Raw genomic sequence first — 113,406 nt, 5'->3', positions numbered from 1 at the left:
CGCTGTCGGCGCTCTTCGTCGCGGTCTACGTGGCCGGCTGCTTCGCGAGCGCGATGGCCGGGCAGGCGAGCGTGACGCGCGTGCTGTTCGCGATGGGCCGCGACCAGGTCTTGCCGGAGCGCGTGTTCGGGCACCTGCATGCACGGCTTCGCACGCCGGTGCGCGCGACGCTCGCGGTCGGCGCCGTTTCGCTTTCCGCGCTGTTCATCACGCTCGATCTCGCGTCGACGATGATCAGCTTCGGCGCGCTCGTCGCGTTCGCGGTCGTGAACCTGTGCGTGGTGCGCAGCTATCTCGCGCGGCCCGAGCACCGCCGTTTTGCGGGCTGGATCAAGTTCGGCCTGATGCCGGCGATCGGCTTCACGATGAACGTGTGGCTCTGGTCCGGGCTGTCGCGACAGACGTTCTACGTCGGCATCGGCTGGCTCGCGCTCGGGCTCTGCCAGCTCGTGTGGCTGACGCGCGGCTTCACGCGTCCCGCGCCGACGCTGACGATGAACTGAACGGCCGGTCTCGGGAACCGGTTTTGAAACCACCAAGGAGGAGTGAGGCATGAACGGTGTTGACGTCAATCTCGATGCGGATCTGCAGGCGCTGGGCAAGCGTCATCTGCTGATGCATTTCACGCATGCCGATGCATACGGCGACAACGCGTTGACCGTATTCGACCGCGGCGACGGATGCTGGCTCGTCGACCGGAACGGCAAGCGCTACTTCGATGCGCTGGCCGGGCTGTACTGCGTGCAGGTCGGCTACAGCCACGGCGCGGAGATCGGCGACGCGATTCGCGAGCAGATGGTCCGGCTGCCGTTCGCGACCAACTGGGGCTACGGCCACGAGCCCGCGATCCGTCTCGCGCACACGCTCGCGACGCTCGCGCCCGATGGCCTGAACCGGGTGTTCTTCACGTCGAGCGGATCGGAGTCGAACGAGTCGGCGATCAAGCTGGTGCGCCAGTACCACCAGGCGCGCGGCGAGCCACAGCGGCGCAAGTTCATCGCGCGGCGCGTCGCGTATCACGGCACGTCGTTCGGCGCGCTCGCGCTGAACGGGATGACCAACTTCCGCAAGCATTTCGAGCCGCTGATGGCGGGCGTGCGGCATGTCGGCAACACGAAGCGCTACGGTCGTCCGATCGGCGAGACGGAAGCGCAGTTCACGCGCCATCTGCTCGACGAGATCGAATCGCTGATCGTGCAGGAAGGGCCGGACACCGTCGCGGCGATCGTCGTCGAGCCGCTGCAGAACGCGGGCGGCAGCCTGACGCCGCCGGCCGGCTACGCGGCGGGGCTGCGCGAGATCTGCGACCGGCATGGCGTGCTGCTCGTCGCGGACGAAGTGATCTGCGGGTTCGGCCGGCTCGGCGAGCATTTCGGGTCGAGCCGCTACGGGCTGAAGCCGGACATCCTGACGTTCGCGAAGGGCATCGCGTCGGGCTATGTGCCGCTCGGCGGCGTGATCGCGAGCGACATGGTCGTCGACACGGTGCTCGCGGGGCCGCAGCAGATGTTCCTGCATGGAGCGACGTACGGCGGCCATCCGGTCGCGTGCACGGCCGCGCTCGCGAACCTGGCGATCATGGAGCGGGAAGGCGTGCTCGCGAACGTTCGCGCCAACGAAGGGTTTTTCCGCAAGACGCTCGACGCGCTGCTCGAGCTGCCGTGCGTCGGCGACGTGCGCGGCGACGGCTACCACTATTCGCTCGAACTCGTGACCGACAAGGAGGCGCGCCGCTGGGCGGCAGGCATCAGTGCGCAGACGTTCGTGTCGAAGCTGCTCGCGCCCGCGATCTTCGACGCGGGGCTGCTGTGCCGGGCCGGCGTCGATCACGAGGGCACGCCGATCTTGCAGTTCTCGCCGCCGCTCGTGATGTCGCGCGACGAGATCGCGTGGTTCGTCGCGCAGATTCGCGACATCCTCACCGACACGTATGCGCGCGCGACGCGCTGAGCGCGCCGGCGACGTCACCGAAAAAAGGAGAAGCATCCGATGCGAATGTCACAACAGAGCTATATCGACGGACAGTGGCTCGATCCGGCCGGCGCGCAGTCGATCGACGTGATCGACCCGGCCACCGAGCGGCCGTATGCGCAGCTCAGGATCGGCGGGCCGGCCGACGTCGACCGCGCGGTCGGCGCGGCGAAGCAGGCGTTCGACACGTTTTCGCGCTGGTCGGTCGACGAGCGCGTCGCGCTGCTGTTGCGCGTGCTCGAGATCTACCAGCGCCGCTACGACGAGATTGCGCAGACGATCAGCCAGGAGATGGGCGCGCCGATCGCGTTTGCGCGCGCGATGCAGGCCGCGGTCGGCACCGCGCACCTCGAGCAGACGATCCGCGCGCTGCAGTCGTTCCGGTTCAGCACGCAGACGGGCTCGTTGCTGGTGTCGCACGAGCCGATCGGCGTGTGCGCGCTGATCACGCCGTGGAACTGGCCGATCAACCAGATCGTGTGCAAGGTCGCGCCCGCGCTCGCCGCCGGCTGCACGATGGTGCTCAAGCCGAGCGAGATCGCGCCGTTCAGCGCGATCCTGTTCGCGGAGATCCTGCACGAGGCGGGCGTGCCGCCCGGCGTGTTCAATCTCGTGCACGGGTACGGGCAGGTGGTCGGCGACGCGCTGTCGCGGCATCCGGACGTCGACATGGTGTCGTTCACGGGCTCGACGCGCGCGGGCATCGAGGTCGCGAAGGCCGCCGCCGACACCGTGAAGCGCGTGCACCAGGAGCTCGGCAGCAAGAGCCCGAACCTCATCCTGCCCGACGCCGACATCGAGGATGCGGTCGCGCGCGGCGTGCGAAGCTGTTTCAGCAACAGCGGCCAGTCGTGCAACGCGCCGACGCGCATGCTCGTGCACGCCGATCATCTGGCGCTGGCGGAGCAGGCTGCGCGCAACGAGGCGGCGCGCACCGTCGTCGGCGATCCGCGCGCGCCGGAAACCGCGCTCGGGCCGGTCGTCAGCCGCACGCAGTTCGACCGCATCCAGCACTTCATCCGGCTCGGGATCGACGAGGGCGCGACGCTGGTCGCCGGCGGCCCCGGGCGGCCGGATGGCCTGACCGAAGGGTTCTACGTGCGGCCGACGGTGTTTTCCAACGTCACGCCGGACATGGCGATCGCGCGCGAGGAGATCTTCGGGCCGGTTCTGTCGATCATGACCTGCCGGTCCGAGGACGAGGCGGTCGCGCTCGCGAACGACTCGGTATACGGGCTTGCGGCCTACGTGCAATCGAAGGACATCGAACGCGCCCGCCGGATCGCGGCGCGGCTGCGCGTCGGGAATGTCCACATCAACTACCCGCCATGGAACCCGGCCGCGCCGTTCGGCGGCTACAAGCGTTCGGGCAACGGGCGCGAGTATGCGGAGTTCGGTCTCGCGGAATATCTGGAAACGAAGGGAACGACCGGGTACGCGGCGGGCGGCGCGCAATGAAGATCCTGATCGCCCGGATGAACCACGAGACGAACACGTTCTCGCCGGTGCCGACGCCGCTCGCGGCGTTCGGCCGCAACGGTCCCGACTGGGGCGGCGATGCGTACCGCGCGAACCACGGGATGCGCACCGCGATGGCCGCATTCATCGATGCGGCACTCGCGCAAGGGCTCGACGGCATCGTCAGCGGGCCGCTGTGCGACCCCGAGGCCGTCGCGCGGCTGGTCGATGCGGGCGTCGGCGCGACCGTCACCGTGCTGGTCGGCAACAAGCTGGCGTCGCCCGGCGGCGCGCGGCGCGGGCCGTTTCGAGCGACGGGCGTCGTGCGGGCGATCACCGTCGGCGAATACGTGATTACCGGGCCGACGTATACGGGGCAGCGCGCGTATATGGGGCGCGCTGCCGTGCTCGACATCGGCGTAGCGACGCTCGTCGTCACCGAGCGCACGCAGGAGCCGTGGGATCTCGGCGTGTTCGAGAGCGTCGGCATCGATCCGCGGCGGGCCCGGTTCCTGCTGCTGAAGTCGCGGATGTATTGCCGGCCCGTGTTCGTGCCGATCGCGGCGGCACTCGTCGAATGCGACAGCCGGGGCGTGACGAGTTCCGATTACGCGCTGTTCCGCTACGAGCGGCTCGTGCGGCCCGTGTATCCGCTCGACGACGTCGGCCGGTGGGATCGCGACGCGCAACGGGCGACTTGAGCGGCGGGGCGCCAGACGCCGGATCGGCGCCGGGTTCCAGGCAGAACGAAACACTGCACGGGAAGCCGCTTCCTGCGAACCGCCTTCGAGCCACCTGCAAACCGCCTGCTAGACGTCGAGCAGGTAAAGCGCGCTGCCCGCGAGCAGCAGCGCCATCGCCCGGTTGAACACGCGCATCCGGCGCGCGTTCGCGAGGCGGTGCCGCAGCGACGCACCCGCATAGGACCAGCACGCGATCGACGCGAAGCAGATCACCAGATACAGCGCCGCGAATTGCCAGACCAGCACGCGGTCGCCATCGGACGCGTACGCGCCCATCGCGGCGACGCACGCAAGCCATGCCTTCGGATTCAGCCACTGCATCGCGGCGCCCGCGGCCGCGGACGGCCCGGCGACCTGCGCATCGGGCGACAGCCGGCCGTCGTCGAACGCGAGGCGCAGCGCCATGTACAGCAGGAACGCAATCCCCGACCATTGCGTCGCGGTCGTCAGCATGGGCCAGCGTACCAGCGCCGCGTGCAGACCGAGGCCGATCAGCAGGAACAGCGCGACGAAGCCGAGCGTCGCGCCGGCCGCGTAGCGCAGGCTCGCGCCGAGACCGTAGCGCGCGCCGGAGCTGAGCGCGACGATGTTGACGGGGCCAGGGGTGATCGACGATGCGAGCGCGAACGCCGCCATCGAAACCAGAATGCTCATCGGATGCCTCCATGCGTGTCGAAAGTCACGCTGAGGCTAAAGGAGCGGGGCGGGCGCGTATTGAAGAAAACTGCCCTTGGCTTGTCGGGCCGTCAACGGCGCACGGTCGCATCCCGCGGTGTTGGCCGCCAGCAAAACGAAACTGCCCGCATCAACGCGGGCCGCCAACAGCGCGCTACGCGTCATTGCAGCGCGCGCGGCGCGCGGGCCGGTTCAGGGGCCGCGTCGGCCGCCCGCGCCGGCTCGTCCGGCCGGATCGCGCCGCCGGCGCACGGCTGCGCCGACACCGAAAAGCCGAACGTATTGACGCCGCCCGCGCACGCGACGAACACGCTGCCGCCATGCATTTCGGCGACGGCCTTGACGATCGACAGCCCGAGGCCGTGGTTCTCCTTGCTGTTCACGCGCGCTTCCTCGAGCCGGTAGAAGCGTTCGAACATGTGTGCGCGTTGCGCGACGTCGATCGGCGCGCCGGGGTTCGCGACCGACACCTCGACGAGCGCGTCGCGCCGCGTGATCGTCACATGCAGCGTCGCGCCAGGCGCCGAATGCTGGATTGCATTGATCAGCAGGTTCGTCATCGCACGGCGGAACAGCGACGGGTCGACGCTCGCACGCGCATCGCCGTGCAGTTCGGCGCGCAGTTGCGCTTCGTCGAGCGGTATCTCGAGGAAGTCGAGCATGCGCCGCACCTCGTCCGCGAGCGACACGTCCTTCAGGTCGCTCGCGCGTTCGCCGCGATCGCTGCGCGACAGGAACAGCATGTCGTTGACGATCACGCGCAGCCGCTCGAATTCCTCGAGGTTCGACTGCAGTGTCTGGCGCATCCGCTCGACGGACCGGTCGCGGCTCGTCAGCGCGACCTGCGTCTGGCCGATCAGGATGCTGACGGGCGTGCGCAGCTCGTGCGCGACGTCCGCGTTGAATGCCTCGAGCCGCTCGTAGGCCTGCTGGATCCGTTCGAGCGCGCCGTTGAACGACGCGGCGAGATCGCGCAGCTCGGCGGGCAGCGCGTCGGTCTTCAGCCGCTGATGGCGGTTCACGTGATTGACGGCCGCCGCTTCCTGCGACAGCCGGTCGAGCGGCGCGAGGCCGAAGCGCGCGACCGCGCGGCCGAGCAGCAGCGTGATGCCGGTCGCGACCGCGATCAGCGCGGCCAGCGTCCAGCCGAAGCGGCGCAGCATCCGCTGCGTGCGCTCGCACGACGTCGCGACGATCAGCTTCAGCGCCGGCCGCTCGCCGCTGCCGGCCACCGTCACGGTCTTCGTCATCACGTCGTAGCTGCTGTCGTTGAGCCGGTAGCGCTGGTACGTGCCGAACGGCGCGCCATCCGGCGTGCCGTTCACCGGATGCCCGAAGCGGAACGCCGGGTCGGGGCCGTCGACCTGATAGTGCGTCGAGCCGTCCGGCGGCTCGAGATCGGCAAGCTTTTCCTGCGTGATGTGCCAGCGTGCGGTCGTGGTCACGTGCGACACGATCATCTCGACCACCTTCGTGCGGGTGTCGAGCGTCGCGCGCAGTTCTGCGAACAGCTGCCGCTCCATTAACACGAACAGGCCGCAGCCGACCAGCGTGAACACGAGGAACGACACGATGCCGAACATCGCGGACAGGCGCAGCGTGATCGATCGTTTCATGGGTGCCTCTCGCCGTCGCCGTCCTCGCGCACCTCGAGGACATAGCCCATCCCGCGGATCGTATGCAGCAGCTTGTCGGCGAACGGGCCGTCGAGCTTCGCGCGCAATCGTTTGATCGCGGTCTCGACGACGTTCGCGTTGCTGTCGAAGTTCACGTCCCACACGAGCTCGGCGATCGTCGTCTTCGACAGCACCTCGCCGCTGCGGCGCGCGAGCACGCCTAGCAGCTGGAACTCCTGAGCGGTCAGGTCGAGGCGCGTGCCGTCGCGCGTCGCGCGGCGGCCGATCAGGTCGACGCGCAGGTCGCCGATCGAGATCAGCGTCGATTCCTGCACACGCGCGCGGCGCGTGAGCGCACGCAGCCGCTCGATCAGCTCGAGGAACGAGAACGGCTTCGTCAGGTAGTCGTCCGCGCCGCCGCGCAACCCACGCACGCGGTCGTCGACGCGGTCGCGCGCGGTCAGCATGATCACGGGCGTCTGCTTCTGCGCACGCAGCGCGCGCAGCACGCCGAAGCCGTCGAGCTTCGGCAGCATCACGTCAAGGACAACCACGTCGTAGTCGAATTCGACGGCCTTCCACGCGCCGTCCTCGCCGTCGAGCGCGGTATCGACGACCCAGCCTTCCTCGGCGAGGCCGCTCTTCAGGTATTCGACCACCTTCGGTTCGTCTTCGACGATCAGGACTTTCATGTTCGGATCCGGTTTCGGCGTTTTCGGTGTTTTCGGCGTTGTCTGCGTTGTCGGGTTATCGGGCCGCTGCCGCGACCTCGGATGTCGCGGGGCCGGCCGCCGCGCCGCCGTCCCAGCCGCCGCCGAGCGCCTTCGCGAGGAACACGACGAGCGCCGCGCGCTGGCCCTGGATCTGTACCGCCTGGCGCTCGCTCGTCAGCTGCTGCTGCTCGGCGGTCAGCACGTCGATGAACGGCGTCAGGCCGCCCGCGTAGCGGTCCTGCGCGAGCGCGACCAGCTTGCGCGCGTCGTCGACCGCGGCGGCCGCCTGCCGCGCGGCCTCGTCGAGCACCGACAGGCCCGTGACCGCATTCTGCACCTCCTGGAACGCGGTGAGCACGGTCTGCCGGTAATTCGCCTGCGCGGCGACGTAGCCCGCCTGCGCGAAATCGACGCCGGCCTTCAGCCGGCCGCCTTCGAACAGCGGCTGGCTCACGGACGCACCGACCGACCACAGCAGCGCCGGCACCGTGAAGAGCCCCGAGAAGCGCGTCGCATCCCAGCCGATGTCGGGCGACAGCGTGATGCGCGGGAAATACGCGGCGCGCGCGACGCCGATCTGTGCGTTCGCGGCGGCCATTGCCCGCTCGGCGGACGCAACGTCGGGACGCCGCTGCAGCACGTCGCTCGGCACGCCGGTCGGCAGCGCCGGCGCGTTGATCGGAACGACGCGCGGCGGCAGCGAGAACGCAGGTGCGGGCGTGCCGACGAGCGTCGCGAGCGCGGTTTCGACCTGCGCGCGCTGCTGGATCAGCAGTTGCGCCTGCGTGCGTGTCGCGTCGAGCTGCGCGCGCTGCTGCAGCAGGTCGAGCCCCGACACCGCGCCGAGGTCATGGCGCGCCGACACGTAGTCGAGCGCCTTCTGTTGCAGGTCGATCGAGCGGTTGACGACGTCGATCTCGGCGTCGAGTTCGCGCAGCGACAGGTAGCTCGACGCGAGATCGGCGGTCAGCACGAGGCGGGCGTTCGCGAAATCGTCGCGCGCCTGCTCGGTGCTCGCCTGCGCCGATTCGACGCTGCGCCGCACGCGGCCGAACAGGTCGAGCTCGTAGCTGACGCTCGCGCCGACCTGGATGTCGTTCTGCACGGTCGACATGCTCTGCACCGCGTAATTCGTCCGCGGCCGGTCAGCGGAAATCTTGAAGCGCTGGCCGCTCGCGTTCAGGTTGACGGCCGGATACTGCGCGGACGCGACCGACGCCAGCGTCGCCTTCGCCTGGTCGTAGCGCGCGGCGACCACCTTCAGGCTCTGGTTGTTGCGCAACGCGTCGGTCTCGAGCGCGTCGAGTTGCGGATCGCCGAACGCGGTCCACCATGCGGGATCGAGCGGCGCATGCGCGGGTGCGGCCGGATGCCAGTACGCATCGGCCGGATCGACGTGCCACGCGGCGGGCGTGTCGACGTCGGACCGCCGGTAGTCGGGGCCGACGGTGCAGCCGGCGACCATCGCAAGGGTGGCGAGCGCGGCGGCCAGCGCGGCCGGCCGCGGCGCGAGGCGGGGGCGCGTCACGTCTTTGCCCCCGCGGCGGCGGACGCCGGCTGCGGCGCCGGGTTCGTCACGGCGACCGGATCGCCGTTCGCGACCGAATCGCTCGGGTTCACGACGAGGCGGTCGTCCGGCGTGACGGGGCCGTCGATCTCGAGTGTCTGACCGACCGTGCGCACGACCGTCACCGGCTTCAGGCGGATCTGCCCGTTCGCGTCGACGGTCGCGACCGTCGGGCCTTCCGCGCGGAACAGCAGCGTATTGGCCGGCACCGACAGGCGGCCGACCGGCGTCATCGGCAGCGTCGCTTGCACATAGGCGCCCGGCAGCAGCCGGCCGTCGGGGTTTGGCAGCGTGATCTCGATCTGCAGCGAACGGGTGGCGACGTCGATCGCTTCCGCCGTGCGCGTGATCGTCCCGTCGAACGTCTGGCCCGGCAGCTCGGCCTGCGCGACGCTCACGTGCTGGCCCGTCTTCACCTGCTGCGCATAGGCCTGCGGCACCTGCACGTAGAGGCGCAGCCGGTCGGCCTGCACGACGGTGAACAGCGACCGGCCGCCGTTGCCGGAGTTGACGAGATCGCCGACGTCGACGTTGCGCTGCGTGACGACGCCGTCGATCGGCGCGACGATGCGCTGGAAGCCCTTCAGCTCGGTCAACCGGCGCACGTTCGCGTCGGCGGCCGCGAGATTCGCGGCCCCCTGGTTGTACGCGCCTTGCCGGTCGTCGAGTTCCTGCTGCGAGACGGCGTCGCGCTGGCGCAGTTGCTGCGCGCGGTCGAACGACGTCTTCGCGAGCGCGAGCGCCGCCTGCGCCTGCTGGCGCTGCGCGCTCGCCTGCGCGAGTTCCTGGTTCAGCTCCGGCGTGTCGAGCTCGGCGAGCAGCTGGCCCTGCTTCACGTGCGCACCGATGTCGGCCTGCCAGCGCAGCACGTAGCCGCTCGCGCGCGCGTAGATCGGCGCCTCGACGAAGCCGCGCAGCGTGCCGGGCAGCGTCAGGTGGCCGCCGTGCGCGGCATCCGTCGGATGCACGACGCTCACGTACTGGCGCGCGTTCTGCGCGGTGATCGCGTCGAGCCGGTTGCGGTTCACGACGTTCGTGACGACGGTGCGCGCAGCGCCTGCCGCCAGCAGCACGCCGACGACGATCAGCACGATCCGCGCGCGGCGCCAGACGCCCGCGCGCGCGGGCAGGTCGAGCCCGTGTTCGTCTACCTGGATGCCGACGGAGCTGTGATGTTTCTCTTCCATGAAATCAACCGGTCAATAGCCAATTAGTGTCCGGCGGCCTTGCGCGCGCGCCGCCGCGCGAGCCGCGCATGGACGCCCGCGAACACGAGCGGGACGAACAGCAGTGTCGACACCGTGGCGAACAGCAGCCCGCCGATCACCGCGCGGCCGAGCGGCGCGTTCTGCTCGGCGCCTTCGCCGAGCCCGAGCGCCATCGGCACCATGCCGATGATCATCGCGAGCGCGGTCATCAGCACCGGGCGGATCCGGGTCGCGCCGGCCTCGAGCGCGGCCGTGAGCGGCGGCGCGCCGGCCGCGAGGCGCTGGCGCGCGAACGATACGACGAGAATGCTGTTCGCGGTCGCGACACCGACCGTCATGATTGCGCCCGTGAGCGCGGGCACGCTCAGGTGTGTGCCGGTGATGAACAGCATCCACGCGATGCCGGCGAGCGCGGCGGGCATCGCGCTGATGATGATCAGCGGGTCGAGCCACGACTGGAAATTCACGACGATCAGCAGGTACACGAGCACGATCGCCATCGCGACGCCCGCGCCGAGGCCGATGTACGACGTGCGCATCGTCTCGACCTGGCCGCGTATCGTCAGCTCGGTGCCGCGCGGCAGCGTGGCGCGCGCGTCGGACACGATCTTGCCGACCTCGCCTGCGACCGAGCCGAGGTCGCGACCCTCGACGCTCACGTACAGGTCGATCGCCGGGCGGATGTTGTAGTGCGTGAACACGGCCGGCTCGCTCGCGGTGCGCATCCGCACGAGGTTGCCGAGCAGTTGCAGCGGCTCGCCGGTGCGGCCCGCCGACACGGGCGTGCCGAGCAGATCGCCGACCGAGCCGATGTCGTATTGCGGGGACTGGATCGCGAGCGGGTACTGGACGCCGGACTTCGGGTTCACCCAGAACGACGGCGTCGTCTGCGCGCTGCCGGACAGCGAGATCAGCATGTTCTGCGCGACGTTCTGCGCGGAGAGATTGAGCTGCTGCATGCGCGTGCGGTCCATGTCGGCTACCAGGGTCGGCTGGTCGTTGCGCTGCAGCACGTGCGCGTCGACCGCGCCGGGGATTTGCCTGACTTTTTTCATCAGGCGGCTTGCGATTGCCATGTTACTCGCGAGATCGTTGCCCAGCACCTGCACGTCGATCGCGGCCGGCTGACCGAAGTTGAGGATCTGCGTGATGATGTCCGACGGCTGGAAGAAGAATTCGGCGCCGGGGAAGCGTTCGGGCAGCTGCGCGCGCAGCGCCTCGACGTAACGTGGCGTCGGCGCGTGGCCGGGCTTCAGCGCGATCAGGATCTCGCCGTCGAGCGAGCCGATCGTGCCCGCGTTGCTGTACGACAGGTTGATGCCGCTGATCGGCTGCCCGAGGTTGTCGACGATCGCGCCGAGCTCGTCCGGCGGCACGACTTCGCGCACGACGCGTTCGACCTCGTCGGCGAGGCGCGCGGTCTCCTCGATCCGGTAGCCGGTCGGCGCGCGCATGTGCAGCCGGATGTTGCCGGAATCCGCATTCGGGAAGAAATCGCGGCCGAGCGTGAACACGAGCCCCGTCGACAGCACGCAGAAGCCGAGGAAGCACATCGCGTAGAAGCGGCGGCGCACCAGCAGCACGCTGAGCAGCACGATGTACGACGCGCGCAGCCGCTCGAATGCGTGGTTGAAACGGTGATGCACGCGCGCGAACCGCGACGTCGAATGATCGGGCCCGACGGTGGCCTGCTGCGGGCGGAACAGCAGCATCGCCATCGTCGGCACGAGCGTGCGCGACAGCACGTACGACGCGAGCATCGCGAACACGACGGCCTCGGCGAGCGGCACGAACAGGAAGCGCGCGACGCCCGTCAGGAAGAACATCGGCACGAACACGATGCAGATGCACAGCGTCGACACGAACGCCGGCACCGCGATCTCGCCCGCGCCTTCGAGGATCGCGTCGTGCAGCCCGGTGCCGAGATGCAGGTGGCGCTCGATGTTCTCGATCGTCACGGTCGCGTCGTCCACCAGGATGCCGACCGCGAGCGCGAGCCCGCCGAGCGTCATGATGTTGATCGTCTCGCCGAGCGCCGACAGCGCGATCAGCGACGTGAAGATCGACAGCGGGATCGAGATCGCGATGATCAGCGTGCTGCGCCAGTTGCCGAGGAACAGCAGGATCATCAGCGCGGTCAGTACGGCGGCGATCAGCGCCTCGTGGATTACGCCCTGCACGGCGGCGTTGACGAACACCGACTGGTCGAACAGCGGCGTGACCGTGAGGCCTTCCGGCAGCGTCGGGATCACCTTCGGCAGCAGCGTCTTCAGGTCGGACACGACCTTCAGCGTCGACGCGTCGCCGCTCTTCAGGATCGACACCAGCACGCCGCGCTGGCCGTTCTGGCGCACGATGTTGGTCTGCGGCGAGAAGCCGTCGCGCACGGCCGCGACCTCGCCGAGATAGGTGGTCGCGCCGTTCACGGTCTGCAGCGGCAGGCGGCTGATGTCGGCGATGGTGTCGGCCGACGCGTTGGTGTCGATCCGGTATTCGGTCTGGCCCATCTTCGCGGTGCCCGTCGGCAGCACGAGGTTCTGCGCGTTGACCGCGTTGACGACGTCGGCAGGCGTGAGGCCCTTCGACATCAGCGCCTTCGAATCGATGTCGACCGCGACGACGCGGGTGCGGCCGCCATACGGGAACGGCACCTGCGCGCCCGGGATCGTGATCAGCTGCGGGCGCAGGAAGTTCAGCGCGATGTCGGCGAGCGACTCCTCGCTCAGCGTCTTGCTCGACAGCCCGAGCTGGATCACCGGGATGCTCGACGCGGAATACGTGATCACGAGCGGCGGCGTCGCGCCCTGCGGCATCTGCCGGACGATCGCCTGCGCGGACGACACGGTCTGCGCGATCGCGGTCTGCACGTTCGCGCCCGGCTGCAGGAACACCTTGACGACCGCGGTGCCGGGCAGCGTCGTCGACTCGATGTGCTGGATGTTGTTGACGGTCGTCGTCAGGATCCGCTCATGCACGGACGTGATGCGGTCCGTCATCTCCTTCGCCGACAGCCCGTTGTAATTCCAGATCACGCTGATCACCGGGATGTTGATCGACGGCAGCACGTCGACGGGCGTGCGCATCAGCGCGAGCGGGGTGGCCAGCACGATCATGATGGCCATCACGATGAACGTGTACGGGCGCCTGAGCGCGAGGTTGACGATCCACATGGAGCAGCGGGGAGGCGGCGTTCAGACGTTGGTGGGAGGCACCCGAATGATAGGCGCACGCGCCAAGCGGGTTACTGACGCGAAACTGGCGGAATTGTCAGGTTCGTGCGCTCGGCGGGATTGAGCAGGTTGGTCGGGTTGCTCATGCCCCTCCCGTCGCTCGGGTCGCTCGGGTCCTTCAGATCGCTCAGATCTGTTCCATCCCGACCCGCGCGAGTTCCGCCAGGTCGACGACCTCGATCTGGTTGTATGCGAGCCGCAGCACACCGCGCCTTTCCAGCTGCTGCAGCGCCTGGTTGATCCGCTGGCGCGACACGCCGACCAGCATCCCGAGTTCTTCCTGCGAGATCGCGAGCGCCGGGCCCGTATCCGGATACAGGTTCGGGTTGAACAACTGAGCGAGCGACTGCGCGACGCGCGCATCGACGTCGAGCAGCCGGCTGTTCTGGATCGACGCGATGAACTCGCCCATCCGGTTGTTCAGTTGATGGATCACGAAGCGGGTGAACGGCAGGCTGCTGTCGAGCAGCGCATGGAACGTGTCGGCCGGCACGAACAGCACGGTCGAGCGCTGGATCGCGACGACCTCGTACTTGCGCGGCTCGCGCTTGATCACGCTGCCTTCGCCGAACCAGCCGCCCGATGGCACCCCGGAGAACGTGCAGCCACGCCCGGACGCGTTGAAGATCGCGAGCTTCAGCAGCCCGCGATGCACGCCGATCCAGTATTCGGACGGCGCGAGCCGCCGTGCGATCACGTCGCCTGCGTCGCGGCATTCTGCGTGCGACTGGGCGAGCACGAGCGCCTGGTGTTCGGGGGCGAGCGCGCGGAACCACGCGCACTGGCCGAACAGCACGGACAGCGGTGCGGGCGGCGGAGCGGGCTCTGCCGGCATGTCCGGCGCCGGTGCGTCGAGGGGAGCGAGAACGTCGTCGTGCATGGATCGGGGTTTGCGAGGATAGGGATAACACGCGGGGCGCGCGGCGGACTCTGTCGTTTCGATGACAGACGCCCCACAATATCGCCCGTTAGGCTATCTCGAATTGAACCACATCAAAACGATTCGAGGCGCTTGCGCCTCGTGGGAGACAGGATCATGACGCAGATGTTCGAAGCCGGCCTCGACCGCCGCGAAGCCAATTACGTGCCGCTCACGCCGCTCGACTTCCTGGTGCGCTCGGCCGAGGTCTACGGCGAGCGCCTCGCGATCGTGCACGGCGACGTGCGGCGCACCTGGCGCGACACCTATGCACGCGCGCGGCGCCTCGCGAGCGCGCTCGCGCAGGCCGGCGTCGGCCGCGGCGACACCGTCGCGGCCGTGCTGCCGAACATCCCGGCGATGGTCGAGGCGCACTTCGGCGTGCCGATGGCGGGCGCGGTGCTCAATACGATCAATACGCGGCTCGACATCGCGTCGGTGCTGTTCATTCTGCGCCACGGCGAAGCGAAGGTGCTGATCGTCGATACCGAATACGCGGAACTCGCGCACCGCGCCGCGCTGGAAATCCCGGGGCTGAAGATCGTCAGCGTCGCCGACGCGATGCCGGCCGACCCCGCGCGCTTCGCCGGCGCGACCGACTACGAGGCATTCGTCGCCGGCGGCGACCCCGGCTACGCGTGGACGCCGCCCGCCGACGAATGGGATGCGATCGCGCTGAACTATACGTCCGGCACGACCGGCGACCCGAAGGGCGTCGTCTATCACCATCGCGGCGCGTACCTGGCCGCGCTCAGCAACATCCTCGAATGGGACATGCCGAAGCACGCGGTCTACCTGTGGACGCTGCCGATGTTTCACTGCAACGGCTGGTGTTTCCCTTGGGCCGTCGCGGCGCGCGCGGGCGTGAACATCTGCCTGCGCAAGTTCGACGCGAAGACGGTGTTCGACCTGATCCGCCGCGAGCGCATCACGCACTATTGCGGTGCGCCGATCGTGCAGAGCGCGATTGCGAACGCGCCGGCCGAGTGGCGCGAAGGGATCGACCATACGGTGCACGCGATGGTCGCGGGCGCGGCGCCGGCGCCAGCCGTGATCGCGAAGATGAAGGAGATCGGCTTCGACCTGCTGCACGTGTACGGGCTGACCGAGGTGTATGGCCCGGCGACGGTCTGCGCGAAGCAGGCGCATTGGGACGACCTGCCGGACGACGAGCTTGCGCGGCTCAACGCGCGGCAGGGCGTGCGCTACCACCTGGAAGCGGGCGCGACGGTGCTCGACCCCGACACGATGGCGCCGGTGCCGGCGGACGGCGAGACGCTCGGCGAGATCATGTTCCGCGGCAACATCTGCATGAAGGGCTACCTGAAGAACCCGCACGCGACCGACGAGGCATTCCACGGCGGCTGGTTCCATACCGGCGATCTCGGCGTGCTGACGCCGGACGGCTACATCCGCATCAAGGATCGCCGCAAGGACATCATCATCTCGGGCGGCGAAAACATCTCGAGCATCGAGGTCGAGGACGCGCTGTACCGGCATCCGGCTGTCGCCGTCGCGGCCGTCGTCGCGTTCCCCGATCCGAAGTGGGGCGAGGTGCCGTGCGCGTTCGTCGAGCTGCGCGAAGGCGCGAGCGCGACCGAGGAGGAGATCATCGCGCATTGCCGGCAGCTTCTGGCGGGCTTCAAGGTGCCGAAAGTCGTGCGCTTCGGGGAGCTGCCGAAGACGTCGACCGGCAAGATCCAGAAATTCCAGCTCCGCAATTCGGTCGGCTCGGACAAGGCGATCGATCTGGCGGGGGAGGCGAAGAAGCCGTAAGGGGGGCGTGCGCCGTGCCGCTTCAATGCGGCACGAGCCACTCGATTGCGAGATAGCGGCCCACCTTCGCGAGCGTGACGATCGCGAGGAAGCTCGGCAGCGGCTCGCGCAGCACGCCGGCGATCATCGTCAGCGGATCGCCGATCGCCGATCGCGGCGAGCGACACGCACGCCGCGCGTTCGGCCGTTCAGTTCCAGCCGGCCATGATCGCGCCCATGCCGACGAGCAGGCCGCCTGTCACGCGGTTCATCGCGCGCATCCGCGCCGGCCGCTGCAACGCGCGGCTCAGCCGGTGCGAGAACAGCGCCATCGATGCGACGCCGCCCGCGAACAGCAGCGCGAACGTTGCCGCGAGCAACAGAAACTGAAGGTTCAGGCTCCATTCGGCGTTCGTGCTGATGAATTGCGGAAAGAACGACGGGAAGAACAGCAGCGTCTTCGGATTCAGGCCCGAGGTCGCGAGGCCGCGCCAGAACAGTTGGCGCTCCGTGTCGGAGTCCGGCTCGACGATCCCGGGCGATGCCGATGCGGCGGGCGCGTTGGCCGGCGCGCGGTTGAGCCATTGCTTGCACCCGAGCCAGACCAGATATGCGGCGCCCGTCCAGCGCAGCACGGTCAGCGCGCGGGCGTCGATATGCACGAGCGAATTCACGCACAGCGAGGTCAGCGCGAGTTGCAGCAGCACGGCGAGCGTGCCGCCCCATACGCAAGGCAGCGCGCGCCGCCAGCCGGTGCGCAGCGCCTGGTTCATCGTAAGGAGGTTGACGGGGCCGGGGGCGTAGACGAGAACGATGGAAGCGGCAAGGAACGACAGGTAAAGCCTGAACGACATGACAGGAAGTGCAAGAACAGGGAGGCAGGCACCGGCGTCGCGCGCGCTCGGATACGCGCACGGGCGGCGGTGATCGAATGCCTGCGTGCCCGGCACCGCAACTCGTGATTGCGGCCGTGCGTTCCGCTGCGAAGGGGTTGTCGCGGGGAGCGTGCCGGGCATCAGGCATGGAGAAAATGTATCAAGCCGTCAGCTTAAAAGGCTTCCTGTTTTCCAGCCAATCGGGTCGAAAACCAGAATCCTGTTCAGATAAAATTCCGGTTTTCAGTAGAAGATTCCTTCCATCATGGTGACACGCGAACGCCCGCCGAAAACACTCGACAATCAGGACCGCAAGATCCTCAGCGCACTACAGAAAAACGCGCGCCTTTCGAACGCCGAACTGGCCGAGCAGATCGGGATGTCGACGACCTCGTGCTGGAATCGCACGCGGCAACTCGAACTCGACGGCTACATCGACGGCTATGTCGCGCTCGTCAATCAGCGCATGCTCGGCTACGCGGACATCGTGATCCTCGAAGTGACGCTCGATCGTCACGAGGACGACGCGCTCGCCCGCTTCGGCGCGGAACTCGCGGCGCTGCCCGAGGTGCTCGAGGCCTATCTCGTGTCGGGTGACTACGACTACTGGATCAAGGTCGCCGTGGACGGCACGGCAGGCTACGAGCGGTTCCTGCGCGAGAAGCTGTACAAGATTTCGAGCATCCGCCACAGCCGCTCGATGTTCGCGCTGCGCTGCATGAAGGACGTGCCGTCGATTCAGGTGTGAGTGTGCGGGGGGAGCTTGGCCGGCCTTCGCTGAAGGATCGGCCTGCGGGGTTGCGCCAACGCGCAGCGGAGGGGCGGCGTGCGCCTGAGCCGGAAGCCTGGTCAGCCCGTTTCCGGGCTCCCGGTGCAGCTATCCGATACCGGGTGGTGTGCGCGTTCAGCGCGCACAACCTAAGCAAAAGGCCGGCGATCGCGCACCGGCCGGCGTCCGGTCGTTCCGTTCAGCGCGGGAGGCGCGCGTGCGCTTCAGCGATGATCGCGCAGTTTTCGAGGTGGATTGCCCATGCTTCTGCAAGCAGCGAGCCAACACGCTCGAGCCAGCCAGCGGATTGGTTGGAACGGTCGGAGACATTAGACGTTTGCATGACGAAGCCCCATTAAGGTGGCGAGTTAGGGATAACCCTAATCATAAGGGAGTCCCGCCACTCTGTGAAATGCGATTTTGTAATATGGGAATTACTCGCGCATTCTGTTGCCGCGGCGCAACATGGCGTGGCCGTCTCCGCGCGCAGCACGCTGCCACTGTCGTTCTTCGCTGTATTGATCCTGCGTGGCTCGGCTCGGCTCGGCTCGGCGCAGGCGCGCGCTAACCGCGGCGGTCGCATCCAGTTTCAATATGGCGAGTGACGTGCGCGCACGCCGATACCGCGACGGAGCACGGTCTCGGCAGGAAAAAACGACTGAGCGGAATCAAGCGGCGATGAAAGGGGGACGTCCCGGCGGCGGCGACTACCCGCCGATCCACCCGAACCGCCACGACAGCCGCCGCGTGGCGGCCAGCAGCGCCTGCGCGAGATCGCTGTCGCGCCCACGCGGAAAGCCGCGCGACGAACCGATGATCGCGATTACCAGCCGGATGCTGCCGGTGTGGTCGAAGACGGGCGCGGCGACCGTCGCGATGCCGGGCACCGGCGCGTCGAACGCGTAGTCGAGGCCTTCCGCGCGGATCTGCGCGAGCTGCGCGCGGAATGCGTCGTCGATGCGGGCGGCGCCTTCGGCAAGCGGGCGGCTCGCAAGACGCACGGGCTCGTCCACGAGCAGGTCGGCCAGCACGTCGTCCGGCACGCACGCGGCGAACGTGCGGCCGATCGCGGTGTTGACGAGCGACATCACGGTGCCGACCTGCAGGCTCACGTGCTGCGGCCGCGCCGATTCCTCGAAGCGGATCACGGTCGGCCCGAGCGGCCCGAGCGTCGCGGCCGCGACGCTCATGTCGGACGCTTGCGCGAGCGCGACGATCTCGGCTTCCGCGTCGCGCGTCGGCGAGACGCGCTGCATCGCGATCAGGCCCAGCGCCTGGCTGAGCGGCCCGGCGTCGAACCAGCCGGCGTCGTCGCGGCTCAGCAACCCGATCTTGATCAGGCTCACCAGATGCGGAAATGCCTTCGCGGCCGGCATGTCCGCTGCCGCCGCGAGATCGCGCAGCGGCAGCGCGTGGCCTGCCGACACGAGCGCGAGCAGCAGGTCGCCCGTGCTGTCGAGCGCGTTGATGCCGCGCTGCGCTTTCGTGTCGTCGGCCAGCGCGGGGGGCACGCGCGGCGCCGACGGGGCTGCCGTGGCTGCCGCTCCCTGCGCCGCGTCGTCCGGCGCGCCGAGCGATGCGGTTGCCTGTTGCGCGGCTTCGCGCAGCGCGGCCGCAACCGGGCCGTCCCACGCGACGTCGATCGAGCCGGTCGAGCCGATCACCGTCAGCGCGAGCTGCAGCCGGCCGTCGGCATCGAGCACCGGCACGCTCAGGCTGCTGACGCCCGGGCTCGGCAGGTCGACGCCGCGCTCGATGCCTCGCCGGCGGATCTCGTCGAGGCGCGCCGCCGCTCGCTCCCGTGCGGTCTCCGTCGACGGGCCTCTGTCGGCGCCCGCGAGCGGGCGGCTGGCCCCGGCCTGGCTCGCGGCCATCGCCGCAAGCTGCGCGGGTTCGGCGAACGCGGAGAACACGCGGCCGGTCGCGGTTGTCTCGAGAGACATCACCGAGCCGACGTGCAGGTTCATGTGCAGCGGATAGCCGCCATGCTCGAGCCGGACGATTGTCGGCCCGAGCGCGCCCGGCACGCTGAGCGCGACGGTGAAGCCGACCGCGTCGGCAAGCCGCGCGGCATGCGGGACGGCCGCGCGGTAGGCCGGTTGCCGCTCGATCGACATCAGCCCGAGCCGCAGCGACAGCGGCCCCGGCTCGTAATTGCCGGTGATCGCGTCGCGCTTCACGAGCGCGAGGCGCGTCAGGCTCACCAGATACGTATGCGCCTGCGCGGTCGACAGCTCTGCGGCCGCCGCCAGCTCGGACAGCCCGAGCGGCTTGCGCTGCCGCGCAAGCGCGTCGAGCAGCCGGCCGCCCACCTCGACACTCTGGATGCCGCGCTGCGCCTTCTGCGGCACGCCGTCCGCGCGATCTTCGTCGTTCTCCACTGCGTCCACCTGAAATCGGAATACCCCGAATGGTATCCGACGCCATTTATCGCGCCGGTCCGCACGTTTACCCGTATTAGACAATAGCAAGCAGATTTGTCATTGACAAATAATGTGGGCGGGACGATGATCCGGACACTCCCCTCAACACATGGCTCGCAGCCACGGAACGCAACATGGCCAAAGCATTCGCCTCTCAAGCCGATCTGGAAGAGAAGAAGATCACCTGGACCCAGCTCTCCGAGAACGCCTACGCGTACACCGCCGAAGGCGACCCGAACTCGGGCGTGATCATCGGTGACGACAGCGTGCTGATCGTCGACACGACCGCGACGCCCGCGATGGCGCAGGACCTGATCGAGAAGATCCGCAGCGTCACCGACAAGCCGATCAAGCATGTCGTGCTGTCGCACTACCATGCGGTGCGCGTGCTCGGCGCGTCCGCGTATTTCGCCGAAGGCGCGCAGCAGGTGATCGCAAGCCGCGGCACCTACGAGATGATCGTCGAGCGCGGCGAGGCCGACATGAAGTCGGAAATCGAGCGTTTCCCGCGCCTGTTCGCAGGCGTCGAGACGGTACCGGGGCTGACCTGGCCGACGCTCGTGTTCGAGCGCGAGATCACGCTGTTCCTCGGCAAGCTCGAGGTGAAGATCATGCACGTCGGCTCGGGCCACACGAAGGGCGACACGATCGTCTGGCTGCCGTCGCAGAAGGTGCTGTTCTCGGGCGACCTCGTCGAATACGACGCCGCGTGCTACTGCGGCGACGCCCAGCTCGAACAGTGGCCTGCGACGCTCGAGGCGCTGCGCGCGCTCGGCGCCGAGAAGCTCGTGCCCGGCCGCGGCCCGGCGCTGCTGAACCCGGCCGACGTGAACAAGGGGCTCGACTACACGAAGGACTTCGTCACGACGCTGCTCGCGCAGGGCCGCAAGGCCGTCGAGCAGAAGCTCGACCTGAAGGCCGCGATGGCGCTGACGCGGGAAGCGATGGATCCGAAGTTCGGCCACGTGTTCATTTACGAGCACTGTTTGCCGTTCGACGTGTCGCGTGCGTTCGACGAAGCGAGCGGCATCTCGCATCCGCGCATCTGGACCGCGCAGCGCGACAAGGACATGTGGGCCGCGCTGCAGGACTGAGCGGCACACGACGGCGGGGCGTCCGGGCGGACGTCCCGCTTTTTCCGTGACGACAGCCGGTAGCGGCGACGCGTCGCGGTTTCAGCAGCGGTTCCTTATCTCACAAGAAAGCAGGGCGCATGCACGCCCTCGGAGACTGCTGCGCGCTCGATTCGCGCAGCCCGTTTGGAGAGAGACATGCCCCAATCCGTTCCTGCCGAAGCGGCGGTCGCGTCCGCGTCCGCGCCGGCTTCCGACGACCAGCTGATGTTCCGCAAGATCGCGTGGCGGATCATCCCGTTCCTGTTCCTGTGCTACGTCGTGTCGTTCCTCGACCGCATCAACATCGGCTTCGCGCAGTTGCAGATGAAGCACGACCTCGGCTTCAGCGATGCGATGTACGGCCTCGGCGCGGCCGTCTTCTACGTCGGCTACGTGTTCTGCGAAGTGCCGAGCAACATGCTGCTCGCGCGCTTCGGCGCGCGCCGCACGTTCACGCGGATCATGCTGCTGTGGGGCATCGCGTCGGTGGGCATGATGTTCGTGTCGAAGCCGTCGCACTTCTACGTGCTGCGCTTCATGCTCGGCGTGTTCGAAGCGGGCTTCTTTCCCGGCATCGTGCTGTACCTGACCTACTGGTTCCCGGCGAACCGGCGCGCGGCGGTGATCTCGGTGTTCTTCGCGGGCGTCGCGGTCGCGGGCGTGCTCGGCGGCCTGATGTCGGGCTGGATCATGCGCGACATGAGCGGCGTGCTCGGCCTGTACGGCTGGCAATGGATGTTCGCGATCGAAGGCGCGCCGGCGATCGTGCTCGCGTTCGTCGCGTTCGCGTACCTCGTCGACCGGCCGCAGGATGCCGCGTGGCTCACGCCGGCCGAACAGGCGCGCGTCGCGTCGCTGTGCGCGCAAGGGCAGGGCCGTGACGATGCACACGGTGCACATGGCACACGGAGCCTCGCGGCCGCGCTGCTGAACCCGCGTGTCTACCTGTTCGCGTTCATCTATTTCTCGCTGACCTGCGCGTCGCTGACGCTGAACTTCTGGATGCCGCTGATGATCCGCGACTTCGGCGTGACCGACGTCGTCGCCGTGAGCCTCTACACGGTCGTGCCGAACGCCGTCGGCGCGGTCGGCCTGATCCTGATCGCGCGCCGGTCGGATCGCACCGGCGAACGCCGCAAGCACTTCGCGTGCTGCACGATCGGCGGCGGGCTCGCGCTTGCCGCGCTGACGCTGCATCTGCACAGCTTCGCGGCGATGCTCGCGTGCCTGTCGGTGGCGGCGACGCTGATCTTCGCCGCGCTGCCGATCTTCTGGGCCGTGCCGACCCACTATCTGTCGGGCAAGGCCGCGGCGGCGGGCATCGCGCTGATCAGCAGCATCGGCATCACGAGCGGCATCGTCAGCCCGTGGGTGATCGGCCTGATCCGCACCCGCACCGGCAGCATGGATCTCGCCGTGTATCTGCTGGCCGCGCTGCTGGTCGTGAGCGGCGCCGCGCTGATGCTAGGCGTGAAGGGCGAACCCTTGCGACAGGGCAGGCACGCCTGAGCGGACAATCACGCCGAGCCGGAATCCGGCTCGGCGCCGACGAGCAAACACCACCCAGGAGACAACCGATGTCTGCTCCTCTTCAAGCGGAAGCGGCGCGCGGCGCCGCGTCCGAAGCCGATGCGCCGGGCGCCGACGCGCTGTACCGCCGCATCGGCGCGCGGATCGTGCCGTTCCTGTTCGTCTGCTACATCGTGTCGATCCTCGACCGCAGCAACATCGGCTTCGCACAACTGCAGATGCGGCAGGATCTCGGCCTGTCCGACGCGATGTACAGCCTCGGCGCCGTGCTGTTCTTCGTCGGCTACGTATTGTTCGAGGTGCCGAGCAATGCGCTGCTGCGCCGCTTCGGCGCGCGCCGCACGTTCGCGCGGATCATGCTGCTGTGGGGCGCGGTGTCGGTCGCGATGATCACCGTCGACAGCGCGCGGCATTTCTACGTGCTGCGTTTCCTGCTCGGCGTGTTCGAGGCCGGCTTCTTCCCGGGCCTCGTGTTCTACCTGACCTTCTGGTATCCGGCGCGGCGGCGCGCGTCGGTGCTGTCGATCTTCTATGCGGGCGTCGCGGTCGCGGGCATGATCGGCGGGCTGCTGTCCGGCTGGATCATGCGCGGGATGTCGGGCGTGCTCGGGCTGCACGGCTGGCAATGGATGTTCGCGATCGAAGGCGCGCCGGCCATCCTGCTCGGCGTGATCGCGTGGTTCTGGCTGTGCGACCGGCCCGAACAGGCCGCGTGGCTGACGCCGGACGACAAGCGGCGGCTGGCCGACGGCCTCGCGGCCGACCGCACGCACGCGAGCGCGCACGGGAGCACCCATTCGGCGGCGTCGCTGCGGCAGGTGCTCGCCGAGCCGCGCACTTACCTGTTCGCGTTCATCTACTTCTCGCTGACGACCGCGCTGCTGATGCTGCTGTTCTGGATGCCGCTGATGATTCGCGAGTTCGGCATCCACGACGTCGTGCATATCAGCCTGCTGTCGATCGTGCCGAACGCGATCGGCGCGGCGGGGCTGATCGCAATCGCGCGGCGTTCGGACCGGAGACAGGAACGCCGTTGGCATTTCGCCGCGTGCGCGTTCGGCGGCGCGGCGGCGCTCGCGCTGCTGACGCTGCATCTGCCGAGCCTCGTCGCGATGATGGCGCTGCTGTCGCTGGCCGCGATGCTGATCTTCGCCGCGCATCCGGTGTTCTGGGCGATGCCGTCCACGTACTTCTCGGGCGCGGGCGCGGCGGGCGGGATTGCACTGATCAGCAGTATCGGCGTGTCGAGCGGGATGATCACGCCGTGGATCGTCGGCGTGATCCGCACACGGACCGGCAGCATGGATCCGGCGATGCTGATGATCGCCGGGTTGCTCGCGGCGTGCGCGGTGGCGATGCTGACGGGGACCCGGGCAGCGCAACGGGAGGCAGGGCGCTGAACGGGCGGGAGCGGTCTGCACGGCCAGCGCCCCCGCCATCGCGCGGTGTATTGCGAGTCTCGGCGCTCGTCCGCGAAGGTGTCGCCAGACATCGGATGCCCGCCGGCGGATTCGCCGCCCGTCGCTTCGTCCTGCAGCACGTGCCTGCGCTCGACGAGCTTGCCGTTCTGGATTCGCACGAGATCCCCGCCGATCGACGCGGCGAATGCATGATCGCGCACAGCGATTACGCTGTGCGCGATCATCAGGCAACGATGACTTTGTTGCCTCGCCTGTGAAATGCGTCCGCCAGTGCGCGGCCGATGCCAGACGTGCCGCCGGTGATGAACATGGCGTTCCCATTGAGCTTGATGATCAGCTTTCCTTAATGGATTGAGTTGAAATCAAGCCCAACGGCCGGGCCTTATCGCGCCGTCGCATAGCGCGCCGCGGGCGCATCGCTCGACAGGTGCGGGGCCATCGTGCGCCGCGCAGCTTCATAGGCATCCCACTCTTCGCCGGCATGCAGCGACGGGATCGTCACGAGCTCGTGACGGTCGAAGCCCGTCAATGCCGCGTCGACCATGTCGGCCGCCGACATGACGATTTCGCTCGGCAGGTGCTCGAGCGGCAGGCCGCCGGTCTGCCAGAAATCGGTCGCGGTTGCGCCGGGCAGCACGGCCTGCACCTGCACGCCCTTGTCGGCGAGCTCGTGGTGCAGCGACTGGCTGAACGCGAGCACGAACGCCTTGCTGCCGCCGTAGACGCCGTTGAGCGTTTCCGGTGAGATCGCGACGATCGACGAGATGTTGATGACGGCGCCGTTGCCGCGCGCGACGAAGCCCGGGACGGCCGCATACGTGAGGCGGGTGAGCGCCGTGACGTTCAGATCGATCAGGCGCGTCATCGCATCGACGTCGCTGTCGAGCAGCGGCGTATGCGTGCCGACGCCCGCGTTGTTGACCAGCAGCGTAATGCTGGCGTCCTGTTTCAGCTTCGCTTCGACGCGGGCAAGGGCTGCGCGGTCGTTCAGGTCCGCGTCGACGATTTCGACGCTGCGGTGCGTGTCGTTCGTGATGCGGTCGGCGAGGGCGATCAGCCGGTCGCGATTCCGCGCGACCAGGATCAGGTCGTAGCCGCGGCGTGCGAGCCGCTCGGCGTAGACTGCGCCGATGCCCGACGACGCGCCGGTAATAAGGGCCGTACCTTGATGAGTCGTTGCCATGATGTCACTCCGTTTCGAGAAGCGTCGTTGAACGCGTGAATGCATTCTGGCTTCGATCCGTCATGACCGAAATGACATAGATGGGTATGATTCAGGACATTGGGTGACAGCTTTGCGGCAGGAGAACGGACATGCACCGGATCGGCTTTTTGATCAGCGAAGGGTTTCAGATCATGGCGCTCGCGCCGCAGTCCGTGTTCGAGTACGCGAATTTCGTGGCGGGTGAGCCGTTCTACCGGCTCGACAATTTTTCGGTGGCGGGCGGCGAAGTACGCTCGTCGCTCGGCTTTGCCGTGGGCACGCGGTCGCTGCGCGGGCGGGTCGACGTCGACACGTGGATCGTCGCCGGCGTCAACGATCCGATCGGTTCCCCGGCGCCGAAGGAGATTCTTGCGTTCCTGCGCAAAGGCGGGCAGCGCGCGGCACGCACCGCCGGGATCTGTACCGGCGCATTCGTGCTCGCGGAAGCCGGCCTGCTGGCGCAGCGGCGCGCGACGACGCACTGGGCTTTCGGGAGTGAAATGCAGAAACGCTTTCCGGACATTCGCGTCGAGGAAGACCGGATCTATATCGTCGACGGTCCGATCTGGACGTCCGCCGGCATGACGGCCGGTCTCGACCTCGCGCTCGCGATGGTGGAAAAGGATCTCGGCGCGGAGATCGCGCGCTCGGTCGCGCACAAGCTGGTCATGCACCAGCGCCGCGCAGGCGGGCAGTCGCAGCATTCCGAAATGCTGGATCTCGCGCCGAAATCGGATCGCATCCAGAATGCGCTGAACTACGCGCGCCGGAATCTGAACCGTGCGCTGACGGTGGAGGAACTGGCCGAAAGCGTGCACCTGAGCCCGCGCCAGTTCAGCCGGGTGTTTGCGCTCGAAACGGGACAGTCACCGGCCAAGGCGATCGAAAAGCTGCGGCTGGAGGCGGCGCGCGTGATGATCGAACAGAGCCGGCATCCGCTCGACGTCATCGCGAGGGAGACCGGTTTTCGGGACCGCCGCCATATGCGCGAAGCGTTCATGCGCGGGTTTGGCGTTCCGCCGCAGGCGGTTCGGCGCGACGCGCGCATGGATGAGCGGGGAGGGCGATAGGGGCCGGGTATCCGGACGAATCGAGTCGGGTTGGTACGTGCGTGGGCCGCTATCGGCCGGATTCGGCGAACAGTCGCCGCTCGCCAATCCGCAAGGGCCGCCGTTCGAATGGCGGGTCCACTCTGGAACCAGCGCGCCACGAAGCGTTTCAGAATGGAAACATTTTCACGCGTCGATCGACCGTCGCGTTCCACGTGTCCTCCTGCGATCCGACGGGATCGAACACGCGTCGCAACCGGTCCGGGATTTGCTTCGAACATCAAGATGGCCATCGGCAGGACCGGCCCAGCCATCATGCCCACCCCGCGGCCGGCCGCGAGCCCCCGACTGCACCGTATTGAAGAACCGCCGAGGAGACCGACATGAAGCCCCAGCCCTTGTTCGTGACACCACAAACCTACGCGCGCGCGCTGAATGTCCTTGGCGAAAAAATCACGGTCCTCGCCGATCATGCCGCCACGCAAGGTTACGAGGTCTTCCTGCAGCACGGCGCAGAAGGCAGCGGCCCGCCCCCGCACGCACATGACTGGGATGAATCGTTCTTCGTGATCGACGGCAGCGTCGAACTCACTTGCGACGGCACTACATCGGTCGCGACCGCCGGCTCGTTCGTGCATGTCCCGGCCGGCACGGTACACAGCTTCCGCTGCGGCTCCGGCGGCGTCGAGATGCTGTCGATCGCCAGCCACACCAGCCAGGCAGCGAACCTGTTCACGACGATCGATCGAGAAGTCACCGCGATGCCGCCCGACGTCTCGAAGCTGGTCGAGATCGCGACCCGATACGGCGCGCGCCTCGGCAGGTGACGGATGCATCGGGGCGGCTGCGGCGGGCCGCGTCGGGCGGCAGCCGGCCATCTGGTGACATCCGGGGGCGTGGACCGGAAGGCAGAAAAGTCTGGATGCAGCCCTTCGACATTGCCACGATTCGGAAGTCTCGCTGGCGCTTGACCCATGCGCAACGTAGTGACAAGCGAGGGCTATGCCAATGACCAACGATAGCGTTCATCTTGCCGTATTGATCACGATGCCGCACAGCCATTACAGCGAGAAGGCGCGGTGGGCGCTCGACAGGCTCTGTCTGCCCTATCAGGAGGAGCCGCATGCACCGCTGCTGCACCGGTTGGCCACGATACCCAACGGCGGCAGCAGCGTGCCAGTGCTGGTTCATGGGGGCGCACATTTCATCGATTCCACCGATATCCTGGTGCATACGGATGTTTTCTGCGGCGGCGATCTGCTGTACCCGCGCGATGCCGGCCTGCGGCAAGAAGTCGAAGCGCTCGAGACGCAATTCGACGAAGTGCTCGGTCCGCACGCGAGGCGTTGGGCCTATGCGCAATTGCTGTCGGAGCGCAGCGCTCGCCGCGCCGGTGCTGTTTCCCACGGGCTACCGTGCCGCTTACCCCGCGCTCGATGACGTGCCTGTCGCGATGCGCGACGAAGTCCCGCGCCTGCGGGAGACTGCCGCCGGAAGATTTGCGCTGCGCATGTACTTGCAAGAACGCGACCGTTCTCATGCCGTGGCTTAGGGCCGGCACGGCGAGCCTTGAACACGCTGTCCGACGCGCGGGCTACCCATTAGGGTGGTGCGCGGCCGTCGCGCGCCTGTCATTGTGAATCCACTCGTCTGCGCTTGCCTGTCTGGCATCTTCACGCTGGCCGGGCGAGCGCAGCATCGATTCAGGTAGCACATGGCAGGAGTCGTCTTATGGAAACCCCAACCCCCGGCGCAAATCCGTTGCAGGATCTTTCCAACAACCTGGCGGCCATCGCTGAGCGTGTCGGCCAGAGTGTTGTCGCGGTGCACGGCCGGCACCGCTTTCCCTCCAGTGGAGTAATCTGGCAATCCGGCGTGGTGGTCACGGCGGCGCATACGCTCAGGCGCGACAACGGCATTGAAGTCACGTTGGCCGATGGCCGCACCGTAGCGGCCGTCCTGGCGGGGCGGGATCTGGGCACCGACCTGGCGGTACTGAGGCTTGATGGCGTGGAGCTGAGTCCCGTTGAAACCGGTGACGCGCGCTCCCTCAAGGCAGGACATCTGGTGCTCGCGGTGGCACGCGTGGACCGGCTCGGCACCAGCGCAGATTTCGGCGTCGTCGGCACGGCCAGCGGTCCGTGGCGTAGCTGGCGAGGCGGCCAGTTCGATGCCTTCGTGCGGCTGGATGGCGGGCTGCGCCCCGGCTTTTCCGGTGCGGCCCTGGCGGATATGCAGGGGCGGGTCATGGGCCTGTGCACATCGGCGCTCTCGCCTGGTGCCGGCGTCGTGATTCCGGCATCGACCGTGGCGCGCGTGAGCGACGAACTGCTGAAAAAGGGACGTGTGTCGCACGGCTACCTTGGCGTGGGCACACAGCCGGTGAACGTGCCGGACGCATGGGTGACGAAACTGAATCTGGCTTCCGAGCGCGGGCTGCTGGTAGTTTCGCTTGCGGCGGGCGGGCCCGCGGAGCGCGCCGGGGTGCTGATCGGGGATGTGCTGATCGAGCTGGATGGCAAGCCGTGCCGCGACATGGACGACATGCACGCTGCGCTTGGCGGCGACCGCATCGGAAAGTCGTTGAAGCTCGGGCTGATCCGGGGCGGCGAGCGCAGCGAGTGCTCGGTCACGGTGGGCGAACGCCCGCAACGGAATGCGTGCCGCTGAGAATCGTGCAAGCCGTCGCACGCCGGGTGCCGATATGATGCAGATGAGCTCGATCAGGGTCGCCGTCGTCGCCGCCTCACCGCAAGCGCGAGCGAGCCTGCAGGCGCTTGTCGACGCAACACCGGCGCTGGATTTCGCGGGAAGCGCAGCCGACGCCGCCGTGATCTTCGACCACTTTGTCAGCGAATTGCCGGATGTGGTTTTGGTCGAGCTGGAGCCGCAGGCCGGCGATTTGCCGGCGCCGCGAGCTGACCGCAATCTCGCAACGCCGGCGCTCGTCCTGCTCACCGACGACGCGGACAGCGACTGGATGCATGAGGCGTGGGCGGGCGGTGCTACGGCACTGCTGACGCGCAGTGCGACGTCCGGCGAAATCGTCGCCGCGATCGAAGCGGTGGCCGCGGGCCTGTGCGTGCTATCCCCGGAGATCCTTGCCCGGCTGCTGGCGGAGCGTGCAGTGCCTCGCCCGACGGCATCCGCGGCGCTTGTCGAAATGCTCACCCCTCGCGAGATTGAAGTGCTGACGATGCTCGCCGAAGGGCTCGGCAACAAGGAGATCGCGCACCAGCTCGACATATCGGACAACACGGTGAAGTTCCACCTGTCCTCCATTTTCGGCAAGCTCGGCGCAAGCAGCCGCACCGAAGCCGTCATGCAGGGCATGCGACATGGCCTCATCATGATGTAGTCGGAAGTCAGGCAGATGCTGGGCGGACTCACATGAAATCCACGTGTTGAATCCGTCACCCCGTCATCTGCGGAGGCGGCAGTGGTCGGCCAGAAGAAAACACTCAGCCGTGCCGCGCCCCAGACGTTCAGACGTCGGCTCCGCCCAGCGAAGGGGCATTCGATTCAAATGCTCGAATGCTGCTTCTCGGCCTTTGCGGACGCTCCGGTGTCGGCGATGACGAGGCGGCTACAGGATCCTTTCCAGACGTTGGGAGCGCCGCGGCCGCGAGCGTCCGGTGTCTCCGTCGGCGAATGCGTACTGCCGACCCTGAACCGCCATTCATTCCGGCGCGACGCGACGTCGGCTTGTGAAGCACAACGGCCACTCGAGCGGTCGGGCGGGCCGATGAGTCATTCGACCACTGAAGTCGTCGGCGCCGCCTCGGCTTTATTCGTCGGTGCGCGTCGACGCCGGCCACGCCGGGTGTGCCTGAACCTCCAAGAAACGTTCAAGTTTCCTCTGGGCTTGCCGTAAACTATTACGGTTCCAATCGCCGATCCTAGCGGCGCATGTTCTTGAAACACGGTCACCAGATGAGATTTACCGAAACAAGAAAATTGCTGGTGCAGGCGATCACCACGCTCGGCGCGCCCTCGAACGAGGAGGCAGGCTATTTCAGATTTCAACGTCTGATTGACGGCTCGTCGGCTACCACGCTGGCCGTATATGGCGAGAACATCGGCAGCAATCTTGTCGAGCTTGCTTTTAACATCGATGCGTTTGCCGCCGCACTGAAACTCGAACCCGGACAAGCGCGCGAGTGGGTGGCGGCGCAACGGGCCGCGACGAGCCGCGAAGTGCACGAGAATCCGCGCTGGAAATATGCACGCGTTGGAATCGGCAACGAAGCGGAACTCACCGCGTTCCTGGCAGCCTGGCGAGCGCTGGCGACATCGACCAGAGTCCCCGCCTCACGGAGCCAGCCGCCCTCCGAGGGGTTCACGTCGGTGCCGTACTATGTCGAAGCCGACGGATCGAAGACGTTCTTTCTTCCGGACTTGAAGCGGACCAAGGGGTATCAGGTCGGCACGAAGAATCGCGAACGGTATTTCGCCGATTACTGGGATGCGCTCGCCTTTCTCAAGGACATGCACAAACCGGCATTTCGGCGCCGGAATGGGAACGGCATTGCGGGCATCGTCACGTGTGACCACAGTAACGCCGAGGAGGTCAGCATCAGCTATCTGCAACGCCTGCTCGCCGAGGTCGGGACGAAGGAGGCCCGTCATGGCTGAAGCGTTCGTGCGCGTCCCTTTCCACGTCGAGAAAGAGACCGGAAAGAAGACCTTCTTTCTGCCCGAGTGCCGGCTCTCGAAAGGCTATGAGATCGGCGCCCGCGACAAGGACAAGGAAAGCGGAATCCAGGATTACTGGACGGCTCTCGACAAACTGCTGGCGATGGAGCGACCGCGCTTCAGGCGTCGGAACAAGAACGGCAAGCCGGGCACTGTGACGTGTGAGCCCGGCGATATCGAGGAAGTCAGCCGATCATTCATCGAGTCTGAGCGAGCGAAACATGGCGGCTGAGGCAGCGATTTCACTCTGGAAGGCGGCGACCGATCTGCTCGACGCGAACTTCCACTTCCGTTCAACGCATCGTGCGAATCATCTGCGCCGGTCATACCGCACGGCTCCCAATGCGCCTTTACTGGACGTATGGCTGACCGACGACATGCTCCTGATCGAATTGCCTGCCGCGGTGCCTGAGCTTGCAGCACATCTTGCACAGTCGGAACCGGAGTCGGCGGGACGCCTCCGATACCGCATCGAACGCATCGCCGACCTGGCATCGGCCGTCGCGCACATGACCGGCGCGCCTCCGGCCCCAGGCGAACAAGCGCCTGAAGCTGCCGCGGACGAGTCATCCACAGACAACATCATGAACACGCCAACCAACACGATTCTTTACGGACCGCCCGGAACGGGCAAGACCTATCGAACCGCCGAGATTGCGGTGGCGATCTGCGACGGAAAGGTGGACAGCGACCGCGAAGCGCTGATGAGCCGCTATGAAGAACTTCGCAGTGAGGGGCGCATCAGCTTCGTCACCTTTCACCAGTCATACGGCTACGAGGATTTCGTGGAAGGACTGCGTCCGGAGGTGGCGAAAGATGGCGGCGTGTCATACGAGATTCGTCCGGGCGTATTCCGAAAGGTCGCCGATGCGGCGAAGCGCAATACGGTAGTGCGGACCGGTCTGCAAGGCGCGCCACTCGGGGAGCGCAAGATCTACAAGATGTCACTCGGTGCCGCCGGCTCGGTAAAGGGCAACGCGATCTTCCAGGCGTGCATCGAGAAAGGCTATGTGCTGCTCGGCTGGGGCGAGGACATCGATTTTACCGACTGCGAGACGGAGAGCGATATCCGCAAGAGGGTGCAGGACGAAAGGCCCCACGACGAGCGTGTCGTGTCGCATACGCGTTTCGTCAATGCGTTCAAGAACGAGGTGAAATCGGGCGACATCATCATCGTGTCGAAGGGCAATAGCGCGTTTCGTGCAATCGGCGAAGTTACCGGCGAATATGAATATCTCGAAGCGCCCGTTGCCGGGCAGCATCAGATGCGCAACGTGCGCTGGCTGGCTGTGTTCGAAAAGGAGCGCAACGTGAATGAGATCTACGATCGCCTGTTCACGATGCAGACGCTCTATCGACTCAATTCGAGCTTTCTCAAGGCCGGTGCGTTGAGCGAACTCCTGAAAGCACAGCAGACAGCCGTTAATCTGCCGTTCGTATTGGTCATCGATGAAATCAACCGAGCCAACATCTCGAAGGTGTTTGGCGAGCTGATCACGTTGCTGGAACCCGACAAGCGTGAAGGCGCGTCGAATCCGGTGACCGTCAAGCTGCCTTACTCGGGCCAGGACTTCAGCGTGCCGTCGAATCTTCACGTGATCGGCACAATGAACACGGCGGACCGCTCCATCGCCCTGCTGGACACGGCGCTGCGACGGCGCTTCGAGTTCGAGGAACTGCAGCCTGACTGTTTGAAGTTGAAGGCGATCGAAGTCTCCGGCGTGAACCTTGGAGAGATGCTCGCCGCACTCAACGAACGTGTGGAGTTCCTCTACGACCGGGATCATACGATCGGTCACGCCTACCTTCTCAGCGTGCGTAACCTGTCCGATCTGGACCGCGTGTTCCGGAGAAAAATCATTCCTCTGCTGCAGGAATACTTCTACGAAGACTGGGCAAAGGTCAGGCTCGTGCTCAACGACACTGCGGGAGGATTCATTCAATCAGACACCTGGATTCCGAAAGGCCTGTCCGATGGCATCGACGGCCTCGAGGCGCGCACGCGTTATCGGGTCAATCCGAAGCCGTTCGAGTTGCAGTCGTATCTGAACATCTACCGGTAAGCGCAGTGGCCATCGTCTCGGTTCGCGAGCACGGGAAGCTCGCCGTCGGCACGCCGCGCACGGATCTGCCGGTTGTATCGGCCGCTGTCGCGACGGACATCACGGCGGTCAAGAAAGTGTACGGCTTCGAGGTGTTCAAGTACGTCAACGCGACGACGATCGCGGCGCAGCAATATGTCGGCGTCCTGCAGACGGGCGCCGAGATTGTAGAGGTTCTGCCGAAGATCGCTGGCGATGACGATCACGTGCGTCGTAATCTGGTGGGCATGCTGGGCGTCGCGCTGGATCTCGACATCGGAGAAGGCGAGATTGCGCGGGTGGGCAAGCAAACTCAGGGGGTGCTGGAAATGCTCATCCGCCTGTATTGCGACAAACTGTTCGAGCAAGTCCGCCGTGGGCTCGTGAGACGCTACGAGACGCTCGAGGAAAATCTCTGCGTGATGCGGGGGCGTTTGTCGATTCCCGCGCAGATCCAGAAGAATGCGGCCAATCCCGAGCGCCTTTATTGTCGCTTCGACGAATTCCATGAAGACAATCCGCTCAACGTGATTCTGAAGGCTTCGGTTCGCTTCCTGCTCAAGCATTCGCGCTCGTTCAGCAATCAGCAACGGCTTTCGGAATTGCTGCTGGCCCTTGAGGGAGTGAACGATTGCGCGCCCGCATCGCTGCCGTGGCCGCGTGTGAATTTCGACCGGCTTAATGAACGATATAAGCCGTGCTATCGGCTTGCGGAATTGTTTCTGCGCAGCGCATCTCCGGACGTCACAGCGGGCGGCACTCACGGCTTTTCGCTGTTCTTCGACATGAACCTGCTGTTCGAGGAGTACATCGGGCGCGTCGCGTTGCGGGTTCTCGCAAGGCAAGGACTTGGTGGGCGCCTGCAAGGCCCACGCAGATTCCTGGCGTACGACACGGCGGCAGATAAGGCCACATTCGCAATGAAGCCCGATCTCGTCGCGATGATGGATCTGGAGCCGCGTATCATCCTCGATACCAAATGGAAGCGGCTATCGTCCGAGGAGTCGAAGGAGGGCGTCGCTCAGTCGGACTTGTATCAGATGTACGCCTACGCCAGTTGCTACGGCTGCGGGAACGTCGTGCTCGTCTATCCTCACGATTCCCCCTTGGGTGAATGCGCTGGGGTGCGCCGAGTGTTTCGACTCAACACGGCTAGACACGGGGCGCAGCCGGCGGAGTCGACCACGCTTAGCATCGCCACGGTCGACCTGACAGACCTGAAACTCGTTTCATCGCAACTCGAGCGCATCTTTGCGTCCATGCATTAGCTCTGTTGAAGAATCGCCATCCGAATGGCGGCGGCCCATCCGAGTACGACAACGGGGAACCCGTCATCAGCCGATCACCGGGTGCCATGGTGGACAACCGCGACCGGCGACAATCCGTTGGGCCGATTGTCGCCGCGATCGGCGGAACGACAACGGCCGAACTGAATGACCTAGCCTTCGCCCGGTGCCTGGAGTTTTTGCATAAATAATATCCGGGAAGCCTCTGTGAGCGGCCGGTTAGCAATGCAAAGCAGTCAGCTGAATTGCGGTTGAACGGCGATGGCGAACGGCAACAATTGGCCAGCAGCACGCGTATTCGTAAACCGCCTGCAAGCTGCCGTTGAGATTTCCAACGTCCGCTCCTTAGAACGTTCGTCGAACTGGAGCAATCGGCCAATTCCGGCCCCTCGCCCGCAAGATCGTGCGGACAATCGGGCGTCGGCTCCGCATCAGAGATCGGACGTCGGCCGCAGTCAATCCTCCGCGTCAATTTGCGGGTTTCCGATGCTCGGCACCGTTGCGCACCAATGCGTGAGGAGTGTTGCCTAAGCCACCAAAGGAAGAGTCCAGATCTCCTATACTCGAAAAGTTCTTTCCGCGCCTCAGGCTAGGAGAATGTCCATGCGCATGCTTCTGAACATACGAATTCCACACGAGCCATTCAATGCTTTCGTGCGCGACGGCACCATCGGGGCCGTGATGGCGAAAATACTCGAAGAAGCGAAACCGGAAGCGGCCTATTTTACCGAGCAAAGCGGAGGACGCGGAGCAATCCTTGTGATCAACCTTGATGATCCGTCGCAGATTCCCGCATTCGCAGAGCCGTGGTTTCTCACGTTCAATGCCGACTGCGAGTTTCGCGTCGTGATGGGACCGGAAGACCTGCAGAAAGCCGGGCTGGAGGCAATCGGTTCAAAGTGGAAATAGCACAAGCCGCACGCAGCAGCCGGGCTGCGGTCGGCGATCGATTTCGCGTCTCCAACAAGCCATGGATGGTCGGCAAGAAGCGTATCCAGAGACGTCAAGTGCGCAATGAACTGCTCGCAAACGGTTGAAGCTGGCAATTTGCCAAGAACCTGCGTATCCAACTTCTGGCAGTACATGCGCTTTACCACGATTCCGACCGGAATGCGCTCCCAGCCTGGTCGCCCCATACACAGGAAGCTGACTGCCTTCGACACCGCGCTTGCGCCCGTCATCCGGAGAGCGGCCTCGTGCCAGTAGAGCGATTTGTCTGCCCAATCTTCCAGCAGCCATGCCGGGAGCTTGCCGACTCGAGACCGTCCTTTCGCCTGTCCGACGCCGGCCCCTCACGTGGGCAGTAACGGCCGAGAACGTGCCGGCGGCCGCGAATCTGCTCCGGGCAAACGCTTTCTCTGCGTGTGGTGTTCGTCCTCTTACTCAAGCCTGATTTCGTCTTCGAAATCCACTTTCAGCTTGAGCCCCGGGATTTCCAACGTAACTTTCGCCGGAAAGGATTCATTGCCCGCAATCGCGCTGCTGGCAATCGCCTTGGCGACTGCATGCTCTATTTCACGCTGCGAACTAACGCCGACCATTTTTAAGAACTTGCGTACGCTGAGGTTGAAGGTGTCGTCATTCATTTGGATCTCCAGTCTCCGGGGAAGGGTGCCTGCTGCGATGACGTAACGGAGAACGTGTGCGGTGTCCGTCGGCCTCGAGTATGCGCGTAAAACTCGCGAGATTCCTCAAGCCAGATTGTTCTCCGGAACCCGGGCTCTATCTCCAATCGTGGAAAATACCGGGTTGCTTCAGGTACGCGATTCTGAACCGTTGCTCGCGAAAAGGCGGCGTGAATGACTGGAGCACTCCCTTACCTGCCCTTGAACCGCTCACACGGCGACCGGTGGGAACGGGGCGACAGCACGCATCACTTGCAGTGACAACTGACATTCGCGACCGCGGTGCCCCGGATGTCCGGAAAACGCCCTATAGCCGCCTCATCGAGCCGCTTCCGCAAGCGTCCGCAAAGGCCGACAAGCCGCTGTAACCTTGGCGTAGGCGGATATCCGTTTGACCTCGGATGCAGCCGTAGACGTTGCGCCGGATCAGAGGCAACGGCGGTCCCGACCTTTGACGGGCCCCGCGGCGGGCTTCAACCGCCGCGGCATGCCTCGAGCCGCGAACTTCTACGACTTCGCAGGCCGACCGGTCTTCACGGTCTCGACCGCGGCGACAGCCGCGAGCAGACGGGTGGTGGCCGCCGCTTCGAGCATGATCAGGCCCGCGCGCAAGAGCTCACTCTTCTTCACTGCGACGCCGGCGTCCAGGCACTTTCGCTTCAACGCCTGGATTTTGTCGTAGTCCTCCTTCGGCATCGTGAAGCTGTCACGCACGACCTTCGGTTTCTTCGGGCGTTTCTCCTTGGTCTCCGGAGTCGATTCCGCCGCGGCTTTTGCCGGGGCCTTCGCGGCTTTCGCGGCCTTCTTTACTGCCTTGGTCTTGGTGGGTTTGACGTCGACGGCTATCGACCCTGCCGTGTCGGTTTGAGCGACCGGTGCATGGCCGGTGTCGGCAGCCGTGTTGGCGCTCGTCGGAAAGGGAAAGGCCTCTGCCATGAGGGCGGTTGCGGTTTGAGTGTTCACGTGTCTCTCCTGGTGATAACTGTATAAACAGTATATACGGTTATCAACGCAGGCCGACCGGCAGGCGATCGGGTTACCGCCCTTTCGTGAAGACGATCGGGTCTGGCCTTATAGGTCCTGGGCGCGCAGGAAACGCGGCGCGCCGCTATCGTCGAGGGGAAACTGGCGTGCTACGGCGGTTGCGATGCGGTCGCGATTCGTCTCGAATGCGATTTGGCTTTGAAAGTTGCTCTGATCCGCCGCACCGAGTGTGGTGCACATCACAGTCGGCGAAATGGCGAACGAACCGTAGCCGTCGCCCACGCGGTAGGCGGAAAACACGATCGTTCCGTCATTCGATACAGTCGGCGTCAAAAGCTTGACGATATGGGTATCCATGGAATTCTCGATGCTCATGATGGGGCGGAGATTTTAAGCAACTCCTGCCAGCCCGTGGAGCCTAGATCCTGTCGATTGCCGCCGAGCGATCTCTGCGGATTCAACCCGTCGATGCAACACACTTGAGGCTGCATAGCAGCGAGGAGTGTTGCAATGAAACAGAGACGGCGGATCTACTATACAGACAGCGCAAGCGGTGACGTTCAAGCCTGTAATCGACGATTTCAACCTACCGGTCGCGTCAGCACGCGCACGCCTGAAAGTAGTCGCGCGTTTGCCGCGTGAGTCAACGCGCGGTTGCGACACAACACCACCTTGCATCGCAAGACTAAGGGTTTATACTAAACACCGTCTCCTCCATGTCTCCTTTTGATATGGATTCAGCCCGCCGCCGTGCGGGCTTTTTCTTCGACTACTGATTCGCAACCCGTCGCTGAACGCGGTGCTATAGTCGGTCACTCGTCGAGCGTCACTCTGCCAGCCATGCCCTGCGAAGCCTGCGAAAGAATGCAACTGGGCGACACGGTCCAGCCACACGACGGGCTGCGGATAACCGACGGGCAGACTCGACTGCGCCCGCTCGGCCGTCGCCCCGTGCTCCTGCAACGTTACTGTTGCCGTATGTGCAACACGAACTGGTTACTCGAACTCGATCCGCTGCAGCCGGAGCACAAGGATTGGGTTTGTCTGTATCAGGCCTCAAGCATTCTCGACCCTGTCTCGGCAGTTCATCAGGGTACCCGTTCAACGATTCTCCCTTCCACCAGCAGCGAACGGGCTGACGACGCGCGCGGCGCGACGCCCGAGCAGTTCCGTCATAGACTTGCCTGACCAGGCGCCGCCTTGATCGACTGAGGACGTCCGAGATATGACACCCTGTATGTTGACGGGCATCCAATAGGGCGTTGTATCTACTTCTGCGTGCCGTGGCACGTAGAGTTTGTGAGAGTGATGAGCATGCTCGCACCTGGTATGCCGCATCGGGTGCGAAGTCCTGGCGAAGCTCGAATAGCTCGATGCCTCTTCTGGAGCACCGCGATGAACAACTCGTCAGCAGAATTGGAAGCGGCGCTATAGCTTTAGCAGCCGACGATCGCAGACGGCGAGATCCATTTCTCAGCGTTCGGGCCCGGCTGGGGTTCTTACTCTTACGCCGTGCCAGCTTACGTGGCCAAGGAGAGTCGCGGCGCCAGGGATCTGTCTGCGTTGCAACTCCTTCTCGCGTTCCAGCTCAATCGACAGCGCATGACTGCCGCAATCGCGGAAGGCGGCGTCCGGGATCCTATCAGGCGCGTGATTATTTCGAAAATCTAATACACCGTCTTGCACTGCTTCGCCGAGAAGCGTCGTTCGGGCGGGCGCCGGAAGGCTACCCGCTGGCGGGAGGTTCACAGGACGTCGGGCATCTGGCTAGATATCTGGGCTACTTCCTGCGCCGCTGACTCATGAGCTTCACGATATCGGTCGTCGGCCCGCTGGTCATGAGGCGAGGGATGTCATCCAGGTGAACCCAGCGACACCTCGATATTTCGTTACTCGGGCGAGCTTTGGCGCGATTCGAGATTTCGCAGGAGAACACGTGATGGTGCTTTTGCTTGCCACGGAAGTCGAAGAGGTGCTTGGCTGACTTCCCGGATAGTTGCGTTTCTTCCTTGAGTTCCCGAAGTGCAGCGTCCGAGCGATCTTCTCCACGCTTGAGGATCCCGCCCGGCAAAGCCCACTTTGATTGACTACGTGCGACCAGAAGGATTCGCTTACCTCTGCGACAGATCACGGTGGCGCGTTTCTTCAAACCGAACTCCCACTTATGCCCCAGGCATTTTCGAGGCGCTCGACACGCCAGCGTATCGGGCGGTGCTTGATGTAGCCAAGCATCCTAATACAGAACAGCAGAAGCCGGCGATGTTGCGAAGCGACGGCGGGGTACGCGCGACACCTTAATGAAATTCACTAAAACGTCACAATCGCGGTGCTCGAAGATGGGTAGAAATACGGAAGTGCCGACGAATGCGTGCAGCATCACGGCGGGTCCGAGCCATCTCTAGCTGAGACGGGCGCGATCTCAAACAAGGAACATGGGAGTATCACCGAGTTGTTTGCACGGGCCGGCAAACGGCGGCGCTCGGCCAGTAGCTGTCGTTGGCTGCGTCGGTGATGTCGCCATTCGAGTGACGGTTCGGCTCACGAAGCGGCCATTAACATGGCTTCGTTTCGCGTGGCGGTATTGGGTCCCGAACCGCTGATCGAGGACAGGCGACATTCGATGTTGCAAGCTCGGTATCGGACCGCGTTCGGATACCTTCGGCCATTCATCCTCGCGAATACAGATAGTCAACCCGCTCATCATTGAGCCCGCCCGTTGCACGCGATTCGACACCGGGCCAATATCGAGCAGAGCACGGTCTTCACTCAGCCATGCAAGTGCCTTCCCCGGCAAGGGCGTCGCCGTTGAGAACATGACATTCGTGTTCTCAAGGCGCGCCAGTGCAGTCAAAGGATGCGGTTGGACTCAAGCATCAATGTCCTTCTTCGTCCACTGTCAAATTGTTCTTGACCGATGTAACTCCAGAGACATTCTCGGCAACTTTCCCTGCGAGATCTATCTGCGCCTGATCTGGAACCATTCCTACAAGCGTAATCTTGCCGCTACGAGCGATGGCGTGAACATCAGTCGACACCAAGCCCTTTTGCTTGTACAACGTCGTCTGAACTCGTTTCGCCAACTCCCGATCTGCTGCTCGAATCGACGAACGAGAGGGAGCCGTTGCTGAAGTTGCCGCAGTCGTCTCTTGTGCATTAACAACGGGCACGATCGCAACAATGGCGCTGACGGCGATCGCTGTGGCAACGCAGGTCTTCATGGATTTCATCTCTTCTCCTTCAGGTGGGTAGCAAAACTGGGTGGGAGAGACTCGAAAAGATTCGCTGGTCAATCAAAGTGCGGCGAAAAATGAGCACCCGGACGTTGATGACCAGCGGCCACGACGTTCGGCAATCGAATTGTAGACTTTCCCTCGTCGGATGCGCACGTTCAAGCGCGTCCAGAACCGCTGGAGAGTGCTTTCCGTCGGATTTTCGACCAGTGGGTCAGGGCCAACCCGTCTTGTGAATGACGGCAAGGGAACCCGATGACTCGTCGTTCGGTGTGCCCTGGCGAACGGTCGCAGTCAATTGGAAGCCGCCGTTGACTTCGGACTGACTCGAAGGGCCGTTGAGGGTCGACAGCACGCATTCAATGGCAGTGACAGCGGACAATCGTGCCCACTGTGCTCCCGATGTCCGGACAGCGACCGATAGCCGCCATAGTGAATCGCATCCCCGACCGTCCGCAAAGGCCGAGCAGCGCACCGTGATGCCCCTCGAACCGCTCATCGGGGTTGCGGTCATCGCCCGCCACGCCCTGGAGGGCGGTTCTTCACGTGATCGATGAACGCACGCAGCTTCGGCAGGATCTGCCGACGGCTCGGATAGTAGAGAAACACACCGGGCCTCACCGGCGCGAACGGTTCCAGCATGTGCACCAGCGTTCCCGCGTTCAGCGCTTCCGCGACCATTGGCTCAGGCAGTTGCGCAAGGCCCAGACCTTCGACTGCCGCACCCAGCAGGGTGGGAAAATCATGCGCGATCAGCGGGCCCGATACGGCGACCTCGATTTCATGGTCGTTGTCGTTGAATGACCACGGCGCGAGCGCGCCGTTGGATTTCCGCCACCGCAAACACGCATGTTCGCGCAGATCGTCCACGCGTTCGGGACGGCTGCGGCCTGCGAAGTAGGCAGGACTCCCGACGATGACGAGGCGGAACGGAGGTGTCAACGGCACCGCGACCATGTCGGCGGCGACGAACTGGCCCAGGCGGATGCCGGCGTCGAACCCTTCCGCCGCGAGATCGATCAGCGCCTCGTTCGCGGCAATCTCCACTTCGATCTCGGGATAAGCCTGGCAGAAGGATGCGATCAGCGGTTCCAGCAGGATCGGCACCACCGCGCGCGGCACCGAAAGGCGCAGCAGTCCGGCGGGCCGCTGGCCGAGACCGCGCGCCACCTCGCTGGCGGCGACGAGCTCTTCGAACGCAGGCTTTGCACGCGACAGAAACCGTTCGCCGGCTTCTGTCAGGCCGACGCTGCGCGTGGTGCGGATGAAGAGCGCTGCGCCAATGCGCTCTTCAAGCACCCGCACCGCCTGGCTGACGGCCGACGGCGTGACGCCGAGTTCGGCGGCTGCGCGGCGAAAACTGCGATGCTGGGCGACGCTGAGGAACGCCTCCACACCATCGAGCGCGCCTTGCCTGACTGTGAAGTTCTGCTTCATGGCCCATCAACATTGTGATGAATAGTCGCTCGCCAACGGCCATGGTACACCTACGCCTGCAGACGGGGCGTCGCGCCGATTCCGACGCGCAACTCCGGAACGATCTGCTCGAAACCATGGAGGAACCTCACCATGAACGATGCGCTTGATGGCGTGCGCGAGCACTATCGCGCGACCGGCCTGACCGAGCGGCTGAAAGCCGCGCTCGCGGTGCTCGGACCGGAAGATCAGCAGTTCGCGCCGCGGCAACTGGACGCCCTCGACCAGTTTCACACCCGCGGGCTGGCTGCCACCGACGAGCTTGCCGAATTGGCCGGGATCACCGCCGACATGTCGGTGCTGGATGTCGGCTCGGGCATCGGCGGGCCGGCTCGCGTTCTGGCCGCAACCCGTGGCTGCCAAGTGACGGGCATCGACCTCAGCGAGCCGTTCGTGGAGGCCGCGCGCTATCTCGCGCAGCGCACCGGGCAGGGCGAGCAGGTGTCATTTCGGACCGCCAGCGCGCTGGACCTTCCGTTCGACGACGGCCGCTTCGATGTCGTGTTGCTGCAGCACGTGGCGATGAACATCGCCGATCGCGCACGGCTTTACCGGGAGATCCGGCGCGTGCTGAAGCCGGACGGCAAATTCGCGACGTACGACGTCGTCGTAAACGGCAGCGAACCGTACTATCCCGTTCCGTGGGCGCGCACCCCGGCCACGAGCTTTCTGATGACGGCCGACGCGACACGCGAGGCCGTCGAGGAAGCCGGTTTCCGAACGCTCGCATGGCAAGACGACACGGAGGCCGCAAAAGCGTGGATCGCCCAACGCCGGGCGTCCGGGCCGCCGCCGTCGCCCAATCTTGGCGTGGTGCTGGGGCCGGACTTCACGCAACTTTTCGCGAACCTGGGACGCAATCTCATGGAAGGCCGGGTCGGCATTCTCACTGCGGTGTTCGCGGCCGACGCCACGCATTCCCCGAACCGTACGGAGGCCCGCCGATGACTGCCGCTCCTGTTCCTGCCGGTATCGTCGTGTCGCGTCCCGCATGGCGCGGCCTGCTCTGGATCGCACCGCTGACGGCCTTGTGGATCGGCCTGATCTACTGGCAGCCGGCTATCCCGGCTAGCGGTGTTCCGGTCACAGCTCTCCATCTGGCGGTCCATGCGGTCGTCGCGATCGGTCTATGGCTCGGCCTCGAGCGCACCGGCCTGACGCCGGGCCAGCGCCGCACGACCTGGCTTGCGGTCATGATTCCGTACACGCTTTGGTTCGCTGTCGCGTGGAGCGCAGCCATCGACGGCACCTTCCGCGCAGGCACGCCGGACGCGCCGCCGTTGCTGCCGTTGGCGATCGTTCTGCCGGTGCTGATCGGTGCGCCACTGTTGCTGCTGTCGAGGCGGGTAGGGCAGGTGCTCGATGCGGTGCCGGTGACGTGGCTCGTCGCGATCCAGCTTTACCGCGTGTTCGGCGGTTGGGCGCTTGCTGCGTGGCTGCATGGGGGGATGCCCGGGGCATTCGCGTTGCCGGCCGGAATCGGCGATGTGCTGACCGGCATGTTCGCCGTGCCGGCGGCAATCGCCGTCGCGACCGGGACAGCCGAGGGCCGGAAGGCGGCGATCATGTGGAACATCTTCGGCCTCGCGGATTTCGTCATTGCGGTCACCATGGGGGCGATCACGTCGCCTGGCCCGTTCCAGCTGATCGTTCCGGCCGTGCCAAGCATCGGTGCCGGCGCCTATCCGGATGTATTGACCCCGGCATTCGTGGTGCCGGCTTCGATCCTGCTGCACGCGCTGTCGCTGCGCCAGCTGATCCGGCGATCCACCGGCTGAGCCTGTTCGGCGACGGGGCGCGGCCCCGACATTTTGACGCCGCGCGTGCATGCTACGATCGCCGAAACCGATTCTGATCCGGACGAACCATGGCGACGTTGTATGACTTGCTCGGTGTGCAGGAAGACGCCACAGATGAGGAAATCAAGCGCGCGTACAGGCGTGCCGCGATGAAAGCGCATCCCGATCGCAACCTCGGGCAGGAAGCGTGCGCACACGCGCGCTTCCAGGAGGTCAAGGAAGCGTATGCCATTCTGTCGGACCCGGCGCAGCGCCGCGTCTACGACGAAGTCTATGCGCAGGAGATGGCACGGCTGCGTGAGGAAGAGGAGCGACTGCAGGCCGAGCGGGAGGCGGAATACAGGCGGTTCGTGGCCCTCGCGCTGGGCTTCGCCGAACGCGGCTACAGCCGCGATGTCGTGTTTGGCGTGCTGCTCGGCCGCGATTGCGACGAGCAGCTTGCCGGGCAAATTGCGGATAGCTCAACCGAATTGCATGCGTCGCGCCAGCCGGGCGCCTCTCGTGACCTGCAAGTCGATGAACGGGCAACGCGAGACGATGACGGCGCGGCGCAGGCGGCGCAACACCATTCCCGGGAATCCGACAGCGCGAGGCAACCCGCACCGGAACAACCGCCGGAGGGCGACGCCCGGACGGCTGGCGAACACGCTTACGCAAACTGGGTCAGCACCCTGTGGCATGGCGTGTTCGGGATGCGCCCGTGAACGCGTTCGTCTTGAACGCATTCCTGTACGGCACACGAATTCGCATCGGAACCGCGCGTCCAGTCCCGCCCGACCTCAGCGCGTAATGAACGGCACAGCGAACGCCACGGCGCCTTCCGGCGCCGTCCGCGCGTGCTTGCGCTGGCGCAGCAGCGCGACGCGGCAATTCTCCCGCGCCGTCTCGCGGCCGTCGTCATCGAGCAGCACGAGGTCGCCGCGCATCACGTTGAACGTGATCACGTCCTCGCCTTCGGCACCGAGCGCTTCCGGTGTATGGACTGAGCCGGCCGGTTCGAGCACGGTCGAGCCGGCGTGCGCAACCCAGTCGTATTCGAGGTAGCGCCACGCACCCTGCAACGTGTAGACGAAAACCTGCCCGTCATGGCGATGGCGCGGCAGCGTCCGGCCTGCGGGCATCTTCAGCAGCGCCGTCAGCGTGTCTTCGGCCGCGTTGATGTGCAGGTACTTGATCGCGAGGCCCGGCAGATCCGGGCTCATCGGCAGCCACGGCAGCGCGTCGCCGGGCAGGCACGAGATCGGCGGCAGGTCGGTGGAGAGCGGGGCGGACGGCTGCGTCATGGCGGGAAGCGGTGCGGAAATGGGGAGCCCGCATTATCGCAGAGCCGGATCGCGCGGCTGAACGCGACGTTTCGCGTTCGTCTTCGACTCGCGAGCCTCCGCGGGGCACGTGCCGATCGCACCTCGATATATACAGTCAAACTGTACAGTTTTTCTGTATATGTACTATCATCGAGCCATGAACACGCCATCGTCGTCCCCCGAAGCGCTCCCACTGGCCGGTCTTGCCGGCGAACTCCGCATCTCGGTCGGCAAGCTGATGCGGCGGATGCGGGAGCAGGCCCACCCGAACGACCTCACGTCTTCCCAGAAATCGGTGCTGCTGCGGCTTGACCGCGACGGCCCCGCGACCGTGTCCGCGCTGGCGCGGGCGGAAAGCGTCCGCCCGCAATCGATGCGCGTGACGGTCGCGACGCTGGAAACGATGGGCGCCGTCAGCGGCGCCCCCGATCCGACCGATGGCCGGCAGACGCTGATCGCGCTGACGCCCGGCTTTCGCAAGGTGCTGCAGGCCAACCGCGCGGCCAAGGACGACTGGCTGTTCCGCGCGCTGCACGCGCAGCTGTCGGCGCAGGAGCAGGCCGAACTCGCGTCGGCCGTGAAGCTGCTGCAGCGGCTCGCGGAATTCCAGGAAGCGGCGCGCCCATGAACGCCATCGACCCGCCCGGCGGGAGGACCGCCTGAACATGGAGATTCTGCATCTCGTGTCGTACTTTTTCGGCGGCGCGCTCCTGGCGAACGCCGTGCCGCACCTCGTCAGCGGGCTGCGCGGCGAGCCGTTCCAGACGCCGTTCGCCGACCCGCCGGGCCGCGGGCTGTCGTCGTCGACCGTGAACGTCGTCTGGGGCTTCGCGAATCTCGCGATCGGCTATGCGCTCGTCTGCCGGGTCGGCGCCTTCGACCTGAAGGTCACGGCCGACGCAGCCGCGCTCGGCCTCGGCATCCTGGCGCTCGGTCTGTTCCTCGCGCGGCGCTTCGGCGCGCTGCACGGCGGCAACGATCCGGAACGGGAGCAGCCATGAGCGTGCCGGCAGCAGGCGTGTTCCGCTCGCTTCGCAGCTTCAACTACCGCGTATGGGCGATCGGCGCGCTGGTCTCGAACATCGGCACGTGGATCCAGCGGACGGCGCAGGACTGGCTCGTCCTCACGCAGCTCACGCATCACGACGCATCGGCGGTCGGCACGGTGATGGCGCTGCAGTTCGGGCCGCAACTCCTGCTGTTGCCATGGACCGGGTACGCGGCCGATCGCTTCGACCAGCGCAAGCTGCTGATGGCGACGCAGGCTCTGATGGGCGTGCTGGCGCTGGCGCTCGGCGCGCTGACGGTCATGGGCGCCGTGCAGCTCGAGCATGTGTACGTGTTCGCGTTCCTGTTCGGCTGCGCGTCGGCGTTCGACGCGCCGGTGCGGCAGACGTTCGTCGCGGAACTGGTCGGCGACAGGGAGCTGGCGAACGCGGTCGCGCTCAATTCGACGTCGTTCAACGCCGCGCGGATGATCGGCCCGGCGGCGGCGGGCTTCCTGATCGCATCGGTCGGCACGGGCTGGGCGTTCGTCGCCAACGGGCTCAGCTTCTTCGCGGTGCTGGCGTCGCTGTCGCTGCTCCGGGTGGACGAACTGCGCCCGAATGCGCGGGCGGGCCGCTCGCGGAGCAGCCTGCTCGACGGGTTCCGCTACGTGTGGCGTCGCGCCGACCTGACGGCGATCCTCGTGATGCTGTTCCTGATCGGCACGTTCGGGCTCAATTTCCAGTTGTTCATTTCGACGATGGCAGCCAGCGTGTTCCACGTCGACGCGCGCGGCTTCGGTATTCTGTCGTCGATGATGGCGGTCGGCACGGTCTCCGGCGCGCTGCTCGCGGCACGCCGCGAGCAGCCGCGCTTTCGGCATCTGTGGATCGGCGCGGCGCTGTTCGGGCTCGGCTGTACGTTCGCCGCGCTGGCGCCGAGCTACTGGCTGTTCGGGGCCGCGCTCGTGCTGACCGGGATCGCCGCGATCACCTTCATGAACTCGTCCAACAGCCTGATGCAACTGTCCACCGAGCCGGCGATGCGCGGCCGCGTGATGGCGCTGCGCCTGGCGGTCGCGCTCGGCGGCACGCCGATCGGCGCGCCGGTGGCGGGCTGGGTCGCAAACCATCTCGGCCCGCGCTGGGCGCTCGGCGTCGGCGCGGCGTCCGGCTTTGCCGCGGCGCTCGTCGCGACGCATTTCATGACGCGCAACCGGGCGCGGCTGCGCGCTGGCGGCGTGATCGACCAGGGTGACGGCGGGTGACGTAAAAGGGCGGAAACGAGGGCGCCGCAGCGCCTGCCCGTCGCGCGATGTCGCACGGATTACCGCCGGGAACCGGATTCTCCGCGTGAGCCTCCTACGCCCCCGGCCGCGCCGCCGCATGCGCGGCTTCCAGGCACGACTGGAACAGCAGCGCGGCCCGCGACGGCCGCGGCGAGCGCCGCAGCAGGCTCACGAACCGGCACAAGTAGTTGAACCGGTGCGGCGCGATCGACTGCATCAGCCCCTTGTTTTCGAAACTTTCCGCGTAGTGGTCCGGCAGGAAGCCCAGATAGCGGCCTGACAGGATCAGCGTCGCGATCGATTCCTGGTCGGACGCCGTCGCGCTGCGCGTGAGCTTCGCACGATGGCTCAGCTCCATGTTCGGCGAATGGAAGCCGAGCCCCGCGAAAGCATGGTTGCGGATCGTCGTCCACGTGAGCTTGCCGTGCGGCGCATCGTACAGCGGGTGCTGCCGGCCGCAGTAGAGCAGCATCCGCTCGCCGAACAGCTCCGAATAAACGAGGCTGCCGGAGTTGCGGTGCACGGGGATGATCCCGACCTGATAGCTGCCGTCGATGATCCCGCGCTCGACCTCGTTGATCGACGCGACGTGCAGGTTCAGCGCGACGTCCGGCGCCTCGTCGGCGAACTGGCGGATCGCGTCGCCGAGCCGTGCGTTCGGGTTGGTCGCCGTCTTGTCGAACACGGCGATATGCAGCTCGCCGCCCATCCGGTCGTGGATCCCGTCGACCCGGCTGCGGAACGCCTCCATCGACGCGAGCAGCCGCAGCGTCTCCTCGTACACCGTCTGCCCCTCGGGCGTCAGCGTGAAGCCCGCGCGGCCGCGCCGGCACAGCACCAGCCCGAGACGCGTTTCCAGATCCTTCACATGGCGGCTGATCGTCGAGATGCCGATATTCAGCTCCAGTTCGGCCGCCGCCATCCCGCCGCACTGCACGACGCCCTTGAAGACCCGCAGCAGGCGCAGGTCCATGTCGCTGAGCTGCCCGAGCAGCGCCCGGCTCTTCGGTTTCTTTGCTTGCATAGTTGCGCAAGTGAACATTGATATTGCGATATTGAAGAGACTAATTGGCCTCCCGACAATGCGCAACATCATCACAAGAAGGAGGGGCGCGCAGCGCCGACCGACATGACCGACACCATCACCGCTGCCCAACAGGAAGACACCCCCGTGCGCACCGATGCCGCGTGGCTCGACGCGCACTGGATGCCGTTCACCGGCAACCGCCAGTTCAAGTCCGATCCGCGCATGATCGTGGCCGGCCAGGGCGCCTATTACACGGACGGTGAAGGCCGCAAGATCTTCGACGGCCTGTCGGGCCTCTGGTGCACGGGCCTCGGCCACGGCCGCAAGGAGATCACCGAGGCGGTGAGCCGCCAGGTCGCGCAGCTCGATTACGCGCCGGCGTTCCAGTTAGGCCATCCGAAATCGTTCGAGCTCGCCAACAAGATCAAGGACCTGACGCCGGCCGGCCTCGACTACGTGTTCTTCACGGGCTCGGGCTCGGAAGCGGCCGATACGTCGCTGAAGATGGCCCGCGCTTACTGGCGCGCGAAGGGCAAGGGCACGAAGACGCGCCTGATCGGCCGCGAGAAGGGCTACCACGGCGTGAACTTCGGCGGCATCTCGGTGGGCGGGATCGGTCCGAACCGCAAGCTGTTCGGCCAGGGTATCGACGCCGATTTCCTGCCGCATACGCAACTGGCGGAAAACAAGTTCTCGCGCGGGATGCCGGAGCATGGCGCCGACCTGGCCGACCGCCTGCTCGACCTGATCGCGCTGCACGACGCGTCGAACATCGCGGCCGTGATCGTCGAGCCGTTCTCGGGCTCGGCGGGCGTCGTCGTGCCGCCGAAGGGCTACCTGAAGCGTCTGCGCGACATCTGCACCGCGCACGACATCCTGCTGATCTTCGACGAAGTCATCACGGGCTTCGGCCGCGCCGGCGCGATGACGGGCGCGGACGCATTCGGCGTGACGCCGGACATCATGAACTTCGCGAAGCAGGTGACGAACGGCGTGCAGCCGCTCGGCGGCGTGATCGCGACGAAGGAAATCTACGACACGTTCATGGCCGCGGGCGGCCCCGAGTACATGCTCGAGTTCCCGCACGGCTACACGTACTCGGCGCACCCGGTTGCGTGCGCGGCCGGCGTCGCGGCGCTCGACCTGCTCGTGAAGGAAGACGCGGTCGGCCGCGTGCGCGACCTCGCGCCGCATTTCGAGGCGGCCGTGCACGGGCTGAAGGGCCAGCGCCATATCGCCGACATCCGCAACTACGGTCTCGCCGCGGGCCTGACGATCGCGGCTCTGCCGGGTGAACCGGGCCGTCGTCCGTACGAGATCGCGATGCGCTGCTGGGCGAAGGGCTTCTACGTGCGCTACGGCGGCGACACGATCCAGCTCGCGCCGCCGTTCATCGCCGAGAAGCGCGAGATCGACAACCTCGTCAACGCGCTGTCCGACGCGCTGAACGAAGTGGACTGAGCCGCGCACGCGGCACGTCATCCGAAACCCGAATTCACGAACGAGTCTGACCCATGAAACACGACAGCAACGTCACCTCCACGCTCGGCCACCTGATCGACGGCAAGCGCGTCGACGGCGGCAGCCGCATCCAGCCGGTGTTCGATCCGGCCACCGGCCAGTCGAACAAGAGCGTCGCGCTCGCGGACAAGCTGACCGTCGAGGCCGCGATTGCATCCGCGCAGGCCGCATACCCGGCCTGGCGCAACACGCCGCCGCTGAAGCGCGCGCGCGTGATGAGCCGCTTCAAGACGCTGCTCGAGCAGCATGCGGACGAGCTGTGCGCGCTGATCACGGCCGAGCACGGCAAGGTGCTCGCCGACGCGATGGGCGAACTGCAGCGCGGCATCGAGAACGTCGAGTACGCTTCCTACGTGCCCGAACTGCTGAAAGGCGAGCACAGCAAGAACGTCGGCCCGGCGATCGATTCGTGGAGCGAGTTCCAGGCGCTCGGCGTCGTTGCGGGGATCACGCCGTTCAACTTCCCGGTGATGGTGCCGCTGTGGATGTGGCCGATGGCGGTGGCATGCGGCAACACGTTCGTGCTGAAGCCGTCGGAGCGCACGCCGTCGTCGACGCTGCGGATGGCTGAGCTGGCGCTTGAAGCCGGCCTGCCGCCGGGCGTGCTGAACGTCGTGAACGGCGACAAGGAAGCGGTCGACACGATCCTGACGGATGCGCGCGTGAAGGCGGTGAGCTTCGTCGGCTCGACGCCGATCGCCGAATACATCTACTCGACCGGCTGCGCGCACGGCAAGCGTGTGCAGGCGCTCGGCGGCGCGAAGAACTTCGCGGTCGTGATGCCCGACGCCGACATCGGCAACGCGGTGAACGCGCTGATGGGCGCCGCATACGGCTCGTGCGGCGAGCGCTGCATGGCGATTCCGCTCGTCGTCGCGATCGGCGACGAGACCGGCGACAAGGTGGTCGAGGGCCTGAAGGCCGAGATCGCGAAGATGAAGGTCGGCCCGGGCACGGGCGACGGCGTCGACATGGGCCCGCTCGTCACGCAGCAGCACTTCGAGAAGGTGACGGGCTTCGTCGACGCGGGCGTCGAAGCGGGCGCATCGCTCGTCGTCGACGGCCGCAGCGTGAAGGTCGAAGGCCACGACGGCGGCTACTACCTCGGCCCGTGCCTGTTCGACAACGTGAAGCCCGGCATGCCGATCTATCAGCACGAGATCTTCGGGCCGGTGCTCGGCGTCGTGCGGCTGAAGTCGCTCGACGAGGCGATGGCGCTGATCGACGCGCACGAATACGGCAACGGCACGTGCCTGTTCACGCGCGACGGCGAAGCGGCGCGCTACTTCAGCGACAACATCCAGATCGGCATGGTCGGCATCAACGTGCCGCTGCCGGTGCCGGTCGCGTATCACTCGTTCGGCGGCTGGAAGCGCTCGTTGTTCGGCGATCTGCACGCGTACGGCCCGGACGCCGTGCGGTTCTACACGAAGCGCAAGACGATCACGCAGCGCTGGCCGTCGGCCGGCGTGCGCGAAGGGACGGTGTTCAGCTTCCCGTCGAGCCGCTGACGCGCATCACGCATCTTGCGACGCCTGCGCGCACGTCGCGCGCGCCGCGGGGCTTCGTTGCAAGTGCCATGCCCGGCCGGAGGGATCCGGCCGGGCATTTTCGCGTCGGGCGCGGCGCGCGGATTCGGCGTGCCGGCGATGCGTGCCGCCCCCCCGGCGCGCCTGGCGCAATTCGTTGCAATCCGCTTACGGCGTGACGAGGTGCCACATGTTGTTGAAGTTGTTGCCGTTGCGGTCGCCCTGTTTCATGTCTTTCGAGAAGAAATACAGCGGCTTGCCCTTGTAGGCCCACTGCGGGCTGCCGTCGTCACGCTTGACGATCGTATACGGGCCGACGGGCACGTCGGTCGCGCTTGCCTTGTATGGCGGCCAGAACGATTCGCACTGGCCCGTGCACGCGCTGGTGCCGGCGTTCGGCTTGTCCTTGTCGAAGTTGTAGACCGTCATTCCGTTCGCGGCGACGAGCGCGCCGTTTTCGACGCTTGTGATTGCGCCCTGCGCGATAGCCGACGCGGACGCGACGGCGAGCAGGGCGGAACTGGCGAGAAGCGCGGCTTTCATGTTGCCTCCTTGTTGTCCGGTGGGCGGTCGCGATCGCACGCGCACGGCGATCGCGCACCCGGATCGCGGCGGATGGTGCCGTGACGCGGCGGTCCGTGACCGGCGGCGCGAGCGACTGAGGGTCGAATGGCAGGCCACGGAAGCGCTTCATTCACGATATTCACGATAGCCGGTTTTTTGCAGACCTGCGCAGGGAACCGGGGACGCATCAGGGGCGCGCGGTGGCCGAAGGCTGGGCGCTCGCATGCCAGGCACTGGAGCGGCCGAAGCCGGTGAGCGCGGCGAGATGTCCGCGGATCGCGCAATCCGCGCGGCGAATCAGCGGCCGACGCGATTGGTCAGCATGACGCCTGCGATTACGAGCGCGCCGCCGACGAGCATCGATCGGGACAACGCCTCGCCGAGCAGACAGACGGACAGCAGCACCCCGAACACCGGCATGAGGTTCGTGAACACCGCGGCCCGCGCCGGCCCCAGTTCCCGGATCCCCTGCGAATACCAGACGAATGCGACGACCGTCCCGATTGCGCCGAGGTAGGCGATCGCGGTGATGCTCTGCCACGTGAGATGGATGCTGCTGCCCGCATGCGTGTCGAGCAGGTTCGCACCGAGCAGCAGCACGAGGCCCCAGAGCGTCGCATAGGTCGTCGACGCGAGCGGAGACAGCCCGTCAAGCGCATAACGTCCGATGATCGTGTACGCGGCCCAGCTCAGCACCGCACAGAGCATGTACCGCTCGCCGGGGCCGAACGTGTTGCGCAGGTCCGTCATGACGTGGAGCAGCTCGCCGCGGCTGATCACGACCAGCGCGCCGACGAGCGCCACGGCGATCCCGGCCCAGCGCTTCCGCGAAAGCCGTTCGCGGATCACGACGGACAGCAGCAATGCCGTCGCGACCGGATTCAGCGCGACGAACAGCGCGGTGCGTCCGGCCGGCATGCGCGCGAGTGCCGCAAAGAAGCAGAGGTTGTACAGGAAGATGCCGGTCACGCCGAGCGCGAACGTGGTTGCGATCTGCCGGCCGCTCAGTTTCGGCAGGCCGCGTTCGTATTTCCACGTCAGGACCAACAGCAGCAGCGCCGCGATCGCGAACCGGCCGGTTGCGGCCGTCGTCGCGGGCAGCAATGCGGCGAGCATCCTCCCCGCGATGAAGGTGCCGCCCCAGAACAGCGCGACCAGCGTGAGCTTGACGTAGATTCCGGTCGGCGAACGGGCGGCGTCCGAAGCGTGCGAAGCGACCGAACCAGCCGAACCAGCCGAACCAGCCGAACCAGCCGAACCAGCCGAAGCAGCGGTAGCGGCCGTAGAGGCGGAGGCGGATGTAGTGGCTGCATCGGCGTGTGTGATGTGTGTGGCTGGAGCGTTCATGACTGTTGCAACGGGTAGACCGCAAGCCGTGCGGCTCGACGGACGCACAGGCATCCGCGATTCGAGGCCTTCGGGTTGAAACGGGAATCCATGCGCCGATCCGCGCGACGTCAGCGCAGCGTCGCCATTCCCGCGAGGGCCGTCATCACGACCGGCATCGCGAGCGCCGCGGCGAGCGTCTGGAACGCGGTGATGCCGGCCATCAGCGCGGCGTCACCGCCGAGCTGGCGCGCCATGATGTACGACGCCGACGACGTCGGCAGCGCCTGAAACAGCAGCGCGACCGTCAGCGCCACATCGGTCAGCCCGAACGCGTGCCCGGCCACGAACGTGAGGACCGGCATCACCATGAACTTGAACGCCGACGCGATGCACACCGGCTGCATCCACGCGCGCACCGCGTCGAATTTCAAAGCCGCGCCGACGCACAGCAGGCCGAGCGGCATCGATGCCGCACCGAGCGCACGCACCGCCGGTTCAACGGCAGCGGGAAACGTGACGCCGCCGGCCTGCATCGCGATCCCGAGCGCGCAGGCGACCACCAGCGGATTCGACAGGATCTGGCGCGCGAGCGCCGCGGCGCCGACGCGCATCGAACCGTAGCGCGCGAACACAAGCACGCACATCAGGTTGACGGTCGGGACGATCGCAGCGACGCACACGGCCGCCAGCGCGATGCCCGTGGCGCCGAAGAGTCCGGCCGCCAGCGCGGTGCCGACATAGTTGTTGAAGCGCACCGCGCCCTGGAACACCGACGTAAAGCCTGCGCCATCGACGCGCACGAACGGGCGCACCAGCAGCAACAGCGCGGCGACGGCAACGGTCGAGCCGACCAGCGCGCCCGCGAGCGGAAACACGGCGAGCGATTGCAGCCGCGCGCTCGCAAGGCCGTGCGCGAACAGCGCGGGCAGCAGCACGTAGTAGCTGAGCCGCTCGGCCTGCGGCCAGAACGTGTCGGCGACGAAGCGCGTGCGCCTGAGTCCGTAGCCGAATGCCACCAGCAACGCGACCGGCGTCAGCGCGAGCAGGATCGCCCCGATCATCGCGGTGCGCGCGCGGGAACGCCGCGCGACGGAGAGGCGATCGGATGACGAGGCGTAACGAAATTCCGTCCTGCAGGCAGCATGGCGACGCGCGATCGAGAGAGTGACGACGCTGCCAAGTTAACACGCCGGGACAACAGGAATTATTGTTAATTATCCGGTGTTCAATGAGAAAGTCTCATCGATGATGCGGTGACTTCTGCAGCGAGCGCGTGCGCGAAGCGCTCGGCCGGACGCGACCGGTGCTCGAGCAGCACGACGGCGCGCGCCAGCTGCGGGTCGCCGAACGGCAAGCGGGTCACGGGCGGCAGGCGCGCGAGCGTCGCATCGGACAGTGCGACGATCGCCGCACCGAGGCCTCGCGCGACCATGCGGACGATCGTCTCCGCACTGTCCAGCACCATCTCCTCGCGCACGCGCACGCCGAGGCGGCGCAGCTCCGCGGCGATCATGCGGCCGGCCCACGCCTGCGCATCGAAGCGGATGAATGGCAGTGCCTCGAGCAGCGTGCGCGCATCGCGCTCCGCGTATTGCGGTGGCGCGAGCAGCCAGAAGCGATCCTCGTAGAGCGGGGTCCACGTCAGTTCGGCCGGGTACGGCTTGACGGGGCGGGTCGTGATCGCGGCGTCGAGTTCGCCGGCGGCGACGCGATTCGCGAGCTCGACCGACATGCCGGCAGACACATGAACGCGCAGCGACGGATGCGCGTCGCGCAACGCGAGCAGCGCGTCGGGCAGCGGGCCGGACAGCGCCGTCTGGATCGCGCCGATCCGCAAGCGGCCGACCAGCTTCTTCTCGTCGCTGAGCGCATCGGGAATCCGGTCGACCATCGCGAGGATCTGCTCGGCCTGCGCGACGAGGATGTTGCCGGCCTCGGTCAGCACGGGATGCCGGCGCGATCGGTCGAACAACTGGACGTTGAACTCGCTCTCGAGCGTCTTGATCTGCAGGCTCACCGCCGACTGCGTGAGGCCGATCGCTTCGCCGGCGCGGGCGAAGGTCCGGTAGCGGGCGATCGCCACCAGCGTTCTGAATGCGCGCAATGACATGGACAAGCTGACGTGGGCAGCCGGATGGATCGATCGCGGCGCCTGATGCGCCTGATGCACGTGATGCACGTGAGGCACGTGAGGCACATGAGGCACATGACGGCGATCGGGGGGCGCAGACGCCGGGCGGATCGGGCTGCGATCGATCTGCCCGCTGGGCGCGCGCCCGATGACGGAAGTGCAGGGCGCGGCGACCGGCCGGTTCGCGCACATCATGCCTGCGCGTCATCGATCGGGCAACCGGGCGCGCAGCGCGCATTGAGCGAAGCATGTCCACCGGCCAATTAATACCCGGGTAATATTGCAGGATTATTTGTATCCGGGTATAAATGTGCTTATTCCAACTTCCGACGGATGGATGAACAGCATGCATTCCAGCTCCTACACGGCCTTCGAAGGCCATCGGCGGCTCGCCACCGGGCCGCTTTCGACGGTCGCAATCACGATCAGACGGGCGATCGACGCGGGTGGCGCGGGCACGGTCCTGATCTTCGACGACACGACCGGGCGCTCGATCGACATCGACCTCAGGGGCTCCGACGCCGACATCCAGGCCCGCTTCGCGCAGCCTGACGATGTGTCGGCGCAGGCCGACGCCGACATGGATGCCGGCGCCACCGAACCGCGCGGCCGCGGCCGTCCGAAACTCGGTGTGGTGTCCCGCGAGGTCACGCTGCTGCCGCGCCACTGGGACTGGCTGGCCGCGCAGCCCGGCGGCGCGTCGGTCGCGTTGCGCAAGCTCGTCGACGAAGCGCGGCGCGCGCGGGCGGCCGAAGACCGGCGCCGCGGCGCGAAGGACCGCGCGTACCACTTCATGTCGGCGATCGCGGGCGATCTGCCCGGCTTCGAGGAAGCGGTGCGCGCGCTGTACGCGGACGATCCGTCGCGCATGGCGGCGCTGATTGCCGCGTGGCCCGACGACGTGCGCGACCATGCGCTGGCGCTCGCGTCCGGCGACATTCCGCCGGGCGCATCGCCCGACGCTCAATCCGAATCCTGACGATATGAGCACGTTTGATCTGAACAGCGGTGCGATCGCGCCGGTCGCGGATGAAATCGACATCGACGATCTGCGCGTGAGCGGGCGCATTCCGCGCGACCTGAACGGCATGCTGCTGCGCAACGGTCCCAATCCGCTGCGCGGCCGCTTCGACGGCAACGACGTGCTGGCGTGGTGGCCCGAAGCGGCGATGCTGCATGCGATCGCGTTCGACGACGGCCGCGTGACCGGCTATCGCAACCGTTGGGCGCGCACGCGGCGCTGGGCCGACGTCCATGCGCCGGCCCGTGCACCGTCGCTGCCCGACACCAACCCGAACGTGAACGTGCTGTTGCATGCCGGCGAACTGCTGGCGCTGGCCGAAGGCGGGATGCCGCTTGCGATCACGCCGGAGCTGGCGTCCGTCGGCGTTCCGGCGCGGCATGCGGGGCTCGCGGGCGGCATGACCGCGCATCCGAAAGTCGATCCGCGCACGGGCGAACTGATGACGTTTCGTGCTGACTGGAAGGCGCCGTGGCTGCGGTACGGCGTCCACGACGCGCAGGGCGTGCAACGCGTCGACATCGAACTCGACCTGCCGGCGCCGTCGATGATGCACGACATGGCAATCACGGCCACCCGCAGCATCCTGCTCGATTTGAACGTTGCGTACGATTTCTCGATGCTGTCGCACGGGCACCGGATGCCGCTGCGCTGGCATGACGAGCGCCAGGCGCGCATCGGCGTGATTCCGCGTCATGGCGGCGACGTGCGCTGGTTCGATATCGCGCCGTGCTTCATCCAGCACGTGGTGAACGCGTATGACGGCGACGGTTCGACGGTCGTGCTCGACGCGGTTCGCTATGCGTCGTTCCTGCGTATCGGCAAGCAGCCCGGTGTATTCGAAGAGAATGAGGTCGGCGTGCTGTGGCGATACGTGATCGACCTCGCCGCGGGCACGGTCGCCGAAACGCAGATCGGGGAGGCCGGCATCGAATTGCCACGCATCAACGATGACCGGACGGGCGGTGCCTACCGGTTTGCCTACGCCGCCGCGCAACCGACGAATGCCGAACTTCGCGGCGTGGTGCGCTACGACCTCCAGCGTGGCGCGGTCGCGCGCTACGACGTTCCCGAAGGCGACCAGAACGGCGAACCGGTGTTCGTGTCCCGCCCGGGCGCATCGGACGAAGACGACGGATGGGTGCTGGCATGGGTGTACCGCCGCGCGACCGATACCAGCGATCTCGTGATACTCGATGCGCGCTGCATCGACGAAGGGCCGGTCGCGACGATTCATTTGCCGAGGCGCGTGCCGGCGGGGTTTCACGGCGCGTGGGTGCCGGCGGCGCGGTGATCGACCCCGGCACCGGCACCGTGTCGATCCACGTATACGGATTCAATAATGAAACGGCCGCGGTCGCGAGCGCGGTGCGCACGAGCGGCTCGCCGGTGCCCGCGTGAATGGTGTCGGCATGGCGTCTGCGGATCGTGGAGCGCAGCGCGAGCAGCCCGAGGCAGGCGGGATAGACGATGCCGCAGAGCAGAGCAGCGCTGCCGACACGACGCGCGGAATGTGCGACAGCACCGCGGCGAGGCCGTGCGGCCGATCGCGATCGGCGCGCGTCGTTTCCGGCACGCCCGGTGTCGGTTACCGATTTGCAACGTGTCGTTGCAGGTGCCCGCGGATGTCGCCGCTGTTACGTTACATCCTTGAATGATTTTGCCGTTGCGCTCGTGTCCGGCACGTCGCAACGCGGGGCAGCGACGTGCTGCGCGCGGCGATCCCGTGCCGCCGAACCCGCCTGCCGACGGGCCTGTGCGGCCTTCGGAGAGCATCCCGCCAACGGTGCCGCGTGCCGTGTCCTTGACGCTGGTACGGATTCTGCATTCGATCAGGCACGAACATCGCGCAGCGGTCGGCGCGAGGAGACCACACAGCCGGGCGCGTCCGCGGACACGCTGGCCCAACTGCAGAACGGGGCAAAACATGGACGCGCGGCCAAACCAGTCAGACGCGCAATTCCAGGCTTTCCTGGTGAGGCTGCTCGAGCAGCCGCAGCAGGCCTGGAGCGCGAAGCAGCAGCTAGAAATCGAGATGGCCTGCACGCTGTCCACGGAGATGGTGCGTGTCGCGGAACACCTGCGTACGCACACCGCGGATTTCGACGGCTATCTCGTGTTGCTCAAGTACGCGAAGGTGCTCGATTTCATCCTCACGTCGCTGTCCGCGCGCAAGGACATCCATCCGCAGACGCTGCGCACGATCTTCAAGCTCGCGAACCTGAAGGTGAGCGAGGATTATCCGGATTGAGCCGATTGCAGCCGGTGCCGGTGAGCTTGCCTCGCGGGCGTCGCGCGAACGCGGCGTGCGCCTGCGGCCATCGGCAACGCTCGTCCGCGCCGGCCGGCGCGGTGCGCGGCCATCGTCACACCCACAGCCGATACAGCCAGAACGACTCGTCGTCGGCAAAACGTTGCGCGAACTCGCTCGGCGAGAATCCCGTGATGCGTTTCGCTGCCCGGCTCAGGTGGGCCTGATCGGCGAACCCTTCGTCGAGCGCCAGGGTCGCCCAGTCGAACGGATGGCCGGCCTCGAGGCGGTCGCGGGCGGTGAAGAACAGGCTTTCGGTCCGGACGAGCGCCTGCCATTCGCGCAATGAGCGCCCGCTATACGCCTTGATGCGCCGCTCGACCTGCCGCGGACCATGCGTGCGCCGCCATTCGCGCGCCTGCCATGCGAGGCGCCCGACCCAGTGGCGGCCTGCGTCGCGCAGCGACGCCAGGCCGGCGCCGCCACCCTGGAGCGCACGCCAGCGCGGCGCAAGGTGCCGTTCCAGCGCGTCCAGCGCGGCGGCGTCGTCATCGGCGTCGGACAGCGCATCGACGAGCGGCCGCCACGTTTCGCCAAGCAGCGTGCGCGCGTCGACAAAGCGGTCATGGAGCGCGGGCAGCGCGACGCCGAACAACGCTTGCGCGGCGTCGGCAGTGAAACACGCGACGCCGCCGCGCCCGGTGGTCGGCGCCCAGCTCGTCAATGGCCGCGACTGGCTGCCGGACAGCGTGACCGTCGCGCCGAACGGTTGCCAGCGCGGACCGTCCGCAGTCTGCTCGACGAGCCCCACATCGAGGCCGCGATACCACGACAGGCACATGAACGGCGAAGCCGGGAAATGGGTCAGGCATTGCGCGTCGGACAGCGCGAAGCCGCGCGTATCGCGGCAGATGATCGCGACGATCGCGCCGTGCAGCGCAGGCGGCGCCGGATACAGCCGGGCGTGAGGCGCCTTGCCGCCGCGCAGCGCGCGGGGTGCACGCGCGAGCGGATCGGGGCACGGCGGCGATGCCGGGAGCGGAGCGGAGGACATGACGCGGCAGTATAGGGACAGGCGATTTGCGTGTCGATGGCGTGTCGATGACGCTTGCGTTCAAGACTGGCGTGCGACGGCTGCGGACAATGCGTCGCATGAATACGCGAACCGACTCCCAATGCCCATTCCACGCAGATGCGACGTCGTCTGCGCCCGTTCGTCATCCGCCCGGCGTGTGGCCGCCGGGGCCCCGTGCAGGGCTGACAGGCTGGGGCCTGCTGCGCAGCATGTCGCGCGACCTGCTCGGCACGCTCGCCGGATGGCAGCAGCAGTTCGGCGACGTCGTGCATTTGCGCATGTGGCCCGAGCATGCGGTTGTCGTGACCGACCCGCAGCTCGTGCGCGAACTGCTGGTCACGCATCACGACGCGCTGGCGAGATGGGAGCGCGGCATCCGCGTGTTTGCGCAGGTCCACGGACACAGCGTGCTGATTGCCGAGGGCGACGCGTGGCGCGACAAGCGGCACGCGCTTCAGCCGGGTTTCATGCCGAAGGCGGTCCAGGGCTTCGTCCCGACGATCGCGGCGGCGGCCGGCCATGCGCTTGCGCAGTGGCCCGCGCACGATCCGCGCTGGCCGGTCGAAAGCGCGCTCACGTCGCTCGCGATGGACGTGATCGTCCGAACGATGTTCTCCGATGTGATTGGCAGTGCAATTGGCAACGACGTGCGCGCCGCGGAGGAGGCCGTGCGCACGGTGAGCGCGGCGGCCAACGCGGAGTTCTACCAGCCGGCGACCGCGCCGGACTGGATGCCGTGGAAGCGCCGCAAGGCGCGGGCGATGGCGGTGCTGAACGAGCTGATCGATCGCCATCTGCACGCGCGTCTCGATTTGCCGGACAGCCGGTGGCCCGACGACCTGCTGTCGCGGCTGTTGCGGCTGCACCGGGCGGACGCGCGGGCCTGGCCATTGCAGGCGGTGCACGACGAATGCATGACGGCGTTCCTGGCCGGGCACGAAACGACGGCGGCTACGCTCACCTGGTGGACGTGGTGCATGGCCGCGAATCCTTCGGCCCAGGCAGCCGCGCGAGACGAAGTCGAGCGTGTGTTGCGCGGCCGCGCGCCGACCGCGGAGACACGGCCGCTGCTGCCGTACTTGACGCAGACGCTCGAAGAGACGTTGCGCCTGTATCCGGCGGCGCCGATCCTGATCAGCCGTCGCGCGACGCGGCCGATCGCACTGGGTGCATGGCAATTGCCTGCGCGCACGCTGTTCATGTTGCCGCTGCAGCTCATGCATAGCGACGCGAGATGGTTCCCGGAACCGGATGCGTTCCACCCGGAGCGTTTCGCCGCCGATGCGCCGGCCATTCCGCGCGGCGCGTACATGCCGTTCGGCACGGGCCCGCGTGTCTGTCTCGGGCAGCATCTCGCGCTGACCGAGATGACCGTGATCGCCGCGATGGTGCTGCAGCGCTTCGTGCTGTCGATACCGGCCGGCAAGGCGGCGCCGCGTCCGGTGCTGAACGTCACGTTGCGGCCCGACGAGCCGCTGCATCTTGCGATCGACGCGGTCGATTCGCGAACGTGATAGCCGGGTGGCCGTGCCGGCGTGAAATGCGACACGCATGCGGGCGGCCCGCCCGAGTGCGTGTCGCTTGTTGTCGCGCACGGGCGCTGCCCGGCAGAAGATGAGGCTGCGCAACGATCCTAGACCGTCGCGACCAGCAACTCCTCGGCGTTGTCCGGCGGACGCAGGCCGTCCGTTCTGCCGGAAAAATAGCGCTGCGCCAGCTGTGCCGCGGAAACGTGCCGCGCGTCGCCAAAGCCGGTTTCGCGGGCGAGCGCGACGATCACGGGCGGCGTATAGAAGCTGATGAACGGCGTACCGCTCGCGCGCGCGCCCTTCGCCGCCATCTCGAGCCCGGGACGCACGTCGGGATCCGCGTGCTCCAGCGGCAGCAGGAACGTCATCGCAACCATCGATCCCGGCGCGAGCGCTGCAACCTCGCGCAGCGTGGCTGCGTTCGCCTCATGGGTCAGATACATGCTGACGCCGGTGGAGACGACGATCGCGGGCTTGCCGCCGTCGAAGCCGGCGGCCGCGAGTGCGTCGCGCCACGATCCGCCCGCTTCGAAATCGACGGGGACGAAGCGCAGCCAGTCCGGCACGCCGAAGCCGAGCTCGACGAGGCGCTGCCGCTTCCACGCCTGCGGGCCCGGCCGGTCGATCTCGAACACCTGAAGGCCGGACGCGACGTCGGGCCGGCGCTGCGCGAAGCTGTCGAGGCCGGCGCCGAGTATCACGTACTGGGTCAACCCGCGCGCGGCCTGTTCGACGACGAGATCCTCGATGAAGCGGGCGCGGGCCACGATCGACGCGCGGAACGGGCGGGTGAACTGCGGATCCATGTCGCCGCGCTGCTGCCAGCCCGGTTCGGGCGCGAGCAACCGCAGGCCGATGTCGTCCTCCAGCACGGGCGGGGGCGCATCGATTTCGGCATGCAGCGCGCGCCACAGCGCGACCCGCGCGGCGGTGCTGTCCGGTGCGATGGCGTGACTGTCGTTCATGATCGCGGCCTCACTGTCGGGACTCGGTGTGGATCGTCAGCAACACGGCTTCGATGCCCTCGGGTTTCATGTCGATTTTCCCTTTTAGCCAATGTCAATGAGGATAGAGCGTTTTTCGGCGGTGCATTGGTCGAACGCGCTGCTTCGGGCTCACCCGTGTCGGCGGCGGAAGCGGTCGAGGAAGCGATCGTGAATGCGCTCGTCGCGGCGAGCGATGTGGCATCGCGTGGTGCGCGGGTCGAGGCGCTGGGAACCGCGCGCTTGCTCGATGCGCTGCGGGAGGTCGGCTGGCGGCCGTGGCGGGGAGGTTGAAACGAAGCGCGCCGCTTCAGGTGAAGCGGCGCGCAGAGAGGGGCGATGAGGCGGCCGGTCGGGGTGTCCGCGCGCGCATCGCATGATGGCGCTGCGGGCCCGACGGCGCTCCGCGCTCCTTGCACGCGCCCAACGGAAGTCCCCTTGGAGGACGACCGGCAACGTGCGTTCGCAAGCCCGTTATCAGCGGGAACATGCGTTAGCTGCCGAAGTAGACGTTGCAGAAGCTCACCGGACCGACACAGGCGTTCGGGTCTTCGCTCTTCGATTGTGCGCGGTCGACGCGGCCGGCGGCCTGGACGGCCTCGGCGCGGTTCGCCTGTTGCGGTGCCTGGTCGGCCGGCGCCGGTTGCGCATGTGCGACGGCGGCGGTAAGCGACAGGGCAACGAGGGCGAGGTGCAGCGGCTTCATTTCAGTTTCTCCTAGGTGGTGACCAGTCTTGCTGGCAGTGATCAAACTATAGGCTCGTACTGCTTAGAGATTAATCACCGTGCAAGGAGAGCTTATTTGCAGCCGGAACAAGGATCGTGCGGCATGCGCGTTCAATGGCGTTCAATGGCGATGCCGGTTGAACGGCGCATCCTTGTCGAGCAGCGCGCTGCGCATGAAGTGCAGGCAGCCGACGATGCGCTGCATCCGGCGACGTTCGTCCGGCACCGCATGCCATTCAAGCAGCGTGTGCTGCGCCGCGCGGATCGCGAGGCTCACCGATTTCAGCGTGCGCGCGTGATGGCTCGGCGACGGGTCGTCGAAGAAGCGCGGCAGTTCGTGCAGCACCGTGTCGACCGAGCCGGTCCAGTGCAGCGTCTGCGGCGGTTTCGACGCGCAGAAGGCTTGCAGTTCGTCGCGCAGGTCGATCACCGCGTGCCCGACCTCGAGCGTCGCGAGCATCCAGCGCAGCGCATCGCGGTGCTGGCGCGTGCGCCGCACGAGCAGCGTGCGCAACTGCGCCATCAGGTCGTGCGTGCTCGACTGGAAGCGCTGCGCGAGGCCGGCCGGCGCGCCTTCGCACGCGAGCGTTACCTGGCGGCGCAGGTCGTGCGCGATGCGGCCGGTCAGCCACGGCATGTGGGTGGGGAAGACCACCGCGAACACGATCGAGCACACGAGCATCGCGACGACGACGGCGAGCCCGTTGTTGATCAGCACCTCCGGCGTGTACGAGATCACGTTGTCGGGGCCCGCGAGCAGACAGAAGAACACCGCGAAGCCGATCCCGTAGCCGGACATCCCTGGCCGCATCGCGAGGAACGCGCCGAAGCCGAGCACCGGTGCGAGCGTCGCGCACAGCAGCGGGAAGCCGTCGATGTTCGGGTACACGTAGCACAGGAACAGGTAGCCGACGAACGTCGCGAGCGCGGCGCCCACGCCCATCTGCGCGACGAATTTCGGGGCGCGCGGCGACGTCGAGCTGAGCGCGCAAGCGATCGCGGTGCCGATCACGGCGAGCGCGCCGCTCGGCCATTGCGACGCGATCCAGAAGGCGCTCATCGCGCCGACCGCGACCACCGTGCGCAGGAACGTGAAACCGATGAAGAAGCGGTTCGTCTTCACCGCATAGTGCGTGACCGTGCGCTCGAATGCGTGATCGTCCTGGTCGAGCGACGCGTAGGTATCCGCGTAGCCGAGAAACTCGCCGACGAAGCGATACATCAGCTCGATCGCGGTGTCGTAGTCGAGCAGGCCGCCCGCCGCATGATCCTCGATCTCGCGGCGCGACGCGCGCGCGGCCTTCGGCAGCGCCGTGTGAAAGCGCCGCAGGTCGAGCAGTGCGCCGGTCGCGCGGGCGGGGCCGTTCCGCAATTCTTCGTGCAGCGCTGCAAGCCGTTCCGCGAGCGCATCGACGTGCGGCGCGAGCGCGGCGAGGACTTCATCGGCGCGTCCGGTGCGCAGGCGCTTGACGAGCTGGTGCAGCGCATGCAGCCGCGTGCACGCGTTCATGAACTCGCTGTTCAGCCTCGCGAGCCGGCGGCTGCGCGCACGGATGTGCGGATCCTCGAACGACGCGAACGCGCGGTTCGCCTCGAAGCCGACGATCTCGTCGACGAAATCGGCAAACTGGCGTTCGAATTCGCCGCGCTCGATATGGCCCGCGAGCGCGTTGGCCGCGAACCCGGCGAACTTCGCGTGGCGTGCGCTCAGCGAGCGCATCAGCGCCTTCGCCGAGCTGAGCGGCAGGATCAGCGCGCTGACGACGCCGGAGCAGACGATCCCGAGCGCGACTTCGGCTGCGCGCGTCAGCGCGGACTGGAACAGCGTCTGCGGGGTCATCACTGCGGGCAGCCCGATCAGCGCGGCCGTATAGCCGGCAAGCACGAATCCGTACCAGCGGAAGTGGCGGTTGCGCACCGCGAGCGCGATGCAGCCGCCGATCCACAGCGTGATGCCGGCCATGTAGAGCTCGGGCTGCTGCGCGAACAAGCCGCCGAGCGCGAGCGCGGCGACGAGGCCCGCCGCGGTGCCGAGCACGCGATAGAAGCTTTTCGCGAACACCATCCCGGACATCGGCTGCATCAGCACGAACACGGTCGTCATCGCGGTGCGCGGCTGCGACATCTCGAGCCGCATCGCGATGCCCATCGCGAGCAGCGCCGCGAGCACGGTTTTCGCGAGGTGCAGCCAGATCAGCCCGTCGCTGGCGGCCCAGTCGCGCGCGGCCTTGCCGAGCGGATCGAGCCATCGACCCCATCGTTGAAGTCCGACGGAAGGTGATTCGATCGCTGGTTGTGGCTTCATGACTGGGGGCGGCGCGTGCGGTGCCGGGCGGCTCGCCGCGGCTTGTCCGAACGCGCCCGTTCGACTGGTGAGGCGCCGATTGTAGGAGCGTCGCGCAGGCGCGTTAACGCAGCCACGGGGAAACGATAGTTGCAGCCAGAGTAACAATCCATCGCATTTTGTGGAGGAAAATAGCGGCTCCTACACAGGTGGTTCACAGGAATGGATACGCTTCAGAACATGCGGGTGTTTACGCGCGTCGTCGAGACGGGCAGTTTCACCGCGGCCGCGCAATCGCTGAATTCGACGACGGGCGCGATGTCGCGTGCGGTGTCGGAGCTCGAGGCGCGGCTGCGCACCCGCTTGATGAACCGTTCGACACGCCGCCTCGCGCTGACGTCGGCCGGCGAGAGCTATCTGCGGCGCTGCCGGCAGATCCTCGCCGATGTCGACCGCGCGGAAGAAGAGGCGAGCTGCGCGCACGAGCGGCCGGCCGGCGTGATGCGCATGCGCAGCTTCGCCAGCGTCGGCCATCACTATGTGCTCCCCGCGCTGACGCGCTATCACGCGCAGTATCCGGAGGTGTCGATCGAGCTGTCACTGTCGCAGCGGATGCCGGACCTGTTCGACGGCACGTGCGACATGGCGGTCGTCATGGCGTCGTCGCTGCCCGATTCGGAGCTCGTGTCCCATTTGCTCGGGTCGACGTTCAGCATCCTGTGCGCGTCGCCGGACTACGTGTGCCGGCATGGCGCACCGTCCCGCCCGAGCGATCTCGGCGCGCACGCGTGCCTGACGCTGCGTACGCCCGCATTCCCGACGCACGAATGGCTGCTCGAAGGGCCGGATGGCATCGAGCAGATCCACGTGACGGGGCCGGTTCAGACGAATACCGCCGAATCGCTCGCGCTCGCGATCCGCGACGGCATCGGCATCGGGATGCTGCCGCTGTATGCGGCGATCGACGCGCTGCACGACGGCACGCTCGTGCGCGTGTTGCCGGAGCACATCCTGCAGAAGATGAACGTGTATGCGCTCTATCCGTCGCGACGGTTCATCGATGCGAAAGTGCGGACCTGGGTCGAATTCCTGCGTGAGCAGGTGCCCGACATGATCGCGCGCGACGTCGAGATGCTGGCCGCGCTCGGCCGGGAACCGCAAGCCGCCTGAGCGGCGGGGCGTTGGCGCTTCGGCGTGCCGTCACCGGCGCGCAACTTGATGAACGGCTTCTGATGAACTGCTTCTGATCCGATTCCCGATCGGTTTCGATGGGATTCAATCGGATTCAATCGCCTTCAATCGCGCTTCGGTCGGCTTCGATCGGCTTCGATCGGGCTTTAATCGACTTCGATTTTGCTTCGATCGGGCTCACCGCCCGCATGTTTCAGACCACGCATGCGGGCGGCTTTTGCCGTGTGCGACTCACAGGGCCGGCTTCGCAGCCACGCCGGCTTCGGCGCCCGGCGTACCTGCCGGACCGTACGCGGCCTGGGCGGCCTTGCCCTCAGCGAGACGCTTTGCGGCAAGACGTTCCTGCGCGGCCGTGATGTCGGCCGGGTAGTTGCCTGCGTCGCCGAGCGACGGGTTGTAGCCGACGGATTCGAGGTCATACAGTTCCTGCAGCACTTGCGCGCGCGTGACGGGCGACTTCGACGACTGGGCGAACGACAGGGCGGGTGCGGTGAGCAGGACGGCTGCAGCGGTGGCGACGACGAGCGATTTCACGATTTCCTCCAGGATATTTGGTGCGATTCGGCGATTAGCGAGTGATCCGAACCGTTGATGCGAGTTTACGCAGCGGTGCGTCGCGTAAAAACCCCGATTCCAGGCAGGCATATTTGCAGAACGAACAACATTGGGCGGGAAACTGATGCACGTCGCTGATGCACGTCGCGCGTGCTGCGTCGTTGCGCGCGCACCAAAAGAAAAACCCGCCTTCGCAGGCGGGTTTCGCGTTTCGGCAGACAGCCGGGCGACGCAGCTCAGAAGCGCGTGCGCATGCCGATCGTGCCGACGATCTGGTTCGCCGTGCTCGATGCACCGCCCGAGGTGTTGATGAACGCCTGGTAGCCGCGCCCGGACGCGTGCTGGTGCATCGCTTCCGCGTACAGGTCGGTGTGGCGCGACAGCTTGTAGACGGCCTGCAGGTCGACCTGGTGCCACTTCGGATCGGTGCCGTGCTTGCTGTCCGGGTTCGACACGCTGGCGTCCGTGTATACGTACGCGGCGCCGAGGCTGACGGCCGGCGTGACCGCATAGCGGACGTTCACGTCGTAGTTGTTGAACGCGATCTGGCCGGTCGAGCCGAACGAGCCCGAGTTGTCGTATTGTCAATATGGCGTGCGGTACGCCGGATGCCGGGCATCGGGCCCGCCGCACACGCGGGTCGCGCGTGCCGTGCCACGCGGTGTTGTCGCGTGGCTGCAACATCGCGTGCGGCCGCGCCGGCAGTTGATCGATGCCGCGCTCGCGCGGAGAATGGGCGCGTCACGCCATCGATCAACTGCCGGCGCCGCCGTGCGCCCGGCGTTCCTTCTTTTTCGAAACACGCGTCCGTCGCGGTGACGCACGGCCGCTTCCTGCCAGGACCCACATGAACCTGTTCAACGTACGTTTGCGCGGCCGCGACGGCCTCTTCACGATCGGCATCGATGCGGGCGTCATCGCGCGCATCGATGCGCAGCCGGCTGCGATCGCGCCTGCGAGCGGCGGCGACATCGACGCGGGCGGCCGTCTCGCGATCCCGCCGCTCGTCGAGCCGCACATCCATCTCGACGCGGTGCTCACCGCCGGCGAACCGGCCTGGAACATGAGCGGCACGCTGTTCGAAGGCATCGAGCGCTGGGCCGAGCGCAAGGCGACGATCACGCACGAAGACACGAAGACGCGCGCGCATGCGGCGATCGGCATGCTGCGCGATCACGGGATCCAGCACGTGCGCACGCACGTCGACGTGACCGATCCGTCGCTCGCCGCGCTGAAGGCGATGCTCGAGGTGAAGGACGAGGCGCGCGGGCTGATCGACCTGCAGATCGTCGCGTTCCCGCAGGAGGGGATCGAATCGTTCGACGGCGGCCGTGCGCTGATGGAGCAGGCGATCGACATGGGCGCGGACGTCGTCGGCGGCATTCCGCACTTCGAGAACACGCGCGAGCAGGGCGTCAGCTCGATCCGCTTCCTGATGGATCTCGCCGAGCGCACCGGCTGCCTCGTCGACGTGCATTGCGACGAAACCGACGATCCGCATTCGCGTTTTGTCGAAGTGCTCGCCGAAGAGACGCGCGTACGCGGAATGGGCGCGCGGGTGACCGCGAGCCACACGACGGCGATGGGTTCGTACGACAACGCGTATTGCTCGAAGCTGTTCCGGCTGCTCAAGCGGGCGGGGCTCAGCTTCATCTCGTGTCCGACCGAAAGCATCCACTTGCAGGGCCGCTTCGACACGTTCCCGAAGCGGCGCGGCGTCACGCGCGTTGCGGAACTCGACCGCGCGGGCATCAACGTCTGCTTCGGGCAGGATTCGATCAAGGACCCGTGGTATCCGCTCGGCAACGGCAACATCCTGCGCGTGCTCGACGCGGGGCTGCACATCTGCCACATGATGGGATACGAGGACTTGCAGCGCAGTCTCGACTTTGTGACCGACCACAGCGCGACCGCGATGCATCTCGGCGAGCGCTACGGCATCGCGGTCGGCCGGCCCGCGAACCTCGTCGTGCTCGATGCGGACAGCGATTACGAAGCGCTGCGCCGTCAGGCGAAGGCGTCACTGTCGATCCGCGGCGGGAAGGTGATCATGCGGCGGGAACCGGAGCGCATCACGTATCCGGGTTGACGGTGACGCGCGCCCGTCGGCCGCTTCCGGCCGCCGGCGCTCGGTCATGCGTTCAGTCGGTAAATGCATGAGTCGATTCGAAAAAATACGTTTGTCTCATGAGCGGCGCAGGCCTACGATTCGGACCTGACGCCGCTTTCTTCCCTCCGTTTCCCCATCGCATCGCCGTGCGATCGCGGCCCCACGCGCTCCGAAGCGGATTCGCCGGTTCTGTGCAAGAATCCGCGCGACCCGCGCTTCAACCAACAACGACACGCGCGGGCGTCCCTATCAGGAAACGAGGAGCACAACTTGATTCAACGTATTTCCCGCTTTTTCACGCAGGTGGTCCACCGCGTGCTGCCCGACCCGTTGATTTTCGCGATCCTGCTGACGATCGTGACGTTCGCGCTCGCGTTCGGCCTCACGCCGAACACGCCCGTGCAGCTCACGACGATGTGGGGCTCGGGCTTCTGGAACCTGCTCGCGTTCTCGATGCAGATGGTGATGATTCTCGTCACCGGCCACGCGCTCGCGAGCTCGCCGCCCGTCAAGCGCATGCTCGTCGCGCTGGCGAGCGCCGCGCGCACGCCGGGGCAGGGCGTGATGCTCGTCGCGTTCGTCGCCGCGCTCGCGTGCGCGATCAACTGGGGCTTCGGCCTCGTGCTCGGCGCGATGCTCGCGCGCGAGGTCGCGCGCCGGGTGGCGGGCAGCGACTACCGGCTGCTCGTCGCGTCCGCATACATGGGCTTCCTGAGCTGGCACGGCGGCCTGTCGGGTTCGGTCCCGCTGGTCGCCGCGACAAAGGGCAACCCGATGGAGAAGACCATCGGCCTGATCCCCGTGTCGCAGACGATCTTCACCGGCTACAACGCGTTCATCACGATCGGCCTGATCGTGATGCTGCCGTTTCTCGCGCGGATGATGATGCCGAAGCCCGGCGACGTCGTCAGCGTCGATCCGGCGTTGCTCGCGGAACCGCCGAGCGTCGAGCGCACGCTCGGGCCCGATGCGACGTTCGCGGAGCAGTTGGAGGAAAGCCGCGCGCTGTCGGTCTTAGTCGCGGCGCTGTGCGCGGGGTTCCTCGTGCTGAAGTTCGTGCAGAAGGGCTTCTCGCTCGACATCGACACGGTGAACCTCGCGTTCCTCGCGGCCGGCATCCTGCTGCACCGCACGCCGATGGCCTATGCGCGCGCGGTCGCCGGCGCGGCACGCGGCGCGTCGGGGATCATGATTCAGTTCCCGTTCTACGCGGGCATCCAGGCGCTGATGGACCACTCGGGGCTGGCGGGCGTGATCACGAAATGGTTCGTCGATATCGCGAACGCGCACACGTTTCCGCTGCTCGCCTTCCTGAGTTCGGCCGTGATCAATTTTGCGGTGCCGTCGGGCGGCGGCCACTGGGTCGTGCAGGGGCCGTTCGTGATGCCGGCCGCGCAGGCGCTCGGCGCGGACCTCGGCAAGGCCGCGATGGCGATCGCATACGGCGAGGCGTGGACCAACATGGCGCAGCCGTTCTGGGCGCTGCCCGCGCTCGCGATCGCGGGGCTCGGCGTGCGCGACATCATGGGGTATTGCGTGACCACACTGCTGTTTTCCGGCGTGGTGTTCGTGGCCGGGATGTATCTGTTCTGAGCAGCGGGGCGGGCCCGACGGTGACGCCGGGCCCGCCAGCGACCCTCACCGCACCGGTTGGTCGGTGAGGGTTTGCAGGAACGCTTCGATATCCTTGATATCCTGCGCCGACATCGCGGGCGCGTCGCCGGCCTTGCGGTCGAACGGCGCGTCGGTCACGTCGATGTTGCCGCGAAACTGCGCGGGCAGGTCGTCGTACGCGTCGACCTGGCCGTCCGGGCCGCGCGGATAGAACTTCTGCGGTGCGATGTTGCGCTCGTTGTAGAACGCCATCACCTGATCCAGCGAGTGGAACACGCCGTTGTGGAAGAACACGTGGCGGGTTGCCGCATTGCGCAGCGTCGGCGTGAGGAACATCCCGCAGTACTGCGTCTGGTCCTTCAGGTCCGCGCGGAACGGCCCGCACAGCCCGAGGTCGTGAAACGCCGGGTCGCGGTTCTGCGCGAGCAGGCGGTTGCGCGGCGCGCCGAGCGCTTCGTACTGGAAGTCGGTGAACATCGGCGGCAGCCCGTCCGCGCCCGGCTTCGACAGGTGGCAGCCCGCGCAGTTCGCCTTCGCGGGATCGTTGAAGAGCCGCAACCCGCGCAACTCGGCCTGCGTGAGGCGCGCGCGGCCTTCGAGCCAGCGGTCGTACTTGCTGTTGTACGGGTGGAACGACGGATCCTCGACCTGATAGCGCGCGATCGCGAACATCGCCTCGGATACCGCGAGCGGCGCGCTGTCGAACACGCGCGGCCCGAACAGCTGCATGAAACGCGCGCGGTGCGGCGACTGCGCGAGCTTGTGCGCGACGTCGTCGACGCTCGCATTCGCCATCTCGACCGGATTCAGCAGCGGGCCGAACGCTTGCTGCTGCAGCGTGTCCGCGCGGCCGTCCCAGAACATCCCGCCTTGCGGCACGAGCTGCGGCGCGGCCGCGGTGCCGGCCACCTTTTGCGCCTTCACCACGCCCGCCGCGGACGCGGCCTGCTGCGCGACACTCGCCGCGTCGTCGTTTTCGCTCGTATCGGGGCCGATGCTGAAGTTCGGCTGCCGGTACAGGTACATCAGCGACGGCGGCGGCCGGTAGCCGTGCAGCGTCATCGCGATGCCGCCCGGCTGGACCTCGAGCGCGTTCGGCGGTCCGTACGCGTGATCGGGGCTGTGGCACGACGCGCACGACTGCTTGGCCGAAGCCGACAACGCCGGATCGAAGAACAGCGCGCGGCCGAGTTGGGCGACCGCGGACAGCGGCGCGGCGGCCGGGCGCTGCAGCACGATCGGGTGCGAGTTCGCGCCGGTCCAGTCTTCGACGAAGGTGCCGATCGCGGCGGGCGTGTGCGCCGGAAACGCGATCGCGAATGCGCCGTAGCCCAGCACGCCGGCACCGAGCGTGAGCGCTGCGCGGCGCAGGAAGCGAAAGCGGCGGTGCGGCGCGGGGGCGCCGGTATCGGACGCACCGGGCGGCGGAAAGGCGGGACGGGCGGTCATGCGGTCCAGGTTGAAGTCGGGCGCCGCCAACGCAGCGCGTTTAAACGGAAACGGCCGGCGCGGAGCGCGCCGGCCTGACGGGTGACGTCGACGATCAGATCGACTGCCCGCCGGGTGATGTCGACGATCAGATCGCCGGTGCCGAGCTGAGCGCGGTGCCGAGCGTCGGGTCGAGGTACAGCGGCGCCGTGTTCGGCTTCGCCGCGAAGTCGAACAGCCCGCGCAGGTCGCCTGCCGACGCGTCGAACGAACCGCCGCCGATTCGCTGGCTGCCGAGCCAGTTGTCCTCGATGAAGCGGACGACCGAGGCCTGGTCGACCAGCGTGTGGTCGACGTAGTTCTGCTTCGCGTACGGCGAGATCACGACGAGCGGAATCCGCACGCCGGGGCCGCAGCGGCCGTTGACGGTGCCGCCCTTGACGCCCGTGGTGCCGCCCGTGCCGCACTTGCCGTTGCCGTTCACCTGGTCGACGGCATCGGACGATGCGCGGGTCGGCGTCACGTACGCATGGTCGTACCAGCCGTCCGAATCGTCATAGGTGACGATCACGGCCGTGTTCTGCCAGTCGGGCTGCTGCTGCAGGAAGTTGACGACCTTCGTCACGAACGCCTGTTCGTCGAGCGGATCCGAATAGCCCGCATGCGCGTCCTGCGCGGCCGGCGCCTTCAGGAAGCTCACGGACGGGAAGTTGCCCGCCTTGACCGCGGCGAAGAAGTCGTCGGTGTCGTACTGGTGGTTCGCCGGTTCGGCCGTCTTGCCGTCGGTTTCGACGCTCGAGCCGATCGCGGCGACCGAGCTCGGCCGCGTGTGCTGCGGGTTCGCCGTCGTCGCGTAGTACTGGAACCAGTTGTGGTGCGGGATGTAGTCGGACGTCGCTGCGTTCACCGCGGTCGCGATCGTGCTGCGGCTGCAGCCCGTCGTGCCGTTGCCGTTCACGGTCGACAGGTTGAAGCCGCCCATGAAGCCGCCCCACGTGATGTTCGCGCCGTTCAGCAGGTCGCCGATGTTCTTGCCGGCCATCATCGCCTGGTCGGTCGTGCTCGAGCACACGTCGAAGCCCGGATCGACGTCGTTGATCATCGTGAAGCCGCCCTGGCCGTCATTGATGTAGTAAGACGACGCGGCGAGCGTCGACGGCTGCTTCGACGTCTTGACGATCTGCATCCCGTTGGTCTGGCCGGAGATCACGTTCAGCGCGCCCGGCGTCGACGGACCGTACGACGTCGTGTATGCGTTGTCGCTCATCGCGAAGCGCTGCGCGTAGTTCCACAGCGCCGTCACGGTGTTGCCGTCGAAGTAGCCCATCACCTGGCCCTTCGTGCCGAATGCGCCGGCGCCGCCGGACGAGCCCTTGCCCGTGTATTTCGGGAACAGGTCGGCGAGGCCGTTGTCCTCGGCCTGCTGCTCGGCCGTGTACGCGTGGTTCTGGTCGGCCGTCGCGGCCTGCGTGCGGTCGAGGCGGAACGGGTTCGCGGCGTTGGTGCCGTTCGCGGTGTTCGTGAAGTTCGGGTTGGCGGTCAGCAGCGTGCCGGTCAGGCCGTTGATGGCGGGCGTGCCGGCCGCCGCGGTGAACGCCGGTTCGCCCGACGGGTTCGTCGCGTTCGGGTAGGTGCCGAAGTAGTGATCGAACGACACGTTCTCGCCGTAGATCACGACGAGGTGCTTGATCGGTGTGGTGGTCTGCAGCGCATCCTGCGACGACACCGAGGGCGCGGCCGGTGTCGAATCTTCGCTGCCGCCGCACGCGAACAGCGCGAGGACTGCGCCGGCGCAGGCGGTGACGAGCATGGCTTGACGGAACATCGTGGAGGACTCCATTCGAGCGGGTCAGGGAAATGATCGGCCCGGAACGGCAGCGGGCGCGATGGCGAGCACGCGCATTGAATCAGTCCGGTATGAAGATATGGGGGCGGGGTGGTTTCGCGAGCATTGCTTCGCGATATCGATTTCATTACGAGCACATTTGCTGCGAAAGAAATGCGAAAGAAAGCAGCGCGTAATGCGCACCGCCGGACGCGTACACGCTTGCCTGGAGGGCCGCGCAGCGCGCCGCACGCCGGCCCGGCCGGGCGCACCGGGCGCACCGGGCGGGCGCGCACGGAACACGGCTTGCAGCGACTTTGACAATTACATGACGGATTGTTGCGATGAATCCATCTACCGGCGGCGCGACGATGGCGCCGCCCGGTCAGCGGCCAGGCGCTTTGTCACGCGTCGACCGGCATCGCGCTCGTGCACTTGACCTCGTCGAGGCAAACGCTCGAATGCACGCCGCTCACGCCGGGCGTGCGCATCAGCGTTTCGAGCAGGAACGTGGACAGCCCCTTCAGGTCATGTGCGACGACCTTCAGCACATAGTCGATGTCGCCCGTCACGGAGAAGCACTCCTGGATCTGCGCGAGATCGGACACGAGCTTCTGGAATTTCGACAGGTCGCGGATATGGCCGCGCTCCATCGTCACGTGCACGAATGCGGTGACGCCGAAGCCGAGCGTGTCGGCGTCGAGCCGCGTCTCGTAGCGGCGGATCGCGCCGATCTCCTCGAGCCGCCGGTGACGGCGCAGCGTCTGCGCGGGCGACAGGCCGACGGCCTTCGCCAGTTCGAGGTTCGAGGCGCGGCCGTTTTCCTGCAGGATCGCCAGCAAGTTCCGATCGATGCGGTCGAGAACCGGTTCAGGCATTTTTGTTTCCTCATCTGTCTCCCGGATGCAATCTTATCTCATAATGTAGGGTTTGCATGAACGGGTTACGAAACCCGATTTCGTCGTCGCGACGCTAAACTGACGCCGGATTTTCGTGTGCGATTGCAGCAATGCGCCCGCAAGCGGCAATCGGCGGCCGGTGTGACGGGCCGCCGGCGGAGTTCGGGTGCCGCCGCACGAAGATTGCAGTCCCCAACCCGGCGGCTCCACGAACGGCCGCCGGCATAGCAAAACAGTGCCCGGCACACCGAGGCGCGCCGCTTCCACAGGAAGCGGACAGAGTGGAGAAGACATGGTTTCTGGACACGAGAAGGACGGCCTGAAGCGCGGGCTGAAGAATCGGCACATCCAGCTGATCGCGCTCGGCGGCGCGCTCGGCACGGGGCTGTTCCTCGGCATCGCGCAGACGATCAAGATGGCGGGCCCGTCGGTGCTGCTCGGCTACGCGGTGGCCGGCGTCGTCGCGTTTTTCATCATGCGCCAGCTCGGCGAGATGGTCGTCGACGAGCCGGTGGCCGGGTCGTTCAGCTACTTTGCGGACAAGTACTGCGGCCACTTCACCGGCTTCCTGTCAGGCTGGAACTACTGGGTGCTGTACATCCTCGTCAGCATGGCCGAGCTGTCGGCGGTCGGGATCTACGTGCAGTACTGGTGGCCGGGCGTGCCGACCTGGGTGTCCGCGCTCGTGTTCTATGTCGTGATCAACCTGATCAACCTGACGAGCGTCAAGTCGTACGGCGAGACGGAATTCTGGTTCTCGATCATCAAGGTCGCCGCGATCGTCGGCATGATCGGCTTCGGCGGCTGGCTGCTCGCAAGCGGCCACGCAGGCCCCGAGGCGAGCGTCGCGAACCTGTGGCAGCACGGCGGCTTCTTCCCGAACGGCGTGTCGGGCCTCGTGATGTCGATGGCGGCGATCATGTTCTCGTTCGGCGGCCTCGAGCTCGTCGGCATCACCGCGGCCGAAGCGGACGATCCGAAGCACAGCATCCCGCGCGCGACCAACCAGGTGATCTACCGCATCCTGATCTTCTACATCGGCGCGCTCGCCGTGCTGCTGTCGCTGTATCCGTGGGAGAAGGTCGTGACCGGCGGCAGCCCGTTCGTGCTGATCTTCCACGCGCTCAGCAGCAATACGGTCGCGAACGTGCTGAACGTCGTCGTGCTGACGGCCGCGCTGTCGGTGTACAACAGCGGCGTGTACTGCAACAGCCGGATGCTGTTCGGCCTCGCGCAGCAGGGCAACGCACCGAAGGCGATGATGTCCGTGAACAAGCGCGGCATTCCGCTCGCGGCGCTCGGCGCATCGGCGCTCGCGACCGGCGTGTGCGTGCTGATCAACTACTTCATGCCCGGCAAGGCGTTCGAGGTGCTGATGGGGCTCGTCGTGTCGGCGCTCATCATCAACTGGGCGATGATCAGCCTGATTCACCTGAAGTTCCGCCAGGCCAAGCGTGCTGCGGGACAGCAGACGTTCTTCCGCAGTCTGGGCTATCCTTTCACGAATTACCTGTGCCTGGCGTTCATGGCCGGCATTCTCGTCGTGATGTACCTGACGCCGGATCTCCGCCTGTCGGTTTACCTGATCCCGGTGTGGCTCGCAGTGCTCGCGATCGGGTATCGCTTCCGCCAGAAGAATGCCGCCTTTGCGCTGAACGACCGCGCATCCGCGCGCTAAGCCGGGCCAGGTGCGCGCACGCGCACCGGCGCCGGCGGCAGCACGCGCCGGCGCCCGCAGCAAGACTTTTCATCCAACGAGACCGATAAAGCCATGTTCGAACACATCGACGCGTATCCCGGCGACCCGATCCTGACGCTCAACGAGAACTTCCAGAAGGACCCGCGCGAGCAGAAGGTCAACCTGAGCATCGGCATCTACTTCGATGCCGAAGGCCGGATTCCCGTGATGGACGCCGTCCGCGAAGCCGAGACGGCGCTGCAGCGCGAGATCGGCCCGAAGCCCTACTTGCCGATGGTCGGCATGGCGCCGTACCGCGACGCGGTGCAGGCGCTCGTGTTTGGCGCCGATCACCCGACGCGCGCGGCGGGCCGCATCGCAACCGTGCAGACGCTCGGCGGCTCGGGCGCGCTGAAGGTCGGCGCGGATTTCCTGAAGCGCTACTTCCCGGACACGCAAGTGTGGCTCAGCGACCCGAGCTGGGAAAACCACCGCTTCATCTTCGAGCGTGCGGGCTTCACGGTGAACACGTACCCGTACTACGACGAGGCGACGGGCGGGCTGAAGTTCGACGCGATGCTCGCGGCGATCAACACGCTGCCCGCGCGCAGCGTCGTGCTGCTGCACGCGTGCTGCCACAACCCGACCGGCGTCGATCTCGACGAAGGCCAGTGGCAGAAGCTGATCGACGTGATCGAGGCGCGCGAGCTGCTGCCGTTCGTCGACATGGCGTACCAGGGCTTCGGCGCGGGCCTCGACGCGGACGCGTTCGCGGTGCGCGAAATCGCCCGCCGCGGCCTGCCGGCGCTCGTCGCGAATTCGTTCTCGAAGAACTTCTCGCTGTACGGCGAGCGTGTCGGCGGCCTGAGCGTGATCTGCGAGGATGCCGCCGCGGCGGACCGCGTGCTCGGCCAGCTCGCCGGCGCGGTGCGCTCGAACTACAGCAACCCGCCGATCCACGGCGCGAAGATCGTATCGGCCGTGCTCAACACGCCCGCGCTGCGCAAGCAGTGGGAAGAGGAACTGTCGGCGATGTGCCGCCGGATCGCGCGGATGCGCCAGTCGATCCACGACGGGCTGCGCGACCACGTGAGCGGCGAGGCGCTCACGCGCTACGTGAAGCAGCGCGGCATGTTCACGTACACGGGCCTCACCGAATCGCAGGTCGAGGCGCTGCGCGAAGTGCACGGCGTGTACATCCTGCGCTCGGGCCGGATGTGCGTCGCGGGGCTGAACGACTCGAACGTCGGCATCGTCGCCGAGTCGATCGCGAAGGTGCTGAAGAGCGGCGTCTGAGCGCCATGACGCCCGATTAACGCGCGATCCCGCGCCGCGTGCGCGGAGCGATATGAGACCGGCTGTCCTCGTTGTGGGGGCAGCCGTTTTTTTTTGTGCGGCGCCCGCATTGTGCGAACGTGCATCTGTCGCGGCTGCGTGCGCGGCGGTACGATGCGCGGGTTGATCGTGAAGATCGTCCTGTCAAGGAGCACCCCGGGAATGAGCATTCGAATCGTGCAGCTTGGCTCGCCGCGCGCGGCCGGCGAGGGCCTGCGGATCGGCGCGGTGCGGCGTCCGCCGCGCGGCGTGCCGAAGGCCGAGTTCGCGTCGCGCAACTATTACGACGTGTGGCTGCCGACGCTGTCGCCGACCCCTGAACTCGTCGCGCAGGCGCTGCATGCCGAAACCGACGCCGACTGGCGTGCGTTCGCGCGCAAGTTTCGCGCGGAGATGAATCACGGCGATGCGCCGAAGGTGCTCGACCTGCTCGCGGCGCTGTCGGCAACCACGCAATTCTCGATCGGCTGCTACTGCGAAAACGAAAACCGCTGCCACCGCAGCATCCTGCGCGAGCTGCTCGCCGAGCGCGGCGCGGCGATCGAGCCGGACGCATCCTGACGCAGCGCGTCGAACTGCGCGGGTGGCGTGGTGCATGACGTAGGCGGCACCGTGACGCCGTCGCGCAGGCCAGACCGCCAGCCGGCACCGAGGCGCCGTCGCGCAGGCCAGACCGCCAGCCGGCACCGAGGCGCCGTCGCGCAGGTCAGACCGCAAGCCGGCACCGGTCACACCGACGCCGCAGCGGGCTCGTCAGGCGCTTCCCACGGCGGCAGCTCGGCCCAGCCGAGCGGGCCGTAGACCGTGCCGCCGGCCGATTCGACCGTCTCGACGAATGCCTGCAGCGTCGCGCCGCCCCATACGAGCAGCGTGTTGGCGTCGAGAAAGTTCTCGCTGCGCAGCCACGGCGCCGCGCCGCGATTGATCTGCTCGACGCTGTATGCGCCGCCGTGACGCCCGGCCTCGGGCGGAAACAGCAGCGGCGTTTCGAACGCGACCTTCAGCACTTGCGTACGCGAGTCGCTGTAAGGCGGCTTCGCGACATCCTGATACGGAACCGCCGCCCAGCTCTCGCCGCATTGCTCGTCAAGCGGCAGGCACGTGAAATACGCCCACGGCGCGCGCACGAAACATAGCCGGTAGAGATCGCGGGCGCCGTCCAGATTCGCAATCAATGCCATGGCGGACCCTGTGCAATTCGCTGCCCCGTATGCCGGCGCGCACTGCGCGCGGAGCGTTCGCGCAAATCGGGCCGATCGCGTCCGAGCGTGCCGGTTTACTTCCTTTGACCGCACGGCGGCCGCCGCGTTGAGCGTCCGTCACGCAGCGCGCGGCGGCTGCACGACTCGCTTGACGTGGGTCAAGCGCGCGGCGGCGCGCGCCTCTATGCTCACCTCATGGACGCGTCGGGTCGCTTGCGGGCGAGTCGATGCAGGGTCGCACAACGCGGGTTTCGCGCGGACGGCGGCCGGTCAGGCAGGATGCGGCGCGCAGGCCGCGGGAGGCGCAGATGACGCTGTCGGGCAATATCCGGGAAGGCGACTGGACGGTCGAAGTCGACACGCGCCCGGACGACGCGGGCGGCTTTCGCTGCCGCGTGAAAGTCGAGCACGGCAGCGGCCCGACCCGGTTTCAGCACGCGTTCGAGCACGGCCACACGTATCCGACGGAGCGCGAGGCGGTGCTCGAAGGGCTGCGGGCCGGCATGACGTGGATCGAGCTGAAGCTGTCGCAGGTGTTCAACGTATAAGCAGGGAAACACGAAAAAACGGGAACGCGCACGCGGGGGCGTGTGTGCAACGCGCGGCGGGATCGCGCACGATGCCGGTCAGACTGCGGCCGGCGAGAACAGGCCACGCAGTCGCAGAGGAATCTTCGCCGTGCCGCAGCCATGCGGGCGGCGATACAAGGCGGTCGGCGCGAGGGCGGCCCCGTCAGGAGAAACAACATGGGCGTGGGCATGCAAATCGCCTATTTCGGGTTCGCGGGATCGGCCGCGCTGGAAGCGGAAGCCGGCGCGCAACTGGTGCGCCTCGATCGGTTCCGCGCATTGATCAGCGGCTGCCATCTGGCGATCGAGTCGCGCTCGGTTGGCCCCGGCCGGCGCGCGTACGATGTGCGGCTCGACCTGATCACCCGCAACAACGAGCTGAAGCCGGTTCCGCACTGCGTCGGCGACGACGCGAACGAAGCCGTGCGCTGCGCGTTCGCGCAAGCGGAACGCGAGCTGATCGCATGGCAGGTCGGCGCGCATGCCGTGCGTTGAGGATGAGAGGGGGCACGGACTGCCGGCGCTGTGGCGATCGCCACAGCGTGTGCGAGCACTGCGGCGGGGCGCCGCCTTGCATGCGCTGAACGTGCTACACGCGCGCGAGGCCTTCCGCGTCGAGGATGCGCACGCGCTTGCCGTGCGTTTCGACCAGCGATTCGCGGTGGAACCGGGAGAACATCCGGCTGACCGTTTCGAGCTTCATCCCGAGGTAGCAGCCGATTTCCTCGCGCGTCATCCGCAGGTTGAACTCGGACGCCGAATAGCCGCGCGCCTGGAAGCGCGACGACAGGTTCAGCAGGAACTGCGCGACGCGCTGTTCCGCCGACATCGTGCCGAGCAGCAGCATCTGGCTCGATTCGCGGACGATCTCGCTGCTCAGCATCTGGTACAGGAAGTGCTGCATCGACTTCATCTCGCGGCACGCGGCCTCGAGCGGGCCGAACGGGATGATGCACACGACGCTGTCCTCGAGCGCGATCGCGTCGCAGCAGTGTTGGCCGCCGCCGATGCCGTCCATGCCGAGCGTTTCGCCGGCGATCTGGAAACCCGTCACCTGTTCGCGGCCGTCGCGATGCACCATCACCGTCTTGAACGAGCCCGCGCGCACCGCGTAGATGCTCTGGAACGGATCGTCCGCGCGGAACAGCGCGTCGCCCTGCCGGACGTGGCGGGTCGTGCAGATGATCGTATCGAGCCGGCCGTACTCGGCCGCCGTCAGGTGCGGCGGCAGGCACATCGCGCGCATCGCGCAGACCGAGCAGCGCGCGGCCGGTTGTTTGGGCGCGTCGGCGCGTGCGACCGCGTGCAGCGGGATCGCCGGCCGCGGCGCGACGGGCACGGCGGCTGCGCTAACGGATGCTGAGGACATGATGCAACTCCGGCACTGTCAGGGGAGGTGCACGCGACGTGCGTGCACCAGGGATTCGATCACGTGGCATGCGGCGTCGAATTCGGCGGTCTTGTCGAAGAAGTAGTCCGCACCAGCCGTCGCACAGGCCTCCCTGAATGCCGGCGCCGAGTGATTCGTCAGCACGATCGTGACGACGCGCGGCGCGGACTTCGACAGCGTCCCGATCAGGTCGAGGCCGCTGCCGTCCGCAAGCCGCAGGTCGACGATCACGACATCCGCCTGGCACCGGCGGATGTGCGCCCACGTACCCTGGCCGTCTTCCGCTTCACCCACGACGTCGACGCCGCGGATCGCGCCGACAAGCAGTGCGACCCTGCGCCGAACGGCGACGGCATGATCGACGAGAAACACCCTGAGCGCGGCGGGTGACAGGCTGGCATTCATGAAAGCCAGTATCGCGTTGCGCCGCCGAAAAGGAAATCGGCCGAATTGGAAGTTTGCGTAGGCGGGTTCGTCGCGTTGTAGGGTTTTTCCTACAACGCGACGTGCGGCGGGGCCGCATGACGGCGGCGCCCGTGACGCTGGCGGCGCGCGTGGCGCCGCGCCGCCGGGTTCAGGCGCCGCGTCGTGTGTCGCGCGCGTCGAGCGCGTCGCGCGCCGTGCGGCACGCGGCGAGATCCCACGCCGCGCAGCCGACGCTCTTGAACAGCAGCGGCCCGCTGCGCTCGAACGTACCGAGCAGCACGTCGGCGAGCGACGCGACGGCGCGCCAGTCGACCTGGGCAAGGATCAGGTCGCCCGCTTCGTGGCGCGCGCCGGCCGGGTCGTCGACGACGAGCTGGCTGTTGCGCACGGTGCCCGCGTCGATTTCCGCCGCGTCGGCCGTGAATGCGCCCACGCCGACCACGAGCCGTCCTTCGCGCGCCGCTTCGCGGTAGACCGGCGTGCGGCTCGTCGTCAGCGTGACGACGACGTCGACCGTGTCCGGAATCGGCGCGTCGGGCTCGACAGGCGCGAGCAGCGGCGCATGCGCGCGATGGGCCGCGCAGAATTCGGCGGCGCTGGCCGCGCTCGTGCCGCGAACCGACAGGCGGGCCGAGGGGAAGATCGCCGCAAGCGCTTCTGCGTGATTCGCGGCCTGCTTGCCGGTGCCGATCAGCAGGATCTCGCGCGGCGCGGCGCCATGCAGCGCGTGGATCCCGAGCGCGGTGATCGCGGCGGTGCGGCGCCCGGTGACCGTCGGGCCGTCGAGGACAAAGCGCATCTCGCCCGTGACCGCGTCGCACGCGATGACCTGCCCGAGGATCGTCGGCAGCCCGCGCGCGCCGTTGCCGGGGCACACGTTGACGAGCTTGTGGATCGCGAGATCGCGCGCGCTCGACGGCATCGACAGCATCACGCCGCCCGCCTGCAGCGGCACGACGAGACGCTCCGGACTGACAATCTCGCCGGCCGCGTATTCGACGACGGTGTGCCTGAGCGACGCGAGCAGCGCCGGATAGTCGAGCAGTGCGGCCGTCGCGGCCGCATCGAAAACGGGAGTCGGGGGAAGTGCGTTCATCGTGTGCGTCGGAACGTCGGGTAAGCGTGGACGGCCGGGCGACCAGTGCGCCCGGTGCGTGGCGCCTGATACTGCTAAACAGGCCGCCTGGATCGAATCTATACCAGCCTCTGGCGGAATGACAAGCCAGAAATTAAAGCGAGGCTGCGATTTTGGTTCTAATATCAGTCCAATGGGGCGCGCGAGTCTGGATGAACCGGGCCGGGCGGCGTGCGCTCCGGTATAGTGCGAACCCATTCCGATCCACGACCAGAACACCCGGCAGGAGCTTCACGATGTCGTCCGCGCGCCCCGAATTCCTCGAAGGCGGCTTCCGGCCGCTGCAAATCTACGAGCAGGTCGCCGAAAAGATCCGCGACGAGATTCGCGCAGGGCGCTACGCGCCCGATTCCCGGCTGCCGTCCGAGCGCGAGCTCGCGGCGCTGTTCAAGGTCGGCAGGCCGGCCGTGCGCGAGGCGCTCGGCGCGCTGCAGAACGAAGGGCTCGTGTTCACGAAGCGCAATTCGGGCACCTATGTCGTGCCGGCGCCGCTCGACGTGCTCGCGCAGGCCGGCCGCATGCGCAGCGCGGCCGAGGCGGACGTCAGCCCGACCTCGACGCTCGACGTGCGGCTGATCCTGGAGCCCGCGATCGCGCGCCTCGCGGCCGCGCACGGTAGGGCCGACCCGGCTGCCGAAGGCTATCTCGCGCAGATGGAAACGATCACCGATATCGACGACCCGCGCCAGCGCGCGCTGTGGAACGAGAGCGACCGGCTGTTCCATCGGCAGATCGCGCTGATGACGGGCGACGCGCTGCTCGTGAAGATCGCCGACGAAGTCGCGAAGACAATGGACCAGCCGTTGTGGAAGCGGCTGAAGGACGACGGAATCTACGACGCGGGCCGGATCCGGCTCTACGTGTCCGAGCACCGGCTGATCTACGAGGCGATCGTGTCGGGCGACGCCGATGCGGCCGCGTTCTACGTCGAGCAGCATATCCGCCGGGTACGACGCGACATCGCGCCGAAGTGAGCGGTTCGAAGGTCGTCTGGTTCCGGAAGCGACCAGATGGCCGGCCATCTTTTTTGAAATTGCTTGCGAAGTGACCACGCGTATCCTACATTGGTTTAACTAAAAACCAATCAGGAGACATCATGCGTCATCTCGTCACTACGCTCGCCGTGGCCGCGGCCGTCGGCGCGCTGACTTCCGCGCACGCGCAGGAAGTCGTCACGATCGGGCATTCGGCGCCGCTCACGGGCCCGCAGGCCGCCAACGGCAAGGACAATGAAAACGGCGCCCGCCTCGCGATCGAAGAACTCAACAAGGAGAACGTGAAGGTCGCCGGCAAGGCCGTGACGTTCAAACTGGTTTCCCAGGATGACCAGGCCGACCCGAAAGTGGGCGTGCAGGTCGCGCAAAGTCTCGTCGACAAGGGCGTTGTCGCGGTGCTCGGGCCATACAACTCCGGCGTCGCGATCCCGTCATCGGCCGTGTACAACACCGCGGGCGTGCCGATCCTGCCGGTCGCGTCGAACCCGGCGCTCACGAAGCAGGGCTTCAAGAACATCTTCCGGATCGGCGCGAGCGACGAGCAGCTCGGCGGCACGATGGCCGTGTTCGCCGCCAAGACGCTGAAGGCGAAGACGGCCGCGATCATCGACGATCGCACCGCGTACGGCCAGGGCGTTGCCGAGCAGTTCCTGAACGTCGCGAAGGCGAACGGCATCCAGATCGTCGACCGCGAGTACACGAACTCGTCAGCGACCGACTTTCTCGGCATCCTGACGACGATCAAGTCGAAGAACCCCGACGTGATCTTCTTCGGCGGCTATGCGGCGCAGGGCGCGCCGATGGCGAAGCAGATGAAGCAGCGCGGGCTGCGCGCGAAGCTGCTCGGCGGCGACGGCATCTGCTCGGCCGACATGGGCAAGGTGGCGGGCGAAGCCGCATCGATCGTCTACTGCGCGCAGGGCGGCGTCGCGCTCGACAAGACGGCGGCCGGGCGCGAGTTCCTGAAGAAGTACCACGACGCGTATCACGCCGACACGCAGGTGTATGCCGTGAACTACTACGACGGCGCGAAGCTGCTCGCGGACGCGATGGTGAAGGCCGGCACGACGACCGACAAGGCGAAGCTGATCGCGCAGCTCGCGAAGTCGAACTACAAGGGCGTCGCGGGCACCTATTCGTTCGACGCGAACGGCGACCTGAAAGGCGCGCCGACGACCGTCTACGTGATCCACAACGGCTTGCCCGTGCCGTTTGGCGAGTGACCGGCGAGTCGGGCGGGGCGGGCGCCCCGCCCGACAGCCGCGCTTGCCGATCGATCCAACCCTTCCTTACGAACGATGAAACTGACCCGATCCCTGTCCACCGTCGAAGTCCACACCGGCGGCGAAGCGTTCCGCATTGTCACGAGCGGCCTGCCGCGCCTGCCGGGCGACACGATCGTCCAGCGCCGCGCATGGCTGAAGGAGCACGCCGACGAGATCCGCCGCGCGCTGATGTTCGAGCCGCGCGGCCACGCGGACATGTACGGCGGCTACCTGACCGAGCCCGTGTCGCCGAAAGCCGATTTCGGCGTGATCTTCCTGCACAACGAGGGCTACAGCGACCATTGCGGACACGGCGTGATCGCGCTCGCCACTGCGGCGGTCGAGCTCGGCTGGGTGCAGCGCACGGCGCCGGAAACGCGGGTCGGCATCGACGCGCCGTGCGGCTTCATCGAAGCGTTCGTCAAGTGGGACGGCGAGCACGCGGGGGCCGTGCGCTTCGTCAACGTGCCGTCGTTCATCTGGCAGCGCGACGTGTCGGTCGACACGCCGTCGTTCGGCACCGTGACGGGCGATATCGCATACGGCGGCGCGTTCTATTTCTACGTCGACGGCGCGCCGTTCGGCCTGCCCGTGCGCGAAGCGGCGGTCGAGCAACTGATCCGCTTCGGCGCCGAAGTGAAGGCCGCCGCGAATGCGAAGTATCCGGTCGTGCATCCGGAGATTCCGGAGATCAATCATATCTACGGCACGATCATCGCGAATGCGCCGCGCCATCCGGGCTCGACGCAGGCGAACTGCTGCGTGTTTGCGGACCGCGAGGTCGACCGTTCGCCGACCGGCTCCGGCACGGGCGGCCGCGTCGCGCAGCTTTACCAGCGCGGGCGGCTCGCAATCGGCGACACGCTCGTCAACGAGTCGATCGTCGGCACGATCTTCAAGGGGCGCGTGTTGCGCGAAACCACCGTCGGCGACATCCCCGCGGTGATTCCGGAAGTGGAGGGCAGCGCGTACATTTGCGGCTTCGCGAACTGGATCATCGACGACCGCGATCCGCAGGCCTACGGCTTCCTCGTGCGCTGAACGCGCATTTGTCGACATTTGCTTGCATTTTCGGCATTCGCCGTCACCCGTTTGTTGTACCAGGCTTGGCGCGCGTTTCCGGTTTCCGGACGCGCGCTCTTTTTCGCCCGCAGCGTATGGCCGGCTTTCCGGTCGCGCGCTGCGCAAACCAGTCCCGACGCGGCTCCCAGATCGGCCCTCGAACCGGCCCCGAACCGGCCACGATGACGCGCGCCCGCGCCCGCGCGCCTGAACGCCGCGCAACTTTTGGTACGATGCACGCTTTTCAGCCGATCCCTCATCCGCGTGAATCGCCGAAACGTGTCGTCAGTGCGTGACTTCTGTGCCAAATGGGTCGCGCGCGCCCAACCCGTCGCGGCCGCCGCTGCCGCGCCAGTCAAGCGTCTCCTCGCCGTCGTCTGGTTCCAGCTGCGTCATCCGACGCGCCGCGGCGTGCTGCTTGCCGCCGCCGCCGTGCCGGCGCTGTTCGTGCTGTACGTGCTCGCGCTGATCCCGTTCACGCCGAGCATCGGCGACATCCGCAAGGCGCGCGTCGACCAGCCCGCGCAGGTGCTGTCGTCCGACGGCAAGCTGCTTGCCGAATTCAAGCCGTCGAACCGCGAATGGGTGGCGCTCAAGCAGATTTCGCCGCACATGGTCGATGCGCTGATCGCGACCGAGGATCACCGCTTCTACGAACACCACGGCCTCGACTGGAAACGCACCGCAGGGGCGGCGCTGCATACGTTCTCGGGCAGCCGCCAGGGCGGCTCGACCATCACGCAGCAGCTCGCGCGCAACCTGTATCCGGACGAGATCGGCCGTGCGCCCACGCTCACGCGCAAGGTGAAGGAGGCGATCACCGCGCTGAAGATCGAGGCGGTCTACAGCAAGGACCAGATTCTCGAGACCTACCTGAACACGGTGCCGTTCCTGTACAACGCGTATGGCGTCGAGATGGCCGCGCGCACCTATTTCGACAAGTCGGCCGACGAGCTCGACGTGCTCGACAGCGCGACGCTCGTCGGGATGCTGAAGGGCAACAGCTACTACAACCCGGTGCTGAACCCCGAGCGCGCGCTTGCGCGCCGCAATACGGTGCTCGGCCAGATGGTGAAGTACGGCAAGCTGTCGCCGGCGCAGTTCGCGCAACTGCAGCGCCGCCCGTTGCGCGTCGACTTCGAACGCCAGAAGGAGCCGCCGGGGCCGGCGCCGCATTTCGCGCAGCAGTTGCGCAGGTGGCTGATCGCGTGGGCCGACCGCAACGACTACAACATCTATGCGGACGGGCTGATCGTCCGCACGACGATCGATTCGCGTCTGCAGGCGATGGCGACGCAGGCGCTGAAGCAGCAGGCGAACCAGCTGCAGGGCATCGCGAACGGCGCGTGGAGCGGGCGCGACGGCTGCGGGACCGACAACGAGGTGTTCCGCGCATTCATGCGCGAAGCGCCCGAATACAAGGCGATGCTGGATGCCGGCAAGAACGACGCGGCGGCGATGAAGGCGCTCGGGGCCGATCGCGGGTTCATGCGCGCGCTGTGCAAGGCGAAGACCGACGTGCAGGCCGGCTTCCTCGCGATCGATCCGCGCTCGGGGCAGATCCGCGCGTGGGTCGGCAGCCGCGACTTCACGAACGAGCCGTTTGACCACGTCGCGCAGGCGCGCCGCCAGCCGGGCTCGACGTTCAAGCCGTTCGTCTACGGCGCCGCGTTCGCGAGCGGGATGACGCCGGAGGACACGTTCGTCGACCAGCCGGTCGAGATTCCGCTGAAGGGCGGCGAGATCTGGCGGCCGAACGACGACGTGCCGCCGACGGGCAAGCCGATGACGCTGCGCGACGCGATCGCGCTGTCGCGCAACCGGATCACCGCGCAGGTGATGCAGAAGGTCGGGCCCGCGAAGGTCGCGCGGCTCGCGACCGCGATGGGCGTGCGCGACAGCGCGCTCGAGCGCGTGCCGTCGCTCGCGCTCGGCACGAGCCCCGTCACGCTGAGGGAGATGGTGAGTTCGTACGCGACGATCGCGAACGGCGGGCTGTATGTCGAGCCGCAGATGGTGACGCGCATCGAGAACCGCGACGGCGACGTGCTCGCCGAGTTCGCGCCGGCGCCGCCCGAGCGCGCGCTCGACGCGGAGACCGACAAGACGCTGATCGACGTGATGCGCGACGTGATCGATCGCGGGACGGGCACGAGCATCCGTACGCGCTTCGGCATCCGCGGCGACGTCGCGGGCAAGACGGGCACCACGCAGGACAACGCGGACGGCTGGTTCATCCTGATGCAGCCGGACCTCGTCGCGGGCGCGTGGGTCGGCTTCGACGACGGGCGCGTGACGCTGCGCAGCGACTACTGGGGGCAGGGCGCGCACAGCGCGCTGCCGATCGTCGGCGACTTCTTCCAGCACGCGCTGCGGGCGCGGCTGGTCGACGGAAAGGCGAAGTTCGACACCGAGCCCGCGCCGGGCTGGTACGCGTCGATGCAGGACCGGCTGTCGGGCTGGCTTGGCACCTGGTTCAAGCGTGACGCGAAGGCGCCGCCGGCGCCACTGAGGATGCAGCGCCCGCCGCAACCGGCTGAGCCGGAAGCGGATGCGGCATCCGGGGCGTCGGCGCCGGAAGCCGCTTCGGGCGGCATCGTCGAGGAATGGGTGCCGGCGTCCGAAGTGGCCGCGTCGGCCGCCGCGCTGTCGGCCGGCAGCTCGGCCGGTGCGTCGCAGCCGGCGGCGAACGGTGCGGCAGGCGGCGCGAATGCAGGCAACGGCGCAGGCAATGGCACGACCAATGGCCCGGGCAACGGTGCGAATGCGGGCAATGGTGCCGCGCCGGCCGTTCCGCCTGCTCCCGCTCCTGCTCCCGCCGCCCCCGACGTACAGGCGCCCGCAGGCGCGAGCAGCGTGTACTGAAATCCACCCGCTCAGGTTTCGCGCGTGGCTGCCGTAATACCGTCACCACGACAGCCACGCGCGGCCGCGCCGCGCCTATCCGATGCGCAGTCCACATGATTACGTCGCGCTCGAGCGCGACGATTTCGCGGCCGGCACGCCGCTGGGATTCGACCTCTACGACATCGGCGGCGCCGCGCTGCTGCCGGCTGGCACCACGCTGCACGATCCGGCGCAGCACGCGTTCCTGTTCGACCATTTCCGGCCCGCGAAGCTGGGCGAGCAAGCCGCGCCGGCGCGGCCGCCGTCCGGCGATGCGCAGCCGGGCGACGGTTTCGGCCTGTCGAGCGGCGCGACGATCGGCATCCGGCGGCGGGTCGGCGCGACACGCGCGATGCAGCGCTGCCGGCTGATCGGCCGCGGCGCGGCCCAATCGCTGTTCGTCGAGCCGCAGCACGCGGCGGCGTTCGAGTTCGCGCGCGGCGACGACATCGAGGCGATTGCGATCGGCCGCGCGGCGGTGCTGCGTTTCGCGGCGACCGTCGAAGCGGTGCACGGCGAGCCTGCGCCGTTCATGGTCCTGTCCGCGCCCGGGTTCGTCGAGCGGCTGCGCACGCGCGCCGAGCCGCGCGTGCCGGTGCGGATCGCCGCGCGCTGCAGCGCCGGGCAGGACGGCGTGGGCAGCTTCGGCATCGTTCGCGACGTCAGCCTGAGCGGCCTGTCGATCGCGACGAGCGAGGCGCTTGCGGCCGCCAGCGAGCCGCTGCGGATCCGGCTGCCGTACGAGGTCGGTGGAAACGTCGCGCTATTGACGCTGGATGGCACGGTGCGCAACGTGCACGCGGATCAGGCAGCGCCAGGCTTCGTGCTGCACCATGTCGCGTACGGCGAGATGGACGCCGCCGATGCGGTGCGCCTGAAGGCGCTGATGTTCGACCGGCTGATGGCGTCGGCGGATGTTGGCGGTGCGGGCTGAAAACCGCACCCGCGACCACATCGGGAACACGGTAGGCGCAGTGGAATCCGCCCCCAATTCGATGCGCCGGTGCAGATAATAATCAGACAAATCCGCCGGATCGACGCGGATTGTATTATTTCTGTCAACAGTGAATTAGCGATTTAGGTATTTACCCTGATAATGGAGCCTCCTAGACTTCAGGACATGCGCTACGACTCACGGTCCGGAGCGCCTGACAAAATATCTTGGAGGTTCCGAATCATGAATTCGCTGATCAAGGCAGTTGCAGTTGCCGCCCTCGTGGCCGCCCCGGTCGTGTCGTTTGCCCAGTCGAACCAGCAGCCGGTGACGCGCGCGCAAGTGCGCGCGGAGCTGGTCCAGCTCGAGAAGGCCGGCTACAACCCGAACGACTGGATCAACTATCCGGAAAACATCCAGGCGGCACAGGCCAAGATCGCCGCCGCGCAGAACAGCGGTGCAGCCGACACGACCGGCTACGGCGCGAATGCGGCGGCAGCGTCGCAGACCGGCCAGCGCGTCGTCGTGCCGGCAGCCGGCGACCGCTCGTCGGTCTACATCGGCCAGTGAGCACCGGCGCCCGCAAGGCGCCGGTCTCAGCCGGAACGCAAGGCCCGCACTCGTGACGAGTGCGGGCCTTTTGCATTCACCGGGTCATCCGAACGGACTCGGCGAACCTCCCGGTTTGCGCGCCGGACATGCAGCGCAGTCGTGTCGATCATGCCCCCCCGTGCCGATATTTCAGGCAATTGCGGCAGGCAAGCACGGCGACCGCGCGTCCCGTTCATTTCCTCGCTTCGGGCGCCTGCTTCGACGCCTGAGCGGCGCCGCCCCGCACGCGGCCGGTGAGCACGAGCGCGATCCCGCCCAGGATCGCGGCGGACGCGATCGCGAGCCGCCAGGTCGGCTGTTCCGCGAGGAACAGCACGGCGCCGCACGCGGCGATCGGCGGCACCGACAGCTGCACGGCGGCCGCGCGCATCGCGGTGAGCTGCTTCAGCGCCGCGTACCAGATCACATAGCCGATTCCCGACGTCAACGCGCCGGACACTACCGCGAGCAGCGCCCCGGCCGTCGTCAGATGAAAGCGTCCGGCCAGCGCGACACTCAGCACGAGCGCCATCGGCGCGGCACGCAGGAAATTGGCGGCGGTCGACGCGACCGGATCGGCGAGCCCGCGTCCGCGCAGCGAATAGATGCCCCACGCGATGCCGGCGGCCGACATCAGCACGACGCCGCCCGGCGTCGGCGCCGAAACGCCGGGCGACACGAGATAGAGCAGGCCCGCCACCGCGGCCCCCATGCCGACCCAGCCGGCGGCCGCGAACCGTTCCCCCGCGCGCAGTCCCGCCACAAACATCGTCAGCTGAACCGCGCCGAACAGGATCAGCGCGCCGGTCGCGGCGCTGACCGTCAGGTAGGCGAACGAGAAGCACGCGACATACGCGAACAGCATCGACGCGGCCAGCCAGTCCGCGCGCGGCGGCGGCCGGCGCCTGCCCGCACGCACGACGATCGCGAGCATCAGCGCGCCCGACACGAGGCGCAGGCTGCCAAAGCTGGCCGCGTCGATCCGTGCATCGTGCAGCGCGAGCCGGCACAGCAGCGAATTCGACGCGAACGCGAGCATCGCGACACACGTCAGCCAGAGGGTGCGCGCGGTTGGCTGCGTGCTCGGCGGCGCGGGATCGGAGGAGGTCGCAAGCGGGCGCATGACCGCGTCACAGATGGCCGGCGACGATCAACGCCGCGCCACCAAGCAGCGCGAAGCCGAGCGGTGCGGTGAGCCGGCGTCCCCATGCGGCGTTCTTCTCGACGGCCATCGCGGCCGCGAGCGCGAGCATCCAGCCGAGGCTGCCGGCGCCGACGACGAACATCAGCAGCATCAGCGCCCAGCAGCAGCCGACGCAGAACAGCCCATGCCGTCCGCCGAGCGCGAACGCATGCCGGTGCGGCGCGTGGCCGCGCCAGTGGCTGATCACGAAGCTGAGCGGCGTGCGGCAGCGATCGAGGCAGCGCGTCTTCAGCGCGCTGAACTGGAATGCGCCGGCGAGCGCGAACACCGCCGCACCGATCAGCCAGCCGTGCCAGGCGAGCGCCGGCACATGCGCGACACCGGTGAGCAACAGTACGTGCAGCCCGTGGGCGAGCAAACCGAACGCGCTCCAGACCGCGACGTAGCCGAGGCCGACGAGCGCGAGCAGCCGCGCGCGGTCGGGCCGGCCCGCGACGACGCGCGCGAACGCGTTGAACAGCGACAGCGTGGTGGGCAGCATCATCGCAAGGATCATCAGTGTCCACGATGCCGCGTAGAGCATCGCGGGCAGCCACAGCGCCGCGCCGGGCAGCGCGCGGCACAGCGTCGAGATCGGCCCGGACAGCGTCCAGCCGTCGTGTTCGAGATAGCGCCCGTACGGGCTGCGCGTCCACGCCCACAACGCGGCCCACGCGAGCGCGACGAGGCTCGCGAACACGAACGGAAATACGCGGCGATGCTGCAGCGCGGCCATGGCCGTATCCGCCGCCGCGCAGCGCACGCGAACACGCGTGAGCCGCGCGGCGTGCGATGCCGTTCAGGCGTCGAACAGGAACGTGCTCTGCAGCGCGTTGTGATTCGTCAGATTGACGTCGATGCCGATGGCCGCATTCTTCGAACGATAGACGGGCGCCTTGCCGACAAACACGGGCGCGCCGGGCACGGTCGAGAACACGGTATCGGACAGCGTCGTTTGCGCACCTGTCGGACCGACATAGGGCTCGAGTTCCGCGTGGTAGTCGGTGCCGATCGACAGCGTGCCCTTCGCGCCGATGACGTCGAAACGGATCGGCGCGCGCTCGACAGAGACGACGGTGCCGATCAGTTTCGCGAGTTCCGCGATCGGTCCGCCGGCCTGGCCCGTATAGACCTTCAGCAGCGCTTTTTCCTGTTCCTCGGAGGCGGTGTCGCTGACGAAGATCGCGGCGGTCCAGTTGCCTTGCAGGATGTTGCCCGGCACATGGCAGACGGCGGCAATCGTGTTGCCGCTCACGTCGACGCCGTCGACGGTGCCCTTGTCCATGTGCCACGCGACGATCGTGTCGCAGGTGCCGAAGTCGGGATCTTCGCCGATCCAGCACGGGCACAGCACGCGGCAGTTGCAGACCTCGAGCAGACGGCCTTCCAGGTGATAGCTCATGGTTTCCTCCTTTTTCGAGAGAGCGACCGCGCGGTGCGCCACGCAGAGGAAACCGCCCGACATTCGATCAGGCCGGATCGGCGGTGTGAACGCGGAATGCGCAGAGGAATGCAGTGGGCGCGGGGAGCGGGACGGGTGCGATAGCGTGTGCCGAGTCGGCGTATCGATTTTCCAGTGTAGGCGTGCACGACTGATATTCAAGCCGACGCCCGGCGGCGGCGCGTGCGCCGGGATGAGAGGTCCGCCTGGGAGGCTGTGCGGATAGGGCGGGCTGAGAGGCAGGACCGAGAGGTCGGGCTGACGGGCCGGGCCGGGAGGCCAGGCTGACAAGCGCTCGCGCGTGCTCTGGCAGCGCGGGCGATGTCGCCGCGCGTTGGAACGTGCCGGCCCGCGATGCGGCGCCGCGCGCCGCCGCGGCATGTCGGCCGTTACACGTCGTCCGTTTCGTCGAGCAGCTTGTGCCGCATCGCGTAGCGCACGAGCGCGGCCTCGTGCGGCATCTGCATCTTCTCCAGGATTCGCGTCTTGTACGTGCTGACCGTCTTCGCGCTCACGCACAGCGCCTGCGCGATCTCGGTCAGCGTCTGCCCGGCGGCGATGCGGCGGAACACGTCGAATTCGCGGTCGGACAGCCGCTGGTGCGGCAGCGTCTCCGCCGGTTCGTTCAGGCTCTGCGCGAACTGCTCGGCCATCGCGAGGCTCACGTAGACGCCGCCCGATGCGACCTTCGTCACCGCGCCGACCAGCTCGGCGCTCGCGCTTTCCTTCGTCAGGTAGCCGGACGCGCCCGCGCGGAACGCACGCACCGCATATTGCTGTTCCGCATGCATCGTCAGCACCAGCACGCGCAGCGCCGGCTTTTCGTCCTTGATCTGCTTGATCAGCTCGACGCCGTTGCGGCCCGGCATCGACAGGTCGAGCACCAGCACCTGCGCGGGCGTCGCGCGCACGAGCGCGATCGTCGTCGGCCCGTCCCACGCTTCCCCCGCGACCTCGAAGCCGCTTGCGTTCTGCAGAATGTGCCGCAACCCGTCGCGCACGAGCGTATGGTCGTCGGCGATGAGCACCTTGATCATGTGTAGGTATCTTCCTGTTGGATCGCGTTCAGCGGGAGCGCGACGGTGAGCGAGAAGCCGCGCGCGAGCGCGGTATCGATCGTCACGGTGCCGCCCAGCATGTGCGCGCGTTCGCGGATGCCGATCAGCCCGAATGACTTGTCTTCGTGCGTCGGGCCGCCGGGTGCCGCGCCGCGGCCGTTGTCCGCGATGCGCAGCACGCAGAAGCCGCTCTCGACGTCGAGCGTCAGCGCGATCCGCGTTGCGTCCGCATGCCGCGCGACGTTGGTCAGCGCTTCCTGGACGATACGGAACAGCGTCGTCGCGCCGGCGTTCGTGAAGGTGATGCCGCCCGTTTCGATGTGCCGCTCGACGTCGATCCCGTAGCGGTTCGTGAAATCGTTCGCGAGCCATTCGATCGCAGGCACGAGGCCGAGATCGTCGAGCATCACGGGCCGCAGGTCGGCCGCGATGCGCCGCACCGACGCGACGGTCGCGTCGATCAGCCGCCGCATGCCCTGAAGCTGGGCGAGCACGTCGCCATCGGGCGCCGTGCCGTCGGACGCGTGCAGCCGGTTTTCGACGACCGACAGATCCATCTTCAGCGCGGTGAGCTGCTGCCCGAGGTCGTCGTGCAGCTCGCGGGCGATGCGGGACTTTTCTTCCTCGCGCACGTTCTGCAGGTTTGCCGACAGCTCGCGCAGCTCCTCGCGCGACTGCTTGAGTGCATTCTCCGCGCGCAGTCGCTCGGTGATGTCGCGCAGCATCACCGTGTAGAGCTTGCCGGATGCATCGCGGATCTGCGAGATCGACGCTTCGATCGGAAATTCCTCGCCGTTGCCGCGCAGGCCGAACAGCACGCGCTGGCGGCCCATCTGCCGCTCCGACACGCCCGTCACGCCGAACTGGTCGACGTGTTTCGCATGCGCGGCGCGGAACCGCTCGGGGATGAAGCGCGACAGCGGCGCGCCGATCGCTTCCATCGCGGAGACGCCGAACACCTGCTCGGCCATCGGATTGAAGATCACGATCGTCTGCTGTTCGTCGATCGTGATGATGGCCTCCATCGACGAGCGGATGATGCCCATCATCCGTGCTTCGTTGAGGCTCCCGCGGTTGCGTGCGCCGAGGTCCGACATCGCCGCGAGCCGGCCGCGCGCCAGCGCATGGACGAGCGCCGCGAATGCCAGCGATGCGACCAGGCCCGCCGCGAGCACCGTGCCGGCCGCGCGCTGCGCGCCCGTCGCACTCGGGCGGCCGTCGGCGGAATACGCGAGCGTCAGTGTGCTGCCGCCGAAGTTCAGCACGTCGCTGCGGCGCATCAGGTCGGGCGATGCCAACGCTTCGTCGGTGGTCGATTCCGCGCTGAAGATCGGCTGCGGATCGGCATTGGCGCTCACCCGCAGGTCGATGCCGCGCTCCGCGTCGAGCGCGCGTTCGATCAGGCGCCGGGTGTTCAGCGCGGCGAACACGACGCCGTCGACGCCCCCGACGCCGCTCTCCCGCACCGCAGCCGGCGCCGTCGCGCGCGGCGCGTCGCTGACCGGCAGGAACAGCGTGACGGCGCGCACGGCATCGACGTCGGCGGGATGCACGCCGAGCGCGGCTTCGCCGGTCTGCACCGCGCGCCGCAACGATGCGGCGTCGGGTGTGCCGAAGCGGGCGACGGGCAACGCCGAGGCGGGCGCGCTGAGCGTCGCGACGGCGAGCGGCCCGTCCGGCGGCGCGGCGGCGCCCGCGAGCGCGTCGCGCACGGCGGGCGACAGCGGTGCGTAGCCGAGCTGGCGGACCGTCGAATGGCCATTGTCGAGGTCGAGCGTGTCGACGTACTGCCGCCATTGCGCGGGCGTCGTCTGCGGCACGAGCCCGAGCGCGCCGCGCGCGCCTTCGAGCACGATGACGCCGGCCTGCAGCTCGTGGCGCAGCATTGCCGTCACGTGCGTGGTGCGGCGTTCGAAACGCGTATGGACGGCGCTTTGCCACTGCTCGCGAACGAGCAGCGCGACGCCCAGCGACACGACGGCGCCGGCGACGAATGCGACGACGCCGGCCGCGATCGGCTGGCGTAACATGGTTTGAAGGCGCGATGGCACAAGGGCATCACGCGTCTGGGTTCCGCTGGCGGTCATTGGCTGGCCACTCTGTCTCGAGTCCGCCCACGGCACTGGGGCGGCACAGGAAAATCGGGCGCGGCTCGCGCCCGAAGCATGGCGGTATCTGTTTTCAAGACGAAATTGTGCGCGTTTTGCGCCTTCGATGTAAATGGGGTCGGCTGAAAATGCCGAAGCCGACCGCGCGCAGCGGGCGCGTCGGCCGCGTTTGATGCGCGTCAACCGGCGCGCGGGTGCGCGGGGCCAGACTGATCGGGAGGCCGGCCGGGCAGGTTCGCAAGTCTGTCATCGGTGCGAACAGGCGCGGGAGTCGGCTGCGGGATGCAGGTTGCAATGCGAACAACCGTTGGGAGGTGCGGAACATGTACAAGCGGATTTTCGTTGCGCTCGACGACAGCGCCAGTGCGCGTCTGGCACTGGATGAAGCGATCCGGCTCGCGGCCGCGTCGGGCGGCACGATCACGTGTGCGCATGTCGTCGAGCACAAGCAGCAGCTCGTCGACGTCGATGCGGGCTTCGCGGATACGCGGGACGTCGAACCGTCGTCGGCGGATGCGGTGACGCACGCGCTCGACGACGCGAAGGCCGCGCTCGCCGCGCGCAGCATCGCGGGCACGGTGCGCGCGATCGACGCGTACGGCGAGGATATCGCGGCGGTGCTGATGCGCACCGCGGCCGAGGCCGACGCGGACCTGATCGTGATGGGCACGAGCGGGCGGCACGGTTTGCGGCGCCTGCTCGTCGGCAGCGTCGCGGAATCGCTGCTGCGTGCGGCCGACCGGCCGGTGCTGATGGTGCGTCACAACGAAAAGGCGGCGGCCACGCCGCCGGCTGCGGCACCGGGCGCATAGCGCCGGTGGCAGCTGCAGGGCGCGTGCTGCGCGCGTCGTTCGCCGGTCAGGCGTCGCCGGACCGGTGCGGGCGGGTGCGGGCTGGCGATTAGGCGGGCGCTGCCGCGCCGCAGCGCGAATCCTTCCGGCAGGGACGGCGCGTGTCGCGTACGCGTCGTACGGCGCGCCGCCGTCCACGAAACTTGCGTCGCGCCGCGCTCTTCTGGCAGCATCCACCGCGTAGCCCGTTTCCTTCAGCGCCGGACACACGGCGGATCGGACGCGCGTCGCGGCCGGCGTGCATGGAGCGCAGCACATGACAATATCGACAAAGGGACTGCGCTTGGCCGAGGTCTGGTTTCAGCGCGCGCTGTGGATCATCGCGGTGGTGTTCGCCGGTTTCCTGATCGGGCTCGGCGGGCTGATCGTCGGCGACCTGCCGCGCGTCGAGCCGGCGCCGGATCGCGACACGTTCATCGACCAGCAGGCGGCCGCACCGTTGCGCCAGACGCTCGCGAAGCTGGCGGCCGAGCAGACCGCGAACCGCGACGCGACCGAGCAGGCGTCGCTGCTGCTGACGGCCGCCGAGCAGGACACGCAGCAGGCGCGTGAAGCGTTCCGCGCGGTGATCGCGAGCCGCCACGCGACCGAGCGCGCCGAACAGGATCCGGCCGTCATCGCGCACGCCCGTGCGCTCGAGGCGGCGACGCAGCGCGAACGCGACGCGCAGGCCCGCATCGGTACGCTGAGGCAAGCCGCGCAGGCGCTTGGCCGTCAGGAGAGCGCAACGCGGCAGGCATTGGCGCAACTCTACGAACAGGCAGACAGCAAGCTCGAAGCGGCACAGCGCAAGCAGGAGCTGCGCGTGTTCGGCATCCGGCTGCTGTTCACGGTGCCGCTGCTGCTGATCGCCGGGTGGCTGTTCGCGAAGAAGCGCGGCAGCCGCTACTGGCCGTTCGTGTGGGGCTTCATCTTCTTCGCGCTGTTCGCATTTTTCGTCGAACTCGTCCCGTATCTGCCGAGCTACGGCGGCTACGTGCGCTACATCGTCGGCATCGTGCTGACGGTTGCGATCGGGCAATACGCGATCCGCGCGCTGTCGCGCTATCTCGAGCAGAAACGCCACGAGGAACAGCAGCCGGACCTGTCGCGGCGCGAGGCGCTCGACTTCGTGACCGCGTACGCGCGGATCGCGAAAAAGGTCTGTCCCGGCTGTGAACGGCCGCTCGATACCGCCGATCCGAACGCGAATTTCTGCCCGCATTGCGGGATCTGCGTATTCAATGCGTGCGAACGGTGCCGGACCCGCAAGAACGCATTCAGCCGCTTCTGTCCGTCATGCGGCACGTCCGCCGACGTGGCGACGCCGCAAACGCCCGCCGCGTGACGGCAGCCGTGCCGCGCGGCATTCATCAAACCCGTTTAGAATCCCGGTCATGCCGTCCCGCCGCGCAAGCGTCGCGGCGATCGTTGCAGCGCCCGCCGGCGGACGACCCGCCGGCATCGCCTGCATGTCATCCAGGAGCGCCGCCGTGTGGCACTTTCCCGTCGCGATTCCCTCGTCGCTCGGCCCGTGGGCCGTGTTCGCGAGCGTGCTGATCACGCAGCTCGGCGTGCCCGTGCCGGCCGTGCCGATGCTGATCCTCGGCGGCACGATGGCGGCGATGGGGCAGGCGTCCTATACCAGCATGTTCGTGGCGGCCGTCGGTGCGACGATGCTCGCCGATTCGCTGTGGTTCTTCATGGGCCGCACGCGCGGCCGCCGGCTGATCAACGCGCTCGTACGCTTCTCGCTGTCGCTCGATACGACGCTGCGCTTCGCGCGTAATGTGTTCGAAAGATATGGCGCGCCGCTGCTGGTGCTGTCCAAGTTCCTGCCGGGGCTGGGCCTCGTGTCGGCGCCGCTGCTCGGTACGACCGCGATCGGCGTCGGCGTGTTCCTGTTCTGGGATCTGGCCGGCGCGTCGGTATGGGCCGCATTCTGGTTGATCGGCGGCGCGGCGATCCACGACCAGATCGTCCAGTTCGTGCTGTGGGTGCGCTCGAGCGGCGGCACGATTCTGGACGCATTCCTCGCGATCTTCATCACGTTCCTGCTGTACCGCTGGGTGCGCCGCGTGCAGTTCCGCCGCTACCTCGCGCAGGTGCGCATCTCGCCGCCGCAACTCGTCGAGATGATGACGTCGGACGAGCCGCCGCTGATCTTCGACGCGCGGCCGCGCGCGATCCGCGAACGCGAGCCGTACCGGATCGCCGGCGCGGTACCGGTCGATCTCGACTCGCCGGACCTGCTGGACCCGGAAGTGCTGAAACGGCCGATCGTCGTCTATTGCGTATGCCCGAACGAGGCGACCGCGAAGCGCATCATCGCGAAGATGCAGCGCAAGAAGATGCTCCACAACATCAAGGCGCTGAAAGGCGGCCTCGACGCGTGGGAGAAACACGGCTTCCCGGTCGAGCCGCTGCCGGCCGATCTCGATGCGTCGCGCTATTTCGTGCGCCCCGAGCACGGTGCGCTCGAAGGCGAATATACGGTACGCGCGACGCTGTCCAAATAATGCGCGCGCCGCACCGCGCGCATTCGAATTCCGCCACCCGTTTCGCGAATCGCGATTTTCTCAAAAATCGGCTGGCGCGAAACATCAGATCATTCTTATAATCTCGTCCGCATATTGCGTGCGCGTTATAGCGCACATTCGACGCGCGTTCGTTCGCGCCGAAAGCGATTGATCCCGTTGCCGTCCGATGCGCGCGCAGCCGCGCCACGAGGGCCGCTCGGGCGTATTCCGTGACAGGTCCGATCCGTTTTCCGGATTGTTCCGGGAAATGCGGATAATCCGCGGCGATTCCCATCGGATTAACGCAATATCCGTGTCGTTTTCCCATCGGAAAACGGCGGCGGGGGGGGGGGGCGTTTTCGGCTGCCGATATCGGCATGAACGGTCGCGCATTGACATCGACACAATGACGGCGGCCGACCGGGCCGCCAGGAGACGCATGTGAAAAAAGAAGAAGACCAGCTGCACCGCGGGCTGGAAGAACGACACATCAACCTGATGGCGCTAGGCGCTACGATCGGCGTGGGCCTGTTCCTCGGCTCGGCCACCGCGATTCGGCAGGCCGGCCCGGCAATCCTGCTGACCTACCTGCTGGGCGGCATCGTGATTTTCCTGATCATGCGCGCGCTCGGCGAGATGGCGATCACCAACCCGGTCGCGGGTGCGTTCAGCCGCTATGCGCGCGACTACCTCGGCCCGTTCGCGGGCTACCTGACCGGCTGGACCTACTGGTTCGTGTGGATCGTCACCTGCATGGCGGAGGTCACGGGCGTCGCGGTGTACATGCACGTGTGGTTCCCCGACGTGCCGAACTGGATCTGGGCGCTGCTCGGGCTTTCGGCGATGGGCGCGGTGAACTTCGTCGCGGTGAAGCTGTACGGCGAGTTCGAATTCTGGTTCGCGCTGATCAAGATCGTCACGATCGTGCTGATGATCGTCGGCGGCGCGCTGATGATCACGCTCGGTCTCGGCAATGGCGGCGTCGCAACCGGCATTTCGAACCTGTGGACCCACGGCGGCTTCATGCCGAACGGCTGGTCCGGCGTGATTGGCGCATTGCCGATCGTGATGTTCGCGTATCTCGGCGTCGAGATGCTCGGCCTGACCGCCGGCGAGGCGCGCAATCCGGAGAAATCGCTGTCGAAGGCCGTGAACTCGGTGTTCTGGCGCGTGCTGATCTTCTACATCGGCGCGCTGTTCGTGATCATGTCGATCTACCCGTGGGACCAGATCGGCACGCAGGGCAGCCCGTTCGTGATGACGTTCTCGCGGATCGGCATCCCGGCCGCCGCCGGCATCATCAACTTCGTCGTTCTGACGGCCGCGCTGTCGTCGTGCAACAGCGGCCTGTTCAGCACCGCGCGGATGCTCTACAACCTCGCGCAGCAGGGCCAGGCGCCGCGCGTGCTCGGACGCGTGAACCGCAACGGCGTGCCGGTATACGGGGTCGCCGTGTCGGTTGCGCTGCTGCTCGTCGGCGTGCTGCTCAACTATCTCGCGCCGCAGCATGTGTTCGTGTGGCTGACGTCGGTGTCGACGTTCGGTGCGATCTGGACGTGGTGCGTGATCCTGGTCGCGCAGATGCGCTTCCGCCGCACGCTGTCGGCCGACAAGATCGCGCGCCTGCCGATCCGCGTGCCGTTCTATCCGCTCGGTTCGTTCGTCGCGCTCGCGTTCCTCGCGCTGGTCGTCGTGCTGATGGCGTTCACGCCCGATACGCGCGTCGCGCTCGTGATCGGGCCGGTGTGGATCGTGCTGCTCGGGCTCGCGTACCTGCTGTTCTACGCGAACCGGCCGGTGGCGCAGGTTTCGACGAAGTCTTGAGCCTGCACTGCCGCGCGCGGCAGTGCTTTGCGGCCGCGCATCTCGGCCGCGCTTCCCGGCCGTGCTTTCCGGCCGTGCTTGCGACCGTTTTTCGCGGCCCGCGCAGCTTGATCTCGATCATGCAGGTGCGGGCCGGACGATCTATGCTGTCGGCATCGCTTGTCCGCGCTTCGCGCGGCCGCCTGCCGTTGCCAGCGACCGTGCGCCGGCGACCTGATCCGCCGCGCCGCTGCCGTGCGAAGCTCCGGCGTCGTCCCTGTGGGACGACGCGCCAGAACGGAGGCCGTCGCCATGCAGCCAGCTCACACCCCACCGATTTCCAGGATCGCGCTTGCCGTCGATTCGACACCCGAATCGCTGCACGCCGCGCAGTACGCACGCACGCTGCTGCGTCCCGGCATGCAGTTGCGGATCGTCAGCGTGATCGACAATCCGCGCCTGATGCTGCCCGACATTCCGAGGATCGACGCGCTGCTCACGTCGGCGCGCGACGAAATGCTCGCCGATGCGCAAGCGGTGCTGGACCGCATCGCGCCGTCGTTCGCTGACACGGGCGCCCAGGTCGAGCAGGGCATCCTCGATGCGTCGGTGGCGGGCGGCACGATTGCCGATACGCTCGCGTGGGATACGGCCGCATGGCAGGCGGACGTGCTCGTCGTCGGCGCGAACCGGCATCACGGGCTGCTGCGGCTCGTCGAGGGCGCGGTATCGGACCAGCTGATGCGGCGCGCGCGCTGCGCGCTGCTGATCGTGCCGGCAAGCTATCGGCGCGACAGCGATACGGCGCCGCAGCGGGTGATGTTCGCGGTCGACGGCAGCGAGCCGTCGATGCACGCGGTGCAGGTCGGCATGAATTTCGCGACGCCGACGACGCTGCTGTACGCCGCGTATGTCGTCGACCGGGCGATCCGGCTCACGGACATCGTGCCCGTGCGCGCGCTCGAGGATGCGTACCGAGCGGAGGGCGAGGACGCGCTGGCCAAGGTCGCGACGCTGTTTCACCGCTGCGCGAACCCTACCAAGCGCGGCATCATCGAAACCCATTCGACGAGCGACGACGTCGCGCATGCGCTGATGCGCGAGGCCGTGCATTGGCGCGCGGAGCTGCTGGTGGTCGGCACGCATGGCCGGCGCGGGCTCGCGGCGCTGCTGATCGGCAGCGTCGCGCGACGGGTCGCGCATCTCGCGGAAGTGCCCGTGCTGCTCGTGCGCGGCGGGGATTGACGACCAAGCGGACGCCGGACGGAATGCCGCCGCGCAAGGCGTTATCGGCACGCGGCTTGACCTGGATCAATGGGCGCGCATTGTGCGGCATGAGACGCTGACGGCTCGCCTACCGTGGCATGCCGTCGTTTCGGGAGCAGCGATGAAAACCGACAGGCAGGTGAAGCAGGATGTCGAGGACGAACTCGCGTGGGATGCCGCGGTCGATGCGACGCGGATCGGCGTCGAGGTCGAGGATCGGGTCGTGACGCTGTCCGGCCATCCGTCGAGCTTCGCGGAGAAGGTCGCGGCCGAGCACGCCGCGCATCGCGTGTCGGGCGTGAAGGCCGTCGTCGTCGACCTGGACGTGCATCTGCCGCACGACGAGCGCCATACCGACGAGGATGTCGCGAAAGCCGTGCGCGTGGTGCTGCACTGGACTGACGGCTTGCGCGACGAAACGATCCACGTACAGGTCGAGAAGGGCTGGGTCACGCTGACGGGCCACGTCGACTGGGGCTATCAGCGGCAGCGCGCGCTGCGCGCGGTGTCGCAGATGCGCGGGATCACCGGCGTGTCGGACCGGCTCGACGTGGGCGCCGATGTCGTCGCCGACGACATCGGCGCGAAGATTCGCCAGGCGATGCAGCGCCACGCGGAGCGCGAGGCGAACCGCCTCGAAGTCGTCGTGGAGGACGGCACGGTGACGCTGAACGGCAAGGTCGATTCGTATGCGGAGCGCGAGGTCGCGCGCGGCGCGGCGTGGTCTGCGCCCGGTGTGCGCATGGTCGTCGACAACCTGGTGGTCGAGTAGCCGGCCACCGTCACAAGAACTCTCTGGCACGAGGGTAGGCAGTCGTCCGGCTGCCTTGGAGGACGGGCGGGGTGTGTGACACCCCGCCCGCTTTCCTGCCTCCCGCTGGCCCCGTGCTGCTGCGTTTCCTCGTATGTATCCGGTTCGAATCGTTCGGTGTGCGGGTTCGATGTGCGATGGCGCGCCAACGCCGTTTCACGCCGGCATGCATGCGCTCAAGCGGTGCAGGCCGCTCGAGCGAGGCGTCGCAGGCTGACGCCGTGTCGCACATGGATGCGATGACGCACGATTTCGAGCGGACAGTTCCGGCATGGCGAAAAGCGGCGGCCGCGGTTCACGCGCGGGCGCCCGCGGCGTGCGGTCCGGCGTGGCGCCGCCGGAGCAGGGGCGGTGGACAGCATCTGCTGGCGTAGCGCCGCGGCGAAGCGCTGCAATGCGGCGACCGATCCGGCAATGCTCTGATATTTTTCGCGGCCGATCTGCCCGTCGAGCGTGACGAGCAGCCCGGCCTGGCGAGCGAGTGCGAGCAGCGCGTCCAGATCGTCGCGCGACGCCGCTTCGGCCGCGTGCTCGGGTTCGGCTGCCGCGTGCGCCTGCCGGGACGCGCGGCGGTTCCCGTCGTCGGTCGGAAATGTGCCATATGTCATGAGTGGTCTCCTGCGCCCGACCCGCGTGCCGGCTCGGTGGCCGGCTGGGCGATGCCCGGCATGAACGGCGTGTCCATGGCAACAGTATCGCGTGCGGAAACGGCGCTTCCAATCAGTACAAACTGAAGTCGGCGTCAGGAATTCCGGCGTCCCATAGGAATTTCCTGACACGCACGCGGCCGGAAGGCCGCCGCAGCGCGGTGCGGCGGGGCTCCGCGTCGTCCGCGCGCGAAAGTCGATGTTTACCCGATTCGGGTTTCCGAGCCGCTGCGTGCCGTGTTCCCGTTCCCTCGGTTCGGTCGCGCCGACGCGCTCGAACGCGACACATGTATTGCGCACGGCACGTCGCCAGCCATGCGCCGTTTCCGAGCGTCAGACGCATGCGTCGCAAGGTTTCGCCAAGTGAGTGCCGCAGTCTCTTGCGCGTCATGCAACACGGCGCAGGACGCCAGCGCAGGCACTATCGCCACACGCATTTTTCAGCAAGCGATACATAACGCATGGCGCTTGACGAGGCGTTTCGGCCAGTCTAACTTGCCCACTACGCCGACCGCACATGCACGTCCACGACATGCTCGCGCGTCGGTGCCGCGCTTTCGGGGAAGCGTGTCCTTTCGTCGAATTACCGGTACGACGCCAGTCCGTCCGCACCGGTACGGTAGCTGTCGGTCCGTCTGCGGACCATGAAGCCCGATACCCGTCGTGCACCGTTCGCCACGCGAGCGGTTGTTGATGAAGCGCAACAGGGCGGCGGTGCCACGCACGCTGCTTCGCGTTTCAGTCATTACGCTACAGACACATCCACCTTTGTTTCGACTTGAGGGAGTCCGTCGATGTCACGGGACAATTTGTTCGAGTCGCTTGCCGAAGCTGCAGCCCAGCGTTCGATCGGCGCCGACCAGTTGCGCAAGATGATCGATGAGGAAGTACGCGCGCTTTCGTCGGAAGCACGCGTGCACGATTACATCCATGTGTTCGCGATCCGGCATCTGCGCGACCGGATGCGACAGCTCGACGACGATGCCGGCAAGGAAACGCCCGGTCAGCGGTCCGACGCGCCCGACGCGTCCGACGTCCATGCGAGCCGTCGTCTATGACGGCCGTTCGCCGCGTCTGACGCTGCGCGAACTGCCTGATCCGTCGCCCGGCGCGGGGCAGGTCCTGATCGATGTCCGTGCGTGCGGTGTCTGCCGCACGGATCTGCACGTCGTCGACGGCGACCTGATGGCGCCGAAGCGTCCGGTCATCCCAGGGCACGAGATCGTCGGCACGGTCGCATCGCTGGGGCCGGGCGTGAGCGGCTTCGCGGTCGGCGAACGGGTCGGCGCGCTCGTGCCGGGCGCGCTTGCCGCGGTGCTGACGATGCATTGACGGCGCGGCGCTTGACTGCCACACGAGCGGCAGCTGACCGGCCGTGTTTCACCCATTTGGTGCAACGACCCTCAAGTAAACGTGAGCCATGCCGTATACCCGGTGAATCCGTCCACCGGGCGTTCGCGCTCCCTAACAGAGTCGTTGCCATGCTTTCGTCCATTCGCGCCCGCATCCTTGCCGCGTGCGTTGCCATCGTCGTCTTCGCGCTCGTCGCCAGCACGCTGATCAACTATTCCATCGCCCGGTCGTACAACAATGACGCGATCGACCGGAACCTCACGTCCGTCGCGAGCGGCCACGTCGTCGGGATCGGCGACTGGGTCGCGACGAAGAGCCGGATGATCGCGTCGCTGCAGGACGCTGCGCTGTCGCCCGATCCGCTCCCGGTGTTCAAGCAGATGGCCGCGGCCGGCGGCTTCACCAACGTGTACGCGGGCTACGCGGACAAGACGTTCAAGTTCTCCGACCCGACCGGCATTCCGGCGGACTACGACCCGACCGGCCGCCCGTGGTACCGGCAGGCCGCGCAGGCCGGCAAGCCGGTCGTGACGCCGCCTTACGTCGACGCCGGCACCGCCAATCTCGTCGTCACGTTCGCGGTGCCGATCCTGCGCGACGGCGCGCTCAAGGGCGTCATCGCGGCGGACGTCGCGATGGACAGCGTGATCGCGAACGTGAAGTCGATCCACCCGACGCCCGCCAGCTTCGGGATGTTGATCGACAGCAACGGCCATGTCGTCGCGCATCCGGACCCGAAGCTGACGTTGAAGCCGGTCGCCGACGTGTCGCCGGAGCTCGCCGGCCTCGCGCCCGCGTCGATCGCGAACGCGAGCGCGCCGGTCGAGGTGCATGTCGGCGGCGACGCGAAGCTGGTGCGCGCGCAGCCGGTGCCGGGCACCGACTGGTATGCGCTCGTCGCGCTCGACAAGACCGAGGCAACCGCGGGCATGCGCTCGCTGCTGACCGCATCGCTGGTGACGCTCGTCGTGATCGTCGGCATTGCATCGCTGATCATCGGCGCGATCACCGCGACGGCGTTCCGCCGCCTGTCGCTGGTCCGTCAAGCGATGGCGGAGATCGGTTCCGGCACGGGCGACCTGACGCAGCGGCTGCCTTCGGACGGCCAGGACGAAGTGGCGGACATCGCGCGCTCGTTCAACAGTTTCGTCGACAAGCTGAATCACGTGATGCTCGAGATTCGCGACGCGAGCGAATCGGTGCGCACGGCGGCCAACGAGATCGCGGCCGGCAACCAGGATCTGTCGTCGCGTACCGAATCGGCGGCGGCGAGCCTCGAAGAGACGGCCGCGTCGATGGAAGAGATCACCGCGACGGTCGGGCAGTCGGCCGCTGCGGCCGGCCAGGCCGACGAGCGTGCGGCAGCCGCGTCGAAGATCGCGTCGCATGGCGGCGCGGTCGTGTCGGACGTGGTGTCGACCATGTCGCGCATCGAGGAAGCGTCGGGCCGGATCGGCGACATCATCGGCGTGATCGACGGCATCGCGTTCCAGACCAACATCCTCGCGCTGAACGCGGCCGTCGAAGCGGCGCGTGCGGGCGAGCAGGGCCGCGGCTTCGCGGTCGTCGCGCAGGAAGTGCGCAGTCTCGCGCAACGCAGCGCGCAGGCCGCGCGCGAAGTGAAGGCGCTCGTCGAATCGACGGTCGCGAGCGTCGAGGCCGGATCGGGGCAGGTGCGTCAGGCGGGCGAGACGATGCGCGAAATCGTGTCGAACGTCGCGAACGTGACGACGATCATCTCCGAGATCACGCATGCGGCGAACGAGCAGACCCGCGGCATCCAGGAAGTCAATCGCGCGGTCACGCAGCTCGACGAGATGGTGCAGCAGAACGCGGCGCTCGTCGAACAGTCGACTGCCGCCGCGGCCGCGCTGCAGACGCAGGCGAACGCGCTCGCGACGACGGTCGGGCAGTTCAAGGTCGCGTAAATTGCGGCATGCCGGCGTCGCGCAAGGCGTCGGCCGGATCGTAGTGCGAACGATTGTCCGGCGGCTGTGCGGCATGGGCAATGGAGCGAAGTTGCCTGACGTAAAGATCGTCGCGGACGGCGGCGGTATCCCGATGCTCGGCGATGCCTTTTTACAGAATCTCAATGAAAAAAACGGGCAGCCACGCGCGCTTCGCGCCGGCTGCGCTCGCCGCGCTGTCGGGCTGTGACTGGCCCGGCAACGTGCGCGAGCCGCGCTACTTCGCGCCGCTGCGCGACGACAACCCGCCGCCATCATGATCGAATACCGGGCACGCCGCTTGCTGTACGTACCAGATCCACCCTGGCTGCCGGGCGGTACGCGGAATCGCCACGGTGGCGCCGCGGCGCCGGCATTCTGGCCCGGGAGGCGTGAGGAATCGATGAGGATCTTTGCCCGCAAGCTGTTCAGGCAGGGCGCGTGGATCGTGCTTGCGGTCGCGCTGGCATCCGCGCTCCAGGCGTGGGCGGTTCACGTCACCGGCGTGCACGTGCCGTTCGTGTCGCTGCCGTTCTACGCCGGTGTGGCCGCTGTCGCATGGCAGACATCGTTCAGCGGCGGTCTCGCGGCAACCGTCGTCAGCGCGGCCGTGATCTGCGCGGTATGGCTGCGCGATGCGTCGCTGCCGGTGCTGCTCGCGCAGGGCGGCCGCTTCGTCGCGATCGGCCTTGTCGTGTGCATACTCGTGACGACCGTGAAGCCGCTGTTCTCGACCGGGCGTGGCGCCGAGGCCGAGGAAGACGACGAAGACGGCGGCCGCGAACCGGACGCAGGCCCGGCCGCCGGCCCCGACGCGCATCCCGCGCAGCGCGAGCCCGGCGCAGGCCCGCAGGCGCGTCACGGCGACGACGACATGCTCAGGCGCGTGGTCGACGCGTCGCCCGACGCGATCATCGGCGTCGACGCCGCGCGCCGCATCACGAGCTGGAATCCGGCCGCGCAACGGATCTTCGATGCGGATGCCGCGGCCGTGCTCGGCCGCGACGTGACGACACTGATCGCGCGCCGCTGGCTGCGCCGGCATCCGGTGCCGGCGTCGTTCGCGGATTTGCGCATGCTGGTCGGTCCGCTCGACGTGCTGTGCATGCGTCGCGACGGTACGTGCTTTCGCGCGACGTTCGCCGCATCGCCGATCGGCGACGGGCGCGGTGGCTGCGCGGGCCTGTCGATGACGCTGCGCGAGGCGCGCGAACGCCGCCGCCATGAGCGCCGCAGCGTGCGTTCGTTGCGTGGCGCCCGCGACGCGCGCGCGCAGGCCGATACGTCGAACCGCCTGAAGGACGAACTGCTCGCGACCGTGTCGCACGAATTGCGCACGCCGCTCAACGTGATCTACGGCTGGGTCGAGGTGCTGCGCAGCGCGAACGGCCAGGTGCTCGAACGGCAGGCGATCGACGCGATCGACCGCAGTGCGCGTTCGCTGTCGCATATGGTCGGCGATCTGCTCGACGCATCGTCGCTCGCGACCGGCAAGCTGTGTCTGGAGCGCGTGCCGGTCGACCTCGTCCGCATCGTGCGCGAGGCGATGCGCGGGCTCGACGCGACCGCGCAGGCTGAAGGGCTGACGCTCGTGACGGACTGCGCGCTGCCCGCGTGCGTGATCCTGGCCGACGGCGAGCGCGTGCGCCAGGTGCTGTCGAACCTGTTGTCGAACGCGATCAAGTTCACGACGGCGGGCGGCCGCATCACCGTGTCGCTGATGCGCGCGGACGAACGCGTGGAGCTGGCGGTTGCGGATACCGGGCAGGGCATCGCGCCGGAATTCCTGCCGTACGTGTTCGACGCGTTCCGGCGTTTCGAAGGCGGGCCCGCGTCGCCGCGTCGCGGCCTCGGGCTCGGCCTGTCGATCGTCCGGCACATTACGCAGCTGCACGGCGGCAGCGTGGCCGTCGCGAGCGAGGGCGCCGGGCGCGGTGCGACCGTGACGGTCACGCTGCCGCTCGGCTGGGATCCGGCCGGCCCCGCCGCGTGGCCCGCGCGCCCGGAAGGCGATGCGGCGGCGGTGGCGCTGGACGGCCAGCGCGTGCTCGTTGTCGACGACGACACGACATCGCGCGCGAGTCTCGCGGCCGCGCTCGAGACGCTCGGCGCGCAGGTCGCCACGGCCGTGTCGGGGCGCGATGCGCTCGACGCGGTCGAGCGTCGTGCGCCGACCGTCGTGCTGTCGGATCTCGCGATGCCTGACGGCGACGGCTTCTGGCTGCTCGAACGCCTCCGGCACCGGCGCGTGGGCGCCGGGCGGCTGCCCGTGGTCGCGGTGACTGCGCATGCGGGACAGGCCGACCGCAACCGTGTGATCGCGGCAGGCTTCGACGGATATCTGTGCAAGCCGGTCGACCTGCCGACGCTCGCGAGCGTGATCGTCGATGTCACGCCCGCCGCGACGCACGGCACGCACACGCCCGGCCGCTGACGCGGTCGCGCAGCGTACTGCCGCACCTGTCCGGGACACGGCACACCCGCTGCGGACCTGATCGACAGGACACAAGAGGGCGGACATGAAACCGAACCGCAACAAACGTATGACGACACTGCTGGCGTGCGCGCTGGCGGCTCTTGGCGGCGCCGGGACGGCGCATGCGCAGCCCCCGCCGCCGTCGGCGTCGGCGGTGCCGGTCGGGCCGGGCGTGATCCGCCCCGGCACGACCGGCGACGAAGCCGGAATGACGCGCCGGCCGACTGGCGTCGACGTGGAGTTCGTCGACAAGGCCGGCATGGCCGGCAAGACTGAATTGCAGGCGAGCCAACTCGCGCTCGAACGCTCCGCGAACCCGCACGTGAAGGCGTTCGCACACCGGATGGTCGACGATCATGGCGGCATCGCCGGTGCGCTGCGCGAGCTCGGCGCGCGCAAGGGCGTGCCGGTGCAGACGAAGTCGCTTGTCGATCCTGTGCTCGAGGCACTGCGACACAAGGAGGGGCATGCGTTCGACGTCGCCTACGTCGCGGTGGCGGGGCCGGCTGCACACGAGGAGGCGATCCGCACGTACGAAACCGAAGCGGAAATGGGCCGTGACCCGCAACTGCGCGCGTTCGCAGCCCGTACGCTGCCGAAGCTGAAAGAACATCTCGCGGCCGCGCGGCGCCTGTCGGCGCTCGTCGCGGCCGCGCATTGACGAGCTTCACGCGCTTCATGCACTTGCGCGTTGCTCAATGCCGGCGCATGTCGTCGTCGGGGCCGGCGGGCCGCACGGAATCGCCGCGGCGCAACAACCTGTTACGAGCGACGCGGCAGCGACACGCCGTCGAGCGTGTTGGCGAGTTCACCACGTGGGGCGCGGGCCGCGCGGATCGCGATGTCGCCGAGCGATACCATGCCGACGAGCCGCCCGTCGTGATCGATCACCGGCATCCGGTGCAGTTGCGCATCCGCCATCCGTCGCCGGACTTCGCCGATGGCGTCGTCGACGACGCACCATTCGACCGGCATCGACGCGACCACCCTCACCGGCGTGTCGGGCGAATGGCCGCCCGGCAGCGCCCGCACTGCGAGGTCGCGGTCGGTCACGATCGCGACCAGCTCGCGATCCTCGCAGACCGGCAGCACGCCGATATCGAAACGCAGCATCAGTTCCGCCGCGTGGCGGATCGTGTCCGTCGGCGCGACGCAGACGACGTCACGCGACATGATCTCGTTGACGCGATACATCATGAGCTTCTCCTTGGAGACTGAAGTGCGGAGAAGCGAGCAAGCGGCGTACCGTCGGGCAGCGCGCTCCATGCGTGGCGGACGCGCAGGGCTGCTACGGACGAAATTGCCAGCCGGTTTGTACTTCTTCCAGAGCCGCGGCGCGGCTCGGGACTCAGCGACCGACGCCAGACAGCGCGACGATCGTCAGCACCAGCATGCTCTCGATCGCGACGAGCGCCGTGACGCCGGCGGCGCCACGTACCTCGCGCCATGCGCGTTCGATGCGTTCCATTGATGGGCTCCTGATTCCGGGTTTCGCCGGCTCCGGCAGCGCGTGCCGCACGGGGCCGGCAAGCCCCCGCGTCAAGGTTGACCGCGGGGCGTGGACGGGGTGTCAGGCACGCGCGGTTTGGGCTCGCCTGACGGCTTCGACGGCTCGATACGGGAGCCGCCGCCGATCGCTGGCGGGTCGCTGGCCGGAAACGTCTCTTCGAGCCCTTCGTCGATGCGCTCCTCCGTCTTGTCGTCCGACGGTTTGCGCGGCGAAGCAGCCTGCGGGAACGGGCCGGGCGCGCTCGAGGCGGGGGCGCGGCTGCCGGTGGCGTGGACGGTCATGATCGAACCTCCTTGATCGATGAATGGCAATGTGCATGCGCCGTGCCCGGGACGCGCGGCGGGTACGGCGCATGCGCACCGCCAGGAAGGGCCGGCGGGACGGTACGTGTGCGCCGGCCGGCGAAGATGAGAGGGAATCAGAATGAAGACATCCAGAGAAAGTCTACGTTACGACGCGAACGTCTGCGGGGGCGATTTCGAACACGTGTGCGAGTGCTTTGCGGTCTGGAAGGGCGAGTCGCTCGTCTACCGGCCCGAACGCCGGATGTTCGACGGCAAGGATGAAGTCAGGCAGTTGAGCGATGCCGTCTACGACGGCCCGGAAAGCGCGCAGCGCGCGCTGGTCGGGCATTGCGACCCCGCGGACCGGTTCGCGCTCGCAGTGCGGGTCACGACCGAAGGCCGCAACATGTGGCTCGTGATGGCCGCGCACGGCGAATGAGCGACGACGCGAGGCCCGCCGGATCCGGATTGTGCGCCCGTCGGCCGGGTCGCCGGTGCCGCACCGGGCAGGCACGCCGATTGCGCACCGCTTCGCGTCGTCGCGCGCCGCGCGACTGCCGCCGAGGGAGGGCCATGAAGACACCACGCATGCTGCATCGTCCCGAGCCGACGCCTGACGTCGATCCCGATCCGGCGCCGCCCGGACACGACGATCCGGTCGATCCGCCGCTGCCCGAGCAACTGCCGCACGGCGATCCGCCGGCGCAGCCGCCCCCGATGCTGATGTCCCCGCTTCCGATCGCCGGGCGAATCCTGATGCGAAACCTGAAAGGAGGACTGCCATGGACATTCATGTGCAATCGCCCGACAAGCGCGCGATCGCGCAGGTGCTGGGCCGCTATTTCGAATCGCGCTCGCTGCGCTACCACATCGAGGAACTGCCGGGCGGCGTGCTGCAGATCGGCTTTCGCGTAAGCGGCCAGCCGGTCGCGGTGACCGTGTCGTTCGACGATGCCGCGTACGACACCTATACGCACTGGGACGCGAGCCAGAAACAGCTCGCGCTCGGGCGGCTGGCGGACGGCTTCGCCCGGATGATGGCGAAGCGCAGCCCGGCCGCACTTGGCGGCGACTATCACGTCGAGCGTTTCTGACCCCGCCGGCCCCGCGCATTGCGCCGATCCGGTACGGGCGCGGGCAGCACAACCGGCAGCGGGGCCTCCGGGACTGCTGGCTCTCACCGTCGACGGCAATCCGCGCGCCGGCGGCATCGTCAGCCAAGTGCCCGCGTGCGGAGGGCACTTTGCGTCCGGGCGCGCGTCGCGTAGGATATCCGTTAATTCAGCAGACACTGCGTTCGCAGCGGGCCATCGAATTAGCGGCAGGCGGCGCGCAGCGCGTTCTCCTTTTTCACGCAACCGACGGATACCACCGCTCATGGTCATCGCTCGCCAGTTGCTGTCGTCCGGCGCGGGCCGGCTTCTTTGCGGCATGTCGGCGTTCGCGCTGCTCGCGGCCGCCGATCCACAGTCCGCATCGGCACAGACGCCGTCGCCGCTCGGCGAGTGGCAGTTCTCGGCTGGCGTCCCGCTCATCAAGCTGTTCGAACCGAACGTTCCGACCTGGCAGGTCAGCGTCGGCGCCGGGATGACGTATCAACCGCGCTATCCGGGTTCGGATCGCTATCACGTGCTGGGCGGGCCGAACCTCGACGTCCGGTATCGCGACCTGTTCTTCATCTCGACCGGCGAGGGCGCCGGCGCGAACGTGCTGCGCGGGCCGAACTGGCGCGTCAGCCTCTCCGTCGGCTACGACCTCGGGCGCCGCGCCGCAGACGATATCGGCCACCTGAACGGCTTCGACAACATCAACGCGGCGCCCGTGCTGAAGCTGTCGGCCGACTACGTGATCTCGAAGGATTTTCCGCTCGTGCTGCGCGCGGACGTGCGGCGCAGCGTCGGCGGCGCGAACGGCTGGATCGGCGACCTGTCCGCCTACATGCCGATGCCCGGCAGCAACGAGAATTTCTACTGGTTCGCCGGGCCGACGGTGTCGTTTGCCGATGCGCGCTACATGAACGGCTGGTTCGGCGTCAGCGATGCCGCGGCCGCGCGCTCGGGGCTGCCGCGCTATTCGTCAGGCGCCGGGATCAAGTCGGTCGGGGCGGGCGTGACG

Annotated in this window: 102 protein-coding genes and 7 pseudogenes (2 of these 109 running past the window's edge); 64 read left to right on the top strand and 45 right to left on the bottom strand. The window is 67.3% G+C overall.

Going from position 1 to position 113,406, the window contains the following annotated elements:
- The 5 genes and pseudogenes from ACV22Z_RS12130 to ACV22Z_RS12110 form a co-directional block, all read left to right on the top strand.
- On the top strand, positions 1-503 hold the 3' end of the coding sequence (locus ACV22Z_RS12130; protein WP_448076542.1) for an APC family permease. Its footprint begins 889 nt before the window's first position; the window shows 503 of its 1,392 coding nt (coding positions 890-1,392); the start codon falls outside the window, past its left edge; the stop codon is at positions 501-503.
- A gap of 49 nt (positions 504-552) precedes the next feature.
- Positions 553-1,950: an aspartate aminotransferase family protein gene (locus tag ACV22Z_RS12125; RefSeq protein ID WP_448076541.1), complete on the top strand. Its 1,398-nt coding sequence runs from the start codon at positions 553-555 to the stop codon at positions 1,948-1,950.
- A gap of 39 nt (positions 1,951-1,989) precedes the next feature.
- Positions 1,990-3,429, top strand: coding sequence for an aldehyde dehydrogenase family protein (locus tag ACV22Z_RS12120; protein ID WP_448076540.1), 1,440 nt, complete (start codon positions 1,990-1,992; stop codon positions 3,427-3,429).
- Positions 3,426-3,545, top strand: a pseudogene (locus ACV22Z_RS12115) (M81 family metallopeptidase); the annotation flags it as partial. The gene ACV22Z_RS12120 and the pseudogene ACV22Z_RS12115, both read left to right, overlap by 4 nt.
- A 30-nt stretch (positions 3,546-3,575) precedes the next feature.
- Positions 3,576-4,130 (top strand): annotated as a pseudogene (locus ACV22Z_RS12110) (MlrC C-terminal domain-containing protein); the annotation flags it as partial.
- A 108-nt stretch (positions 4,131-4,238) separates the two neighbouring features.
- On the opposite strand, the gene ACV22Z_RS12105 reads toward ACV22Z_RS12110, so the two are convergent.
- The 7 genes from ACV22Z_RS12105 to ACV22Z_RS12075 form a co-directional block, all read right to left on the bottom strand.
- Positions 4,239-4,826 carry a LysE family translocator gene (locus tag ACV22Z_RS12105; RefSeq protein ID WP_448076539.1) on the bottom strand — a complete coding sequence of 196 codons (588 nt, stop codon included), beginning with the start codon at positions 4,824-4,826 and terminating at the stop codon, positions 4,239-4,241.
- Between the two features lie 182 nt (positions 4,827-5,008).
- Complete coding sequence (locus ACV22Z_RS12100) at positions 5,009-6,463, bottom strand: heavy metal sensor histidine kinase (protein WP_448076538.1); 1,455 nt, start codon at positions 6,461-6,463, stop codon at positions 5,009-5,011.
- Positions 6,460-7,155 (bottom strand): heavy metal response regulator transcription factor, encoded by a 696-nt coding sequence (locus tag ACV22Z_RS12095; protein ID WP_448076537.1) that lies wholly within the window; start codon positions 7,153-7,155, stop codon positions 6,460-6,462. The genes ACV22Z_RS12100 and ACV22Z_RS12095 overlap by 4 nt, the downstream gene beginning before the upstream one ends.
- Before the next feature lie 55 nt (positions 7,156-7,210).
- The gene (locus tag ACV22Z_RS12090; protein ID WP_448076880.1) at positions 7,211-8,641 is read right to left on the bottom strand and encodes an efflux transporter outer membrane subunit; all 1,431 of its coding nucleotides are present in this window, start codon (positions 8,639-8,641) and stop codon (positions 7,211-7,213) included.
- A gap of 59 nt (positions 8,642-8,700) precedes the next feature.
- Positions 8,701-9,930: an efflux RND transporter periplasmic adaptor subunit gene (locus tag ACV22Z_RS12085; RefSeq protein WP_448076536.1), complete on the bottom strand. Its 1,230-nt coding sequence runs from the start codon at positions 9,928-9,930 to the stop codon at positions 8,701-8,703.
- Between the two features lie 23 nt (positions 9,931-9,953).
- A complete protein-coding gene (locus tag ACV22Z_RS12080; RefSeq protein WP_448076535.1) occupies positions 9,954-13,121 on the bottom strand; it encodes an efflux RND transporter permease subunit in 3,168 nt (1,055 codons plus the stop codon).
- A gap of 187 nt (positions 13,122-13,308) precedes the next feature.
- Positions 13,309-14,061, bottom strand: a complete 753-nt coding sequence (locus ACV22Z_RS12075) for a Crp/Fnr family transcriptional regulator (protein ID WP_448076534.1) — start codon at positions 14,059-14,061, stop codon at positions 13,309-13,311.
- Between the two features lie 156 nt (positions 14,062-14,217).
- Between ACV22Z_RS12075 and ACV22Z_RS12070 the strand changes: the two genes are divergently transcribed.
- Complete coding sequence (locus tag ACV22Z_RS12070) at positions 14,218-15,876, top strand: acyl-CoA synthetase (protein WP_448076533.1); 1,659 nt, start codon at positions 14,218-14,220, stop codon at positions 15,874-15,876.
- 22 nt (positions 15,877-15,898) lie between these two features.
- Here the strand turns inward: ACV22Z_RS12070 and ACV22Z_RS12065 are convergent.
- Positions 15,899-16,021, bottom strand: a pseudogene (locus ACV22Z_RS12065) (DedA family protein); the annotation flags it as partial.
- Positions 16,022-16,064: 43 nt separating this feature from the next.
- On the bottom strand, positions 16,065-16,709 hold the full coding sequence (locus tag ACV22Z_RS12060; RefSeq protein ID WP_448076532.1) for a LysE family translocator: 645 nt from the start codon (positions 16,707-16,709) through the stop codon (positions 16,065-16,067).
- A 286-nt stretch (positions 16,710-16,995) separates the two neighbouring features.
- Between ACV22Z_RS12060 and ACV22Z_RS12055 the strand changes: the two genes are divergently transcribed.
- Positions 16,996-17,478 (top strand): Lrp/AsnC family transcriptional regulator, encoded by a 483-nt coding sequence (locus ACV22Z_RS12055; RefSeq protein WP_448076531.1) that lies wholly within the window; start codon positions 16,996-16,998, stop codon positions 17,476-17,478.
- Between the two features lie 728 nt (positions 17,479-18,206).
- On the opposite strand, the gene ACV22Z_RS12050 is transcribed toward ACV22Z_RS12055, so the two are convergent.
- Complete coding sequence (locus ACV22Z_RS12050; protein WP_448076530.1) at positions 18,207-19,880, bottom strand: IclR family transcriptional regulator; 1,674 nt, start codon at positions 19,878-19,880, stop codon at positions 18,207-18,209.
- Positions 19,881-20,056: 176 nt separating this feature from the next.
- On the opposite strand from ACV22Z_RS12050, the gene ACV22Z_RS12045 reads away from it, so the two are divergent.
- From ACV22Z_RS12045 to ACV22Z_RS12030, 4 genes are all read left to right on the top strand, one after another.
- Positions 20,057-21,016 carry an MBL fold metallo-hydrolase gene (locus ACV22Z_RS12045; RefSeq protein WP_448076529.1) on the top strand — a complete coding sequence of 320 codons (960 nt, stop codon included), beginning with the start codon at positions 20,057-20,059 and terminating at the stop codon, positions 21,014-21,016.
- 177 nt (positions 21,017-21,193) lie between these two features.
- Complete coding sequence (locus ACV22Z_RS12040) at positions 21,194-22,546, top strand: MFS transporter (protein ID WP_448076528.1); 1,353 nt, start codon at positions 21,194-21,196, stop codon at positions 22,544-22,546.
- 68 nt (positions 22,547-22,614) lie between these two features.
- On the top strand, positions 22,615-23,967 hold the full coding sequence (locus tag ACV22Z_RS12035) for an MFS transporter (RefSeq protein ID WP_448076527.1): 1,353 nt from the start codon (positions 22,615-22,617) through the stop codon (positions 23,965-23,967).
- A gap of 95 nt (positions 23,968-24,062) precedes the next feature.
- Positions 24,063-24,245, top strand: coding sequence for a hypothetical protein (locus tag ACV22Z_RS12030; RefSeq protein ID WP_448076526.1), 183 nt, complete (start codon positions 24,063-24,065; stop codon positions 24,243-24,245).
- Here the strand turns inward: ACV22Z_RS12030 and ACV22Z_RS12025 are convergent.
- Together ACV22Z_RS12025 and ACV22Z_RS12020 are read right to left on the bottom strand one after the other, a co-directional pair.
- A pseudogene (locus ACV22Z_RS12025) lies at positions 24,215-24,319 on the bottom strand (short-chain dehydrogenase); the annotation flags it as partial. The gene ACV22Z_RS12030 and the pseudogene ACV22Z_RS12025 overlap by 31 nt on opposite strands.
- 51 nt (positions 24,320-24,370) lie before the next feature.
- Positions 24,371-25,171 (bottom strand): SDR family NAD(P)-dependent oxidoreductase, encoded by an 801-nt coding sequence (locus tag ACV22Z_RS12020; protein WP_448076525.1) that lies wholly within the window; start codon positions 25,169-25,171, stop codon positions 24,371-24,373.
- A 131-nt stretch (positions 25,172-25,302) separates the two neighbouring features.
- Between ACV22Z_RS12020 and ACV22Z_RS12015 the strand changes: the two genes are divergently transcribed.
- The 10 genes from ACV22Z_RS12015 to ACV22Z_RS11970 all read left to right on the top strand — a co-directional run bounded on the left by ACV22Z_RS12015 (position 25,303) and on the right by ACV22Z_RS11970 (position 35,212).
- On the top strand, positions 25,303-26,262 hold the full coding sequence (locus tag ACV22Z_RS12015) for a GlxA family transcriptional regulator (RefSeq protein WP_448076524.1): 960 nt from the start codon (positions 25,303-25,305) through the stop codon (positions 26,260-26,262).
- Between the two features lie 362 nt (positions 26,263-26,624).
- A complete protein-coding gene (locus tag ACV22Z_RS12010) occupies positions 26,625-27,068 on the top strand; it encodes a cupin domain-containing protein (protein WP_448076523.1) in 444 nt (147 codons plus the stop codon).
- Positions 27,069-27,249: 181 nt separating this feature from the next.
- The gene (locus tag ACV22Z_RS12005) at positions 27,250-27,681 is read left to right on the top strand and encodes a glutathione S-transferase family protein (RefSeq protein WP_448076522.1); all 432 of its coding nucleotides are present in this window, start codon (positions 27,250-27,252) and stop codon (positions 27,679-27,681) included.
- 291 nt (positions 27,682-27,972) lie between these two features.
- Positions 27,973-28,911, top strand: coding sequence for a S1C family serine protease (locus tag ACV22Z_RS12000; protein WP_448076521.1), 939 nt, complete (start codon positions 27,973-27,975; stop codon positions 28,909-28,911).
- A gap of 43 nt (positions 28,912-28,954) precedes the next feature.
- Positions 28,955-29,599: a LuxR C-terminal-related transcriptional regulator gene (locus ACV22Z_RS11995; protein ID WP_448076520.1), complete on the top strand. Its 645-nt coding sequence runs from the start codon at positions 28,955-28,957 to the stop codon at positions 29,597-29,599.
- Between the two features lie 575 nt (positions 29,600-30,174).
- Positions 30,175-30,876 carry a hypothetical protein gene (locus ACV22Z_RS11990; RefSeq protein WP_448076519.1) on the top strand — a complete coding sequence of 234 codons (702 nt, stop codon included), beginning with the start codon at positions 30,175-30,177 and terminating at the stop codon, positions 30,874-30,876.
- Positions 30,869-31,168, top strand: a complete 300-nt coding sequence (locus tag ACV22Z_RS11985; RefSeq protein WP_448076518.1) for a hypothetical protein — start codon at positions 30,869-30,871, stop codon at positions 31,166-31,168. The genes ACV22Z_RS11990 and ACV22Z_RS11985 overlap by 8 nt, the downstream gene beginning before the upstream one ends.
- Complete coding sequence (locus ACV22Z_RS11980; RefSeq protein ID WP_448076517.1) at positions 31,158-32,999, top strand: AAA family ATPase; 1,842 nt, start codon at positions 31,158-31,160, stop codon at positions 32,997-32,999. The genes ACV22Z_RS11985 and ACV22Z_RS11980 overlap by 11 nt, the downstream gene beginning before the upstream one ends.
- Before the next feature lie 5 nt (positions 33,000-33,004).
- Complete coding sequence (locus ACV22Z_RS11975) at positions 33,005-34,285, top strand: McrC family protein (protein ID WP_448076516.1); 1,281 nt, start codon at positions 33,005-33,007, stop codon at positions 34,283-34,285.
- 621 nt (positions 34,286-34,906) lie between these two features.
- A complete protein-coding gene (locus ACV22Z_RS11970) occupies positions 34,907-35,212 on the top strand; it encodes a panthothenate synthetase (protein WP_134758111.1) in 306 nt (101 codons plus the stop codon).
- 470 nt (positions 35,213-35,682) lie between these two features.
- Here ACV22Z_RS11970 and ACV22Z_RS11965 read toward each other — a convergent pair whose 3' ends face one another.
- From ACV22Z_RS11965 to ACV22Z_RS11955, 3 genes are all read right to left on the bottom strand, one after another.
- Positions 35,683-35,889 carry a DUF6494 family protein gene (locus ACV22Z_RS11965; RefSeq protein WP_448076515.1) on the bottom strand — a complete coding sequence of 69 codons (207 nt, stop codon included), beginning with the start codon at positions 35,887-35,889 and terminating at the stop codon, positions 35,683-35,685.
- A 546-nt stretch (positions 35,890-36,435) separates the two neighbouring features.
- On the bottom strand, positions 36,436-36,891 hold the full coding sequence (locus ACV22Z_RS11960; protein ID WP_448076514.1) for a hypothetical protein: 456 nt from the start codon (positions 36,889-36,891) through the stop codon (positions 36,436-36,438).
- 108 nt (positions 36,892-36,999) lie between these two features.
- On the bottom strand, positions 37,000-37,269 hold the full coding sequence (locus tag ACV22Z_RS11955; protein ID WP_448076513.1) for a hypothetical protein: 270 nt from the start codon (positions 37,267-37,269) through the stop codon (positions 37,000-37,002).
- A 507-nt stretch (positions 37,270-37,776) separates the two neighbouring features.
- On the opposite strand from ACV22Z_RS11955, the gene ACV22Z_RS11950 reads away from it, so the two are divergent.
- On the top strand, positions 37,777-38,100 hold the full coding sequence (locus ACV22Z_RS11950) for a hypothetical protein (RefSeq protein ID WP_448076512.1): 324 nt from the start codon (positions 37,777-37,779) through the stop codon (positions 38,098-38,100).
- Positions 38,101-38,692: 592 nt separating this feature from the next.
- Here the strand turns inward: ACV22Z_RS11950 and ACV22Z_RS11945 are convergent.
- From ACV22Z_RS11945 to ACV22Z_RS11935, 3 genes are all read right to left on the bottom strand, one after another.
- Positions 38,693-39,061 (bottom strand): NUDIX hydrolase, encoded by a 369-nt coding sequence (locus ACV22Z_RS11945; protein WP_448076511.1) that lies wholly within the window; start codon positions 39,059-39,061, stop codon positions 38,693-38,695.
- A gap of 724 nt (positions 39,062-39,785) precedes the next feature.
- Entirely contained in the window at positions 39,786-40,139 is a 354-nt protein-coding gene (locus tag ACV22Z_RS11940) for a BON domain-containing protein (RefSeq protein WP_448076510.1), read from the bottom strand.
- A gap of 513 nt (positions 40,140-40,652) precedes the next feature.
- Entirely contained in the window at positions 40,653-41,579 is a 927-nt protein-coding gene (locus tag ACV22Z_RS11935) for a LysR family transcriptional regulator (RefSeq protein ID WP_448076509.1), read from the bottom strand.
- A gap of 132 nt (positions 41,580-41,711) precedes the next feature.
- Here ACV22Z_RS11935 and ACV22Z_RS11930 point away from each other — a divergent pair, with 132 nt between their 5' ends.
- The 3 genes from ACV22Z_RS11930 (at position 41,712) to ACV22Z_RS11920 (ending at position 44,121) form a co-directional block, all read left to right on the top strand.
- Positions 41,712-42,566, top strand: a complete 855-nt coding sequence (locus tag ACV22Z_RS11930) for a class I SAM-dependent methyltransferase (protein WP_448076508.1) — start codon at positions 41,712-41,714, stop codon at positions 42,564-42,566.
- Positions 42,563-43,396, top strand: coding sequence for an MFS transporter (locus ACV22Z_RS11925; protein ID WP_448076507.1), 834 nt, complete (start codon positions 42,563-42,565; stop codon positions 43,394-43,396). Before ACV22Z_RS11930 ends, ACV22Z_RS11925 begins: the two co-directional genes overlap by 4 nt.
- A gap of 89 nt (positions 43,397-43,485) precedes the next feature.
- The gene (locus ACV22Z_RS11920; protein ID WP_448076506.1) at positions 43,486-44,121 is read left to right on the top strand and encodes a J domain-containing protein; all 636 of its coding nucleotides are present in this window, start codon (positions 43,486-43,488) and stop codon (positions 44,119-44,121) included.
- A gap of 75 nt (positions 44,122-44,196) precedes the next feature.
- Here the strand turns inward: ACV22Z_RS11920 and ACV22Z_RS11915 are convergent, their stop codons facing one another.
- Positions 44,197-44,700 (bottom strand): 2,4'-dihydroxyacetophenone dioxygenase family protein, encoded by a 504-nt coding sequence (locus ACV22Z_RS11915; RefSeq protein ID WP_448076505.1) that lies wholly within the window; start codon positions 44,698-44,700, stop codon positions 44,197-44,199.
- A gap of 160 nt (positions 44,701-44,860) precedes the next feature.
- On the opposite strand from ACV22Z_RS11915, the gene ACV22Z_RS11910 reads away from it, so the two are divergent.
- The 3 genes from ACV22Z_RS11910 to ACV22Z_RS11900 are packed head-to-tail and all read left to right on the top strand — an operon-like array spanning position 44,861 to position 46,975.
- Positions 44,861-45,349, top strand: a complete 489-nt coding sequence (locus ACV22Z_RS11910; protein WP_448076504.1) for a MarR family winged helix-turn-helix transcriptional regulator — start codon at positions 44,861-44,863, stop codon at positions 45,347-45,349.
- 37 nt (positions 45,350-45,386) lie between these two features.
- On the top strand, positions 45,387-45,722 hold the full coding sequence (locus ACV22Z_RS11905) for a hypothetical protein (RefSeq protein ID WP_448076503.1): 336 nt from the start codon (positions 45,387-45,389) through the stop codon (positions 45,720-45,722).
- Entirely contained in the window at positions 45,719-46,975 is a 1,257-nt protein-coding gene (locus tag ACV22Z_RS11900; RefSeq protein ID WP_448076502.1) for an MFS transporter, read from the top strand. The genes ACV22Z_RS11905 and ACV22Z_RS11900 overlap by 4 nt, the downstream gene beginning before the upstream one ends.
- A 94-nt stretch (positions 46,976-47,069) precedes the next feature.
- Here ACV22Z_RS11900 and ACV22Z_RS11895 read toward each other — a convergent pair whose 3' ends face one another.
- Positions 47,070-48,020, bottom strand: coding sequence for a LysR family transcriptional regulator (locus ACV22Z_RS11895; RefSeq protein ID WP_448076501.1), 951 nt, complete (start codon positions 48,018-48,020; stop codon positions 47,070-47,072).
- 105 nt (positions 48,021-48,125) lie between these two features.
- On the opposite strand from ACV22Z_RS11895, the gene ACV22Z_RS11890 reads away from it, so the two are divergent.
- A complete protein-coding gene (locus ACV22Z_RS11890) occupies positions 48,126-49,484 on the top strand; it encodes an aminotransferase class III-fold pyridoxal phosphate-dependent enzyme (protein ID WP_448076500.1) in 1,359 nt (452 codons plus the stop codon).
- A gap of 53 nt (positions 49,485-49,537) precedes the next feature.
- Positions 49,538-51,055 carry a CoA-acylating methylmalonate-semialdehyde dehydrogenase gene (locus tag ACV22Z_RS11885; RefSeq protein ID WP_448076499.1) on the top strand — a complete coding sequence of 506 codons (1,518 nt, stop codon included), beginning with the start codon at positions 49,538-49,540 and terminating at the stop codon, positions 51,053-51,055.
- A 186-nt stretch (positions 51,056-51,241) separates the two neighbouring features.
- Here the strand turns inward: ACV22Z_RS11885 and ACV22Z_RS11880 are convergent, their stop codons facing one another.
- The 4 genes from ACV22Z_RS11880 to ACV22Z_RS11865 form a co-directional block, all read right to left on the bottom strand.
- Positions 51,242-51,616 (bottom strand): COG4315 family predicted lipoprotein, encoded by a 375-nt coding sequence (locus ACV22Z_RS11880; protein WP_448076498.1) that lies wholly within the window; start codon positions 51,614-51,616, stop codon positions 51,242-51,244.
- A 318-nt stretch (positions 51,617-51,934) separates the two neighbouring features.
- Entirely contained in the window at positions 51,935-52,984 is a 1,050-nt protein-coding gene (locus tag ACV22Z_RS11875; protein ID WP_448076497.1) for a DMT family transporter, read from the bottom strand.
- Positions 52,985-53,094: 110 nt separating this feature from the next.
- Entirely contained in the window at positions 53,095-54,027 is a 933-nt protein-coding gene (locus ACV22Z_RS11870; RefSeq protein ID WP_448076496.1) for an AEC family transporter, read from the bottom strand.
- 164 nt (positions 54,028-54,191) lie between these two features.
- Positions 54,192-55,076 carry a LysR substrate-binding domain-containing protein gene (locus ACV22Z_RS11865; protein ID WP_448076495.1) on the bottom strand — a complete coding sequence of 295 codons (885 nt, stop codon included), beginning with the start codon at positions 55,074-55,076 and terminating at the stop codon, positions 54,192-54,194.
- Between the two features lie 367 nt (positions 55,077-55,443).
- Between ACV22Z_RS11865 and ACV22Z_RS11860 the strand changes: the two genes are divergently transcribed.
- From ACV22Z_RS11860 to ACV22Z_RS11850, 3 genes are all read left to right on the top strand, one after another.
- On the top strand, positions 55,444-56,076 hold the full coding sequence (locus ACV22Z_RS11860) for a DUF2239 family protein (protein ID WP_448076494.1): 633 nt from the start codon (positions 55,444-55,446) through the stop codon (positions 56,074-56,076).
- Positions 56,077-56,080: 4 nt separating this feature from the next.
- On the top strand, positions 56,081-57,412 hold the full coding sequence (locus ACV22Z_RS11855) for a carotenoid oxygenase family protein (protein ID WP_448076493.1): 1,332 nt from the start codon (positions 56,081-56,083) through the stop codon (positions 57,410-57,412).
- 633 nt (positions 57,413-58,045) lie between these two features.
- Positions 58,046-58,369, top strand: coding sequence for a DNA-binding protein (locus ACV22Z_RS11850; RefSeq protein WP_448076492.1), 324 nt, complete (start codon positions 58,046-58,048; stop codon positions 58,367-58,369).
- Between the two features lie 115 nt (positions 58,370-58,484).
- On the opposite strand, the gene ACV22Z_RS11845 is transcribed toward ACV22Z_RS11850, so the two are convergent.
- Positions 58,485-59,423 carry a helix-turn-helix domain-containing protein gene (locus tag ACV22Z_RS11845; RefSeq protein WP_448076491.1) on the bottom strand — a complete coding sequence of 313 codons (939 nt, stop codon included), beginning with the start codon at positions 59,421-59,423 and terminating at the stop codon, positions 58,485-58,487.
- 98 nt (positions 59,424-59,521) lie between these two features.
- Here ACV22Z_RS11845 and ACV22Z_RS11840 point away from each other — a divergent pair, with 98 nt between their 5' ends.
- The gene (locus ACV22Z_RS11840; RefSeq protein ID WP_448076490.1) at positions 59,522-60,958 is read left to right on the top strand and encodes a cytochrome P450; all 1,437 of its coding nucleotides are present in this window, start codon (positions 59,522-59,524) and stop codon (positions 60,956-60,958) included.
- A gap of 119 nt (positions 60,959-61,077) precedes the next feature.
- Here ACV22Z_RS11840 and ACV22Z_RS11835 read toward each other — a convergent pair whose 3' ends face one another.
- Positions 61,078-61,938: a class I SAM-dependent methyltransferase gene (locus ACV22Z_RS11835; RefSeq protein WP_448076489.1), complete on the bottom strand. Its 861-nt coding sequence runs from the start codon at positions 61,936-61,938 to the stop codon at positions 61,078-61,080.
- 159 nt (positions 61,939-62,097) lie between these two features.
- Between ACV22Z_RS11835 and ACV22Z_RS11830 the strand changes: the two are divergent.
- Positions 62,098-62,250, top strand: a pseudogene (locus tag ACV22Z_RS11830) (P1 family peptidase); the annotation flags it as partial.
- A gap of 199 nt (positions 62,251-62,449) precedes the next feature.
- On the opposite strand, the gene ACV22Z_RS11825 reads toward ACV22Z_RS11830, so the two are convergent.
- Positions 62,450-62,662 carry a hypothetical protein gene (locus tag ACV22Z_RS11825; RefSeq protein ID WP_448076488.1) on the bottom strand — a complete coding sequence of 71 codons (213 nt, stop codon included), beginning with the start codon at positions 62,660-62,662 and terminating at the stop codon, positions 62,450-62,452.
- Between the two features lie 141 nt (positions 62,663-62,803).
- Positions 62,804-64,987, bottom strand: coding sequence for an FUSC family protein (locus tag ACV22Z_RS11820; RefSeq protein WP_448076487.1), 2,184 nt, complete (start codon positions 64,985-64,987; stop codon positions 62,804-62,806).
- A 201-nt stretch (positions 64,988-65,188) separates the two neighbouring features.
- Between ACV22Z_RS11820 and ACV22Z_RS11815 the strand changes: the two genes are divergently transcribed.
- On the top strand, positions 65,189-66,136 hold the full coding sequence (locus ACV22Z_RS11815) for a LysR family transcriptional regulator (RefSeq protein WP_448076486.1): 948 nt from the start codon (positions 65,189-65,191) through the stop codon (positions 66,134-66,136).
- A gap of 252 nt (positions 66,137-66,388) precedes the next feature.
- On the opposite strand, the gene ACV22Z_RS11810 is transcribed toward ACV22Z_RS11815, so the two are convergent.
- A complete protein-coding gene (locus tag ACV22Z_RS11810; protein WP_448076485.1) occupies positions 66,389-66,691 on the bottom strand; it encodes a DUF4148 domain-containing protein in 303 nt (100 codons plus the stop codon).
- A 257-nt stretch (positions 66,692-66,948) separates the two neighbouring features.
- Positions 66,949-67,296 (bottom strand): annotated as a pseudogene (locus ACV22Z_RS11805) (porin); the annotation flags it as partial.
- 263 nt (positions 67,297-67,559) lie between these two features.
- On the opposite strand from ACV22Z_RS11805, the gene codA reads away from it, so the two are divergent.
- Together codA and ACV22Z_RS11795 are read left to right on the top strand one after the other, a co-directional pair.
- Entirely contained in the window at positions 67,560-68,801 is a 1,242-nt protein-coding gene (codA, locus tag ACV22Z_RS11800) for a cytosine deaminase (protein WP_448076484.1), read from the top strand.
- Positions 68,802-69,092: 291 nt separating this feature from the next.
- Positions 69,093-70,415 (top strand): TIGR00366 family protein, encoded by a 1,323-nt coding sequence (locus ACV22Z_RS11795; protein WP_448076483.1) that lies wholly within the window; start codon positions 69,093-69,095, stop codon positions 70,413-70,415.
- Between the two features lie 45 nt (positions 70,416-70,460).
- Here the strand turns inward: ACV22Z_RS11795 and ACV22Z_RS11790 are convergent, their stop codons facing one another.
- From ACV22Z_RS11790 to ACV22Z_RS11780, 3 genes are all read right to left on the bottom strand, one after another.
- A complete protein-coding gene (locus ACV22Z_RS11790) occupies positions 70,461-71,885 on the bottom strand; it encodes a cytochrome-c peroxidase (protein WP_448076482.1) in 1,425 nt (474 codons plus the stop codon).
- A 127-nt stretch (positions 71,886-72,012) separates the two neighbouring features.
- Positions 72,013-73,689: a phospholipase C gene (locus ACV22Z_RS11785; RefSeq protein ID WP_448076481.1), complete on the bottom strand. Its 1,677-nt coding sequence runs from the start codon at positions 73,687-73,689 to the stop codon at positions 72,013-72,015.
- Positions 73,690-74,093: 404 nt separating this feature from the next.
- Positions 74,094-74,567: an Lrp/AsnC family transcriptional regulator gene (locus ACV22Z_RS11780; protein WP_448076480.1), complete on the bottom strand. Its 474-nt coding sequence runs from the start codon at positions 74,565-74,567 to the stop codon at positions 74,094-74,096.
- A gap of 313 nt (positions 74,568-74,880) precedes the next feature.
- Here ACV22Z_RS11780 and ACV22Z_RS11775 point away from each other — a divergent pair, with 313 nt between their 5' ends.
- From ACV22Z_RS11775 to ACV22Z_RS11765, 3 genes are all read left to right on the top strand, one after another.
- Positions 74,881-76,266: an amino acid permease gene (locus tag ACV22Z_RS11775; RefSeq protein ID WP_448076479.1), complete on the top strand. Its 1,386-nt coding sequence runs from the start codon at positions 74,881-74,883 to the stop codon at positions 76,264-76,266.
- A gap of 93 nt (positions 76,267-76,359) precedes the next feature.
- Positions 76,360-77,562 (top strand): amino acid aminotransferase, encoded by a 1,203-nt coding sequence (locus tag ACV22Z_RS11770; protein WP_448076478.1) that lies wholly within the window; start codon positions 76,360-76,362, stop codon positions 77,560-77,562.
- 201 nt (positions 77,563-77,763) lie between these two features.
- Entirely contained in the window at positions 77,764-78,162 is a 399-nt protein-coding gene (locus ACV22Z_RS11765) for a DUF488 domain-containing protein (RefSeq protein WP_448076477.1), read from the top strand.
- A gap of 167 nt (positions 78,163-78,329) precedes the next feature.
- Here ACV22Z_RS11765 and ACV22Z_RS11760 read toward each other — a convergent pair whose 3' ends face one another.
- Positions 78,330-78,782 carry a hypothetical protein gene (locus ACV22Z_RS11760; RefSeq protein WP_448076476.1) on the bottom strand — a complete coding sequence of 151 codons (453 nt, stop codon included), beginning with the start codon at positions 78,780-78,782 and terminating at the stop codon, positions 78,330-78,332.
- Between the two features lie 329 nt (positions 78,783-79,111).
- Between ACV22Z_RS11760 and ACV22Z_RS11755 the strand changes: the two genes are divergently transcribed.
- Together ACV22Z_RS11755 and ACV22Z_RS11750 are read left to right on the top strand one after the other, a co-directional pair.
- A complete protein-coding gene (locus tag ACV22Z_RS11755) occupies positions 79,112-79,351 on the top strand; it encodes a UDP-glucose 4-epimerase (RefSeq protein WP_448076475.1) in 240 nt (79 codons plus the stop codon).
- A gap of 198 nt (positions 79,352-79,549) precedes the next feature.
- Positions 79,550-79,867: a metal ABC transporter ATPase gene (locus tag ACV22Z_RS11750; protein ID WP_448076474.1), complete on the top strand. Its 318-nt coding sequence runs from the start codon at positions 79,550-79,552 to the stop codon at positions 79,865-79,867.
- A gap of 94 nt (positions 79,868-79,961) precedes the next feature.
- Here the strand turns inward: ACV22Z_RS11750 and ACV22Z_RS11745 are convergent, their stop codons facing one another.
- The 3 genes from ACV22Z_RS11745 to lhpI all read right to left on the bottom strand — a co-directional run bounded on the left by ACV22Z_RS11745 (position 79,962) and on the right by lhpI (position 82,284).
- Positions 79,962-80,741, bottom strand: a complete 780-nt coding sequence (locus tag ACV22Z_RS11745; protein WP_448076473.1) for a helix-turn-helix domain-containing protein — start codon at positions 80,739-80,741, stop codon at positions 79,962-79,964.
- An 18-nt stretch (positions 80,742-80,759) separates the two neighbouring features.
- Positions 80,760-81,167: a response regulator gene (locus ACV22Z_RS11740; protein ID WP_448076472.1), complete on the bottom strand. Its 408-nt coding sequence runs from the start codon at positions 81,165-81,167 to the stop codon at positions 80,760-80,762.
- A 169-nt stretch (positions 81,168-81,336) separates the two neighbouring features.
- Positions 81,337-82,284 (bottom strand): bifunctional Delta(1)-pyrroline-2-carboxylate/Delta(1)-piperideine-2-carboxylate reductase, encoded by a 948-nt coding sequence (gene lhpI, locus ACV22Z_RS11735; protein ID WP_448076471.1) that lies wholly within the window; start codon positions 82,282-82,284, stop codon positions 81,337-81,339.
- 275 nt (positions 82,285-82,559) lie between these two features.
- Here lhpI and ACV22Z_RS11730 point away from each other — a divergent pair, with 275 nt between their 5' ends.
- From ACV22Z_RS11730 to ACV22Z_RS11705, 6 genes are all read left to right on the top strand, one after another.
- Positions 82,560-83,297 (top strand): FadR/GntR family transcriptional regulator, encoded by a 738-nt coding sequence (locus ACV22Z_RS11730; RefSeq protein ID WP_448076470.1) that lies wholly within the window; start codon positions 82,560-82,562, stop codon positions 83,295-83,297.
- A 122-nt stretch (positions 83,298-83,419) separates the two neighbouring features.
- A complete protein-coding gene (locus tag ACV22Z_RS11725; protein ID WP_448076469.1) occupies positions 83,420-84,541 on the top strand; it encodes a branched-chain amino acid ABC transporter substrate-binding protein in 1,122 nt (373 codons plus the stop codon).
- Between the two features lie 75 nt (positions 84,542-84,616).
- The gene (gene lhpH / locus ACV22Z_RS11720; protein ID WP_448076468.1) at positions 84,617-85,624 is read left to right on the top strand and encodes a trans-3-hydroxy-L-proline dehydratase; all 1,008 of its coding nucleotides are present in this window, start codon (positions 84,617-84,619) and stop codon (positions 85,622-85,624) included.
- Positions 85,625-85,924: 300 nt separating this feature from the next.
- Positions 85,925-88,510: a penicillin-binding protein 1A gene (locus tag ACV22Z_RS11715; protein WP_448076467.1), complete on the top strand. Its 2,586-nt coding sequence runs from the start codon at positions 85,925-85,927 to the stop codon at positions 88,508-88,510.
- 82 nt (positions 88,511-88,592) lie between these two features.
- On the top strand, positions 88,593-89,465 hold the full coding sequence (locus tag ACV22Z_RS11710) for a PilZ domain-containing protein (RefSeq protein WP_448076466.1): 873 nt from the start codon (positions 88,593-88,595) through the stop codon (positions 89,463-89,465).
- A gap of 243 nt (positions 89,466-89,708) precedes the next feature.
- Positions 89,709-90,035: a DUF4148 domain-containing protein gene (locus ACV22Z_RS11705; protein ID WP_448076465.1), complete on the top strand. Its 327-nt coding sequence runs from the start codon at positions 89,709-89,711 to the stop codon at positions 90,033-90,035.
- 214 nt (positions 90,036-90,249) lie between these two features.
- On the opposite strand, the gene ACV22Z_RS11700 is transcribed toward ACV22Z_RS11705, so the two are convergent.
- The 5 genes from ACV22Z_RS11700 to ACV22Z_RS11680 form a co-directional block, all read right to left on the bottom strand.
- Positions 90,250-91,179, bottom strand: a complete 930-nt coding sequence (locus ACV22Z_RS11700) for a DMT family transporter (protein WP_448076464.1) — start codon at positions 91,177-91,179, stop codon at positions 90,250-90,252.
- Between the two features lie 7 nt (positions 91,180-91,186).
- On the bottom strand, positions 91,187-91,975 hold the full coding sequence (locus ACV22Z_RS11695; RefSeq protein ID WP_448076463.1) for a DUF2182 domain-containing protein: 789 nt from the start codon (positions 91,973-91,975) through the stop codon (positions 91,187-91,189).
- Positions 91,976-92,038: 63 nt separating this feature from the next.
- Positions 92,039-92,641, bottom strand: a complete 603-nt coding sequence (locus ACV22Z_RS11690) for a DUF1326 domain-containing protein (RefSeq protein ID WP_448076462.1) — start codon at positions 92,639-92,641, stop codon at positions 92,039-92,041.
- A 428-nt stretch (positions 92,642-93,069) separates the two neighbouring features.
- On the bottom strand, positions 93,070-93,717 hold the full coding sequence (locus tag ACV22Z_RS11685; protein WP_124506853.1) for a response regulator: 648 nt from the start codon (positions 93,715-93,717) through the stop codon (positions 93,070-93,072).
- A complete protein-coding gene (locus tag ACV22Z_RS11680; RefSeq protein ID WP_448076461.1) occupies positions 93,714-95,825 on the bottom strand; it encodes a sensor histidine kinase in 2,112 nt (703 codons plus the stop codon). The genes ACV22Z_RS11685 and ACV22Z_RS11680 overlap by 4 nt, the downstream gene beginning before the upstream one ends.
- Before the next feature lie 344 nt (positions 95,826-96,169).
- Here ACV22Z_RS11680 and ACV22Z_RS11675 point away from each other — a divergent pair, with 344 nt between their 5' ends.
- From ACV22Z_RS11675 to ACV22Z_RS11650, 6 genes are all read left to right on the top strand, one after another.
- Positions 96,170-96,658 (top strand): universal stress protein, encoded by a 489-nt coding sequence (locus ACV22Z_RS11675; RefSeq protein WP_448076460.1) that lies wholly within the window; start codon positions 96,170-96,172, stop codon positions 96,656-96,658.
- Positions 96,659-96,953: 295 nt separating this feature from the next.
- On the top strand, positions 96,954-98,024 hold the full coding sequence (locus tag ACV22Z_RS11670; RefSeq protein ID WP_448076459.1) for a serine endopeptidase: 1,071 nt from the start codon (positions 96,954-96,956) through the stop codon (positions 98,022-98,024).
- A 145-nt stretch (positions 98,025-98,169) separates the two neighbouring features.
- Positions 98,170-99,195, top strand: coding sequence for a VTT domain-containing protein (locus ACV22Z_RS11665; RefSeq protein WP_448076458.1), 1,026 nt, complete (start codon positions 98,170-98,172; stop codon positions 99,193-99,195).
- Between the two features lie 441 nt (positions 99,196-99,636).
- Positions 99,637-101,019, top strand: a complete 1,383-nt coding sequence (locus ACV22Z_RS11660) for an amino acid permease (RefSeq protein ID WP_448076457.1) — start codon at positions 99,637-99,639, stop codon at positions 101,017-101,019.
- A gap of 291 nt (positions 101,020-101,310) precedes the next feature.
- Positions 101,311-102,243: a universal stress protein gene (locus ACV22Z_RS11655; protein ID WP_448076456.1), complete on the top strand. Its 933-nt coding sequence runs from the start codon at positions 101,311-101,313 to the stop codon at positions 102,241-102,243.
- A gap of 142 nt (positions 102,244-102,385) precedes the next feature.
- Positions 102,386-103,036 carry a BON domain-containing protein gene (locus ACV22Z_RS11650; RefSeq protein WP_448076455.1) on the top strand — a complete coding sequence of 217 codons (651 nt, stop codon included), beginning with the start codon at positions 102,386-102,388 and terminating at the stop codon, positions 103,034-103,036.
- Between the two features lie 215 nt (positions 103,037-103,251).
- Here ACV22Z_RS11650 and ACV22Z_RS11645 read toward each other — a convergent pair whose 3' ends face one another.
- Entirely contained in the window at positions 103,252-103,683 is a 432-nt protein-coding gene (locus ACV22Z_RS11645; RefSeq protein WP_448076454.1) for a hypothetical protein, read from the bottom strand.
- 833 nt (positions 103,684-104,516) lie between these two features.
- Here ACV22Z_RS11645 and ACV22Z_RS11640 point away from each other — a divergent pair.
- The 6 genes and pseudogenes from ACV22Z_RS11640 to ACV22Z_RS11615 all read left to right on the top strand — a co-directional run bounded on the left by ACV22Z_RS11640 (position 104,517) and on the right by ACV22Z_RS11615 (position 110,158).
- Complete coding sequence (locus tag ACV22Z_RS11640) at positions 104,517-104,780, top strand: DUF3562 domain-containing protein (protein WP_448076453.1); 264 nt, start codon at positions 104,517-104,519, stop codon at positions 104,778-104,780.
- Positions 104,761-105,009 (top strand): annotated as a pseudogene (locus tag ACV22Z_RS11635) (alcohol dehydrogenase catalytic domain-containing protein); the annotation flags it as partial. The gene ACV22Z_RS11640 and the pseudogene ACV22Z_RS11635, both read left to right, overlap by 20 nt.
- A 194-nt stretch (positions 105,010-105,203) precedes the next feature.
- A complete protein-coding gene (locus tag ACV22Z_RS11630) occupies positions 105,204-107,003 on the top strand; it encodes a methyl-accepting chemotaxis protein (RefSeq protein ID WP_448076452.1) in 1,800 nt (599 codons plus the stop codon).
- 164 nt (positions 107,004-107,167) lie between these two features.
- On the top strand, positions 107,168-107,302 hold the full coding sequence (locus ACV22Z_RS11625) for a hypothetical protein (RefSeq protein WP_448076451.1): 135 nt from the start codon (positions 107,168-107,170) through the stop codon (positions 107,300-107,302).
- A 122-nt stretch (positions 107,303-107,424) separates the two neighbouring features.
- Complete coding sequence (locus ACV22Z_RS11620; RefSeq protein ID WP_448076450.1) at positions 107,425-109,455, top strand: ATP-binding protein; 2,031 nt, start codon at positions 107,425-107,427, stop codon at positions 109,453-109,455.
- Between the two features lie 109 nt (positions 109,456-109,564).
- Complete coding sequence (locus tag ACV22Z_RS11615) at positions 109,565-110,158, top strand: DUF4142 domain-containing protein (protein ID WP_448076449.1); 594 nt, start codon at positions 109,565-109,567, stop codon at positions 110,156-110,158.
- 101 nt (positions 110,159-110,259) lie between these two features.
- Here the strand turns inward: ACV22Z_RS11615 and ACV22Z_RS11610 are convergent, their stop codons facing one another.
- Both ACV22Z_RS11610 and ACV22Z_RS11605 read right to left on the bottom strand, forming a co-directional pair.
- Positions 110,260-110,691 carry a CBS domain-containing protein gene (locus ACV22Z_RS11610; RefSeq protein WP_448076879.1) on the bottom strand — a complete coding sequence of 144 codons (432 nt, stop codon included), beginning with the start codon at positions 110,689-110,691 and terminating at the stop codon, positions 110,260-110,262.
- Between the two features lie 345 nt (positions 110,692-111,036).
- The gene (locus tag ACV22Z_RS11605) at positions 111,037-111,288 is read right to left on the bottom strand and encodes a hypothetical protein (protein ID WP_448076448.1); all 252 of its coding nucleotides are present in this window, start codon (positions 111,286-111,288) and stop codon (positions 111,037-111,039) included.
- 142 nt (positions 111,289-111,430) lie between these two features.
- Here ACV22Z_RS11605 and ACV22Z_RS11600 point away from each other — a divergent pair, with 142 nt between their 5' ends.
- The 3 genes from ACV22Z_RS11600 to ACV22Z_RS11590 all read left to right on the top strand — a co-directional run.
- The gene (locus tag ACV22Z_RS11600) at positions 111,431-111,730 is read left to right on the top strand and encodes a hypothetical protein (protein WP_448076447.1); all 300 of its coding nucleotides are present in this window, start codon (positions 111,431-111,433) and stop codon (positions 111,728-111,730) included.
- A gap of 343 nt (positions 111,731-112,073) precedes the next feature.
- Positions 112,074-112,385 (top strand): hypothetical protein, encoded by a 312-nt coding sequence (locus ACV22Z_RS11595; protein WP_448076446.1) that lies wholly within the window; start codon positions 112,074-112,076, stop codon positions 112,383-112,385.
- Between the two features lie 283 nt (positions 112,386-112,668).
- On the top strand, positions 112,669-113,406 hold the 5' portion of the coding sequence (locus tag ACV22Z_RS11590; protein WP_448076445.1) for a MipA/OmpV family protein. Its footprint extends 141 nt past the window's final position; the window shows 738 of its 879 coding nt (coding positions 1-738); the start codon lies at positions 112,669-112,671; its stop codon lies beyond the right edge, outside the window.

It is taken from the genome of Burkholderia sp. PU8-34 (genome assembly GCF_053427725.1).
Note: the sequence above shows the minus strand (reverse complement) of the source record. Positions and strands in the feature narration are given on the sequence as shown.

Coding starts and splice junctions, on each gene's coding strand:
- ACV22Z_RS11670 (WP_448076459.1), top strand. CDS start 96,954: ATGACAATATCGACAAAGGGACTGCGCTTGGCCGAGGTCTGGTTTCAG.
- lhpI (WP_448076471.1), bottom strand. CDS start 82,284: ATGAACGCACTTCCCCCGACTCCCGTTTTCGATGCGGCCGCGACGGCC.
- ACV22Z_RS11950 (WP_448076512.1), top strand. CDS start 37,777: ATGCAACTGGGCGACACGGTCCAGCCACACGACGGGCTGCGGATAACC.
- ACV22Z_RS11730 (WP_448076470.1), top strand. CDS start 82,560: ATGTCGTCCGCGCGCCCCGAATTCCTCGAAGGCGGCTTCCGGCCGCTG.
- ACV22Z_RS11880 (WP_448076498.1), bottom strand. CDS start 51,616: ATGAAAGCCGCGCTTCTCGCCAGTTCCGCCCTGCTCGCCGTCGCGTCC.
- ACV22Z_RS12105 (WP_448076539.1), bottom strand. CDS start 4,826: ATGAGCATTCTGGTTTCGATGGCGGCGTTCGCGCTCGCATCGTCGATC.
- ACV22Z_RS11815 (WP_448076486.1), top strand. CDS start 65,189: ATGGATACGCTTCAGAACATGCGGGTGTTTACGCGCGTCGTCGAGACG.
- ACV22Z_RS11930 (WP_448076508.1), top strand. CDS start 41,712: ATGAACGATGCGCTTGATGGCGTGCGCGAGCACTATCGCGCGACCGGC.
- ACV22Z_RS11595 (WP_448076446.1), top strand. CDS start 112,074: ATGGACATTCATGTGCAATCGCCCGACAAGCGCGCGATCGCGCAGGTG.
- ACV22Z_RS11890 (WP_448076500.1), top strand. CDS start 48,126: ATGACCGACACCATCACCGCTGCCCAACAGGAAGACACCCCCGTGCGC.
- ACV22Z_RS11785 (WP_448076481.1), bottom strand. CDS start 73,689: ATGTTCCGTCAAGCCATGCTCGTCACCGCCTGCGCCGGCGCAGTCCTC.
- ACV22Z_RS11990 (WP_448076519.1), top strand. CDS start 30,175: ATGAGATTTACCGAAACAAGAAAATTGCTGGTGCAGGCGATCACCACG.
- ACV22Z_RS11840 (WP_448076490.1), top strand. CDS start 59,522: ATGAATACGCGAACCGACTCCCAATGCCCATTCCACGCAGATGCGACG.
- codA (WP_448076484.1), top strand. CDS start 67,560: ATGAACCTGTTCAACGTACGTTTGCGCGGCCGCGACGGCCTCTTCACG.
- ACV22Z_RS11895 (WP_448076501.1), bottom strand. CDS start 48,020: ATGCAAGCAAAGAAACCGAAGAGCCGGGCGCTGCTCGGGCAGCTCAGC.
- ACV22Z_RS11705 (WP_448076465.1), top strand. CDS start 89,709: ATGAATTCGCTGATCAAGGCAGTTGCAGTTGCCGCCCTCGTGGCCGCC.
- ACV22Z_RS11615 (WP_448076449.1), top strand. CDS start 109,565: ATGACGACACTGCTGGCGTGCGCGCTGGCGGCTCTTGGCGGCGCCGGG.
- ACV22Z_RS11750 (WP_448076474.1), top strand. CDS start 79,550: ATGGGCGTGGGCATGCAAATCGCCTATTTCGGGTTCGCGGGATCGGCC.
- ACV22Z_RS11935 (WP_448076509.1), bottom strand. CDS start 41,579: ATGAAGCAGAACTTCACAGTCAGGCAAGGCGCGCTCGATGGTGTGGAG.
- ACV22Z_RS12045 (WP_448076529.1), top strand. CDS start 20,057: ATGGCCAAAGCATTCGCCTCTCAAGCCGATCTGGAAGAGAAGAAGATC.
- ACV22Z_RS11820 (WP_448076487.1), bottom strand. CDS start 64,987: ATGAAGCCACAACCAGCGATCGAATCACCTTCCGTCGGACTTCAACGA.
- ACV22Z_RS11740 (WP_448076472.1), bottom strand. CDS start 81,167: ATGAATGCCAGCCTGTCACCCGCCGCGCTCAGGGTGTTTCTCGTCGAT.
- ACV22Z_RS11645 (WP_448076454.1), bottom strand. CDS start 103,683: ATGACATATGGCACATTTCCGACCGACGACGGGAACCGCCGCGCGTCC.
- ACV22Z_RS11710 (WP_448076466.1), top strand. CDS start 88,593: ATGCGCAGTCCACATGATTACGTCGCGCTCGAGCGCGACGATTTCGCG.
- ACV22Z_RS11775 (WP_448076479.1), top strand. CDS start 74,881: ATGGTTTCTGGACACGAGAAGGACGGCCTGAAGCGCGGGCTGAAGAAT.
- ACV22Z_RS12080 (WP_448076535.1), bottom strand. CDS start 13,121: ATGTGGATCGTCAACCTCGCGCTCAGGCGCCCGTACACGTTCATCGTG.
- ACV22Z_RS12020 (WP_448076525.1), bottom strand. CDS start 25,171: ATGGCAACGACTCATCAAGGTACGGCCCTTATTACCGGCGCGTCGTCG.
- ACV22Z_RS11745 (WP_448076473.1), bottom strand. CDS start 80,741: ATGTCCTCAGCATCCGTTAGCGCAGCCGCCGTGCCCGTCGCGCCGCGG.
- ACV22Z_RS11925 (WP_448076507.1), top strand. CDS start 42,563: ATGACTGCCGCTCCTGTTCCTGCCGGTATCGTCGTGTCGCGTCCCGCA.
- ACV22Z_RS11920 (WP_448076506.1), top strand. CDS start 43,486: ATGGCGACGTTGTATGACTTGCTCGGTGTGCAGGAAGACGCCACAGAT.
- ACV22Z_RS12040 (WP_448076528.1), top strand. CDS start 21,194: ATGCCCCAATCCGTTCCTGCCGAAGCGGCGGTCGCGTCCGCGTCCGCG.
- ACV22Z_RS11680 (WP_448076461.1), bottom strand. CDS start 95,825: ATGACCGCCAGCGGAACCCAGACGCGTGATGCCCTTGTGCCATCGCGC.
- ACV22Z_RS11885 (WP_448076499.1), top strand. CDS start 49,538: ATGAAACACGACAGCAACGTCACCTCCACGCTCGGCCACCTGATCGAC.
- ACV22Z_RS11905 (WP_448076503.1), top strand. CDS start 45,387: ATGGAGATTCTGCATCTCGTGTCGTACTTTTTCGGCGGCGCGCTCCTG.
- ACV22Z_RS11870 (WP_448076496.1), bottom strand. CDS start 54,027: ATGATCGGGGCGATCCTGCTCGCGCTGACGCCGGTCGCGTTGCTGGTG.
- ACV22Z_RS11845 (WP_448076491.1), bottom strand. CDS start 59,423: ATGTCCTCCGCTCCGCTCCCGGCATCGCCGCCGTGCCCCGATCCGCTC.
- ACV22Z_RS12005 (WP_448076522.1), top strand. CDS start 27,250: ATGACCAACGATAGCGTTCATCTTGCCGTATTGATCACGATGCCGCAC.
- ACV22Z_RS12035 (WP_448076527.1), top strand. CDS start 22,615: ATGTCTGCTCCTCTTCAAGCGGAAGCGGCGCGCGGCGCCGCGTCCGAA.
- ACV22Z_RS11605 (WP_448076448.1), bottom strand. CDS start 111,288: ATGACCGTCCACGCCACCGGCAGCCGCGCCCCCGCCTCGAGCGCGCCC.
- ACV22Z_RS11725 (WP_448076469.1), top strand. CDS start 83,420: ATGCGTCATCTCGTCACTACGCTCGCCGTGGCCGCGGCCGTCGGCGCG.
- ACV22Z_RS11865 (WP_448076495.1), bottom strand. CDS start 55,076: ATGTCATTGCGCGCATTCAGAACGCTGGTGGCGATCGCCCGCTACCGG.
- ACV22Z_RS12010 (WP_448076523.1), top strand. CDS start 26,625: ATGAAGCCCCAGCCCTTGTTCGTGACACCACAAACCTACGCGCGCGCG.
- ACV22Z_RS11650 (WP_448076455.1), top strand. CDS start 102,386: ATGAAAACCGACAGGCAGGTGAAGCAGGATGTCGAGGACGAACTCGCG.
- ACV22Z_RS11835 (WP_448076489.1), bottom strand. CDS start 61,938: ATGAACGACAGTCACGCCATCGCACCGGACAGCACCGCCGCGCGGGTC.
- ACV22Z_RS11850 (WP_448076492.1), top strand. CDS start 58,046: ATGGACGCGCGGCCAAACCAGTCAGACGCGCAATTCCAGGCTTTCCTG.
- ACV22Z_RS12125 (WP_448076541.1), top strand. CDS start 553: ATGAACGGTGTTGACGTCAATCTCGATGCGGATCTGCAGGCGCTGGGC.
- ACV22Z_RS11655 (WP_448076456.1), top strand. CDS start 101,311: ATGCAGCCAGCTCACACCCCACCGATTTCCAGGATCGCGCTTGCCGTC.
- ACV22Z_RS11980 (WP_448076517.1), top strand. CDS start 31,158: ATGGCGGCTGAGGCAGCGATTTCACTCTGGAAGGCGGCGACCGATCTG.
- ACV22Z_RS11970 (WP_134758111.1), top strand. CDS start 34,907: ATGCGCATGCTTCTGAACATACGAATTCCACACGAGCCATTCAATGCT.
- ACV22Z_RS11910 (WP_448076504.1), top strand. CDS start 44,861: ATGTACTATCATCGAGCCATGAACACGCCATCGTCGTCCCCCGAAGCG.
- ACV22Z_RS12075 (WP_448076534.1), bottom strand. CDS start 14,061: ATGCACGACGACGTTCTCGCTCCCCTCGACGCACCGGCGCCGGACATG.
- ACV22Z_RS12100 (WP_448076538.1), bottom strand. CDS start 6,463: ATGAAACGATCGATCACGCTGCGCCTGTCCGCGATGTTCGGCATCGTG.
- ACV22Z_RS11600 (WP_448076447.1), top strand. CDS start 111,431: ATGAAGACATCCAGAGAAAGTCTACGTTACGACGCGAACGTCTGCGGG.
- ACV22Z_RS12055 (WP_448076531.1), top strand. CDS start 16,996: ATGGTGACACGCGAACGCCCGCCGAAAACACTCGACAATCAGGACCGC.
- ACV22Z_RS11685 (WP_124506853.1), bottom strand. CDS start 93,717: ATGATCAAGGTGCTCATCGCCGACGACCATACGCTCGTGCGCGACGGG.
- ACV22Z_RS12030 (WP_448076526.1), top strand. CDS start 24,063: ATGCCCGCCGGCGGATTCGCCGCCCGTCGCTTCGTCCTGCAGCACGTG.
- ACV22Z_RS11760 (WP_448076476.1), bottom strand. CDS start 78,782: ATGGCATTGATTGCGAATCTGGACGGCGCCCGCGATCTCTACCGGCTA.
- ACV22Z_RS11765 (WP_448076477.1), top strand. CDS start 77,764: ATGAGCATTCGAATCGTGCAGCTTGGCTCGCCGCGCGCGGCCGGCGAG.
- ACV22Z_RS11755 (WP_448076475.1), top strand. CDS start 79,112: ATGACGCTGTCGGGCAATATCCGGGAAGGCGACTGGACGGTCGAAGTC.
- ACV22Z_RS12090 (WP_448076880.1), bottom strand. CDS start 8,641: ATGGTCGCCGGCTGCACCGTCGGCCCCGACTACCGGCGGTCCGACGTC.
- ACV22Z_RS12095 (WP_448076537.1), bottom strand. CDS start 7,155: ATGAAAGTCCTGATCGTCGAAGACGAACCGAAGGTGGTCGAATACCTG.
- ACV22Z_RS11780 (WP_448076480.1), bottom strand. CDS start 74,567: ATGCCTGAACCGGTTCTCGACCGCATCGATCGGAACTTGCTGGCGATC.
- ACV22Z_RS11770 (WP_448076478.1), top strand. CDS start 76,360: ATGTTCGAACACATCGACGCGTATCCCGGCGACCCGATCCTGACGCTC.
- ACV22Z_RS12120 (WP_448076540.1), top strand. CDS start 1,990: ATGCGAATGTCACAACAGAGCTATATCGACGGACAGTGGCTCGATCCG.
- ACV22Z_RS11700 (WP_448076464.1), bottom strand. CDS start 91,179: ATGCGCCCGCTTGCGACCTCCTCCGATCCCGCGCCGCCGAGCACGCAG.
- ACV22Z_RS11855 (WP_448076493.1), top strand. CDS start 56,081: ATGAGCACGTTTGATCTGAACAGCGGTGCGATCGCGCCGGTCGCGGAT.
- ACV22Z_RS11955 (WP_448076513.1), bottom strand. CDS start 37,269: ATGGATACCCATATCGTCAAGCTTTTGACGCCGACTGTATCGAATGAC.
- ACV22Z_RS11675 (WP_448076460.1), top strand. CDS start 96,170: ATGTACAAGCGGATTTTCGTTGCGCTCGACGACAGCGCCAGTGCGCGT.
- ACV22Z_RS11825 (WP_448076488.1), bottom strand. CDS start 62,662: ATGAAGCCGCTGCACCTCGCCCTCGTTGCCCTGTCGCTTACCGCCGCC.
- ACV22Z_RS11610 (WP_448076879.1), bottom strand. CDS start 110,691: ATGTATCGCGTCAACGAGATCATGTCGCGTGACGTCGTCTGCGTCGCG.
- ACV22Z_RS11695 (WP_448076463.1), bottom strand. CDS start 91,975: ATGGCCGCGCTGCAGCATCGCCGCGTATTTCCGTTCGTGTTCGCGAGC.
- ACV22Z_RS12085 (WP_448076536.1), bottom strand. CDS start 9,930: ATGGAAGAGAAACATCACAGCTCCGTCGGCATCCAGGTAGACGAACAC.
- ACV22Z_RS11630 (WP_448076452.1), top strand. CDS start 105,204: ATGCTTTCGTCCATTCGCGCCCGCATCCTTGCCGCGTGCGTTGCCATC.
- ACV22Z_RS11985 (WP_448076518.1), top strand. CDS start 30,869: ATGGCTGAAGCGTTCGTGCGCGTCCCTTTCCACGTCGAGAAAGAGACC.
- ACV22Z_RS11900 (WP_448076502.1), top strand. CDS start 45,719: ATGAGCGTGCCGGCAGCAGGCGTGTTCCGCTCGCTTCGCAGCTTCAAC.
- ACV22Z_RS12015 (WP_448076524.1), top strand. CDS start 25,303: ATGCACCGGATCGGCTTTTTGATCAGCGAAGGGTTTCAGATCATGGCG.
- lhpH (WP_448076468.1), top strand. CDS start 84,617: ATGAAACTGACCCGATCCCTGTCCACCGTCGAAGTCCACACCGGCGGC.
- ACV22Z_RS11790 (WP_448076482.1), bottom strand. CDS start 71,885: ATGACCGCCCGTCCCGCCTTTCCGCCGCCCGGTGCGTCCGATACCGGC.
- ACV22Z_RS11640 (WP_448076453.1), top strand. CDS start 104,517: ATGTCACGGGACAATTTGTTCGAGTCGCTTGCCGAAGCTGCAGCCCAG.
- ACV22Z_RS11875 (WP_448076497.1), bottom strand. CDS start 52,984: ATGAACGCTCCAGCCACACACATCACACACGCCGATGCAGCCACTACA.
- ACV22Z_RS11940 (WP_448076510.1), bottom strand. CDS start 40,139: ATGAAATCCATGAAGACCTGCGTTGCCACAGCGATCGCCGTCAGCGCC.
- ACV22Z_RS11625 (WP_448076451.1), top strand. CDS start 107,168: ATGAAAAAAACGGGCAGCCACGCGCGCTTCGCGCCGGCTGCGCTCGCC.
- ACV22Z_RS12070 (WP_448076533.1), top strand. CDS start 14,218: ATGACGCAGATGTTCGAAGCCGGCCTCGACCGCCGCGAAGCCAATTAC.
- ACV22Z_RS11965 (WP_448076515.1), bottom strand. CDS start 35,889: ATGAATGACGACACCTTCAACCTCAGCGTACGCAAGTTCTTAAAAATG.
- ACV22Z_RS11915 (WP_448076505.1), bottom strand. CDS start 44,700: ATGACGCAGCCGTCCGCCCCGCTCTCCACCGACCTGCCGCCGATCTCG.
- ACV22Z_RS11620 (WP_448076450.1), top strand. CDS start 107,425: ATGAGGATCTTTGCCCGCAAGCTGTTCAGGCAGGGCGCGTGGATCGTG.
- ACV22Z_RS11690 (WP_448076462.1), bottom strand. CDS start 92,641: ATGAGCTATCACCTGGAAGGCCGTCTGCTCGAGGTCTGCAACTGCCGC.
- ACV22Z_RS12060 (WP_448076532.1), bottom strand. CDS start 16,709: ATGTCGTTCAGGCTTTACCTGTCGTTCCTTGCCGCTTCCATCGTTCTC.
- ACV22Z_RS11995 (WP_448076520.1), top strand. CDS start 28,955: ATGAGCTCGATCAGGGTCGCCGTCGTCGCCGCCTCACCGCAAGCGCGA.
- ACV22Z_RS12000 (WP_448076521.1), top strand. CDS start 27,973: ATGGAAACCCCAACCCCCGGCGCAAATCCGTTGCAGGATCTTTCCAAC.
- ACV22Z_RS11860 (WP_448076494.1), top strand. CDS start 55,444: ATGCATTCCAGCTCCTACACGGCCTTCGAAGGCCATCGGCGGCTCGCC.